The sequence below is a fragment of the Amycolatopsis sp. La24 genome, assembly GCF_029087445.1.
GTDB lineage: Bacteria > Actinomycetota > Actinomycetes > Mycobacteriales > Pseudonocardiaceae > Amycolatopsis > Amycolatopsis nivea.
Genome location: NZ_JARACH010000006.1, coordinates 115,344 through 215,773 on the forward strand (window position 1 = coordinate 115,344; position 100,430 = coordinate 215,773).

Consider the following 100,430-nt stretch of genomic DNA (forward strand, 5'->3'; position numbering starts at 1 on the left):
TCCGCCGCCGCGCCGCCGCCTTCTCCCGAACAGCCTGCGCGGACGCGGCCTGCTGCGCCGGAGTGGGCGTGTACCGGGCGGTCGGCTGCTGCATCGTCTGCTGCTGCATTGGCTGCGCCGGAGCGGGAGCCTGCGGCACCTGCTGGACCGGAAGCTGCATCAGCGGAGCCGGTTGCTGCGGCTGTTGTTGCGGCAGAATTTGCTGGGTCGGCTCCGGGACATTGGGCGGCTGCGCGGGCAGCGGCCGCGACGCCGGAAGGGTCGGCAACGCGGGCGCGGTCGGCGGGATGAACGCGGTCTGCTCGCGTCCGACGGTGATCGCCTTCAACGCGTGCACGGTGTCGTCCATGGTCGGCCGGGCAGCCGGGTCGGCGCGCAGCATCTTCTGCAACGCCCCGGCGAGCGGGCCGGCGTTCTCCGGCGGTCGTTCCGGGGACTGTCCGTCGTCACCGAACGGCGGCACGCCCTCGACCGCCGTGTACAGCGTCGCGCCCAGCGAGAACACGTCTGCAGCTGCAGACGGAGGTGCGCCGCGCGTGACCTCAGGCGCTCGGTAAGCGGCGTGCGGACCGCCGCCGGTGATGCCGATGTCGGTCAGCTTGACGCTGCCGTCGTCCGCGAGCAGCACCGTGTTCGGTTCGAGCGTGCGGTGGACGATGCCCGCCGAGTGAATCGACGCCATCGCGTCGCCGAGCTGGATGCCCAGGAACGCGGCTTGCTCCGGAGTGAGCCGGCCGTGCTCGGCGAGGAAAACCGACATCCCGCGCGACGGGATGTACTCCATCACCAGCCACACGTCCTGGCCGTCGGGCAGCACGTCGTACACCGTGATCGCGCACGGATGATCGATCCGCGCCGCGGCCTTGCCCTCTTCCATCGCCATCGCGCGCGCCTGTTCGGCACGGTCCGGCGGCAGGCCGACGGGCAGGTACATGCGTTTGACGGCGACGGTCCGGAACAGCCGCGTGTCGAACGCGAGCCACACGATGCCCGCGCGTCCGCGCCCGATCGGCTGGTCGAGCCGGTACCGCTCGCCGACGATGCTGCCTTCTGAACTCAATGCTGTCCCTGAATCATCCGCCGCTGGCCGAGCTTGCCGTCGTCGGTGCCGACGTTGCCGTTTCCTTCGAGCTTGTCGGCTTGTCCGGCGTGCTCTCCCGCGTCTTCGACTGTTCCTGCGTCGGAGTGTCCTCCGCAGAAGTGGTCCGCCGCGAGTGCCGCGTCGACTGGGTCTCGCGGGTCGCGCTTTCCCGGGAAGACGTAGGCGGGGACGTAGTGGTTGCTTCCGAAGGCGGCTGTGTGACGGACGTCGGCGCGACCGCGGACGACGAAACGGGCGGCGCGGGCTGCGAAGCGTCCGGCGGATTGCCCGGAGTCAGCAGCCACACGCCGAGCGCGACCAGGCCGACGACCACGACGCCGCCGATGATCGCGGGCTTCTTCCACGCGCCGGGCTTCTCGTCCTCGTCGTCCTCGGGCGCGGTCTGCACGCGGGTCCGCGGCGCGGGTTCCTCGTCGTAGGGGTCGTCCTCGTAGTGGTCCGGCACCGGCACCGCGCGGGTGGCGGCGAGGCCGTTGCGGCTCGGGTCGCCGTAGAGCGGCGGCTCCTGGTGGTAGCCGTCCTGCTGGTAGCCGCGGTCGTCGTAGTCGTCTTCCGGGTAGCCGGAGCCCGGCGGGTACGGGTCCTCGTCGTAGTACTGCTGCGCGCTCGGGTCGTACTGCTGGGTGACGCCCGGGTCGTCGAGCAGCGTGCCGGAGTGGCTGGCCTGCTCGTCGTCGGGATGCAGCAGACCAGCGGCCGCCGCTCCGCCCGCCGCACCGAGCGCGGCCGCGCCGAGGGTGCCCGAGGAGGAGGCCATCATCGTGTCGGCGTCCGGACCGCCGAGCGGGGTCTCGCCGCGCGCGACCGCGGCCAGCAGCTCCTCGCATTCGTCGGCGGTGGGCCGGTGCTGGGTCTCCGGGTGCAGCAGCACCGCGAGCACGCTCGCCAGCGGACCGGACTGCCGCGGCGGGTTGATCTGCCCCGCGGCGACCGCGTGCAGCAGGCTCAGCGTGTTCTCGGACAGACCGAACGGCGGCTGTCCCTCGCAGGCGGCGTACAGCGTCGAGCCGAGCGAGAAGACGTCCGACTCGGGGCCGGGGTCGCCGCCGATCGCGACCTCGGGGGCCAGGTAGGCGGGGGTGCCCGCGATCATCCCGGTCTTGGTGACCGTGACGTCGTCCTTGGCCCGCGAGATGCCGAAGTCGGTGATCTTCACCGTGCCGTTGCCCGCGAGCAGGATGTTGCCCGGCTTGATGTCGCGGTGCACGATGCCGACCGCGTGCGCCTCGCGCAGGGCGGCGGCGATCTGCGCGCCGATCCGGGCGACCTCCATCGGCGGCAGGGTGCCCTTTTCCTGCAGCACCTGCGCCAGGCTGGTGGACGCCAGGTATTCCATGATCAGGCAGGGCTGGCCGTTGTCGTCGGTGACGACGTCGAACACGGTGATCGCGTTCGGGTGGTGCAGCCGGGCGGCGATCCGGCCCTCGCGCATGGTGCGCTGCCGGGCGTCCTCCGCCTCGTGGTTCTCCAGCCCGGGCTGGAGAAGAAGTTGCTTGATGGCGACCGTACGGCCCAGCACCTCGTCGTGGGCGCGCCAGACGGCCCCCATCGCGCCGGAACCGATTTTCCCGACGATCCGGTACCGGTCGGCGACCAGACGACCCTCGTCGCTCACGCGACCTCCCTTTGGGGCTCCGACTTCCCGGGGCGGGACTGTTCTACCCCAAAGGGGTGAGTTCGAACCCGCCGCAGCACCGGAGCGTAGGCACCTGCTGTGGACCGTGTGCCGGTTTTGCCGAGACCGACCCGTGACAAGGCTAGGCGCTCACTCTGCGCACACGCACGCGGCACACTTCGGCCGACCCGGCACAACCACGTTCGCGCAGGTCAGGAGTAGACCGCGGACAGGACGCGGGCCTGCGAGATCACATCCTGCTCGACGACGTCGAACAATTGGGTCACGCGCAAGAGGGTTCCGTCGGCCTGGTGGACCAGCGCCACGGCGAAGACCGAACCGTCGTCCTGGACGTGCAGTTCCTGGACGTCGATCGAGTCGGCCCCGCTCCACGCGCGGACCAGATCGCCCGTTTCGCCGCGCGCGGCGCTCGGGCTGAGCAGCGAAAGCGCGTTCTCCGGCTGGTGGTCGACCGAGGCGTAGAACTTGCGCACCGCTTCGAGCTTCACCGGATCCGGCGCGGCCGCCGACGAGGTGGCGGACTTCTTGTGCGATTCCGCCGAGGGGGCGGTGCTCGAGGAGGCGGACGACGAAGTGCCGGAAGTGGTTTCCGGAGTCGTGGTGCCCGAGTTCGACGGCGTGGTGGCCGTGGAGCCGGTGTGCTGGGACTGCGTCGTGCTTTCGCTCTGCCCCGACGTCGTGCCGCCGGACGAGTGGACCTTGCGCTGCTGCGGCACGGCCTGTCCGCCGAGCGCTGCCGCGCCGCTGAACCCGGCGGGCATCGCGGCTCCTCCGGCGACCGGCACGGTGGGTCGCGGGCCGCCGCTGAGCAGCGAAGCGGTGACGACGGCGCCGGCGACGAGCGCGCCCGCTCCGACGAGCCCGGCCAGCTTCGCGCGGCGGGCGAGCTTGCTTTCGGGCTCTTCGACCGGTTCCGCGGCCTGGGCGACCGGGCGGCGGGTGCGCGGCGGCAGGTACTTCTGCGGTTCGCGGAACACCTGCTCGAGATATTCGCGGTCGGCCTCGGCCACGTCCTCGAGCAGTTCCGGCGGGATCACGTCCTCGACGCGCACGGCGTCGGGTTCTCGCCGGGTTCGCTGCCGTTCAAGCACGAAAGTCCTCGCTCTGGGGGTTCGGGGCGGGACACGACACGGTGGCGGTGTCCCCGGGGCGGTCCGAGGCGATTCGTGGTCGGCCCGGACCTCGTAGTCGCCAGGTAACCCTGTGCCGACCGGCTGCCGCCAGACTCCGTCGCCGGAATGCCGCCGTCGTACGACGAACGGCAGCTTATGTCACCCAACCGGACGAGGGAACAACCGCTCACCGCACCGCACGTGCATCGGCATTTGCAGACAGTGTGCTGGTCAGCGCCCGTCGTCGGTGATCTTGCCGTTGTCGTCGAAGGTGAGCGTCTGCTGCTCGGTGCTCTTGCTGCCGTCCTGGTGCGTGACCTCGACCGTGTTCACCGTGGTGCCGTGCTGCGGGTCGATGGTGACCTTCTTGACCTCGAAGTACGCGACGTCGGCGTAGCGCTTGCGCAGCCCCTGCGGGCCCTGCTGCTTGAGGTCGCCGGACGTGACCGACGAGGCCTCCGACGGGTCAGTTGTGACGTTGTTGAAGAACTTCTCCGAGTTGTTCCCCATCGTGTCCGCGTCGCCGGCGGTGAAGACCGGCGGTCCTTTCGTTTCCCGCTCAGCGGGAGTGACCGGCGGCTTCTGCGGCGGCTCGCTGGACGAGGGCGAGTCCGTGGTGGTCGGCGCGGACGTGCTGCTGCCGGTGCCGGTGCCGGGGCCCGCCGACGTGGTCACGCCTGCCGAACTGCTGCTCGCGGAACTGTTCGGCCCGGAGCCCTGCTGCGGATGCGTGCCGTTGTCCGAGGTGACGCCGTCCGGGCTGGTGCTGGAGTCGCTGCGCGGGACGCTGCCGCCGACCCCGCCGTGCTGCCCGTTCGGGATGAGCGCGCTGAGGTTCGGGTTGCCGCCGTTCTGCCTGCCGGGCCAGCCGCCGCCGCCGACCGCGTCGGTCGTCGTGGTGGTGGGCCCGCCGACCAGGAACGTCCCGGCGAACAGCAGTCCGACGACCACCGCGCCGGACGCGCCGGTGGCGAACCACGCGGCCTTGCGCCAGGTCTTCGGCGGGGTGACCGACGCGGGCACCGAGCCGAGATCGAACGTGCCGAGGCCGTCCAGCAGCGGCGCGGCGTACACGCGCACCTCGTCGTCCTGCTGCTCTTGGCTCTCCCGCGCCGATACGGCCGGTTCGCCGAGCGTGACGCGCTGGCGCCGGGGCGGTTCCTCCGCGACCGGGTTCAGCTCGACCCGCTCGCGGGGGCTTTCCGGCCGGTTGGCCAGCGCGGCGGAGGTGGTGGCGACGCGTTCCTGCCGGGTGCGCCGGGTCGGCTGGGGGAGTGCGCTTTCCGGCGGGGCGAAGGCGCGGTGCTCCTCGGGGATCCGGTCCTGCGGGGGAGCGAAGGCGGCGCGGGATTCGGGCTGACGGGCCAGCGGGGCCGCGACCTGCTGGTCTTGGGGAGCGGCTGGCTGGGCGGCGGTTTGGCGGCTGCGGGGTTCGGACGGCTGTCCGGGGAAAGCGGCAGTCTGGTGAGGCTCGGCCAGCCGGTCCGGGGCGGAGGCCTGGCGGCGCGGGGGTTCGACGGGGGCACGGCGATCGCTCGTCGCCCGGCGGCGCTGCGGCTGCGGCAACGGCGGTTCGCCGATCGGCAACGTGCCGCTCGCGGTGGGGAAAACCGGCTGGTTGGGGGCCGGGCGGTTCCCGTCGTCGGGCACGCGGTTCGCGCGCGGGGCCGGTGCGCCGCGCAGCCGCGGGTTCTCGCTGCCCCGCTGCACCGGAGCGCCGTCGACGGCAGACACGGCACCGGTGCGGTGCCGGTGATGTCCGGCGGTGCGGGGCGGCACCACCGGAGTCCAGGTGCCGTCGGCGCGGACGCGGTGCCGTCCGGGAACGGTGACCTCGGCGTCCGACACCGCGCCGGGACGGTCCGCGTGCCGCCGACCGTCCATCGTGTTTCCCGTCATGCCGGTCCGACCCCTCCGCGAGGGGGGCGTGACGGCACCGGGGCCGGCGTCAACCCGAACGGAGCAGGGATGAGGAGAACGACGCTTGCGTCCACACTTGCGAACTCCCGCGCAAATGCACGCGCACGCGGAGAACGGCGCGCGGAGCCGCAGCTCCCGCGCGTCCTCCGGGCATAGCCCGGCGCAGACGCCAGGGTCCTCACGGACTTCACAGTAGGAAACCGGCAGGCGAATGTCTTCACCCATCCTGCAACTTGCACCGGTTTCACTCGACCGGGCGCGCCCGAACGGGCGGCACGTCACGCAGCGCAGCGTCCCGCCCGGCGTTTGCCCAGTTCGGGGCCTCGTCAGCCGCCGCTGCGGTACTTCGCCTGCGTGGACTGGAGGGCCTTCATCGACGTCGCGCCGCTACCGACCGCGATGACGATGGCGAGAACGTCCAGCACGACGTTGCCGGAAGTGAGCAGCCACGCGAACAGCGAGGCCGCCGTGGCGCCGCCGGCCAGAGCCCAGCGGCTGCGCACGTACTGCGCCACCGGGGCCCCGCCCGCCCGCTTGCCCGCCGCGTTGTTCAGCAGCGCCAGGTAGCCGACGTGGCCGAGGGCCGCCAGCACGCTCGCGATCGCGATGATGACGGCGATGAGGTTAATCATGTGTCCAGTCTGCCCGGTTTCCCTGCCGCGCGAATCGGGGATGCCCCGGATACCGGGTCAGCGGCCCAGCCTGCCGCGCCCGAGGTTCAGCAGCAGCATCGCCAATTGACGGCCCTCCGGACCCAGTTCGCGGTAGCGCGCCAGCACGTCCATCTCGCGGTTGTAGACGATTTTCGTGCCGCCCGCGGCCATCCGGGCCGCGCCGATGGTCTTCGACACCTCGACCCGGCGCTTCACGAGCCGGAGGATTTCGGAGTCGAGCCAGTCGATCTCCTCGCGAAGCGACGAGATGTCCTCGCCCGCCGGGGTGTGCTCGGCGGGCTGTCCGTCGGCGTTCTGCGTCTGCGCGTTCATCGGGACCTCTCTGAAGTCCGGACTCCCTGTCCCAGGGACGGCGAAAGCCCCGGGTCCAGTGGACTCCGGGGCTGCGGGTGATGGCGGGTGGGGCACTACGCGATCACGGGAGCCGGAGTCCGGGTCCCGTAAAAAAATCGCTCGCTGCTGTGCCGCACGGATTCAGTATGGCACAGGCGCGCCCGGCCGCCCGCGGAACGCCCGCACCCGCGCGTGCAGCACCAGGCTGATGAACAGCCAGAACAACGGCATCGCCGGCCAGAAGAAGAACGCGCCGCCGATCGCCCAGCGAACGATCAGCAAGGTCGCGAGCACGGCGACGATGCCGAGGTGGACGCGCAGCGCCGGATGTTCGCGCAGCGCGGCCCGGGTCAGCGGCCAGCCGCCGCCGCGCGGCCGGGCAGGAGCAGGCCGGGGGAGATCGGCGGTGAGTTCGCCGAGTTCGTCGGTGTAGCGGGTGGCGTAGACCGTGCGCAGCCGCTCTTCCACCTCTTCGAGAGTGAGCCGTCCGTCGGAACCGGCGGCCTGGATGGTCTCGGCGACGCGCTCGCGATCGCCGTCGGAAGCCCTCAGCCGGGCGGGAATCTTGTCGTCCATGCCATTCGATGCTCCGCGCCGCGGCGGCGTCGCGCGTCGGACGCGAGGCGACACTGCGGCGTACGTCCGGAAGCGCAGGCCGACCCCGTGGCTGTTCCGGGACTGTCGTACCCCCGGGGTAGCGTTGACAGACGATGGACACCCTCTTCGATCTCCCCGCAGACCCGCCCGCCCGCGCTGCCCGGCCGGGAACCGCAGACCTGCTCGAGGACCTCAACCCCGCCCAGCGCGAGGCGGTGACGCACGCCGGAGGTCCGCTGCTGGTCGTCGCGGGAGCCGGATCGGGCAAGACACGCGTGCTCACGCGCCGGATCGCCTACCTGCTCGGCCAGCGCGGCGTGCATCCGGGCGAGATCATGGCGATCACGTTCACCAACAAGGCCGCCGCCGAGATGCGCGAACGCGTCGCGGCGCTCGTCGGCAAGCGCGCGAACGCGATGTGGGTGTCCACGTTCCACTCGATGTGCGTGCGGATCCTGCGCCGCGAGGCGAAAACGCTCGGCATGTCGTCGAGTTTCTCCATCTACGACTCGGACGACACGAAGCGGCTCATCACGCTCGTGGCGCGCGATCTCGACATCGACCCGAAGAAGTACGCCGCGCGCACGCTCGCGGTGCACATCTCGAACCTGAAGAACGAACTGGTCGATCCGGACGACGCGGCCTCGAAGGCGGCGAACGACCTGGAGCGGCGGGTCGCCGAGGTCTACACCGAGTACCAGCGCAGGCTGGCGAGCGCGAACGCGTTCGACTTCGACGACCTGATCATGCGGACAGTGTCGTTGCTGCAAGCGTTCCCGGACGTCGCGGAGTACTACCGGCGGCGCTTTCGGCACGTCCTGGTCGACGAGTACCAGGACACCAACCACGCGCAGTACACCTTGGTGCGCGCACTCGCCGGCACCGAAGCCACGGACACCGGGATCGAGCCCGCCGAACTGTGCGTGGTGGGTGACGCGGACCAGTCCATCTACGCCTTCCGCGGCGCGACCATCCGCAATATCGAGGAATTCGAACGCGACTTCCCGAACGCGCACACGATTCTGCTGGAGCAGAACTACCGTTCCACGCAAACGATCCTGTCCGCGGCCAACGCGGTGATCGCCCGCAACCCCAACCGGCGCGCCAAGCGGCTGTGGACCGATTCGGGCGACGGCGAGAAGATCGTCGGCTACGTGTCGGACAACGACCACGACGAGGCCGCGTTCGTCGCGGGGGAGATCGACTCGCTGGCGGAGAAGGGCGAGGCGGACTACTCGGACGTCGCGGTGTTCTACCGCACCAACAACCAGTCGCGAGTGTTCGAGGAAATCTTCATCCGGCTCGGCCTGCCGTACAAGGTCGTCGGCGGCGTGCGGTTCTACGAACGGCGCGAAGTGCGGGACATGATCGCGTACCTGCGCGTCCTCGCGAATCCCGATGACACGGTCAGCCTGCGTCGGATTCTCAACGTCCCGAAGCGTGGCATCGGCGACCGAGCCGAAGCAGTCGTGGCGACGCACGCGGAACGGGAGCGCATCTCGTTCTGGGCCGCACTGCGCGACGCGGTCGACGACAAGGTGGCGCTGCTGAACCCGCGCTCGGCCAAGGCGATCACCGGCTTCGTGACGCTGCTGGACGAACTGCAGGAGATGGCGTCGTCCGGCACCGAGGTCCACGACCTGCTCGAAGCGGTCCTTGAGCGCACCGGCTACCGCGCGGAGCTTGAGGAATCGGACGACCCGCAGGACGCGTCGCGCGTCGAAAACCTCACCGAACTGGTGACGGTGGCACGCGAATTCGCCGAGTTCACCGCCGAGGTCACCAACGACGAAAACGCGGAACTGGTCCTGGACGACGGCGTCCCCGCCCCAGGTTCTCTGCCTGCCTTCCTGGAACGAGTCTCGCTCGTCGCAGACGCCGACTCGATCCCGTCCCCAGACGGCGGCGAAGAAGGCGACGGCGGCGCGGGCGTGGTCACCCTGATGACCGTGCACACCGCCAAGGGCCTGGAATACCCAGTCGTCTTCTGCACCGGCTGGGAAGACGGAGTCTTCCCGCACATGCGCGCCCTTGGCGACCCGGCTGAACTGGCCGAGGAACGCCGCCTGGCCTACGTGGCGATCACCCGTGCGCGGCAACGACTTTACGTATCCCGCGCCCTCACCCGGTCGGCGTGGGGACAGCCGCAGATGAACCCCGCGTCCCGCTTCCTGGACGAGCTGCCGCCAGACCTGGTCGACTGGCGCCGCCTGGAACCGTCGTCCCCAGGCTTCGGCAACTTCGGCTCCTCGTCCGGTTCCTCGTCAGGCCCCCGAGCCGCGACGATGTGGGGCCGCCGGTCCTCCTCGTCGTCGACGTCCTCGAGCTCGCCGTTCGGCAAGGCGTGGAAGGACACGGTCGCGCTGAAGCTGGACGTCGGAGACCGCGTAAGCCACGACAAGTACGGCCTGGGCACGGTTATTTCTTGCGACGGCATCGGCCCCCGTGCGACGGCGACGATCGACTTCGGAGCTTCCGGGAAGGTCCGGCTGATGTTGATCGGCAGTGTGCCGATGGTCAAACTCTGAGGTCTGCTGAGCCTTCGGCTACGACACTTTCGGCTGCTGCAGTTTCGACTCGCCAGCGGCTGTGGCTACGGCTGCTGTGACTGTTACGGCTGACGCGGCTTCGGTGTTTTGATCCGCCGTGCCGTGCCATGCCGTGCCGTAGGCCCTGGGCCCGATTCTCCGCAGTCCGGCGCGCCAAAGCGGGACCGTCCAAGCTGACTCGCCACAGTGAGCACTGGCCGCCGCCAACACCGCAGCACTGCTCTGGACTCCACGCTGCCTTTCGCGCAACGTCGCCCCTCAGCTCCCATTGCCTCTCCAGGCGTCAGCCCCGCACGTCTGGCGCGTGATGCTTCCAGCCGTGGCAAGCCACCCCTGTCGGTACCGCGAGCCGTCCTCCCCGCGAAGCCTTCCTCGTCGTCCTCCGGTGCAGGTCCACTCGCCCTAGTTTCCCGCTGGCTGTGCCAAAACTCGGCGTTGCCCGGGGCCCTGCGCGGCCCTCGCCTGTCTCCGGGCTCCCAGCCTCCGGCCGCAGCCCACTCCTGCCCGGTGTCGGACGCCTGCCCGCCCCGTCCGGGACATCTTTCGCCGGACCGAGTGAACTCCCCAGCGAACCCGCCGATCTTGTCGGTCCCCTCCGGCATACTGAGTTCATCGAACACAAGTTCGATGAAATGCGGTAGGCTATGGAAGGGACGCAGGGGATGGACGCGGTGCTGTTTGGGGTATTTGCCGCTGGGGTACAGGAGTACTTGAGGAGAGTCGCGGGGACGGTTGCTGTGGGGACGGCAGCTTGGTCAGCTCGGGACGTGCCAGGGGATGTGGCACGGCTGGCCGCAGCATGGCGCGCGCTGCTGAGGCAGCACGCCTTAGGACCAGACGGCAGATGCGTCGTCTGCGGAGGAACATCGCGCGCTGACGAGGGACTCGCGCGATGGATGCCATGGCGAAGACGCGCCGACCTGTGCACAGTGTGGCAGGTAGCAGTCGCCTACTTCGTCCGTCGCCTACCGGGCAGCGATCCGTGACGCCATCGCCTGACAGCTGAAACCTCGCTCAGGCTGGGCAGAGATTGTTGGGCTCGTCGCCGATTGTTCGGACCGACGGCCATGCGGTGCGACTAACCGACGAAATCCCAGTTCACCGACGAGCCTGTCGATACCAGGCTTCGCGATGACACGCGCCGCCAGAGTTCCTCACGCACAAAGGCGTTTCCACTACGAGCAGCCAAGAAAGGATCCGGACGAACCAAACTCAGTCGATGGTGCCCACGCGGCGGCGGGAACCACTGCGCCGATCGCCCGGCGAGCAGGAAATGAGGTCCGGCTCAGACGTTCACGCCGCGGGCGGCAAGCCACGGGCGCGGGTCGATCTTCTTGGTGCCGTCCTGCCACACCTCGAAGTGCAGGTGCGGGCCGGTGCTCTCGCCGCGGTTGCCGATCTCCGCGATCTGCTGGCCGCACTTGACCTTCTGGCCCTCGCGGACGGAGAAGCTGTTCATGTGGCCGTAGACCTGGATGGTGCCGTCGTCGAGCTGGATGCGTACCCAGAGGCCGAAACCGCTGGCGGGACCGGCCTGGATGACGGTGCCGTCGGAGGCGGCGTAGATCGGGGTGCCGATCGAGTTGGCGATGTCGATGCCGAGGTGGCTCGTGCCCCAGCGGGCACCGAAGCCGGAGGTGAACGTGCCGTGAGCGGGCATGCAGGTCTTCGGGCGGGCGGCCTCTTCGGCGGCCTGACGCGCGGCTTCGGTTTCCGCCTGCACGCGGGCCTTGGTGACCTTGGCGCTGTCGGCCATCTTCGCGGCTTCGGCGGAGGCGTCGACGGCGTGCCCGGCCGGCAGCAGTTCGGGAGCTCCCCCGGAGCCCGCGCTGCCGAGGGTGAACGAGGCGCTCGCGTTCTGTGCGTTGGCGAGCGGGGTGACCGCGGCGTCGGAATCTCCGCCGCTGGTGGACTTGAGGGTCTGCCCGGCGGCGGCTGCGGCGAACGCGCCAGCCGCGACGGCGGCGACCACGACCCGTCCGCGAAGCGCGGAGGAGGGCGGGGCGATGCGGTGCTGCCCCCGGACGCGGATGACTGCACCGTCCAGTGCGTCTTTCAGCGCCGGGGAAGGGGCTTGGCCGCCGGGGGAGCGGTGTGAAGCCAAGACAGGGCCTTCCATCGTCGGGGAGCCGGGCGGAAACGGACTCGGGCGGGGGATCCCGTGAACGAACCTCGGGGGTGATTCGCTCAGCGTCCTGCTTCGTGACCTGACTGTAATGGGGACCGCAGGACAGTAACGAAGCGGCGCCTCAATGAGCAAGACGCGACCGGGCTTTCGGCCGAACGAGTGGCGCGCATCGCGCGTCTAGCTGTGGAAACTACCCAAAGTTAATCGGAAACTACTTCGCCGTTTGTGGCTTGAGTCACATACCTTCGGATGGCCCAACGCCCATGAAGGCCCTCCCGGCGGTCTTGCGGACGAAATAACCGGCCACCCCGGTGCGTTGAAGCAGTTTCACGGCGAATCTTGTGATGCCGGTCACTCACGGCAAGCCCAGTGGGTTCTTAGCGGTGCGGCCGGTTACCTGCCCTCCCCGGCAGGCCCCGGCCGTCCCTGTCCCCGATCTCGGCCGACCGTCCCCACGATCTGCCGAGCCTGTCGCCGTCCCCTCCGCGACCCGGCCTGATTGCCTGTCCCGGCAGGCACTGGCCGTCTCCGTTCCTGGCAGGTCCTCCCCGGCCTGCCAGGAACGGAGTTCGCGGCTCCCTCCGCGACGCGGCCGTTCACCTGCCCTCCCCGGCAGGTCTCGGCCCCTCCATCTCGGTCCCGGCAGGCCGTCCCCACGACCTTCCGGCACCCGCCGCGGCTCCCCTCCGCGACCGGGTCGGGCGCCTGCCACGAACAGGCATCCGACCTCGTCCATCGCCCCCGCGATGTGTCCTCGTGCTTCGCCCCGTGCCGGAGTGACGCCCCGAACGCCACTCCCTTACGCGACTTCCCCGAAGTTTTTTCCCGACGCTCCCTCCGGCACTCCAGTCCCTCTTGCCGTCGAGACCTCCGGCCCGCGCCCCTCTTACGCGGATCGGCGGAATTTTTTCTTCGCACCCGTCAGACGCGCGGGAACGGCCAAAGGTTCATCCCGCGGCGAATTCACCTGGAAGTGCGTTCCGGCCTGGTCGAGGCGGCCCTGCTGTCCCCGCGCCGGGGCCGGTCCTTGCTAGCGTCGCGAGCGATGACTCCGCCGACCCCAGAGCCTTCCGACGGCGATTCCGCCCCGGACACCCCGGGCCGTCCCGCCGGACCCCGGCGTCCCAGCCTCGCCGAGCGCAAGGCCGCCGCCCGAGCCCGTGCCCGCCGCGACGCCGACCGCGCGAAATCGGATCCCGCCGACAGCCCCGCCGACTCGTCCCGTCGCCGCAGGACGGACCCTGCCGGACATTCGGCGGACTCGCCCGGCGGCACCGAGCCGACGTCGGCAAGTCCCGCCGACTCGCCTAGCCGTGGCGAGGAGACTTCCGCTGAAAGCTCAGCCGACCGCGACCAGTCCGCTGCGGGAAGCCCGGCAAGCCGGGAACCTGCCGCCGGGCAACGGCGTGACGAGGCAGGTCTGGCCAGCCGGAAGCCCGCCGCCGTCCCTGACGAGCAGAGGTCTGCGCCTCGGGCCATCCCCAGCCGTCAGGACGCAAGCAGGGGCGACGCAAGCCGCGGAGACGCAAGCCGCAAAGGCGAGACCCTCCTAGACCTAACCGACCAACCCCCCTCCCCAAGGCTCCAAGCCGCCACCGCCCTCCTCGCCGTCGGCTCCCTGGCCCTAGCCGCAGGCGCCATCGCCCCGGTCTCGCCCGACGCCGGACCCGGCTACCTCTCCTGGCCGCTCCTCGTCATCCTCGCCGTCGTCCCAGCCGGAATCGCGGTCGCGGCGGCCCGAAGCGGCCGTTACGGACTGGCGGCAGGTCTCGTCACCGGCCTCGCCGCTCTCGCGCCGGGCAGGCTGATCCTCGATCTCCAATTCCTCGTCAACGGCTCCAAAACCATCCGCCCCGAGCTGTACCTCCCGGACCGCCTGCTTGACCGCAGTGGTGTCGGCATCGGGTTCTGGCTGCTGGTCGTCGGCCATCTGCTGACGCTCGCCGCCGGGATAGTGGCCGCGCGCGTCGTGCTGGAGCGCAACGAGATCGCTGGCGGCGACGACAAACGCCGGTGGCGGCTGATCATTCCGCTGCTCGCCGTCGTGGCAGCAGTCGGATTGCTGATGACCCCGGTCCTCTCGGACGACCCGTTTCTCCTTGCGCGGTCAGCATTCGAGGGCCCGGGACTGGCGCTCGCCGGGTACCTTCTCCTCGCTGGTGCGCTGCCGGTCGCCGCGGTGCTCGGGGTTTTCGCTGGATCCGACGGTGTCGCTCGCGGGACGCTCGGCGGGATTGTCGCGGCGGTGCTTGCCGTCGCGGTGCCGACGTTGGTCGCCGGGTTCGCCGTGTCCGGGCTGGAGGTCTCGACGGGCGCGTATCTCGCCGTCGTGCCGATGGTGCTGGTCCTCGTCCTCACTCCACTTGCGACACCGCAGCAGACGCAAACCGAGCGCACCGACCTGGCCGGCGAGGCGCGTGTCCCAGGGCTCACCATCTGGCGCGCGCTCACCGGGTTCCTCGCGTTGCTGACCGGGGTCGCAGCGGCGATCGGTGCGTACGCTCCGCAGCTCGGCAACAGCACGGACAGCCCGGCTCGGCTGCAGTTGCTGGTCGCGGCAATTCTTGTCGTGCTGCCAACACCTTTGCTCTTCTCCCGCCGCACCGCGCCGATCGCGCGCGGAATTCTCGCGGTGTTGTGGGCCGGCGTCGTTCTCGCGGGAACAGCGGTTCTCAGCACGGCCATCACCGCCTCCGAAGCGACTGGGCTCGGCGGGCTCGGCGGCGCGATCAGTTATCACCTCGGCGCGGGTGCCGTTTTCACCGCGATCGCGCTCGGACTCGCCGGGCTTACCGGATTGGCCGCGGTGATCACCGGCGTCGTGGAACGCGATGACACCGGTACCGAAGGGTCGCGATCCGTCGCGCTCATTCCGGCCGGAATCACCGCGGTGCTGGCGATCGCGGCGTTCGGAACGCCAGTGTTCACCGCGCAGGATTACGCGCCGCCCGGTCTCTGGTCCGATTTCGACACTCCGTCGTGGGGATTGCTCGCCGCGCTGCTCGTCGTTCTCGGGACGCTCGGGTTGAGCGTTCGTTCACGGCCTGGTGCCGCGGCGGCGGGACTGACGGGCGTGGCACTGCTCCTTGCCTTGCGCGTCGCCGAGATTCCGCTGGTCAGCATCCTGTTCTATGCCGCGAAGCCGGGTGCGGGTTTCTGGCTCGGGCTCGCCGCGACAGCGTCGGCAGTGATCACCGCTGTCATCGCGGCCGCCGGTGCGAAGAAGTGAGTCCGCGGCGCGTCGTCCTCGTCGAGCTGGCTGAAGAAACCGCGGCGATTCCGTTGGCACGATTGCTGCGCGACGCCGGTCTCGAAGTCGTCCACGTAGGACACCTCGACACGGCGGAAAAGATCGTGCGCACCACCGAACAGGAGGATCCAGACATTCTGGGCCTCCTCGGCGGTCCCGCGCCCGAAGGCCTCGCGGAGGCGCTCCCCGGGACCGCAGTGATCGAGTTGGGCTCCGAAAGCCCCGAAAAGGCCGCCGAAATGCTTGTCGGTGGGCGGTCTCACACCCTCGGCACACCCTCTGACCGCGCACGGTGACCGACTTCACCAGGTGCGGCGTCCCCTGCGTCTGCGCTGGTCGCTAACCTCGACTGGTCCGACAGCGCGGTCCGGAAAACGGACCACCACAGTGGCGTGTCGTCAGGAGACTGGAGTAGTGGACCTCTACGAGTACCAGGCGAGGGATCTCTTCGCCGCCCACGGAGTACCGGTTCTGCCGGGCGCCGTGGCAAGCACCCCGGAAGAAGCCAAGGCCGCCGCGGAGCAGATCGGCACCCAGGTCGTCGTCAAGGCGCAGGTGAAGGTCGGCGGCCGGGGCAAGGCGGGCGGCGTCAAGCTGGCCCAGACGCCCGACGAGGCGAAGGAGAAGGCGGAAGCCATCCTCGGCCTCGACATCAAGGGCCACATCACGCACCGCGTGCTGGTGGCGGAAGCCTCGGACATCGCGTCCGAGTACTACTTCTCCTTCCTGCTCGACCGCGCCAACCGCACCTTCCTCGCGATGGCGTCGTCCGAGGGCGGCATGGAGATCGAGCAGCTCGCGGTCGAGCGCCCGGACGCGCTCGCCAAGATCCCGGTCGACGCGATCAAGGGCGTCGACAAGGCCACCGCGCTCGAGATCCTCAAGGCGGGCAACTTCCCGGCCGAGATCATCGACGAGGCCGCCGACGTCGTGGTGAAGCTGTGGGAGACCTTCGTCTCCGAGGACGCCACCCTGGTCGAGGTCAACCCGCTGGTCCGCGACCCGCAGGACAAGATCATCGCCCTCGACGGCAAGGTCACCCTCGACGAGAACGCCTCCTTCCGCCACCCGGCGCACGAGGAGCTCGTCGACAAGCAGGCCGAGAACCCGCTCGAGGCGAAGGCCAAGGCCAAGAACCTCAACTACGTCAAGCTCGACGGCGAGGTCGGCATCATCGGCAACGGCGCGGGCCTCGTGATGTCCACTTTGGACGTCGTGGCGTACGCGGGCGAGAAGCACGGCGGCGTGAAGCCCGCCAACTTCCTCGACATCGGCGGCGGCGCGTCGGCCGAGGTCATGGCGGCCGGGCTGGACGTCATCCTCAACGACACCGACGTGAAGAGCGTGTTCGTGAACGTCTTCGGCGGCATCACCGCCTGCGACGCGGTCGCGAACGGCATCGTCGAGGCGCTGAAGATCCTGGGCGACGAGGCCACCAAGCCGCTGGTCGTCCGCCTGGACGGCAACAACGTCGTCGAGGGTCGCCAGATCCTGGCCGACGCGAACCACCCGCTGGTCACCGTGGTGGACACAATGGACAACGCGGCCGACAAGGCTGCCGAGCTCGCCGCGGCAGGTGCGTGAGATGTCGATCTTCCTCAACGAGAACAGCAAGGTCATCGTCCAGGGGCTCACCGGCTCCGAGGGCATGAAGCACGCGACCAAGATGCTGAAGTCCGGCACCAACATCGTGGGCGGCGTCAACGCCCGCAAGGCCGGCCAGACGGTCACCGTCGAGGGCAAGGACCTCACCGTGTTCGGCACGGTCGAGGAGGCCATCAAGGAGACCGGTGCCGACGTGTCGGTCATCTTCGTGCCGCCGAAGTTCGCCAAGGACGCGGTCATCGAGGCGATCGACGCCGAGATCCCGCTGGCCGTCGTCATCACCGAGGGCATCCCGGTGCACGACTCGGCCTACTTCTGGGCGCACGCGGTCGCGACCGGCAACAAGACCCGGATCATCGGGCCGAACTGCCCCGGCGTGATCAGCCCCGGCAAGTCGAACGCGGGCATCATCCCGGCCGACATCACCGGCCCGGGCTCGATCGGCCTCGTGTCGAAGTCGGGCACGCTGACCTACCAGATGATGTACGAGCTGCGCGACATCGGCTTCTCCACCGCTGTCGGCATCGGCGGCGACCCGGTCATCGGCACCACCCACATCGACGCCCTCGAGGCGTTCGAGAAGGACGCCGACACCAAGGTCATCGTGATGATCGGCGAGATCGGCGGCGACGCCGAGGAGCGGGCCGCGGCCTACATCAAGGAGAACGTGACCAAGCCGGTCGTCGGCTACGTCGCGGGCTTCACCGCCCCTGAGGGCAAGACGATGGGCCACGCGGGCGCGATCGTCTCCGGTTCGTCCGGCACCGCCGCGGCGAAGAAGGAGGCCCTCGAGGCCGCCGGCGTCAAGGTCGGCAAGACCCCGAGCGAGACCGCGGTTCTCGCCCGGGAGCTGTACAACAGCCTCGGCTGACCAGCAGCGACTCCACTGGCGGAGGCCGGGCACCGATACGGTGCCCGGCCTCCGTCGTTTCCGCCCGCAACCGATCCGGTGTCCGGTGCGTCCAACGACGCGGACGCCCAGCGCGGATGCGCTAGCGTGCAGTCACTCGTGAGCGGGGGACGCCGCCGGTGCACCCCGGGTGCCTCAAAATCCCGAACCGCCGGTCGATGAGACAGGAGAGCTTCCGATGACCTTCCCCAGTGGCGGGCCCGGCTACCCTCAGCAGGGCCAGCCGTCCCAGGGACCGCCCCCGTCGGGCGGGTTCCCGCAGCAGCCCCAGCCGCAGCAGGGTCCGCCTGCCGCGGGTGCCGGTGCGCCGCCGAACCTTCCGCTGCTGCTGTCCCTCGGCGTGGCCGGGCTCGGCCTGGTGCAGTACTTCCTCGGCTTCGCTTCCGAGGCGGGCACGGCCGGGCAGCCCATTCTGTTCCTGCTCGTCGGCGGTCTGCTGTCGGCGCTGAACCTGCTGCCCAAGGGGCCGAAGACGCTGCCGTTCGCCGCGCTGTTCAGCGTGGTCGGCGGGCTGGGCGCGCTCGACGCCGTCATCTCCGGGCGGTCGTCCGCCATCGTGATCGTGGTGCTGATCCTCGGTCTGCTGCAGGCGGCCGCGTCGGTCGCGGTGCTGCTGTTCGAGTACAACGTGCTCAAGCCGCCGACGCCGCAGCCGTCCGCTCCGGCGTACCAGCAGCCCTACGGCCAGCAGGGCCAGTACCAGCCGACGCAGTACCAGCCGGCTCCCGGACAGCAGGGTCAGCAGGGTCAGCAGCCGCCCGCTCCGGGGCAGCAGCCGCCCGCCACTCCGCCGCCGGGCGGACAGGCCACGACGTACGCGCCGCAGCAGGGCCAGTTCTTCCAGCCGCCCGCGGACCAGAACAAACCGGGCACGCCGCCCGGAGGTTTCGGACAGCAAGGCTGAAACCCCTTCGCATCACCCACCCGCTGTGACTCTCCGTGTCACAGCGGGTGTTTTTCTTGGCCCGGTGCCACGACCGGGTGGGCGTTGGATTCGCCACGTCCGCCGGGCGGCGTGCCTCACCCGGACGGCCGAGTGCGGATGTCATGGTCGAGGACATGCAGGTGCTCACCAGTCCCGGACGCCCCGCGGGCGACGAGCCGGTGGGCGACTCCCTTGACCAGGATGTTCCCCGGTTCCGGGTGTTGCTCGCCGCGGCGCTCGGCCCGCTCGTCACCGGCTACGCGGTGGTCGCCACGCTGCTCGCACTCGTCACCCTGACCGCCCAGCACGCGGTCTTCTCCGCGGGCGGCGTGCTGCTGTCGGCGGGACCTGGCTGGCTGGCCGCCTACCAGGTCGAACTCGGGATCGGCGGCCATCCGCTCGGGATGCTGCCGCTGCTGCCGACGATCGGGGTGGTACTGCTGGTCGCGCGCGCGGCGGCCAAGGCCGTGCGACGGCTTCGCTGCGCCAGACTGCGGCACGCGGTCCCGTTGATCGCCGCGATTTCCGGCGCGCATCTGCTGTTCGGAGTGCTGATTTCGCTGCTGTCGATCGGCGAACCGGTACGGGCGAACTTCTGGCTCGCCGCGGTGGTGCCTGCCGTGATCTCCGGACTCGCGGCCACCGGCGGGGTGCTTCGCCGGTTCGGGATGCCGCGGGTGCTCGCCGACCGGCTCGATCCGCTGGCTCTTCGCGGCCTGCGTGCGGGCCTGCTCGGACTGTTCGCGCTGCTGGCCGCTGGCGCGCTGACGCTGACCGCCGCCACGGCGCTGTCCGCGCGCACGGTGTCCAGCCTGTTCGAGCCGTCGTTCGGGAGCAGCTTCGGCCTGTTCCTGCTTTCCCTGCTGTACCTGCCGAACGCCGTGGTCGCCGCGATGTCGTTCGTGAGCGGACCCGGGTTCAGCATCGGCAGTCTCGACGTGCACCTCATCGGCTACCGCGGCGGTTCCGTCCCCGGGGTCCCGCTGCTCGGCGGCATTCCCGAGCACGCCGCGTCGTGGTGGCCGGTGCTGCTGGTGCTGCCGCTGGCGGTCGGCGTGCTGGTCGGCTGGTCGGTCCGCGCGGTGGACGAGGACCCGGCGGCGCGGCTGCGGGTCGTGGTCGTCGCGGGCGCGGTCGTCGGATTCGGCTGCGTGCTGCTGGGCACGCTCGCCGGCGGACGGCTCGGCGACGGTCCGTTCGACCCGGTCAGCGTGCCGGTCGGGGTGGCGTCGATCGTCGCGTTCTGCTGGATCGTCATTCCGGCCGGGTTCGTGGCCTTCTTCGCGGGGGCGCACGCTCCGATGCAGCCGGTGGGCTCGCTCGAGGTGGAGGACGAGGCTGAGCCTGAACCTGAAGCCGAGTCCGAGTCTGCTGAGTCCGAGGATGCTGAGGAGTCCGAGCCCGAGTCCGACGAGGACGTCGAGGATACGGACGAGGCCGAGGAATCCGAAGACGCTGAAGACTCCGAAGAGCCTGCCGAAGAATCCGACGAGGCCTCGGCTGAGGGCGACGAGGACTTCGACGCCGAGGCCGACGCGGAACTGGGCCTCGACCTGCCGGAGGACGAGCCCGAAACCCCCGCCGAAGAGCCGGACGCTGTGACCGAGTCCACCGAGGACTCCGGCGACGCGAAGCCCGCCGAGGACGACCGTTAGGGTTGGGGCGACCTGGTGAAGCGCCGTGCGCCCGAGGCGTACCGCCGTGCAAGGAGCCCGTTCTGGCCAGCCGCTTGGAACTGCCCACTCCGGTGAAGATCGTCGTGCTCGCGTCCGGTTCCGGCACGCTGCTGCAGGCTGTGCTCGACGCGGTCGGGCAGCCCGGGTTCCCGGCCTCCGTCGTCGCAGTCGGCGCGGATCGCACCGGCATCGAGGCGCTCGCGCGGGCGGAACGGGCGGACGTGCCGTCGTTCACCGTGCGCGTCGCCGACCATCCGGACCGGGCCGCCTGGGACCGTGCGCTCGCCGAGGCCGTCGCGGCTTATCAGCCCGACCTCGTGGTGTCCGCGGGTTTCATGAAGATCCTCGGGCCGGAATTCCTGTCGCGGTTCGCGGGCCGCGTGATCAACACCCACCCCGCGCTGCTGCCGTCGTTCCCCGGGATGCACGCGGTCGCCGACGCGCTGGCCGCGGGTGTGCGCGTCACCGGATCGACGGTGCATTTCGTCGACGCCGGGGTGGACACTGGCCCGGTCATCGCCCAGGAGGCGGTGCCGGTGGAGACCGACGACACCGAAGACGTCCTGCACGAGCGGATCAAAGCCGTGGAACGCAGGCTGCTGGTTGAAACGATCGAGCGACTCGGCCGTGGTGGGTGCACCGTGGACGGACGAAAGGTGAGGTTTTCGTGAGCACAGCACAGGGACGGCGCCCGGTCCGGCGCGCGCTGATCGGCGTCTCGGACAAGGCCGGCCTGCTCGAGCTCGCGACCGGCCTGCACGCGGCCGGCGTGGAGATCGTGTCGACCGGCGGCACGGCGAAGGTCATCGCGAACGCCGGGGTTCCGGTCACGCCGGTCGAGCAGGTCACCGGGTTCCCCGAGTCGTTCGACGGCCGGGTCAAGACGCTGCACCCGCGCGTGCACGCCGGTCTGCTCGCCGACCAGAGCAACGACGACCACGTCGCACAGCTGAAGCAGCTCGACATCGCGGCGTTCGACCTGCTCGTGGTGAACCTGTACCCGTTCCAGGCGACTGTCGCGTCCGGCGCGAGCTTCGAAGACTGCGTCGAGAACATCGACATCGGCGGTCCCGCGATGGTGCGCGCGGCCGCGAAGAACCACGGCAGTGTCGCTGTCGTCGTGGACCCGGCGCGGTACGCGTGGGTGCTTGAGCAGGTCTCCGCGGGCGGCTTCGAACTCTCGGACCGCAAGCGGCTCGCTGCGCAGGCGTACGCGCACACGGCTGCGTACGACACGGCTGTCGCTTCGTGGTTCGCCAACGCGTACGCGCCTTCGGACGACAGCGGCTTCCCGGATTTCCTCGGCGCGACGTGGGACCGTGCGGACGTACTGCGCTACGGCGAGAACCCGCACCAGAAGGCGGCGCTGTACCGCGGTGCGCAGCCGGGCCTCGCGCACGCGGAGCAGCTTCACGGCAAGGCGATGTCGTACAACAACTACGTCGACACTGACGCCGCGCGTCGGGCCGCTTTCGACTTCTCCGAGCCGGCTGTCGCGATCATCAAGCACGCCAACCCGTGCGGGATCGCTGTCGGCACGGACGTCGCCGAAGCGCACCGCAAGGCGCACGCCTGCGACCCCGTGTCCGCGTATGGCGGCGTGATCGCCACGAACCGGCCGGTGAGCGTCGCGGCGGCGGAGCAGATCGCCGAGGTGTTCACCGAGGTCGTGCTCGCCCCCGACTTCGAGCCGGAAGCGCTGGAGATCTTGCAGCGCAAGAAGAACGTGCGGCTGCTGAAGCTGCCCGCGATCGAGAACGCGTCCCCGGTGGAGTTCCGGCCGATCTCCGGCGGCGTCCTCGTGCAGACCGCCGACGCGATCGACGCCCCCGGCGACGACCCGGTGAACTGGACGCTGGCCACCGGCTCGCCCGCCGACGAGCAGACCCTGGCGGACCTGGAGTTCGCGTGGCGGGCGCTGCGTGCGGTGAAGTCCAACGCGATCCTGCTGGCGCACGAGCAGGCGACCGTCGGCGTCGGCATGGGCCAGGTCAACCGCGTCGACTCGTCGCGGCTGGCGGTCGCGCGGGCGGGTGACCGGGCGAAGGGCTCGGTCGGCGCGTCGGACGCGTTCTTCCCGTTCCCGGACGGGCTCGAGGTGCTGATCGAGGCGGGCGTGCGAGCCGTCGTGCAGCCCGGCGGGTCCATCCGCGACGCCGAGGTGATCGCCGCCGCCGAGGCCGCCGGGATCACGCTGTACCTCACCGGAACGCGCCACTTCGCGCACTGAGTTTTTCGCTGACCGGCCGGGACTTTCGGGTCCCGGCCGGTTTTTTCATCCCTCGCGCAAGATCGCGTAGACGACCTCGTCGCGGTAACCGCCGTCGCGCCAGGTGACCTGGCACAGCAGGCCTTCGCGATGGAAGCCGGTCTTTTCGAGCGTGTGCTGCCCGGCGACGTCCTCACTGTCGACGAAGGCTTCGAGCCGGTGCGCGCGGGTGTGCCGGAAGAGCTGGTCGACGAGCAGGTGGTACGCCTTCGCGGCGGTGCCGTGGCCGCGATAGTCAGGCAGCAACGCGACCCCGACCCGGAAGCACCCGCCGGCAGGCCCGCCCCGGTCGGCCGCTTCCCAGGTAGCCATCCCGGCGACGACCGAGTCGACAGTCACCGCGACCGCGCTCGACGCCGGGCTGAGGAACCCGTCCTCGGCGAACCGGCGCCGTGCCTGCGGTCCGGTGAACCTCGTCCACTGGAAGGTCCCGGCGCCGTCCGGGTCCGTGGAGAACCGGTCGAGCACCGGAAGGTCAGCTTCGGCGAAACCCCGAAGGGCGATGTGTCCTGTCTTCATCAGGGTTCCCAGTGTAAAGAGCGGTTTTCCTGGTGTCCGGTGATCTTCCGGGTTCTTTCTCCGTGCGCGCTTGACAGGCGGGGGAGGGCGGGTGAGACTAGGTGGTGTCGAACGGGTGTTCGATACTGTTCGGCGCAGTGGTGTGTTGTGGGTGCGATTTGTTGGGTGACCGTGCGGTTTCCGCACGGATGAGGATGCGGAACCGCCTTCCCCGCGGTGTGCCGGCGTCCGTCCCGGGCCAGGTGTGACGACCTGTCCCGGGACGGACCGTCGGCCAATCCCGGCGGAAGGAGAAACCGGTGACGACCGGAGCGGCTTCGGGGGCTGCTTCTTCGGGGTTTGCTTCGGAGATCGCGGAAGGTGCAGAGGTTTTCTCGGCCGCGGGGGCGGCTGGTGAGCCTGGGGGGACTTCCGCGGACGATGCCTCGGCTGGTTTTTGGGAAGCGGGCGAGGCTCCGACTCTGGCCGGGGTGGCTTCGGGGGCAGGCAGCGCTGTTGCCTTGGCTGCGGGAGCTTCGGGGGCAGGCAGCGCTGTTGCCTTGGCTGCGGGAGCTTCGGCGGCGGGTGGTTCTTCGGCCGTCGCCGAGATGGCTTGGGGAGCCTCGGCGGCGAACGGTTCTTCGTCCGCGGTCAGGGTGGCGTCGGGAGCTTCCGGGGCTAGGGGAGTTCCGGAAGCGGCCGGAGCGGCGTTGGGAGCGAGCAGTGCTTCGGCTTTGACTGGGGCGGTGTCGGGAGAGGGCGCCGCGGTGGCTCTGGCCGAGGCCGCTTCCGCGACGAGCGGCTCTTCGGCGGTGCCCGGAAACCTGCGCGCTCCAGTTCTTCCTGCTGACTCTGCCACGACCGATCTCCTTGTCACCGCAAGGAAATCACCTCTGCTGAAGCAGACATCTCGGGAGATCTTCTCCGCTGCGGAACCTTCCGCGCCCACGAGCGTGCCGGAGGCGCGGCCGGCACGCTCGTGGGAAGTACTGGTGCCGTGGTCGGCGCTCGAAGCCTTGGCGAAGGAACGGACGCCAGTCGCCGCGATGTCCGCGAGTTCCCCGAGCCTGAAGTTCTCCTTGGGGGAGAACGGATCCCGCACCCGGCTGGGCACAGCGTTCGAACCATGGACACCGGCCACCTCCGGCAAGGCAGCGGAAGCCAGGTCGCCCACCGAGCTTCGTTCGCAGGTCCGATCAGCCGAATCCGGCCGTGAGCCTCGCCCTGCCTCGCGCGCGTCCAGCGGACCTGATTCACTACGGCCTTCCGCTCGGGGTCACTCGTCTGCTGAACGCGATTCGCCGCCTCAACCTGAATCGGAGCCGCCAACTCGTCTTCGCTCGCTCACTCCGCCGTCTCAGCTGCGCCCGGAAACTCCTTCCACCCCGCTAACTGAGCCCAGCCAGGAAACTCCCCCCGAACCCCCGTCAACCCAACTGCGCCCAGCAACCCCCGAACCCTCGAAACTCCGTCCCCCAACCCGGCTCCGCCCAACAGACCCGCCCTCACCGGCAGACCCGGCACACCCGCTGGCCAAACTGACCGCCCTCCCCGGTGTCAGCACTGCCAGCACCGTCGCCGCCGAGCGGGCTTCCCGGGCCGACTGGGGGCAGGCTGCCGGGCGGATGCTTCCGGTGGCCCCAGCACTGGCCGATCTCCTCCCCGGAGCCGGGTTGCGCCGCGGGAGCGTCGTCGCGGTTCACCACTCCACCTCGCTGCTGTTCGCGTTGCTCGCGGAGGCGACCGCCGCCGGGGCGTGGGCGGCGGTGGTCGGGGCCCCGTCGCTGGGGATTGTCGCGGCGGCCGAGCACGGCGTCGTCGTCTCGCGGCTCGCGTTGGTTCCGCAGCCGGGGGCCGAATACCCGGCGGTGATGGCCGCTTTGCTCGATGGCGTGGACCTCGTCGTCACCGAACCCCGGTCGGTCCGGCCGGACGTCGCGCGGAGGCTTGCGGCTCGGGCTCGGCACCGCGGGGCCGTGCTGCTTTCGCTGGGGCCCTGGCCTTCCGCCGACGTCGAGCTGCACTGCACCCCAGGCACCTGGACCGGGGTGCTCGAGCACGGTGCCGGACACCTCCGTTCCCGCCCGGTCGAAGTACACGCCCGCGGACGCGGTGCAGCAGCTCGGCCTCGGTCGGCATCGGTGCTTCTTCCTGGCCAGGACGGTCGGGTTTCCCGGGGCGAGAAGCGCGTCGCGGCGCGGGAAGAGGCGGTCGGGTGAACCAAATTGTCCACAAAGGACAGAATGATCCGCGTCGCCATCCCGTGCGGATGCTGGTCTTGTGGTGCCCAGACTGGCCCGCGGTCGCTGCCGTCGCCGCGGCGGGGAGTGTGCTTACCCAGCCGGCGGCGGTGTTTCATGCCAACCGGGTCGTGGCGTGCACCGCGGTCGCGCGAACGCGGAACATCCGGCGCGGCATGCGTCGGCGAGAAGCGGAATCCCAGTGTCCTGACTTGGCGGTGTTCGGCGTAGACGAGGCGCGGGACGCACGGTTTTTCGAGAATGTCGCGTCGGCGGTGGAGGAACTGGTCGTCGGGCTGGAAGTGGTGCGGCCCGGGTTGCTCGCGGTTCCTGTCGCGGGGGCGGCCGGGTATTTCGGCGGCGAACCGCAGCTCGCGGAGAAACTGGTGGACCAGGTGGCCGCGGCGGCGGGAGTCGAATGCCAGGTCGGCGTGGCGGAAGGACTGTTCGCGGCGACGCTGGCCGCACGGCAGGGGGCGCTGGTCGAACCTGGGCGGAGCGCTCAATTTCTCGCTCCGTTGCCGGTGACTGAGCTGGACCAGCCGGATGCCGAGCGCGCGGATCTGGTCGGCCTGCTCGTCCGGCTCGGGTTGCGCACGCTCGGCGCCTTCGCCGAACTCGGCGAGCGGGACGTGGCCGCTCGGTTCGGGCGCACCGGCGTGCTCGCGCATCGACTGGCCCGGGGGCTGTCCGACCGGCCGCCGTTGCGCCGCAGTCCGCCGCCGGAACTGTCGCTTGCCGAATCGTTCGATCCGGTGCTTGCCCGGGTGGACGTCGCCGCGTTCATGGCCAAAAAACTCGGCGCGCGGTTCCACGCCGCGCTCGCCGATCGCGGGCTCGCATGCACTCGATTGGGTATATACGCGACAACTGAGAACGGTGAGCAGCTCGGTCGCGTCTGGCGTTGTGCGGAACCACTTACGCCGCAAGGGGTTGCGGACCGGGTCCGGTGGCAGTTCGAGGGCTGGCTCAAGGCCGCGCCCGGCGAACGGCCCACGGCCGGGGTCGCGCGGTTGCGGCTCGAACCGGAAGAGACCGTCGAAGGGAGGTCATTGCAGCTGGGGCTGTGGCGGGGGAGCGATCCCGGCGCCGGTCCAGGCGAGGACGAGGAATTGGCTGCCGAACGGGCCGGCCGCGCGTTCGTGCGGGTGCAAGGTCTGCTCGGTCCGGAGGGCGTGGTCACGCCGCTGCTCGACGGCGGACGCGATCCGGCGAGCCGGGTCCGGCTCATTCCGTGGGGTGATCCGCGGGAACCTGCCGGACCGCCGGACGCCACGTGGCCTGCCCGGTTGCCGTCCCCGTCCCCGGCGACGGTGCTGGAACAACCGTTGCCAGTCCAGGTCATCGACGCGCAAGGACGGCCAGTCGGTCTCACCTCGCGCAAACGGCTGACCGCGCCGCCGCACGGACTGTGCGTCGCGGGCGGGCCGCCCCGGCCGATCACCGGATGGGCCGGTCCGTGGCCTGCCACGTCGGGCCGTCGGTCGACCGGACCGCAGCAAGCCCGGCTGCAACTGCTGCTCGCGGCAGGGGAAAACGAGGCGCCGGAGGCGGTGCTCGTCCTCTGCTCCGGAACGGAGAATCCAGTGTGGACAGTGGAGGGAAGCTACGACTGAACCGAGCTGCCGCGAAACCCGAAAACCCGGTGGAGACAACGAAAGGAATTCGCCCGTGATGGACCACGACCTGCCGGTGCCCCGCGTCCCGGTCGAACCGCCGTGCCCGTTCGACCCGGTGCCGGTCGCGCTGCTGATCCCGGAACCCCGCCGATCACCCGAGAACCGGACGGACTGACGATGGGCTGGAACAACCCGCCGGTCCCGTGGAAGGACCTCGCGCGGGCGCTGTCGGGCGGGATGCCGCCCGGCGACCACGGCGACAGTCCCGCGTGGGGACGCAAACGCGAGGGGTACCGCCGCCCCGCCGACATCCCGCCGCCGCGCAGCGACCTGGAAGCCGGGCCGCGAGTGGCGTACGCCGAACTGCACTGCCACTCCAACTTCAGTTTCCTCGACGGCGCCAGCCACCCCGAGGAACTGGTGGAGGAAGCCGCGCGGCTGCGGCTCGACGCGATCGCGCTCACCGATCACGACGGCATGTACGGCGTGGTCCGGTTCGCCGAAGCGGCCAAAGAGCTAGGCGTCGCAACGGTATTCGGCACTGAGCTGAGCTTCGGGCTGTCCGCGCCGCAAAACGGTGTCGCCGACCCCGAGGGCGAGCACCTCCTGCTGCTGGCTCGCGGCAGCGACGGCTACCGCAGCCTGTGCCGCGCGATCACCGCCGGACAGTTGCGCGGCCACGAAGGCGAAAACGTGGAGCGGGCCGAAAAAGGCCGCCCGATCTACGACTTGGCCGCCGTGGCAGAGGAGGTCGCGGGAAAATGCGCGGTGCTGACCGGCTGCCGCAAGGGATCCGTGCGTTCGGCGTTGGTGCGCGAAGGCGCGGACGCCGCGTTCGCCGAGCTGCGCCGGCTGGTCGACCTCTTCGGCCAAACCCAGGTCTATGTCGAATTGATCGACCACGGCCAGCCGCTCGACAGCACGCACAACGACCTGCTGACCGAGATGGCCGGCGAACTTAAACTGCCCACTGTCGCGACCACCGCCGCGCATTACGCTCGCCCGGAACGAGGTCGGCTCGCGGACGCCGTCGCCGCCATCCGCGCCCGGCGCAGCATCGACGATCTCGAAGGCTGGCTGCCCGGCGACGCAGCCGCGTTCTTGCGCTCTGGCAACGAAATGGCGGAGGTTTTCCAGCGGTACCCGGGCGCGGTGCAACGGTCGGCCTTGCTGGGCATGGAATGCGCCTTCCCGTTGGAGCTGCTCGCGCCGGAGTTGCCGCCGTTCGACGTGCCGCCTGGCGAGACCGAGACCACGCACCTGCGAAACATCGTCAAGGAGGGCTTCGAGAAGCGCTACTCGGGCAAGGACCACGCGGACAAGGCCTGGCAGCAGATCGAGCACGAGATGGAGGTGATCGAGAAACTCGAGTTCCCCGGGTACTTCCTGATCGTCTGGGACATCGCGCGATTCTGCCGGGACCACGACATCCTGTGCCAGGGAAGAGGTTCCGCGGCCAACTCGGCGGTCTGCTACGCGCTTGAGATCACCAAGGTCGACCCCATCGAGTACCACCTGCTCTTCGAACGGTTCCTCGCACCCGACCGAGACGGCTATCCGGACATCGACATCGACATCGAGTCCGACCGGCGCGAGGAGGTGATCCAGTACGTCTACGGCAAACACGGCAGGCTCAACGCCGCACAGGTCGCGAACGTGATCACCTACCGAGCCCGCTCCGCGATCCGCGACGCCGCCAGGGCGCTCGGCTACTCGCCGGGCCAGCAGGACGCGTGGAGCAAGCAAATCGATCGCTGGGGAGCCTTGCGCAGCACGGAAAAAGACCACGACCACGACATCCCGAACGACGTCGTGCAGCTCGCCTTCGCCCTCGAAGACTTCCCGCGGCACCTCGGCATCCACTCCGGCGGCATGGTGATGTGCCGGGAACCGGTGAGCCAGGTGTGCCCGGTCGAATGGGCGCGGATGGAAAACCGCAGCGTTCTGCAGTGGGAGAAGGAGGATTGCGCCGCGGTCGGGCTGGTGAAGTTCGATTTGCTCGGGCTCGGCATGCTCTCCGCGTTGCACTACATGCTCGACCTGGTCAAGGAGTACAAGGGTGAGACGATCGATCTCGCCGAACTGGACCTCACCGACAAGAACATCTACGAAATGCTCTGCCGCGCCGACGCGATCGGCGTGTTCCAGGTGGAAAGCCGGGCTCAGCTGGCCACGTTGCCGCGGTTGCGGCCGGAGAAATTCTACGACCTGGCCGTGGAAGTCGCGCTGATCCGGCCGGGCCCGATCCAAGGCGGTTCGGTGCACCCGTACATCCGCCGCAAGCAGGGGCGCGAGGAGTGGGATTACGACCATCCGCTGCTGGAGAACGCTCTGGAGAAAACGCTGGGAGTGCCGCTGTTCCAGGAGCAGATGATGCAGATCGCCCTGGACGTCGCGAAATTCACCCCGGCCGAGGCCGACCAGCTTCGGCACGCGATGGGGTCGAAACGGTCGCAGCGGAAGATGGAACGGCTGCACAAGCGGTTCCTTGACGGGGCCATCGCCAACGAGGTGGACGCTGAGCTGGCGGAGAAAATCTTCCAGAAGCTCAAGGCGTTCGCCAACTTCGGCTTCCCGGAAAGCCATGCGCTGAGCTTCGCGCATCTGGTGTTCGCGAGCGCGTACTTCAAGCACTATCACCCGGACGCGTTCTGCGCGGGTCTGCTGCGGGCGCAGCCGATGGGGTTCTACTCGCCGCAGTCGCTGGTGGCGGACGCGCGTAGGCACGGCGTCACCACGCTCGGCCCGGACATCAACCTGAGCCTCCCGCACGCGACCCTGGAAGCGTTGCCGGACAAGGGGAAACTCCACGCGGTACGCGGCGGGCTCAGCACCGTCCGGATGATCGGCGAAACGCTGGCCAAGGAGATCGTGGCGGAACGGCAGGCGAACGGCCGGTACGAGAGCATGTCCGACCTCGGCAGGCGCGTCCGGCTCACCACGCCGCAGCTGGAAGCGCTGGCCACCGCGGGTGCGTTCAGCGCGTTCGGCCCGGACCGGCGGCAGGCGTTGTGGTCCGCGGGCGCGGTCGCACAGGACCGGCCGGAAAAACTGCCCGGCACCGGCGTCGGCGTGGACGCGCCGATGCTGCCCGGAATGGACGGGCTCGACGTCGCCGCCGCCGATGTCTGGGCCACCGGGATCTCGCCGGACAGCTATCCGACGGAGTTCATCCGAGACCGCCTCGACGCGCTCGGGGTCATCACCGCTGACAAGCTGCTGGACCGGTCCGACGGGGAACGAGTGCTCGTCGGGGGAGCGGTCACGCACCGCCAGCGGCCGGCGACCGCCGGTGGAGTCACGTTCCTGAACCTCGAGGACGAGACCGGCATGGTGAACGTGATCTGCACACTCGGGCTGTGGCAACGGTTCCACCGGATCGCGCGGGGCAGTTCGGCGCTGCTGGTGCACGGAGTGCTGGAAAAAGCGGACGGCGTCGCGAGCGTGCGCGCGCAGAAACTGGAGCAGCTGAGGCTGCGGATTCCCACGAGATCGCGGGACTTCCGGTGACCGGCGGACAGTTCGTGGACACACGCCTTCCGGCGGCTCGCAGCCACCCCGTCGCAAAGCCGGCACCGGGGCGGATGACATCCTGTCCGGGTGACGGAGACCGGCGAGGACTACACCGAAGCACGACTTTCCGGCCAGTGGTGGGAAAAACGCCAGTTCGTGGATTGCGATTTCACCGAAGCGGACCTGCGCGACCTGCGCACCCGCGGCTGCACCTTCGACAACTGCGACTTCACCAAGGTCGATCTCGCCGGTTCGCGGCACGACGCGTCGGCGTTCCGCTCCTGCACGTTCGACCGCTCGGTGCTCGCCGACAGCCGCTGGTCGTCGTGCTCGCTGCTTGGTTCGTCCTTTGTGGACTGTCGCTACACCGGGATCGCGCTGACCGAATGCGATCTGTCGCTCGCGTCGTTCGCGCGCGGCCGGTTGCGGAAACTGGACCTGTCCGGTCTGCGGATGCGGGAAGTGAACCTCAACGAGGCGGATCTGACGGATTCCGACCTGCGGGGCACGGATCTGTCCGGGTCCCGGATGATCGGCACGAAGTTTCCCGGAGCCGACCTGCGCGGTGCGGTGGTCGACGCGAACGGGCTGGTGCAGGCGGACTTGCGCGGCGCGTACGTGGACGTCGAACTGGCGGTGGCGTTCGCCGCGGCCCATGGCTTGGTCGTCAAGTAGCGCGGTTCCGGGCACGGAAAAGGGGCGAAGCCCGCTGGCCCCGCCCCTTTTCCGCAGCTTCGGTTTTCTCAGTCGATCGGCGGTTCGCCCGGGTCGAGTTCGATCAGGTCGCCCTCGGCGAGCAGCTCTTCGATGCTCGCCGGAAGCAGGTACGCCGACCCGCCGCCCGGCTGGTTGAACCACGGGATCGCGACCCCGGCCAGGGTTTCGAGCGGCCGCTGAACGCGGTACACGTGGTACGGCCGGTTCACCCACTCCGGCACCAGCGAACGCTCCTCGAACGGGGTGCCCGCCGCGTAGGTCAGGTTGCCGTTCGGGCCGCCGAAGCGGTCCAGTTCGCTGCCCGCGGGCAGTTCGCGCAGTTCCTTGCCGCGGAACAGGGTCAGCGGCGGTTCCCCGGACAGCGGCGCGATCGGCCACTGCCCGCTGCCGCCGGTTCCGTTGGCGCGCACCGGTTCCTCGCGCCGCACCGGCGGTTCCCGCCGCGGCGGCGGGCTGACCGGCGGAGCGACCTGGGTGGGCGGCGCGCTGACCGGCGAGGCGATCTGCGTCGGCGGGGCGCTGACCGGGGGAGCCACCTGGGTCGGTGGGCTCACCGGTGCCGCGACCTGCGTCGGCGGAGCGGGCGGCGGGGTCTGCCGGGCAGGCGGTTCGTCGTCGGCCAGCAGCTGATCGGCGGGCGTGAACGCGGTCTGCTCCTGCGGCGGCACGTTCTCGCGCGGCCGGACCGGGAACGAGCCCGTCGCGACCTCCGGCGACAACGTCGCCACCACGGGCGGCTTCGGCGCGTCCGCGACTGGCTGCTCAGCCGGTGCGGGGGCTTCCGCCGCGACATACCCGTCGGGGTACAGCAGCACCTTGCCGAGCATGAACGCCGCGGCGTCCTCCGCGTCGCCGAACACCGCCGGGTTGATCAGCTCGCCGTCGTACCAGCCGACGCGCCAGCCTTCGCCGACCTGCTCGACGCTCCACCCGCGTTCGGTGGGGCCGCCGAGCCGGTACGCGGCCTCGGGCACGTCCAGTTCGTCGAGCTTCGCCTGCAGTTCGGCCAGCTCCGGCTGGGCGGGCTGCTCCCGCCGCGCGACCGGGGCCGGTTCGGCCTGCTCCCGAGCCGCGCGCCGCCCGCCGGACGGCGGCGGAACCGGCATCTCCGGCACCGGAAGCCCGCCGGGGATCTCGGACCCCGGCATGATCATCGCGGTCGGCGGGCCCGCGTCGTACTCGGCCTCGCGACGGTTGTCGTCCTCGTAACCATTGGAGTGCGTGAACAGTTCGGCACGCTGCTCGTCGTCGTCGCGGGACGGCTCGTTGCCGTGAGTGAAGAGCACCGGCTCTTCACTCTCGACGTCGACCGGCCGGTGAACGTCGGTGTCGTCCTCGTCGTCCGGGTGACCCGGGCCGGTGCCGTTGCGGCTCGGGACCAGGTCGTGGTGGACCTCGGTGTGGTCTTCGTCGTCGTAGTGACCGTCGTCGTAGCGGCCGTACTGCCCGCCGTCGAAGTCCTGCTCGAAGGGCGGCTCCGCAGGACGCTCCGGCGCGGTGCCGTGGCGGCCCTCGGCCTCCTTCTCCCGGCTCCGACCGTGCGCGGCAGCGGCAAGCCCGGCCGCGGCCAGCCCACCTGCCGCGGCGACCCCGGCCGCAGCCGCGCCGACGTGACTGCCGTGCTCGTCCGCGGGTTCGGCCTGGCTGTCGGGTTCGGCGCTGCGCCGTCCGCCGTCCTCGGCGTTCAGCCGCACGTCTTCCCAGCGGCTGTCGTCCGCTTCGGCGTCCGGCTGGGCTCGCCGACGGCCACCTTCCTGGTCCCGGCTGTCGTCCGGTGCCGCGCCGCGCCGGCCTGCGTCCGGCTCAGCGTTGTGCCGGTTCGGGGCGGCGGGTTCGTCGGCGGAGTTGTCCGCTCCGATGAGGCCGTCGGCGCCGATGAGGCCATCCGCGCCGACCAGCCCGTCCTCCGTGTTCGGAGCAGCGGGCTGCTCGAACGCGCCGACGCCGGGAACCTTGCTCCCGTGCGCGTCGAGGTGGTCGTCGTACCCGTGGGCGTCGTCGTAGTCGGCCGCGTCGCGGTTGCGGTCATCGACGTGGTGCGCGGGTTCGTCGTAACCCGCTTCGTCGTGGCCGTGCTGACCGGCTTCGTCGTACCCCTGCTCGGCGTAGGCACCGGCCTCGTGGGATGCGGCGTCCTCGTACCCGTGCTGGTCGTACGGCTCGGCGTCGTACCCACCGTGCGGTGCGTGGTCGTAGTCGCCGTGGGCGGACTCGTCGTAACCCTCGTCGTGCTGGTCATAACCATCGGCGTGGGCGCGCTGGCCTTCGCCGCGGTCGTAGTCCTCCGGGTAACCGGCTGCCTGGTCGTAGCCAGCGTTGGCGTGCCCCTGCTGGTCATAGCCGTCGGCGTCGTGGGCTCGGTCGTCGTAGCCGGCCGAGTCGGGGTGCTCGTCGTAACCAGCTTCGTGCGGGTGCTCAGCACGAGTGCCGCTCGCGGCGGCTCCTGCCACGCCCGCTGCCCCTGCCGCCGCGGCGGCTACGCCCAGTCCGTGCGACCCGCCGGGACTGTCCTGCCCGGACCCTCGCGTGTCCGGTGCGCCGGGACCCTGCGGACCAGGCCTCTCACGCCTGTCCGAGGCACCGCGGTTGGGCTCGAAGTGCTCTTCCTGGCCGCCGCGGTCGTCGAAGCCGTGGCCGTCCGCTGCGTCGGGACCGGCGAATTCTTCGGCCGGGTGGAAGCTGTCCGCTCGGCCGGGATCGCGGCTGTCGAACTCGTCAGCCGGGCCGCGCCGATCGGGACCGGGGCCGCTTGGGCCGCCGGACGCGCCGGGCCTGCGGGAGCCGGGGCCGTCGAACTCGTCCGCCGAGTCGAAGCCGGGAGCGTCCGATCCCCCGGGCCTGCGGAATTCGTCGGCCGGGTGGAAAGCGCCCTCCGACTGGTCGGCTGCGCCGGGCCTGCCGAACTCGTCAGCGGGGTGGAAGGTGCCTTCTGGCTGGTCGGCTGCGCCAGGCTTGCTGAAGTCGTCGGCCGGGCGGAAGGCGCCCTCTGGCCGGTCGGCTGCGCCGGGCCTGTTGAAGTCGTCGGCGGAGCGGAAGGTGCCCTCTGGCCGGTCCGCTGGGCCGGGCCTGCTGAAGTTGTCGTCGGGGTGGAAGTTGTCCGGTCGGCCGGAGTCGCGGTTGTCGAACTCGTCGGCGGGGCCGCGTCGGTCGGGACCGGGAGCACTCGGTCCGGCGGGCCTGCCGGAACCGGGGTCGCTGAAGTCGTCGGCTGGGTGGAAGTTGTCGTGACTGCCTGGTCCAGACTCGCCTGCCGCACCGAGTGCGGCTGCTCCCAGACCGGCCGCGCCGAGCCCAGCGGCGGCTGCTCCGACTCCGGCTGCGCCATGGCCACCAGAGCCGGGGCCGTCAGCGCTGGGGCTGCCGGAACCAGGTCCGTTGGCGTCGAATCCGCCGGGGCCGCCCGAAGTCGGTCCGCCGACTCCGTTCGGACCGCCGGGTGCACCAGCACCGCCGGGGCCACCGGCGGTGCCTGCGCCACCAGTGCCGTTAGGTCCGCCGGGGCCGCCCGTTGCGCCAGCACCGACTGGCCCACCAGCCGCGCCAGGACCACCGGGACCAGTAGCGCCCGAGCCGGGGCCGCCAGGACCGCCGGAACCGGGACCACTCGCGCCAGGCCCGCCCGCGCCGGGAGCTCCGGCACCAGGGCCGCCCGCACCAGGACCACTAGCGCCGGGACCGCCCACACCAGGCCCGCCAGCCCCGGGACCACCGGCACCGGGGCCGCCAGCCCCGGGACCGCCAGCACCAGGTCCGCCAGGCGCGGGTCGTTGCTGCGGAGTCTGGCTCCCGCGAGTCAGGTACGCCGCCGCACCCTGCAGGGTCAGCTCGTCCACCTGCGGAAGCTGGAACGCGTTCGCCCGGATGTGTTCGATCAGGTCCGCTTCCGGCGAGACGCCGTACGTGCGGAGGTAGAAGTTGACCGCGGCCGGCCAGATCCAGTGACCGTCGCTGTGGAAGGCGACGGGGACCGTCGCTTCGGGGGTCTGGGCGAGACGGTCGATGTCGTAGCCGCGGTCCTGGACCACGACCGGGGCGTGGTCCAGGTAGTCCAGCAGCCGGTCTTGCTCGTCGACGTCCAGGTCAGGGCGGTTGATCACCGGGCGGCCTGCCGGGCCGATGGTGTCGAAGATCCGGGCAATGCGGAAGTGCGGTCCGGGCTGTTCCGGGCCGAGGCCGGACATCCGGCGGATCAGCCACTCGGGGACGTTCTCCTCGGTGCGCGGGAACATGCGCAGCTCGTCGGAGTACGCCTGCGGCGGCGGGGCGAGGTGCCAGCCGGGCTCGTCGCGGTTGTATTCGAGGTTGTAGCTGGAGGGGTGGTCCAGCTGGTAGCGCGCGTTGAACCAGGTGCCGCGGCCGTCGCGGTACATGCCCGCGCGGAGTCTGCCGAACAGGGTCGCGATGTCGTGCGTCGCGATCCATTCCTGTGCGGAGCCGTCCTCGAGCACGATCTCGCCGGTCAGCTCGTGGTACCTGCCGACGGCTCGGTACTCCGCGGAGACTTTGCGCCAGTCGCGCGGGGCGGCGCGCAGCAGGGCCAGTCCGATCTGCTTGACCAGAGTGTCCTGCTCCGTCGCGTTCAGCTGCGTCGTCGGTTGTGCCACAGAGAACATTTTGACTGTTCGCGCGCACGAACGCACCCCGCATAGGGCTTTTGCCACCCTCAGGCCGGTGGACGAGCCCGCTGACCTCGACGGACGCGATATGGCACGGGTCACACGCCTGGGTGGGTGATGCGGTGGAGCCCCTCCAGCTTAAGACCCGGGACGGCTGATTCGACGGAAGACGCGCGGGCCGATCGGGTGGTGTCGCGGACACACAGAGTGCAGAACCCACTCCTGACCGGCAGTCTCCGGCGGCTCTGCGACAATGGCCGCCGTGACGGCGAAGATTCTCGACGGCAAGGCCACGAAGAACGCCATTTTCGCAGAGCTGCGCCCGCGTGTGGCCGCGCTCGCGGAGAAGGGGATCACCCCTGGGCTGGGCACGGTGCTGGTCGGCGACGACCCCGGCTCCCACTCCTACGTGAAGATGAAGCACGCGGACAGCGCGAAGATCGGCGTCAACTCGATCCGCCGCGACCTGCCCGCGGACATCTCCCAGGAGAAGCTCGAGGCCGTCATCGACGAGCTGAACGCGGACCCGGCCTGTCACGGCTACCTCGTCCAGCTGCCGTTGCCGAAGCACCTCGACGCGAACCGCGTCCTGGAGCGCATCGACCCGGAGAAGGACGCCGACGGACTCGCGCCGATCAGCCTCGGCCGGCTCGTGCTCGGCGAAGCGGGCGCGCTGCCGTGCACCCCTTACGGGATCATCGAGCTGCTCAAGCGGCACGGCGTCGAGCTGAACGGCGCGCAGGTCACCGTGGTCGGCCGCGGGATCACCGTCGGCCGCACGCTCGGTCTGTTGCTCACCCGGCGCAGCGAAAACTCGACCGTCACGCTTTGCCACACCGGCACCCGCGACCTGGCCGCCGAGGTGCGCCGCGCGGACATCGTGATCGCCGCGGCGGGCGTGCCCGGGATCATCAAGCCGGACATGGTCAAGCCCGGCGCGGCGGTGCTGGACGTCGGCGTTTCGCACGTCGACGGCAAGCTCACCGGCGACGTCGACCCGGCGGTCGCCGAGGTGGCCGGCTGGCTGTCGCCGAACCCCGGCGGCGTGGGCCCGATGACGCGGGCGATGCTGGTCACGAACGTGGTCGAGGCTGCGGAACGCGCGGCCGCCCGCTGATGGCGATGACCGGGCAACGGCACCGCGGCGATCGTCCCTGGCTCGTCCACGTGCCGTTCGCGGTGATCATGCTGCTGCTGGCGGCGGCTGTGGTGCGCGCGCTGCAGTACCACTGGCGCGAGGGCGCGGCGCTGGTCGGCGTGGCTTTGTTCGTGGCCGGGGTGCTGCGGGCGGTGCTGCCGGAGGAGCGCGCCGGACTGCTCGCGATCCGCGGCAGGGCCGTCGACATCCTCACCTACGGCGCGTTGTGCGCCGCGGTGCTCTACATCTCGCTGTCGATCGTCGGCGGCCCGTTCGACGCCTCCTCCTGAGCAAGCGCGGTCAGGACGCGAGCGCGAGTTCTTTCTCGACTCGCGCTTCGCGTCGGTCCAGCAGCCCGGACACCGCGGCGATGGATACGCCGAGCACGGCGAGCAGTGAGCCGACCCAGTTCGGGGCCAGTAGGCCGAGTCCGCCTGCGATGACGAGGCCGCCGAGGTAGGCGCCGATCGAGTTGGCGATGTTGAACGCGGACTGCACCGCCGCCGAGACCAGCGACGGCGTGCCGCCCGCCTTCTCCATGATCCGGGCCTGCATCATCGGGCCGATCATGAAGCCCGCGACGCCCACGAAGAAGATCGTGACCGCCGCGCCGACCTTGCCCTGTGCGGTCACGGTGAAGATCGCGAGCACGGTCGCGAGCGCGAGCAGCGCGACGTACAGGCTCGGCATCAGCGCCTTGTCCGCGAGCCGTCCGCCGAGGTAGTTGCCGATCGTCATGCCGACACCGGCCAGCGAAAGCAGCACCGTGACGTTGGCGGGCGAGTAACCGGCGACGTCCGTCAGCATCGGCGCGATATAGGACATGCAGGCGAACACGCCGCCGAGTCCGAACATCACGATCGCCAGCGCCAGCCACACCTGCGGGCGCCGGAACGCGCCGAGTTCGCCGCGGATCGACGGGTCGGCCGGGCGGCCCTGGTGCGGTACCAGTTTCGCGATGGCGGCGATGGCGAGCAGGCCGATCACCGCGACGACGCCGAACGTCGCGCGCCAGCCGACCTGCTGGCCGAGCAGCGTGCCGAGCGGGACGCCGATGACGTTCGCCAGCGTCAGGCCCATGAACATCATCGACACGGCCTTCGCGCGCTGGCCCGGCTGCGCGAGGCTGGACGCGACGACCGCGCCCGCGCCGAAGAACGCGCCGTGCGGCAGGCCGGCGAGGAACCGGAACGCGATGCCGAAGTCCTGGTTCGGCGAGAGCGCGAACAGCGCGTTGCCGACCGTGAACAGGCCCATCATCGCCAGCAGCATGGTTTTGCGCGGCAACCGGACCGCCAGCGCGGTGAGCAGCGGCGCGCCGATCACCACGCCGAGCGCGTACGCGGAGATGAAGTAGCCCGCGGACGGGATGTCGATGTGGAAGTCCGCGGCGGTCAGAGGCAGCACACCCATCATCACGAACTCGGTGGTACCGATGCCGAAGGCACCGACGGCGAGCGCGAGCAACGCGACGGGCACGGCTCTCCCTTCTTGGAGAAAACGATTGCTCAGCGCCTGGGGACCAGGCTTCTGAAGCGCTTTAGAACGAGGGCAAAAAACTAGACAGCCCCGACGTCGTCGTGCTGTCTCGCTCTAGTTGAACCGATGGAGGGCGGCCTTGTCATCCCGGTATTCGGGTGAGGCCCGCCACGTAGCGCGACCGGTCAGCGGGGCGCGGCCAACACGCCGTCGAGCAGGCCGGGGAACAGTGCGTCGAGATCATTGCGGCGCAACGAGTTGTACCGGGTCGTGCCTTCCTGGCGGCCGACGATCACCCCGGCCTGGCGCAGGGTCGCGAGGTGATGGGTGAGTGTGGACTTGGTCACCGGCACCTCGAAACCGCTGCACGAGATCTCCGTTTCGGAGTTCGCCAGCTGCCGGACCATCGCCAGCCTGACCGGGTCGGCCAGCGCGCGCAGTACCGCTTCGACCGTGATCTCGTCGCGGTCGGGATAGGCGAGCGGAGGCAGGGGCACAGAGGCGGGCATGTGTCCATAGTACGACGACTGTCGAAATTGTCGGCGGGTCCGTGTACGGTCGTCATCGAACTACGACGTTCGTCGAACTATCCGTTCAGGTTTCCTTGGGGGAACATTCATGTCCAGCGTCTCGTCCTCGGCGGCGGCCCGGAACTCGGTGCTCGCGTTCGGGGCCTTCGGCGTCGGCACCAGCGGCTACATCGTGGCCGGGCTGTTGCCGGCGCTCACCTCCGAACTGCACATCTCCGCGACGGCCGCGGCGCAGCTCGTCACCTCGTTCGCCATCGCGTACGCGGTGGGCTCGCCGTTGTTCGCCGCCGCTACCGGCCGGTGGGAACGGCGCACGCTGCTGGTCGCCGCGCTCGCGGTGGCCGCGGTCGGGAACATCTTCGCGGCCGTCGCGCCGGGGTACACCACGCTGCTCATCGCGCGGGTCGTCACGGCGATCGGGGCCGCCGTCTACACCCCGGCCGCCACTGCCGTCGCGGCTGAACTGACCACGCCGGAACGTCGCGGACGAGCTGTGTCGCTGGTGTTCGGGGGACTCACCATCGCGTTGATCTTCGGCGTTCCGCTGGGCAGCGTGATCTCCCAGCAGTTCGGCTACGAGGGCGCGTTCCTGTTCGTCGGCATCCTTTCGCTGCTCGGTGCGATCGGCGTGCAGGTCGCGTTGCCGAAGGTCGCGCCGCCGCCGGTGGTCGGGCTCGCCGAGCGGTTCGCGGTCGCACGGGACAAGCGGGTGGTCGCGCTACTGGTCACCACCACGCTCGCCTGCCTCGCTGCGTTCATGGTCTACACGCTGGTGTCGCCGGTGCTGTCCGCGACCGCGGGCGTTTCCGGCGGGACGATCACGGTGCTGCTGTTCTGCTACGGCATCGGCGGCGCGATCGGCAACTTCGCCGGCGGCCGCGCGGCCGACCGGTGGGGTGCGCGCAAGCCGCTGCTGATCGTGCTCATCGGGTTCACCGCCGTGATGGTGCTGCTGCCGTTCACCGCGACGACCGTCGTCGGGGCCGGGATCACGTTGTTCGTGTGGGGCTTGGCGAACTGGTCGTTCAGTCCGCCGTTGCAGCACCGGCTCATCGAGTTGTCGCCGGGGCACGCCGGGCTTGCGCTGTCGCTCAACGCGTCGGCGATCTACCTGGGTGTCGGGCTGTCCGGCGTTGTCGGCGGCGCGGTGCTGACCTCGGCCGGGCCGACCGTCCTGCCGGAGATCGCCGCGATCCTCGCCGCCGCGGCGATGCTGGTGGTCGTGTTCTTCTGGGGCGCGCGGAAGCGGGCTGAGGTCCGCGAAGAGGTCGCGGTCTGAGAAGCTGCCGGGCGTGGCAGAGGTACTGGAAACCGTGCCCGGGCACGGCGGCGAACTGGTGCTGCGGCGCGACGGCGCCGAGTTCGAGGTGATCGAAAACGGGATGTTCCTGATGGACACCCGCAACGGCGAGTCGGAACGGCTGCTCGTGACCGGAGCGGCCGACCGGCTCGCACCCGGCGCCCGAGTGCTGATCGGCGGCCTCGGCGTCGGGTTCTCGCTGCGTGCCGCGCTGGACCACAGTGCGGTTTCCGAGGTCGTGGTCGTGGAACGCGAACCTGCCGTGATCGCCTGGAACCGCACCGGTCCGCTGCGCGAGGTGCACGGCGCGGCGCTGGCCGACCCGCGGGTGACGGTGGTCGAGGCGGACCTGCTGGAGTGGCTGCGGACGACGAGCGAGACGTTCGACGCGCTGTGCCTGGACATCGACAACGGTCCAGAGTGGACGGTCACCGAGGGGAATGCGTCGCTGTACGCGGCTTCCGGCCTGGAGCGGTTGTCTCAGCTGCTGCGCCCAGACGGGGTGCTGGCGGTGTGGAGCGCGGGCGCGGCACCGGGGTTCACGGCTCGCCTGCGGGAGCGGTTCGCCGAGGTGGACGTGGTGGAGATTCCGGTGCCGCGCGGGGAACCGGACGTGGTCTGGTTCGCGCGAGGCTGAGTCAGACGGCCTGACGAGTCATGGCCAGGTTGCACGCAGGCTGTGCGCACCGACTGCGTATGCGCGCGGGCCGCCACGTGCTACGGCCCGGTGGATCGCTTGCCGATGCTGCTCGAATCGAGCCACCATGTCGTCGACCCTGAGGCGTTGGTTGTCGAGATAGAAAAGAACCCCGCCGTACGTCTCCAGCGGTGCGCGTTCCGTGTCACGACCTTTGATCCGGCCGTCTTTGCACAATGGCGACCATCCCCGGGCCAGGCCGTAGTCCAGCCAGTCCTCGTCGGCGACGTGTTGGGCATCGTCCGGGAAGTGCGCGGCTGCTCGGTGCACGATCCAGCCGAGGTCGGTCAGCTCTTCGGCCAGCCTTCGTCCTAGCCCTCGATCGAGGAAAAACTCAGGCGGCACGGCCTACTCTGCAGATCGCTTCGACCTGTTCCGAAGTGAGACCGTATTCGTAAGCGACGTCGGTGAAGGATTCGCCGGCCAGCCAAAGATCGACGACGGCGTCGACCGGTACCTTCGTCGACTCGACAACGGGCGTGCCCCATCCGAACCGTGGGTCGATCACCACCGGTGCCACATCGGGGTACTGCCGGAGGCGCAGGCTTCCGGCGAAACCGTCCGCAGCGTCCCATTCAATGAAATGCAGGTAATCGTTGATGATCTCGCGGAACGGTCGCTGACCATCTCCGACGCGCGCGAGGTCCCCGTCCGCGTAGTGGAGGAAGATGTCCACTCCGTCGGTTGCGATCTGCTTCGTCGCCAGTGCATACGGCGTGTGAAACGACCGACGAACCTCAGCAGCGGCGTCACGGATCTTTCGTTTGGTCAGTCCGAGATCGCGCAGCGCTCGAAGCACGTAGGCCTCGATCACGGCGACAAACGGAACTGACGGCCTGCCATGTCGTTCCGGTTCGACTCGGTGCACCAGCGGCGTACCGTCTGCCTTCTCGCCGAGCCAGTAGTACATGGTGGACTGAGGAATCTGCAGGTGCCGAGCCACTTCTTTGGGAGTCAGCAGCGGATCGGCGAACTTGTCGACCACGGCCCCTCCTTCATGATGTGGATTCGTCCTCGACACAGCCCACTGTATCGGTTCGCCCAGTTGCCGGGCGGCTCAAGATCCGCGTGTTCGCGCGAGGCTGAGTCAGTTCGCCTTGGCGGCGGCCTTCGCGGCCTTCTTGAACGCGCGTACCTCGCCGAGCGTCTTGGCGTCCGTCACGTCCGCGATGGACCGGCGGGAGCCGCGGTCGCCGTATGCGCCTGCGGCTTCGCGCCAGCCCTTCGGGGCGACGCCGCGCTGTTTGCCCAGCAGTGCCAGGAATATCTTCGCCTTCTGCTCGCCGAAACCGGGCAGTGCCTTGAGTCGCTTCAGCACCTCTTCGCCGTCCGGCTTGGGGCGGCCGTCCAGCCAGATGCTTTCGGTGCGGCCGTCGTAGTTTTCGATGATGTGCAGCGCCAGCGCGTGCACCCGGCGCGCCATCGAGCCGCCGTAGCGGTGGATCGCGGGCGGGACGACGCACATCTCGACGAATGCCTCGACGTCGGTGGCGGCGATCTTCTGCAGCGAGAAGCCGTCCATGCGGTCGGCGATCTTCCGCGGGCCCGCGAAGGCGTGCTCCATCGGGTACTGCTGGTCCAGCAGCATCCCGGTGAGCAGGGCGAACGGGTCGTCGTTGAGCAGCTTGTCGGCCGCCGGGTCGCCGGTCAGGTGCAGTTCGCGCAGCATGGGGCCATCTTCGCACAAACCGCCCGGTCAGCCGCGTGCGAAGCGGGCCGGGGTGGTGCCGAGGTAGCGGCGGAAGTGCCGGGTCAGGTGGGCTTGGTCGGTGAACCCTGCGGTCGTGGCGACGGCGGCGGGCGGGGTGCCGTCGAGCAGGAGGCGGCGGGCGTGGTCGACGCGGCGGCCGGTGACGTACCGGTGCGGCGGCAGCCCGAAACGGCGGCCGAAGGCGCGGACCAGGTGGACGGGGTGCGCGCCCAATGCCTCGGAGGCGTCGGCCAGCGTCAGGGAATCGGGCAGGCGTTCGTCCAGGAGGTCGCGCAGGTCGTCGGCCAGGCTGCGGTCGGGCGGCGCCACCGTCAAGCGGCCGAGATGGGTGCGCAGCCGCTCGGCGACCAGGGCTAGGCGGCTTTCGGCTTCCAGCGGTTCGGCCAGCGACTGGTGCAGCTGGTGGATTCTGGTGCGCAGCAACGGATCCGGCAGGCTCGGCTGGTCGACGGCGGCCCCGATCAGGTCGTCGCCGAGGACGTCGGCGTCGAGGTAGAGCACGCGTTTGCGGAAGCCGTGGCTGGTCGCGGCGCGCCCGTCGTGCGCGACGTTCGGCGGCAGCAGGGTGACGGCCGTGCCGAGGGCACCGTGGTGGTGCCGGTCGAGGTCGTAGCTGATCGCGCCGTCGTCGACGATCAGCAGCGTCCAGGTGTCGTGCGTGTGCGCGGGGTAGGCGTGGTCGGTGAACCGGGCGTGGAACGCCTCGGCGATCCCGGGCACCGGAGGGCGCCAAGCCGACACCGTCATGTTCAAAACGTACAAGACCCGCACGCGGCGCCGGGCCGACGCTGTCCCGCATGAACCGATTCGACACGAAGATCGCCGTGCTGCTGCGGGACGACCTGGCCTCGTGGCAACGGCTGAACGTCACGGCGTTCCTGGTGAGCGGCGTGGCGCACACGACGCCCGAACTGATCGGCGAGCCCTACCTCGACGCCGACGACACCGAGTACCTGCCAATGTTCCGCCAGCCGGTACTCGTGTTCTCCGGCACCGCGGAGACGCTCGCGCTGGCGCACAGCCGCGCGCTCTCGCGGGGTCTGCGGTTCTCGATCTTCACCGACGAGCTGTTCCAGACCGGCAATGACGTCGACAATCGCGCCGCGGTGCGGGCGGTGCCGAGGGAGAAGCTGGCGTTGGCGGGGATGGCCGTGCATGGGCCGAAGAACGCGGTGGACAAGATCCTCAAGGGCGCTCAGCTGCACGGCTGAATGGGGGATTTTCCGCCGCGGCGCAGGGAATCCTGCCAAGATCGGCAGCGACCCAGGGGAGGGGAATCATGCGAAGAATCTTGGCGCTCGTCGCTGCGACGGGTATCGCGTTCGGGACGGCATCGGCCGCGCACGCGGATCCGGCGGCCGGGTTCGGCTACACCTCGGACGAAGGCGCTTACGCGTTTGAAGGCAGTGCTTCCTGGACCGTCGACGAGGTCACGGCCTGGGAGCACGACGGCGCGGTGAAAGTGGACGCCGAGACGCTCGACGGCTGGGATTGGGCCCGGCTGGAGCTCAGCGCGCCTGCCGGACAGCAGCTGCACGAGGGGACTTACTCGAACGCCGCTGTCCGGCCGCAGAATTCGCCGCAGCTCGCGACTCCTAGCTTCATCGCGTTCCGCGGGACCCAGGCGGGCGGCACGCGCGCTTGCGCACTTCCGGACGCGACCGCCGACTTCACCGTCTCCCGCCTAACCCGTGCGGCCGACGGTGCCGTCACGGACCTCGACGTCACCTTCGTCCTGCACTGCGCCCCCGCCGCGGCTACCCGCGGCGAGGTGCACTTCCACCGTTAAGCCTCCGCGAACACCGCGAAAACCTGCCGTACCCGGTCGCCCTGATCGAGCGTCACGTGCTGTGCCTTCGCCGAGCTGAACCCGGCGTCGGTGGCCAGCGCGGCGGCTTCCTCGAGGGTGCCCGGGACGCGCAGGTCTCGCGGGAACACGTCAGCGAACTTGCCGGTCGGCTTGAAGCGTTCCGCCGACACCACGCTGAACGCCAGCTTCCCGCCCGGACGCAGCACTCGCCGCCAGTCGGTCAAGGCGCGCGCGCCCAGGAAATGCAGCGCCGACGCGCAGACGACCGCGTCCGCCTCGCCGTCGCCGATCGGCAGCGGGACCGCGGAGCCGACCTGCCAGGTGATCCGGCCGTCCGGGTCGCGGTCGGCGGCCTTGGCGCGGGCGATCTCGATCATCGCGGGGGAGAGGTCGATCGCGAATACCGCGGCCGGTTCCAGGCGCAGTGCCGCGAAGGCTGCCGCGCCGGTGCCGGCGGCGACGTCGACCAGGAGAGTGGGCTTGGGGGCCAGGCCGCCGATCAGCTGCTCGGCCACATACGGGTGGAAGGTGTCCTCGTCGTATCCCGCCGCGTCGGCGTCGAAAAGTGTGCTCACCTAGCCACCGTAGTGCGGTTGACCAGTGATTATCCGGGCAATCGGCGACGGCCGGCGAAACCGAGGTCGGCCCGGTGGTACCAGGACAGTTCGCGGTCGCCCTCGAGCCAGCACAACAGGACGTCGTCGCCGTCGAGCGAAGCCGGGAAGTCCACCAGCAGCGGGGCGAACCCCTTCAGTTCCGCCCCGGTCGCCTGGATCGCGGTCATCAGGTCGTCCAGCCTCGCCTGCGCGGCCTTCCACTCCGGCAGGCCGCCGAGGCTGGTGTCCCGCCCGCCCGGGCGCAGCGACGCGGCGAGTTCGGCGGCGTCGGCGCGGACCCGGATCAGCTCGGCGAGCACGGGAAGCAACCGGGCGAGCTCGGTGCGGGCCTCGGCTACGGTGAACAATCCCATCTGCAAATAGTCTCACCGGGCCCGCGCCGGTCCGCCGCTACCTGCGCCGACGCGCCAGCCGGACCGCCAGACCCGTGCCGACCAGCAGGAACCCGGTGCCGAGCAGCGCGCCCGACGACATCCACCCGGCCACGCCCACGGTCATCTCGCCGCGCGGCAGCAGGTCGAGCAGATCGAACGCCGAGCGCGGCGCCACCAGCGTGATCACCCCCGGAACCAGGCACCACACCAGCCCGCCGGCGATCGGCCCGGTTCCCGACCACGCGCCGAGCACGGCGACCCCGAACAGGAGCACCGCGCCCGCCACCGCCAACGTGATGCCGAGGGCGTCCCCGTGTTCGGCGAACGAAGCCGCGATCTGCCGCTGGTGCAGGTAGCTGCCGTAGGCCAGCAGCCCGAGCGCGACCGGGGTGAGGGCGAGCCCGCACAGCCCGCTGAGCACGCGCGCCACCGCCCGGCTGCCCGCCGGTGCGGCGACCGGGCCGCCCGCGGGGGGATAAACGGAGTACGGCTCGGGGTATGACATGGCGGGACCTCCCAGTGCGGTGCTTGCCGCGATGGGACGGGCGGCCCGCTCGGCTGGTTCCGCAGTCGTGCCCGGTCGGCAGGCCGGGTCAAGGGTGGTAGAGACTTGATTCCGACCACTTCTGGAACCATCCAGCTCTGTTAAGCAGTACGCTTGTACCGCTATCGGAGAGCGAAGAAGCGAACGCGAAGATCCGCGGAAGGAGCACCGCTGCTCATGGCCAAGATCAAGGTCCAGGGCACCGTTGTCGAACTCGACGGCGACGAGATGACCCGCATCATTTGGCAGTTCATCAAGGACAAGCTGATCCACCCGTACCTGGACGTCAACCTGGACTACTACGACCTGGGCATCGAGGAGCGGGACCGCACCGACGACCAGATCACGGTCGACGCCGCCAACGCCATCAAGCAGCACGGCGTCGGCGTCAAGTGCGCCACGATCACGCCCGACGAGGCGCGCGTGGAGGAGTTCGGCCTCAAGAAGATGTGGGTGTCCCCGAACGGGACCATCCGCAACATCCTCGGCGGCGTGATCTTCCGCGAGCCGATCGTCATGCGCAACGTGCCCCGGCTGGTACCCGGCTGGACCAAGCCGATCATCATCGGCCGCCACGCGCACGGCGACCAGTACAAGGCCACCAACTTCAAGGTCCCCGGCCCGGGCACCCTGACGATGACCTACACCCCCGAAGACGGCTCCGAGCCGATGGAGTTCCAGGTCGCGAACTTCCCCGAGGGCGGCGGCGTCGCGATGGGGATGTACAACTACCGCAAGTCGATCGAGGACTTCGCGCGCGCGTCGCTGCAGTACGGCCTCGACCGCGAGTACCCGGTCTACCTCTCGACCAAGAACACCATCCTCAAGGCCTACGACGGCATGTTCAAGGACGTGTTCCAGGAGATCTTCGAGACCGAGTTCAAGTCGGACTTCGACGCCAAGGGCATCACCTACGAGCACCGGCTGATCGACGACATGGTCGCCGCGTCGCTCAAGTGGGAGGGCGGCTACGTCTGGGCGTGCAAGAACTACGACGGCGACGTCCAGTCCGACACCGTCGCGCAGGGCTTCGGTTCGCTCGGCCTGATGACCTCGGTGCTGCGCACGCCGGACGGCAAGACCGTCGAGGCCGAGGCCGCGCACGGCACGGTCACCCGGCACTACCGCCAGCACCAGCAGGGCAAGCCGACCTCCACGAACCCGATCGCCTCGATCTACGCGTGGACCCGCGGCCTCGAGCACCGCGGCAAGCTGGACGGCAACTCGGAGCTCATCGGCTTCGCGAACAAGCTGGAGCAGGTCGTCGTCGACACCGTCGAGGGCGGCAAGATGACCAAGGACCTCGCGCTGCTGGTCGGCAAGGACCAGGAATGGCAGACGACCGAGGACTTCCTCGCGACGCTGGACGAGAACCTGGCCAAGAAGATCGCGCAGGGCTGATCTTTCTTTAGCCGTTTTTGCGAGAAGGGCACCTCGGAGGAGTCTTCCGAGGTGCCCTTCTCTTTTTTGTCACTCTTCGTGATGTGTCGGTGACAGGATTGGCACCTCCGGGTGGAATGGGGTCGCGAACCTGTCCGGGCCGGGTCGGACTGCCTACTCTGGACGAGGGGTTTTTCGCGACTGAGGAGCGGCCGTGATTCTGGGTTTGCCCAAGAAGACACTGATTATTATCGGAGTCGTCGCCGCGGTCGTGGTCATCTACGCGTTCGGCCAGAAAGGCCAGGCCGACGCGCAGGGATCCCCGACCGGCTGCAAGGTCTCGGTGACCGCCGACGTGCTCAACGCGCGGGAAACCGCCGCGGGCAACGGGAAGGTCGTCGGGAAGTACTTGCGCGGCGCGGAATTCGACGCGCAACCCGTGGTGCAGAACGGGTTCCGGAAGGTCGCCGACGGCAAGTGGGTCGCGGACAGCTTCGTGACGCCGGTGTCCGGGGCCAAGTGCTGAGTCTGGTTCGTACTGGAGCCTGGCTGAGGTGCTGAGCCGGTGGTGCGCTGACACAGCAGCGCGCGGAGTCTGTTGCCGCGCTTAGGTTCGCGTGGTTGCTGGGTTTGCTGCGACGCGTGGTTCGGCCGGGGCCGAGCGGCTGCTGAGCTTGGTGCGGGTCCGGGCCGATAGTTGTCCGCTGATTCGTCCCATGTGGCGGGAAGGCTTCGGTTGTCCACGCGGGAATGCGCCGGTCGGTTGAACCGATGCGTCCGGACGGCTCTGGGCGTTCGCGATTGCCGATGCGGCTGCTCTTTTGCGCCGCGCGGCACCGGGGTGAAAGCGTTCAGGGTGAACGGTGATCGCGTTTGTTGTGCGGAACGCGCGATTATGCGTGATTCAGCATGAGTCCTTCTTCCGCGGCGAGTACTTCCCCGGCGAACTCGGCGCGGGCTTCGGCTACCGAAACCGCGCGGTCGGAACCGGGCCAAAAATGCGTGAGCAACAGCGTACGGACATTCGCCGCGGCGGCGAGTCGGCCTGCTTCCGCGGCGGTCATCAGGTACCGGGGACCGTCCGGCGGCGCGCCTTGCAGGGTTGCTTCGCAGATGAGGACGTCGGCGTCGCGGGCCAGGTCGGTCAGGTGCGGAGCGGGACCGGTGTCGCCCGTGTAGGCGAGGGTGTAGCCGCGTGTGGTGAGCCGGACGCCGTAGTTCGGCACGTGGTGCGGCAGGAGCGCGGTGGTGAGCCGGAACGGGCCGAGGTCGGTGTCGGGGCCGAGGTCGTGGAGGTCGAAGTTCTCGTCGGGGGCCGGGTTGGGCTCCATCGCGGCGAGCCGGCGCACGCTGCCGGGAGTGCAGTGCAGCGGGAGCTTGCGGTCGGTCGTGTAGTGGCGGGCCCGGCCGAGTGCGCTGACGTCCGCGAGGTGATCGGGGTGCTCGTGCGTGACGACGATCGCGTCGAGCCGGTCGGCGGCGACGCGCTGGAAGAGTCGCGGGGCGGCTCCGTAGCCGAGGTCGAGTGCGACGTGGAAGTCCTCGTGGGACAGCAGGAATCCGGCGCAGGCGCGGCCGGGTTCGGGCCAGGCGCCGCAGCTGCCGAGGACGGTCAAGCGAGGCATGGCGGTCATTCTGGACCTCGCCGGACCCGCCGCGCGCGGAAAATTGTCGGACCCGGCGGGTAGCGTGCGCGGGGTGCTGATCGTCTCCACTGTCAACGTCAATGGTCTCCGGGCTGCCGTCAAGAAGGGCTTCGTCGAGTGGCTGGCCGCCACCGAGGCGGATGTCGTCGCGTGTCAGGAAGTGCGGGCTGAGGCCGCGCAGCTGCCCGCGTCCGTCGTCGCGCCGGAGGGGTGGTTCGCCGCGCATGCGCCCTCGGTCGCGAAGGGACGCAACGGCGTCTCGCTGTACAGCCGCGTCGAGCCGGACGAGGTGCGGACCGGGTTCGGCGAGCCCGAGTTCGAGGACAGCGGGCGGTACCTGGAAATGCACCTGCCCGGCGTGATCGTCGCGAGCCTGTACCTGCCGAGCGGCGACGTCGGCACCGAGCGGCAGGACGAGAAGGAACGCTTCATGGCCGCGTTCCTGCCGTACCTGGTCGAGCTGCGCGCGAAGGCGGCCGCGGAGGGCCGGGAGGTCGTCGTGGTCGGCGACTGGAACATCGCCTACGACACCGTCGACCTCAAGAACTGGCGCGGCAACCAGAAGAACTCCGGGTTCCTGCCGGAGGAGCGCGAGTGGATGGGCCGCGTCTACGAAGCGGGCTATGCCGACGTGCAGCGTCGGCTCGACCCCGAGGGCCCCGGTCCCTACACGTGGTGGTCCTACCGGGGCAAGGCGTTCGACAACGACTCGGGCTGGCGCATCGACTGCCAGCTGGCGACGCCCGGCCTGGCAGAGAAGGTGACGTCCGTGGTGGTCGAACGGGCAGAGTCCTACGACCAGCGCTGGTCGGACCACGCGCCGGTCACCGCGACGTACGACGTGCCGTTCCCGGGCTGAGCCTGGTTGTCCTGCTGGTGACTAGTGGGTGAAGCCTGCTGAGGGTAGTTCGGGTTTGTTCTGCAGGGTGATTCTGTCCGGTTTGCCGGGGACCGAGGACACTGTGCGTGGTTCCGCGCACGGCGCACGGCGCTGACCACCGACGACACCGAGACCGCAGGGGCGGCCTCGGTTACTCCCCGAGTGGGCGCTAGCCTCGGCTCCCGAGTTGATCAGATCCGACAGGTCTTGACACGCTCGGTAGTTTTCTGACCAGTAGCACGTCGAGAACTCATCCTTACGGGTGAGGCGCTCGTTCAGAACAGTCACCTCGCGGGAGGCACTCCGGTGCGCAACCCAGGCCGGTTCGTGACACGGTCCACGCTGGCTCTTGGCCGTCCAGCGCTTCGCTCGTCCGTCACCCCATCGGGGGTGCTCGGGGCGGAGTCGGCCGAGCGGACTCCGGTTCGCCGGGCTGTCCGTGGCGGGCGTTCCCTGGTCGTCGCGGGCGGGCGAGTCCTGGCAGTGCTGGCGACGGTGCTGGTCGCGGCCGTCGGGACGGGTGCGACGGCGTTCGCGGACGACAGCGTCGTCCGGGCGGAGACGACGTCGGCCGGGTTCGGGATGCTCGGACCGGTCGGCCTGGTCGCGGTGGGTTTCGGCGTCATCGGGATGGCGCTGGGCGTCGTCCGGCAGCGCCGCAAGGCCCGCGCGAAGGCACTCGAGGCGGTCGCTGCCGCGGGGGCTCTTGACGAGGAGACCCGGCCGCTGGAACCGGCTCCCGCCGCGCTCAACCTGCGGCAGTCCTAGTCAGCTGGCCGGTTCTCCGGCAGCAAGATCTTTCCCGGCCGAGCGGCGAACTTCGCCATGCTTTCCACGCCGCCGGTTGAGTCACTTGCGGCCCCGGTCGTCTTCGCCGCTCTCCCCACACCGCGGTATCGGCGACCTGAGCTGCACATCCACCCCTCAATCTCTTCGGCGACGCTCTCTCCCGAGAGCAGATACCCGCGCGGAGGGCGGCGAAACGTCCCGTCTGCCCGTCCGTCCCGCGAACCGCCGGGCCCGCGGCAGGGGCTTCTTCGCAGCCTGAAAGAATCCCGGGCGTGTCCGACGAACAGAACGGGCGCCTGCGGGTGCTTTCCGGGATCCAGCCGACAGCCGACTCCTTCCACCTCGGCAACTACCTGGGCGCCCTGCGCCAGTGGGTGCGGCTGCAGGACACCCACGAGACCTTCTACTGCGTCGTCGACCTGCACGCGATCACCGTCGAGCAGGATCCCAAGGTGCTGCTCGAGCGGACGCGGCGTTCGGCCGCGCAGTTGCTCGCCATCGGGGTCGACCCGGAGCGCAGCGCGTTGTTCGTGCAGAGCCACGTGCCCGAGCACGCTCAGCTGAGCTGGGTGCTCGAATGCCAGACCGGCTTCGGCGAGGCCGGGCGGATGACCCAGTTCAAGGACAAGGCCGCCAAGCAGGGCAGCGACCACGCGAGCGTCGGCCTGTTCACCTACCCGGTGCTGATGGCCGCGGACATCCTGCTGTACCAGACGAACGCGGTGCCGGTCGGCGAGGACCAGCGGCAGCATCTCGAGCTGACCCGCAACCTCGCGCAGCGGTTTAACAGCCGGTTCGGCAAGACGTTCGTCATGCCGGAGCCGTTCATCGTCAAGGACACCGCGAAGATCTACGACCTGCAGGAACCGACCTCGAAGATGAGCAAGTCGGCGGCGACCGGAAACGGGCTGATCGAGCTGCTCGAGGACCCGAAGCGCTCGGCGAAGAAGATCCGTTCCGCGGTCACCGACACCGGCCGCGAGGTCCGCTTCGACCGCGAGGAGAAGGCGGGCGTCTCCAACCTGCTCACGATCTACTCCGCGCTGACCGACCGGACCGTCGCCGACCTCGAAACCGCCTACGAGGGCAAGGGTTACGGCGATCTCAAGAAGGACCTCGCCGAGGTGCTGGTCGACTGGGTCACGCCGCTGCAGGAGAGCGTCCAGTCCTATTTGGACGATGTCGCCGAGCTGGACCGGATCCTCGCCGCGGGCGCGCACCGGGCCCGTGAGGTCGCGTCGGCCACGCTGGCGTCGGTCTACGAGCGGATCGGGTTCCTGCCCGCGAGCTGAGCGGGGAGTACACAAAAAAATATCCTGTGGGGGGATAAATACAGTGAAGTGGAAAACCGGGCTGTGGCCGATCGGTGTCGCGACGCTGATGCTGGTCACGTCGTGCAGCGGATTCTCCGGATCGGACCGCGAGAACGCGAAGGACCCGAACGCCGACGGCCAGACCGTGCAACGGCCGGGTTATGCGAACTCGCAGTACCCGGACCCCGCTCCGATCAAGGAAAAGGCGAACCCGCAAGCGGTCCAGATCGGCGGCAAGCCGGTGATCCAGGCGTGCAACCTGCTGACGATTGCCGACCTCGTCGCGCTCGGGATCAAGGTCGAATCGCGGCCGGACCCGAACGGGGCCGTCTTCGAGCGCCGCTATCTGGTCGGCGACGGTTCGGGACCGCTGCGGTCGTCTGAAAACACCTACGCCAAGGCGCTGACCTCGGGCGTGAACCACTGTGTGTACAGCCTGCAGGACGACCAGGGCAATCAGACGTACGAGGAGCTGGCGGTCGCGGTATCCCAGCCGGCGTACGTGCCGACCGTGAATACCAAGCCCTACCTCGACGACGCGGACCCCAGCCTGACCGTCGGCCCGGTGAAGATCTTCTCGAAGCGCCGCACGACGGACAGCCCGTCGGACGCTGCCGGCGACGCCGTACTGGTCCTGGGGGACACCCTGGTCGACTTCGACTTCCAGCTGAAGGCGGACAAGAACGCGGGCAAGCTGCAGGACCTCGGCAAGAAGCTCGCCGAGAACTTCGCCAAGCAGGTGAGCGCGCCGGCCGGGGCGAACGTCATCGGTTACGACAGCGCGGCGTTCCCGAAATCGGTCGCGCAGCCCTGCCCGATGCTCACGCCCGACGCGGTGACCCCGGCGATCGGCGCCGAGGCTTCGCCGATGGTCGCCGAAACCCCCGCCACCGCGGTCGGCGACATGTTCATGACCAACAGCACCCAGCACAACTACGTGCAGATCGACTGCGAACGCGGCACCGGCCAGGACAACGGCATCGACCGGCGCGCGCTGCACCTGACCGCGATCAGTTTCCTCAGCGAAGACGCGGCGAAGAGCTACCTCGGGTCCGCGCCGAAGGACGGCCAGTCCACGCCCGCCCAGGTCGGGGACGAGGGGCAGGTGCGCAGCAAGGGCCAGACCAACGGCGAGGTGCTGTTCCGCAAGGGCCGCTTCGTGTTCAAGCTCTACCTCGCCGACCACAACGCCGCCCCGAACGGCATCAGCGGCGCGGACGCGACCCGGCTGCTGGTTCCCGCCGCCCAGAAGATGATCTCCGCCTTCCACGAGCAGTAACCGCGCGGGCACGCTCGCGTTGCGGGGCCCGGTTGCCGTGGTTAGCGTTTTCCGGTGGCGAAAGAGACCGGTGACAAGGAAAAGCTGCTGCCCCGGCTGCGGCGGAAGTACCCGTGGCTGGATCACCTGATCCGCGCCAACGATTCCTTCAACGAAAACTACGGCAACCATTACGCGGCGGCGATCACCTACTTCAGCGTGCTGTCGGTGTTCCCGATCTTCATGGTGGCGTTCGCGGTCGTCGGCATGGTGCTCGGGCACAACACCGCGGTGATCGACCAGATCACGCACGGGATCGACAGTTCGGTCCCCGAAGGCCTGCGCGGCCTGGTCAAACAGATCACCGACACCGCGCTGAGTTCCGGCAGCGGGATCGGGATCTTCGGGTTGCTGCTGGCGCTCTACTCCGGCGTCGGCTGGATGGCCAACCTCCGCGACGCCCTCACCGCGCAGTGGGGGCAGGATAAGAAGACGGAACCGTTCGTCAACAAGACGATCAAGGACCTGCTGTCGCTGATCGGGCTCGGGCTGGCGCTGGTCGTGTCGTTCGCGATCACCGCGGCGGGCAGTGGCTTCGGCGAACTGCTGCTGGAACTGGTCGGGCTGGAAGGCCAGGGGTGGGCGAAGTTCCTGCTCCAAGCCGCGACGATCTTGCTCAGCCTGATCGCCAACGCGCTGGTGTTCCTGTGGGTGATCGCCCGGCTGCCCCGGGAGCACGTCGCGCTGCGGAGCGCGGTCAAGGGCGCGATCTTCGCCTCTGTCGGGTTCGTGATTCTGCAGCAGGTCGCGACTGTGTACCTGGCTAGCGTCACGAAGTCGCCGTCGTTCGCGTTGTTCGGGCCGGTGATCGGCTTGCTGGTGTTCGCGAACCTGGTGTCGCGGTTCCTGCTGCTGGTGACGGCCTGGACGGCGACCGCGCGGGAGAATCAGCGGCGCGTGGTGCAGCCGCCCGCTCCGGTGCTGCTGGAGCCCCGGGTGACGGTGCAGCACGGGCTGGGGCTCGGTTCCGTGGCCGGTGCGTTCAGTGCCGGTGCGCTGCTGGCGTGGCTAGGCAGGCGGAAGGGCTGACACAAAAGGGCCTCCTTGAGCGAATCAAGGAGGCCCTTTTTTCCTCGGCTGGCTAGGCGCGGGCGTTGCGCTTCCGCTGGTAGCTGATGACGAACCCGGCGATGATGATCAGGAGCACCACCACCGTCAGCACCCAGCCGGTCGTTCCGAACGGGTCCGGTTTCTCCGCCGCCGCGGTCGTCGCGCCCGCGGGGGTGACTTCCTTGTCCGACATCGGGGCGGCCGAGTCGGTGCTCAGCGGCCGGTAGGCGATCTGCCCGACCGGCTGTGCGCCGTTCTTCTCCAGCGCGAAGCCGTAGTCGAGCAGTTTCGCCGCCTGGTCGACCACCTTCGTCGGACGCTGTTCGGCCCGCATCATCACGATCGCGAGGCGGTGGCCGTCGCGTTCCGCGCCGCCGACGTACGTGTGCCGCGCGTCGTCCGTGAAGCCCGTTTTCCCGCCCAGGAAACCGGGGTACACGCCGAGCAGCTTGTTGTCGTTGAACACCGGGATCGGCGGCTTCCCGTCGATCGCCGGGATCGTGTACGCCTTCGTCGCGACCGCCTTGGCGAACTCCGGCTGCTTCATCGCGTAGTGGAAGACGAGGCTCAGGTCGTACGCCGAGGTCGACATGCCCGGTCCGTCGAGACCGGACGGGGTCGCCGCGCGGGTGTCCGTCGCGCCGATGCGGGCGGCGAGCGCGTTCATCTTGGCGACCGCCGCGTCCACGCCGCCCAGCGCCGTCGCGAAGGCGTGCGCCACGTCGTTGCCCGAGTGCATCAGCAGGCCGTGCAGCAGCTGGTCGACCGTGTAGTGCCCGCCCGCGGTGATGCCGACGCAGGTGCACTCCTGCTCGGCGTCCTCCTTCGTCGGGACGATGACCTGGTCCGGCTTCAGCTCGGTGACCACCACCAGCGCCAGCAGCGTCTTGATCAGCGACGCCGGCCGCTCCCGCGCGTGCGGGTCCTTCGCCGCGACGACCGCGCCGGTGTCGAGGTCCTGGAGGACCCACGACGCCGAGGTGTCGCCAGGAGGCAGCGCGGGCGCGCCAGGCGGGAGGACCGGGCCGCAGCCGCCAAGGAGGTCGCCGCCGACCGGCTGGGCGGGCACCGGAAGCGGCGGCGGGACGGGCTGGCCCGGCTTCGGCTTCTCCGAGGTGTCCACCGGCGCCGGCGGCACGGCGTGCTCGGTGCATTGCTCCGCCAGCGCCGGTGCGGCGAGGGCGACGGGCGCGGCGACGGCTACGAGGGCTGCGGCGAGTGTCGCGGCGAATGCTCGCAGCGACCGGGCGAAAGCGGGGTGCACCCACGCAATCTAGCGCCGATGGTCCGGCGGCATACTCGAGACATGCGCATTTCACGAGGTACAGCGATGGCCTTGTTCGCTTTCGGCATCTGGTCCTGGATCATTTGGATCACGTTCGCCAAGAATCTGTGGGCCAGCAACCAGTCGTGGGCGCCGGACGGTTCGCCCACCGGGTACTTCATCGTGCACGCGGTGCTGACCGTGGTTTCGTTCGTGCTCGGCACCGCGATCGGGGTGCTCGGCTGGCGCGGCATCCGGGCGACGTCGCGGGATCGCGCCAACACCTGATCCGGCGAAGCGTCCTTTGGTCGGTGGCGGGGCGCGTCCGGGCTGGCTTAGTTTCGGGCGACCGACCATGGAGGCTAAATGTCCCGTTTACGTCGATTGCTCGTCCCGGTCGCGGTAGCCGGCGTCGCCGCCGGTGCGGTGGCTGTGCCAGCGTCCGCCGCGCCCGCGCCGTCGTGTGACACCACCAGCACCCAGTACAGCTACGTCGTGCTGTACCAACCGGGCGAGAAGCAGCGTTCGGTCGACGCGGAGCTGACCGCCAAATGCGGCAAGCGGATCGCGTACTACCCGGAGATCGGTGTCGCGGTCGCCAGCTCGCGCAACGCGGACTTCGCCGACCGGATCGGGGTGAAGCGGGCGTATTCGGGTGGCAAGGACGTCGCCGCGAAGGCCGCCGCCCGCGCCGGACTGCGTTCGGCGGTCGGGATGCTGGAGCAGACGGAGAGCGTCGCCGCCGGTAGCGATTTGTCGACTCAGCAGTGGGACATGCGGGCCATCCACGCTCCCGAAGCGAACAAGATCAACCCCGGTTCGCGGTCGGTCACCGTCGGCGTGCTGGATTCCGGCATCGACGCCAAACACCCGGCGCTCGCGAACGCGGTGGACGCGAAGTCGTCGACCGGCTGTGTCACCGGCGCGCCGGACGCTTCCGCGTGGACCCCGACGAACTCCGACCACGGCACGCACGTCGCAGGCACCATCGCGGGCAAGGACGCGTCGCGCGGCTTCACCGGCATCGCACCGGGCGTGCGGCTGGCGTCTGTGAAGGTCGTGAACGACGACGGCTACATCTTCCCGGAGGCAGCGGTCTGCGGCTTTGTCTGGGCCGCACAGCACGGTTTCCAGGTGACGAACAACAGCTACTACATCGACCCCGGGATGTTCTACTGCCGCAACGAGGCGGGCGACGCTGCCGCGTACGAGGCCGTACGGCGTGCCGTGACTTACTCGACGCAGCGCGGAACTCTCAATGTCGCTGCGGCGGGTAACTCGGGCTTCGATGTGCGTACGCAGACCGTCGATCCGAATCGTCCGCACAAGATCGATTCTTCGTGCGGCATCCTGCCCAAGGCGATCGACGGTGTGGTGACGGTGTCTGCGGTTGGTTACGCGGGGACGAAGGCTTACTACTCCAACTACGGCTCGGTCACTGTTACTGCACCGGGCGGCGATTCGGGCCAGGCTCCGCCTTCGGGGCAGGGCGCGGGGTGCCCGCTGTCGACGATTTTCAACGGCGCTTACGGGACTAAGTGCGGTACCTCGATGGCTTCGCCGCATGCGGCTGGGGTTGCGGCGTTGCTGGCTTCTACGCACCGGAACGCGCCGCCGCGGGCGTTGGCGGCTTTGCTTACGGCGGAGGCGGATCCGGTGGCTTGTGATGTGTCGGCGTGTGAGGGGCCGAAGCAGAACAACTCGTACTACGGACGCGGTTTGGTGAACGCGCTGGACGCGGTTCACTGACGCACGTGAGGGGAACCCTGAGGGAATCAGATTCCCTCAGGGTTCCCCTCACGTACTATCCCGCGGGGCGCAGGGAAACCGGTGGGCGAGGGCGGATCTCGGCGGCACGGTATGCGTCGCTGAGCTCGTTCAGAACTGCTTTTGGTTCGGTGCGCAGACGGGACGGCAGAGTCTGCACAACGGTGATGCCAAGCGCCGCGTAGCGAGTATTTCGATGCAACGTTCGTGCGTAATCAGCCGAACGAAAGTGAAATTCCACCGAGTCGATCTCCCATGCCAGCCCCACGTCGTCCCACCAGAAGTCAGGTCGCCCCGCGTAGTGGCCCTCTTGGTCGTAAAGCGCGGCATTCTGATGGGTCGGCGGGCGCGGAAGGTTCTTGGCCAGTTTCTGAGCCTCGGCTTCGGCGACGGACCGGATATCCGACCATTCGGCGAGCAGCCGACGGGGGATCGCGGTGCCCCGTTTGGTGCCGCGGTCCAGCTCTCCCGCCAGAGCTCGCGGCGCGCAACTGCCTCGCTGGACCGCTTCGATCAGGATGCGGCTGACGATCTCGGGGTCACGTACGCGCCGGACCAGATCCGTGGTGGCTCTGACCGGGGGCGCGAGCGGGATGCCATTGCGCAGCCACGGTGCCGGGAGGTGCCTCGTCCGTTCGATGATCACGAACTCAGCGCTGTTGAGCTTTTGTCGATGCGGAACCAGCAGGTGGATTTGCCGAGGGCTCTCCGGCTCCGGAAGACGCATGCCGTACCGGAGGCAGGCTTCTTCGCCGGTGACGATCGCTGATTCCCCCGCGTACAGCAAGGCTGCGTGCACCAGCTGGTCAGTCGTGGGGTCGTTGTTGTGCAGGAGGATGACTCCGGGCAACAGCCGTCGCCATGGTCCGCCGGGCAGGCATCTTCGATAGATGACCCTGCTGTTCATGCCCAGTGATTCCAGCGTCATCGCGCGGATCGCTTGGTGAGTGCTGTGCTGCGCGAGCATTTCGGGGTGGGCGGCCCACCGGCCTCGTTGTTTCACCCAGTTAATGCTGCCGCGCCCGGGGGACTTCGGGGCTGCCCAGGGCTGATCTGTGGACAGCCCGCCGACCTGTGGACAGCTCGGCTAAACAGCCGTGAGGGGAACCCTGAGGGAATCAGATTCCCTCAGGGTTCCCCTCACGTACTTGAGATCAGACGCGCTTGAAGAGGAGGGCGCGTTTTACTTCCTGGATGGCTTTGGTCACCTGGATGCCGCGCGGGCAGGCGTCGGTGCAGTTGAACGTCGTGCGGCAGCGCCACACGCCTTCACCGTCGTTCAGGATGTCCAGCCGCTCTTCGGCGCCCTCGTCGCGGGAGTCGAAGATGAAGCGGTGGGCGTTGACGATCGCCGCCGGGCCGAAGTACGAGCCGTCGTTCCAGTAGACCGGGCAGGACGACGTGCAGCAGGCGCACAGGATGCACTTGGTGGTGTCGTCGAACCGGTTGCGGTCGGCCTGGGACTGGATCCGCTCGCGGGTCGGCTCGTTGCCGTAGGTGATCAGGTACGGCTTGATCGCCCGGTACGCCTCGAAGAACGGGTCCATGTCGACGTAGAGGTCCTTCAACGTCGTCAGGCCCTTGATCGGGGCGATGGTGATCTCGGTCTTCTTGCCGTTCTTCTCGAGCAGGTCCTTCAGCAGCACCTTGCAGGCCAACCGGTTGATCCCGTTGATCTGCATCGCGTCCGAACCGCACACGCCGTGCGCGCACGAGCGGCGGAAGGAGAACGTGCCGTCGATGTAGTCCTTGACGTAGAACAGCAGGTTCAGCACGCGGTCGGTCGGCTGCGCAGGGACGTCGTAGGACTCCCAGTGCGGCTCCTGGTCGACCTCCGGGTTGAACCGCAGGATCTTCAGCGTGACCTGGATCGGCGTGTGCTCGTCGGACGCCTTGGAGGAAGGCGCTTCAGGGGTGGCCGTCGTCATCAGTACTTCCGCTCCATCGGTTCGTAGCGGGTGAAGGTGACCGGCTTGTAGTCGAGCCGGATGTCGGACGACAGCCCCTCGCCCTGCTTGTAGGCCATGGTGTGCCGCATGAAGTTCGTGTCGTCGCGGTTCGGGTAGTCCTCGCGGGCGTGCCCGCCGCGGGACTCCTTGCGCGCGATCGCGCCGACGACCAGCACCTCGGCCAGCTCCAGCAGGAAGCCCAGCTCGACGGCCTCGAGCAGGTCGGTGTTGTACCGCTTGCCCTTGTCCGCCACGGTGATCCGCTGGTAGCGCTCCTTGAGCGCCTGGATGTCGGTCAGCGCCTGCTTCAGCGTGTCCTCGGTGCGGTACACCGACGCGTGCGAGTCCATCGTCTGCTGCATTTCCTTGCGGATGTCGGCGACGCGCTCGTCGCCGTGCTCCGACAGCAGCAGCGCCAGCTGCTCCTCGACCAGGGTGGTCGGGTTCTCCGGCAGCTCGACGTGGTCGTGCGCCAGCGCGTACTCCGCGGCGGCGATGCCCGCGCGGCGGCCGAACACGTTGATGTCCAGCAGCGAGTTCGTGCCGAGGCGGTTCGAACCGTGCACCGACACGCAGGCGACCTCGCCCGCGGCGTACAGGCCCGGGATGACGTGCTCGTTGTCGCGCAGCGCCTCGCCGTGGATGTTCGTCGGGATGCCGCCCATGACGTAGTGGCACGTCGGGAACACCGGCACCGGCTCCTTGACCGGGTCGACGCCCAGGTAGGTGCGGGAGAACTCGGTGATGTCCGGCAGCTTGGTCTCGAGGACCTCGACCGGCAGGTGGGTCACGTCGAGGACGACGTAGTCCTTGTTCGGCCCGCAGCCGCGGCCCTGCAGCACCTCCTGGACCATCGACCGGGCGACGATGTCGCGCGGCGCGAGGTCCTTGATGGTGGGGGCGTAGCGCTCCATGAACCGCTCGCCGTCGGCGTTGCGGAGGATGCCGCCCTCGCCGCGCACCGCCTCGGAGATCAGGATGCCGAGGCCGGCGAGGCCGGTCGGGTGGAACTGGAAGAACTCCATGTCCTCCAGCGGAAGGCCCTTGCGGAAGATGATGCCGAGGCCGTCGCCGGTGAGGGTGTGCGCGTTCGAGGTGGTCTTGAAGATCTTGCCCGCGCCGCCGGTGGCGAACACGATCGACTTCGCCTGGAACACGTGCAGTTCGCCGGTGGCCAGCTCGTAGGCGACCACGCCGGTGGCGATCGGGTTGCCGTCCTCGCCCTCGGACAGGACCAGGTCGAGCACGTAGAACTCGTTGAAGAACTCGGTGCCGTGCTTGACGCAGTTTTGGTACAGCGTCTGGAGAATCATGTGCCCGGTGCGGTCCGCGGCGTAGCAGGCGCGGCGCACCGCGGCCTTGCCGTGGTCGCGGGTGTGCCCGCCGAACCGGCGCTGGTCGATCTTGCCCTCGGGCGTCCGGTTGAACGGAAGGCCCATCTTCTCCAGGTCGAGGACGGCGTCGATGGCCTCTTTCGCCATGATCTCCGCGGCGTCCTGGTCGACCAGGTAGTCACCGCCCTTGACGGTGTCGAAGGTGTGCCATTCCCAGTTGTCCTCTTCGACGTTCGCCAGCGCGGCGCACATGCCGCCCTGGGCCGCGCCGGTGTGGGACCGGGTCGGGTACAGCTTGGTGAGGACCGCGGTGCGGGCGCGCTGACCGGATTCGATGGCCGCGCGCATGCCGGCGCCGCCCGCGCCGACGATCACCACGTCGTACTTGTGGAACTGCATAGGGAAAGACTCCGCTAGCTAGTGGTGGGTGCGCCTCAGGAGGCAGGCATCTCGGGGTCGAACGTGAAGATCACCATCGTGCCGACGGCCAGGATGAGCACCATCGAGACGTAGAGCAGGATCTTCAGCCAGAACCGGGTGGAGTCCTTGCGCGCGTAGTCGTCGATGATCGTGCGCAGCCCGTTCCCGCCGTGGATCTCGGCGAGCCACAGCATCGCCAGGTCCCAGAACTGCCAGAACGGCGAGGCCCAGCGGCCGGCGACGAAGCCCCAGTTGATGCGGTGCACGCCGCCGTCGAGGATGTTCATGATGAACAGGTGGCCCAGCACCAGGATGATCAGCGCGAGCCCGGAGATGCGCATGAACAGCCAGCTGTAGAGCTCGAAGTTGCTGCGCCGGGCGGACGGCCGCCGCGGCGAGCGCGGCTTGTCGAGGATCAGAGCGTCGGCCATGGGATCAGGCACCCCCGAAAAGCGTCTCGACGGTGCGCTTCAGCATGAAGAACGCACCCGGAACCATCACGACCACCCACACGACGCCGATGACCCAGAGCATCGTCTTCTGGTACTTCGGGCCCTTGGCCCAGAAGTCGACCAGCAGGACGCGCAGCCCGTTGAGCGCGTGGAACAGCACCGCGCCGACAAGGCCGACCTCGAGCAGGTTCACGATCGGCGTCTTGTACGTCTCGATGACCTGGTCGTAGGTGTTCGGCGACACGCGCACGAGCGCGGTGTCGAGCACGTGCACGAACAGGAAGAAAAAGGTCAGCACGCCGGTGATGCGGTGAAGCACCCAGGACCACATGCCGGGGTCGCCCCGGTAGAAGGTTCCCTGCCGGCGTGAGGCACCCGCCCGATCGCTAGCTCCTGCCCCGCTTTCGGTGGCAGTGCTCGCCGTGGTGGACATCGGTGAACGGCCTCCAACGTCATGACTGTCGTGCCCGGGTGACCGGTGAGGTCCGCACCCGCGGCCGGGGTCGGTCCACTGGGGACAACTCCGGCGACGGTGCCGAGATCAGGGGCCATCGAGCGTGGATGCATGGATGCTAGACCCGACCCATACGCGCGGCTCACCTCCGGGTTCCTCTCTGTGACAGACCAGACACCGGTGACCACGGCAGACCACTCGGACGTGTGGTCTGGAGCACGTCTGAGCTGCCGTGAAGGACCCCTTCCGGGACCGGGATTCCCTCGCGGAGTCCTTCCCGGACGGTTCCCGGGCGAAAGCGGGGCCACGGTGCGTGATCGCAGCGGGCGGGGCGGGGCCTCTTGATCACGGTCGGCGCCGGATTGGTCGCGGATCGACCCTCCGAGTAAACGTTTGTGTTACGTAGCGTGCCGTTCCTATGGCGGTTACCCGGCGGTTGGGTACGGTCTGCCAGTTGAGCCCGGCGACCGTGACCGGGCCGTTCCTGGATCGTCCGCTGGATCAGCGGGGAGGGAGACACACGTTGCGTCGCATGCGTGGAACCGCGCTGGCCGCCGCGACCATGGCTGGGGTGCTTGCACTGGCCGGGTGCGCGAAGGACACCGGGGGAAGCAACAACAACGCGTCCGGTTCGGACGGCAACGCGGGCTCTAACTGCATCACTGCCCCGAAGCCGCCCGCCGCGCCTGCCGCCGCCACGAGCAGCAGCGCCGCCTCGGGCAAGGTCGACGGCAGCAAGCTCAAGGTCGGCCTGGCCTTCGACGTCGGCGGTCGCGGTGACGCTTCCTTCAACGACGCGGCCGCCGCGGGCACCGACCGGGCGAAGTCCGAGCTGGGCGTCCCGACCGTCAACGAGAGCACCGCCAGCGCGAGCGAGAGCGAAGCCGCCAAGCAGCAGCGCCTCGAGCAGATGGCGCAGCAGGGCCTGAACCCGATCGTCGCGGTCGGTTTCGCCTACGCGCAGTCGGTCAAGGCCGTCGCCACGAAGTACCCGAACACGAAGTTCGCGATCGTCGACGACGACTCGATCAACTTGCCGAACGTCACGCCGCTGGTCTTCGCCGAGGAGCAGGGCTCGTTCCTGGCCGGCGTCGCCGCCGCGTACAAGAGCAAGAAGTGTCACGTCGGCTTCGTCGGCGGCGTGAACACCCCGCTGATCCAGAAGTTCGAGGCGGGCTTCCTGCAGGGCGCGAAGGCCGTTTCGAGCAAGATCAAGATCGAGGACGAGTACCTGACGCCCGCCGGCGACTTCTCCGGTTTCCAGGACCCGCCGAAGGGCAACGCGAAGGCCGCCGCCGAGATCTCCCGCGGCGCGGACGTCGTTTACCACGCCGCCGGCGCCTCCGGTAAGGGCGTGTTCGACGCGGCAAAGCAGAACAACGCGCTGGCCATCGGCGTCGACTCCGACCAGTACAACCAGAAGACGGTCGCGGCCGACAAGGACATCATCATCACCTCGATGATCAAGCGCGTCGACGTCGCGGTCTTCGAGTACCTGCAGGCCGTCGCGAAGGGCGACCTGAGCACGGTGCCGAAGCGCTTCGACCTGAAGTCCGACGGGGTCGGCTACTCGACCTCCGGCGGCAAGGTCGACGACATCAAGGACGTGCTGGACGGGTACAAGGCCCAGATCGTCTCCGGCGCCATCAAGGTTTCGGACAAGCCGGCCAAGTAACGCTCACGACGCGGCAGGGCTCGGAAGGATCTTCCTTCCGGGCCCTCACGCGTTTCCGACAGAACGGGATGTCCCCTCCGATGACCGAGATCGAGGCCGAAGCCGTCCCCGACCGGGGCGTGCCGGCCGTCCAGCTGACCGGGATCACCAAGCGGTTCCCCGGCGTCGTCGCGAACTCCGACGTCAACCTCACCGTCGCGGCGGGCGAGGTGCACGCGCTGTGCGGCGAGAACGGCGCGGGCAAGTCGACCCTGATGAAGATCCTGTACGGGATGCAGCAGCCCGACGAGGGCAGCATCGCCATCAACGGTGCCGAGGTGAGACTGCGCAACCCGCAGGACGCCATCCGCGCCGGGATCGGCATGGTGCACCAGCACTTCATGCTCGCCGACAACCTGACCGTCGCGGAAAACGTGTTCCTGGGCGCGGAGGCGCTGCACGGCATCGGCCGCGCGGCGCGGACGCGCTTGGCGGAACTGTCGAAGCGGACCGGGCTGCACGCGAAGCCCGACGCGCTGCTGGAGGAACTCGGCGTCGCCGACCGCCAGCGCGTCGAGATCGTCAAAGTCCTTTACCGCGGCGCGAAAATCATCATCCTCGACGAGCCGACCGCCGTGCTCGTGCCGCAGGAAGTGGACGCGCTGTTCACGACTGTCCGCGAGATGCAGGCCGACGGCTACACGTTCCTCTTCATCTCGCACAAGCTCGACGAGGTGCGCGCGATCGCCGACACGGTCACCGTGATCCGGCGCGGCACCACGGTCGGCACCGCGGATCCGAAGAAGATCACCAGCCGCGAGCTGGCCGAGATGATGGTCGGTTCGGAGCTGCCGAGCCCGGAGACGCGCGAGTCGACGGTGACCGACCGCGAGGTGCTGCAGGTGCGCGAGCTGCGCCTGTCCGCCGAAGGCTCCGAGCGCAACGTGCTGGACCACATCTCCTTCACCGTGCACGCGGGCGAGGTGCTCGGCATCGCGGGCGTCGAGGGCAACGGCCAGACCGAACTGGTCGAGACGATCATGGGGATGCGCAAGGCGAGCGGCGGCCACATCGAGCTGACGCCGCCGGACGGCGAGACGCACGACCTGGTCAAGCTGGGCACGCTGGCGCGACGCGAGGCGGGCATCGGCTACATCGCCGAAGACCGCACGCGGCACAGCCTGCTGCTCACGCAACCGTTGTGGGTCAACCGGATTCTCGGGTACCAGACGCGGGAACCGGTGTCCGGCGGGCAACTGCTCAACATCGCGGGTGCGCGCGAGGACACCGAACGGATCGTGCGCGAGTACGACGTCCGCACGCCCGGCATCGACGTTCCGGCCGCCGCGCTGTCCGGCGGCAACCAGCAGAAGCTGATCGTCGGGCGCGAGCTGTCCGGCAACCCGGTGCTGCTGATCGCTTCGCACCCGACGCGCGGCGTCGACGTCGGTGCGCAGGCGCTGATCTGGGAGCAGATCCGCCAGGCGCGTGCCGACGGCCTCGCCGTGCTGCTGATTTCCGCGGACCTCGACGAGCTGATCGGGCTGTCCGACACCATTCGCGTGATGCTGCGCGGGCGGCTCGTGAGCGAGGCGAACCCCGCCACTGTCACTCCGCAGGAACTCGGTTCCGCCATGACCGGCGCCGAAGAAGGTGAAGACTCATGAGTTCGTGGCGCACGCGGCTTCTGCCGCCGCTGCTCGCGATCGCGTTCGCAGTGATCCTGTCCGCGATCGCGCTGGTCATCTCCGGCGCCGACCCGGTGCAGGCATACGGGACGATGATCGGCCAGCTGTTCAAGGGTTCCACCGCCGTCGACACGGTGAACCTCGCGACGGTGTACTACCTGTCCGGCCTCGCCGTGGCGATCGGGTTCCAGATGAACCTGTTCAACATCGGGGTCGAGGGCCAGTACCGGTTCGCCGCGGTGGTCGCCGCGATCATCGGCGGGGCGCTGCAGCTGCCGCCGGTCATCCACACCATCGTGATCCTGCTGGTGGCGATCGTTTCCGGCGCGCTGTACGCGACGATCCCGGCGGTGCTGAAGGTGACCCGCGGCGTCAGCGAGGTCATCTCGACGATCATGCTGAACTCGATCGTCGCCGGCATCATCGCGTTCCTGATCAACGCCAACCAGTTCGGCGTGCAGACCGGCAACAACATCGGGACCAGGGTGATCGCGCCGTCCGGCCGGATCCCGGGCATCCCGCTCGGGTCGGGCACGCTGTTCGGGTTCGTGTTCATCGCGATCGTGATCGGCGGCGCGTACTGGTTCATGCTGAACCGCACCAGGTTCGGCTTCGAGCTGAAGGCGAGCGGCGAGTCCGCGACGGCCGCCGCGGCCGGTGGCGTGAGCGCGAAGAAGATGACACTCATCGCGATGTTGCTCTCCGGCGCGGTGGCCGGTCTGGTCGCCATGCCGGAACTGCTCGGCCGCGACTACAGCTACGGCATCACCGCGACGCAGATGTACGGCTTCACCGGCATCGCGGTCGCGCTGCTCGGCCGCAACCACCCCGGCGGCATCGCGTTCGGCGCGCTGCTGTGGGCCTTCCTGGACACCTCGGCGGTGTCGCTGGAGCAGATCAACGTGTCCAAGGAAATCGCGACGATCATGCAGGGCATCATCGTGCTCTCGGTCGTCGTGGCGTACGAGATCGTGCGCCGGGCCGACCTCGCCGCGGAACAGCGCAGGGTGGGCAGGGCGCTCGCCGGCAACGGCCGCAAGGGCGCCTCGGTCGCGGAAGGCGGTGCGGTGTGACCACCACGACGGAGTTCTCCCGGCCGGGACCGGAGTCCGGGACGCCGATGCCGGTCAAGCGCAAGCGGCAGCGGATCCCCGGCTGGCTGCGCGGCGTGATCTGGGCCGTGGTCGCGATCGCGGTCATGTCGACCGCGTCGTACGCCACCGGCGTTTCGGCGCTGACGTCGAGCAACACCGCGTCGACCGCGTTGCGGCTGGCGCTGCCGATCCTGCTGTGTGCGCTGGGCGGGTTGTGGGCCGAGCGCGCGGGCGTGATCAACATCGGCCTCGAAGGCATGATGATCCTCGGCACCTGGGGCGCGGCCTGGGGTTCGTACTACGGCGGCGCGTGGGTCGGCCTGCTGGCCGCGATCGCGTTCGGCGCGCTGGGCGGATTGCTGCACGCGGTGGCGACGGTGACGTTCAACGTCAACCACATCGTCTCCGGGGTCGCGATCAACCTGCTCGGGCTCGGCGTCGCGAAGTATCTGGCGAACCTGATTTTCGAGCCGCTGTCGGGAAACCCGCGCCAGTCGCCGCCAGTGCCGAAGTTCGACACCTACTCGGCGGCCGGTCTGTCGGATTGGCTGGGCTCGCTGGAGAACCAGCAGCGCGTCGGGCTGTCTGACGTCGCGGGCATTCTGCGCGGACTGGTGACCGGGGTCGCGCCGCTGACCATGATCGCGATCCTGCTGATCCCGGTGAGCTACTGGGTTCTCTGGCGCACCCGGTTCGGCCTGCGGCTGCGTTCGTGCGGCGAGAACCCGGTCGCGGCGGAGTCGCTCGGCGTGAACGTGTACCGCTACAAGTACGTCGGCGTGCTGATCTCCGGCGGTTTCGCGGGCATGGGCGGTGCGTCGCTGGTGCTGCTCAAGGGCGGCGCGGACTACCTGGAGAACCAGACCAACGGCCGCGGGTACATCGGTCTGGCCGCGATGATTTTCGGCAACTGGCGACCGGGCGGGCTGCTCGGCGGGGCCGCGCTGTTCGGGTACTCCGACGGTCTGCAGCTCGCCGGCGGCGGCGACGCGGTGCTGGCGTTGCTGTACGGCGCGGTCATCCTGCTGGCGATCATCGTGATCGTGCAGCTGATCCGGAAGCGCTGGCTCGCGGCTGCGCTCGGCGTGGTCGGCGCTGGCATCTTGTACGCGATCTACTGGACCAACGACACGCTGCCGAGCGACTTGATCCCGTACACGGCGCACTTCGTGACGCTGATTGTGCTGGCCGTTGCGTCGCAACGACTTCGGCCGCCCAAGGCAGACGGTGCGCAGTATCGGCGAGGTGAGGGCGACTGATGTCCGAAGTGGACTGGGAAGCTTTGCGCGCGGCCGCGGTTTCGGCCGCTTCGCATGCTTACGCGCCTTATTCGGGACTGCACGTCGGCGTTGCGGCCATTGTGGACGATGGTCGGCAGGTGACCGGGTGCAACGTCGAAAACGCTTCGTACGGCTTGGGTTTGTGCGCTGAGTGCACAATGGCCGGACAATTGCGACTGTCCGGCGGCGGCCGGCTGATTGCGGTGGCTTGCCGTAGCGGTGAAGGCGAGCTGCTGATGCCGTGTGGCCGTTGTCGCCAGATTCTGTTCGAACTCGGCGGTTCTTCCTGCCTGGTCGACACTCCCCGCGGGGTGCTGCCGATGTCGGAGGTGCTGCCGGACGCGTTCGGGCCGGAGGACCTGCCGTGACCTTCACCGCGGTAGATGTCATTCGGACGAAGCGTGACGGCGGACGGCTGAGCGACGAGCAGATCGACTGGGTCGTCGACGCGTACACCCGCGGCGTTGTCGCGGAAGAGCAGATGGCCGCGCTGGCCATGGCGATTTTCTTGCGGGGCATGGACGACGGCGAGATCGCGCGCTGGACCGGCGCGATGATCGACTCGGGCTCGCGGCTGTCGCTGGACGTCGCGCGCCCGACCGTGGACAAGCACTCGACCGGCGGGGTCGGCGACAAGATCACCTTGCCGCTGGCTCCGCTGGTCGCCGCGTGCGGTGCCGCGGTGCCGCAGCTGTCCGGTCGCGGGCTCGGCCACACCGGCGGGACGCTGGACAAACTGGAGTCGATCCCGGGTTGGCGCGCGGCTTTGTCTCTGGACGAGATCGCGGCGCAGCTGAACTCGGTCGGCGCGGTGGTCTGCGCGGCGACCGAGGGGCTGGCTCCGGCGGACAAGAAGCTGTACGCGCTGCGGGATGTCACCTCGACCGTCGAGTCGGTGCCGTTGATCGCCAGCTCGATCATGAGCAAGAAGATCGCCGAGGGTGCTTCCGGACTGGTGCTGGATGTGAAGGCTGGCTCCGGGGCGTTCATGAAGACGGTGCCGGAAGCGCAGCTGCTGGCGCGGACGCTCGTGGACATCGGCACGGCGCACGGCGTCGCTTGCACGGCGTTGATCACCGACATGAGCACGCCGCTCGGGCGGGCGGTCGGGAACGCGGTGGAGGTCGCGGAGGCAGTTGAGGTCCTCCGCGGTGGCGGACCGGCTGATGTGGTTGCGTTGACGGTGGCGTTGGCTCGGGAAATGCTTGCTTTGGCGGGTATTTCCGTGGATCCGGCTGAGGTGCTGGCGTCCGGCGAGGCTTACGAGGTGTGGGCTCGGATGATCACCGCGCAGGGCGGGGACCCTTCGGCTCCCTTGCCGCGTCCTTCGACGGTGCATGTCGTCCCGGCTCCTGCTTCGGGGGTGCTGACTTCGCTGGACGCCTACGCGGTGGGGGTCGCGGCTTGGCGACTCGGTGCTGGCCGGGCGCGGAAGGAAGACCCGGTGCAGGCCGCGGCGGGGATCTTGTGCCACGCGAAGCCGGGCGATGCGGTGGTGGCGGGGGAGCCGTTGCTGGAACTGCACACGGACACCCCGGAGGCGGTGCCCGCTGCTCTCGCCGCGTTGGAGGGCGGGTTCACGGTGGGTGCGGAGGCGCCTGCTTCGCGAGAGATCGTGCTGGAGACTGTGCGGCCCTGACTGATCCTCTGTGGTGAGCCTGGCTGCTCGCCTGCGGCGAGCCTGGTTGCTTGTTTGCGGTGGTCCTGGTTGCTTGTCTGCGGTGAGCCCCGCTGCTTGTCTGCGGTGGTCCTGGCTGCTTGTGTGCGGCGAGCCTTGCTGCTCGCCTACGACGAAGCCCCCTGTCCGGAGGTCTGGTCGGGGGGCTTTGTTCTTGCTGCCCAGACCGGTTGTCCACACCCGTCCCGGGTTGTGGAGCAGTCGGCCTCTGCTCGCTCCAAACGCCGGTTTCGTCGGGTAGCGCCGGTAGACTGGGCATGGGCAGCCCCCCAGAGGAGGGCGGGGGTGGGCGTCGACTCGGAGGCGGAGTCGCGCCGCGCTGGGGAGGCCGTGTGGTTGGGGGATTGGGCACCGCCCGCGACTGTGAATCGACGAAGCTCCGCCCGGGCTGTGGGTGGGGGTTTCGGTTTATCCAGCACTTTCCAGTCCAAGCGATGTGCTGAGCTGTCAGTCCTGACGGCACTGCGCTCGAAGGTCAGGCCGCGGTGCGAGTGGCAGGCTTCGTCGCGAACGATCGTGCGGCACCGTCTGGCCGTGAGGTCACCGGCGACGTCCCGTCTGGAGCTCGAAACGACGAAGCCCCCGTCCGGATTCCGGACGGGGGCTTCGTTCAGAAGCGGTCAGTCAGTCGACTCGTCGGCGTCGCCGCCAGTCTTCGCCTTCGCGTCGGCGGCCTTGGGCGACCGGCCGTTGCGGGAGCTTCGGCGCGGCTGGCGCGGGGCGGGCGGCGGCGGGGCGATCTGCTGCACGGCAGGTCCGCCGCCCAGCATCAGTTCCGCGAACGTGGCCATCGCTTCGTCCAGCTGGCCGCCGATGCGGCGCACCGATTCGTCGTTGCTGCGGCGCACCAGCGAGTCGACCGCGTCGGTGTCGGGCTGCTTCGACAGCGTGCCTTCGACCTTCGACAGGCCGCTGCGGACCGAGCCGTCCAGGTCGCCGATGCGGCCGGTGACGTCGTCTTCGACCTTGTCGATGCGGCTGGACAGGTCGTCGAGACGCTGGGTGATCGTCTCGAGCTTCGTGCCCACCGCGTCGAGCCGGGCGGCCGGGTCGATCATCTCGCCGGTGTCGGAGACCGCGCTCTTCACCGCGTCGGTCGCGGTGGCGATGCGTTCCTTCGTCGCGCGGTCCAGTTCGTCGACGCGCGAGCGCAGTTCCTGGTCCGTGGTCTCGATCCGCTCGCGCAGCGACGCCTCGGCCATCTCGATCCGGTCGCGGATCGGGCCCTGCGTCGCCTGCGGCAGCGACTCCAGCTTCGCGTCCTGCTTGTCCAGGTGCCCGCCGAGTTCGTCCAGCCGGCGGTGGATGTTCTGCAGCTTGTCCTCGAGCCCGTCCATCCGGCCCGCGACACCCTCGAACCGCGCCGCCACGCCGTCGAGGCGTCCGTCGAGCTGGGCGAAGGGCTTCGCCAGCTTGTCGACGATGCTCTCCACCGCGTGCGTGAGCGCGGCGATCGCGTTGTCCTGCGACTCCAGCCGGGTCATCGCCTCGTCGAGGCGTTCCGCCAGCACCCCGACCTCGGTCCGGTCCGGCAGTTCCGACAGCCGCTTGCGCACCGCGCCCAGGGAGTCCACCGGCGCGAGCCGGGCGTAGATGTCGTCGAGCGCGTCGAAGATCTGCTGCTGCTCGCTCTCACGAACCTCGGCCGCGCGCACCAGCATGTTGCGCATCCGGTCGAACGACGGAGCGGCAATGTGGTTGTCAGTGGTCACTGCGGTGTCCTTCGTCGGCGGGGAAAATGGAAGGGACTGACCGGAGCTTATCGATGAAGAAAATTGCTGTGCGTATGGCCCCCGGGGAACGCGGATAACGGCCGTGCCACCCGGATGGCCGATTCCTTGCGCACGGTGCTGAGCAGAGGGTTGCTCCGGTGCTCTCGGTTACGGCCAGGTAGGGGAATGACAGCGAGGCTACCGTTGGAGCATGTCGGACGTAACCCCGCTGAGCGCGGAGATCCTGCGCCGTGCCCCCAAGGTCCTGCTCCACGACCACCTCGACGGCGGCCTGCGCCCCGGCACGGTCGCCGAACTCGCCGAGGATCTCGGCTACCGGGACCTTCCCACGACCGATCCGGACGAGCTGGGCCGCTGGTTCCGGGCCGCGGCCGACTCCGGTTCGCTCGTTTCGTATCTCGAAACATTCGCCCATACGTGTGGCGTCATGCAAACGGAGGAAGCGCTGGTCAGGGTTGCCGCCGAAGCGGTGGAGGACCTGGCCGCGGACGGAGTGGTCTACGCCGAGCTGCGGTACGCGCCGGAGCTGTTCGTGGACCGCGGGCTGTCACTCGATGCAGTGGTTGAGGCTGTCCAGGAAGGCTTCGCCGAGGGGACGCGGAGGGTAGCCGCGGGTGGCGGGCGGATCCGGGTGCGGACGCTGTTGTGCGGGATGCGCCAGCACGCCCGTGCGCTCGAGATCGCCGAACTCGCGGTGCGCTACCGCGACGCCGGGGTCGCCGGATTCGACATCGCCGGTCCGGAGGAAGGATTTCCGCCCACCCGCAATCTGGACGCATTCGACTATTTGCGCCGGAACAATGCGCACTTCACTATTCATGCCGGCGAAGCGTTCGGGCTTCCGTCGATCGGCGAGGCAATCCAGTACTGCGGTGCGGAACGGCTCGGGCACGGCGTGCGGATCGCCGAGGACATCACCACCGACGCCGACGGAAATGTCCACCTTGGACGGTTGGCGAGCTACGTGCGGGACCGGCGGATCCCGCTGGAAATCTGCCCCTCGTCGAATGTCCAGACCGGAACCGTGCCGTCGCTGGCGGAACATCCCATCGGACTGCTCGCCCGGCTGCGCTTCCGCGTCACCGTCAACACCGACAACCGGTTGATGAGCGGATGCACGATGACCAGTGAATTCGCCGCGCTGGCCGAGACGTTCGGCTTCGGCCTCGACGACTTCCGCTGGTTCACCATCAACGCGATGAAATCCGCGTTCCTCGATTTCGACGAGCGGCTCGAGCTGATCGAGAAGGTCGTCAAACCCGGGTACGCGGCACTCGGCTGAATCACCGCTTCCTGGACGCGGCCGCCGCCGAAAGGCGGTTGCGTTCGTTAGCCACGCCAACTATCGTTCACCATGTAGGATCTATATCTCACATAATGAGACGGTGGCGGAATGACGCAGGTCGAGGCTGGGGAGCGGGTGCGGCAAAAAGGCAGTTCGCGACGGTGGTTGATCCTCGCGCTCGGCCTCGCCGCGCAGACCGCCAGCTGCTCGTTCCTTTACGGGCTGCCATTTCTCGTGCCCGCCATGCGCGAGGCCGACCATCTGACTCTGGCGCAGGCGGGCACGGTCGTCGCGGCGCCCAGCATCGGCCTGCTGCTGACGCTCATCGCCTGGGGCGCGGCTGCGGACCGTTACGGCGAGCGGCTCATCATGGCGCTGGGCCTGGGCGTATCGGGGTTACTCCTCGTGTACGCCGCCCTGTGGCACCACCCGGTCGGCCTTCTCTTTGGAGTGTTTCTCGTAGCCGGTGCGTGCACGGCTTCGGTGAACGCGGCGAGCGGCCGGGTCGTGATGGGCTGGTTCTCGAAATCCGAGCGCGGCGTCGCGATGGGGATCCGGCAGACGGCGCAGCCGCTGGGCGTCGGCGTGGCCGCGCTCGGGCTGCCGCCGCTGGCCGCGAAGTGGGGGTTCCAGGCGGCGATGCTGCTGCCGGCGGCGTTGGCGGCCGGCGTGGCGCTGTTGGTGGCGGCGTTCGTCATCGACCCGCCGCGGCCGCCGCGCGCGGCGAAGGGGGAGCGGCCGCCGTCGCCGTACCGCAAGCCGTGGCTGTGGCGAGTGCACGGCGCGAGCGCGCTGTTGGTGGTGCCGCAGTTCGCGGTGTCCGCGTTCGCGCCGGTGTACCTGGTGTCTCAGCATCAGTGGACCGCCGCGCAGGCCGGGGTGTTCGTCGCGGTGGCTCAGGTGCTCGGTGCGCTCGGTCGGCTGGCGTCGGGGTATTGGTCGGACCGGGTCGGCAGCCGGTTGCGGCCGATGCGGCAGCTCGCCATCGCGAGTGCGGTCGTGATGCTGCTGGTCGCCGTCGGGGACGCGACGTGGCTGTGGCTGGTGCTGGCCGCGCTGGTGCTGGCGGCGGTGATCACGGTGGCGGACAACGGTCTTGGCTTCACCGCGTCGGCCGAGCTGGCTGGGGTCGCGTGGTCCGGCCGCGCGATGGGGACGCAGAACACGGCGCAGAACATCGCCGCGTCGCTCACGCCGCCGTTGCTGGGCTTGGTGATCGGGGACGGCCGGTACGCGCTGGCCTATTGCGTCGCGGCCATTTTCCCGTTGCTGGCAATAGCTTTGGTTCCGGTGCGGGCGGAGTCCGAAAAGGACTAAGCGCGCAGGCCGTCGAGAAAGAACGCCAGATGCCGTCGCCAGGTTTCGGGTGGTTCACGGATCAGCTGTGACATCGCGGAGACCAGCGGGGCGAGGTCCGAAGGTTCGAAATCGGCGCGCAGCTGACCGGATTCCTTGGCCCGGTCGATAATCCGCGCGGCGTGCTGGAAACCGGTGCGGCAGGCCTCCACCGCGGCCGGGCTCAGCGGCAGCCGCCGGGCGAGGGCGTCGTTGAGTCCTTGGTCCTTGGCCTGCAACACGAACAGTCCGTCGAGGAATCCGGTGAAGCCCTGCCAGGGGTCCGGCTCCGCTAACGCCTTCGTCGCCAGGTCGTCCACCGCGGCGATTCGCGCGGGCAGGATCGCGTCGACAAAGGCGTCCCGGGTCGGGAAGTGCGCGTACAGCGTGCCGATGCTGACCCCGGCACTGCGGGCGATCTGCTCCAACGGCGCGTCGAGGCCGTGCTCGCCAAACGCGCGCGTCGCGGCGGCCAGCAGCTTGTCGCGGTTGCGGGCGGCGTCCGCGCGCAACGGCTTCGATCCGGTGGCCATGGGTCCCATCGTACAAAGTCGAGGCCACCCTCGGGTTTTGTGGTAGCTTCGATGGAAGTCGAGGGTGCCCTCGACTTGCCTCTGGGGAAGGAAGCCAAGCCATGACCATTCGCCCGACCGCTGTCGTTCTCGGAGCCGGACCCGGCCTCGGGATGTCGATGGCACGCCGGTTCTCCGCCGAGGGATATCAGGTCGCCCTCGTTTCGCGCACCGCTGAGCGGCACCCGGCCTACCTGGCCGAACTCGGCGACGCGGAGGCGTTCGTCGGCGACGTCCGGAACGGCATCGGGACGACGCTCGACGAAATCGCCGAACGATTCGGGGCCATCGACGTCGCCTACTACGGCCCGGCCGCGATCGAGCCGGACCGCATGCCCACGGACATCACCGAAGTGACCGTCGACGCTGTCGAGAAGGCGATGAGCTGGGTGTATCCGGCCGTCGAGGTGGTCGGCAAGCTGCTGCCGGGCATGCTGGAACGCGGCCGCGGCGGGTTCCTGTTCGCGGGCGGGCTGAGCGCGGTGCGGCCGATGCCCGCTCTCGGCGCGCTCGCGATGTCGTCAGCGGCCCTGCGGAACTACGCGCGGACGCTGCACGAACGGCTGGCCGGGACCGGCGTGTACGCGGGCAGCCTCACCATCGGCGGTCTGATCGAACGCGGCGACATCTACCGGATGGTCGTCGCGCAGCGGGAAAAATACGGCGACGCCGGCGGTCGCACCTTGGATCCGGATGCGATCGCCGGCGTCGCCTGGAAGATGTTCTCCGCCGGGGACTCGGCCGAGAGCGTGTTCGACGCCCTCTAGAGGTTCAGACCACCGTGAGGCGGTTCTCGAAGTCCTCCACCAGCTTGCGCCAGGCGCTCTGCTCGGCGTCGAACGGAGCGCTCGGCTCGAGCCGGCTCGGGTCCGGCCGCAGCACGAACGACACCAGCCAGCCGAGGCTTTCGTTGGCCGCCAGCGCGGTTTCGACGGTGTCGTCGCCCGCCCATTCGGCGGCGTCGGTGATCAGCTCGACGGCCAGCTCCAGCTGGGTCGGGTCGATCGACTCGGGGCCCTCGGCGATGTCCTCGTCGAGGCCGGGGAACACGTAGGTGTTGTCGGTGTCGACCTCGATCTCGAGCTCGTCGGCCGCCGCCTTCTCGCGCACCTCGTCCCAAGTGGACACCTCGGCGAGGTCGGTGTCGGCGAGCTCGTCCCCGGCCTTGATCGCCTTGAGCAGCGCCTTCGGCGAGCTGAACACGTCGATCTCGCCGTCGTTGCCGAGGAACACCGGCTTGTCGTCGAGGTAGCAGCGCAGCGTGTAGTACTCCGCACCGGAGGTGACGATCTTGATCGGGTCGATGCCGACCTCGCCCCAGAAGCCGACCGGCTCGTCCTCGGCGTCCTCGTCCTCGGTGTCGACCGCTTCGAGGTCTTCCGGCCCGCCGTCTTCTTCACCGGCCTCCGCCTCGGCGGATTCCTCGTGGAAGGCGGCCAGCTCTTCGGCGGTCTGCTCCAGCACCGCGGCGTCGACGTCCGGCACGGTCACCAGGTTGTCGATCGCGTCGAGCACGGTGTCCCACTTCTCGGAGACGGCCTTCGACAGGTCGTTCCACAGCGCTTCGCCCTCGCGCCCGGTGAACGGCAGCCGGCCCTGCTCCAGCAGCGAGAAGCCCTCGTAGGCGTCGAGCACCTCGTGCACCTCGTCCAGCTCGCACACGTCGGCGAGCGAACGCACGATGCCGACGATCTCGGCGAGTTCGCCGATCGTCCACGAGTCCGGCTCCTCGGCGACCAGCTCGGGCACGCCGACGAGGTCGTAGGAGTGGTCGTCGTCCGGGATCAGCTCGGGCACGTTCAGCGCGGGCACCGCGTCCCACGCCGGGTGGTCGAGCAGGTCGTGCTGCTCGGACGTGCGCACGAAGGCGGCGAGGTGCGCGGCGTCCGGGAAGGCGTACAGGTCGTCCTCGTCGCCGAGGAACGCTTCCCACTCCTCGCCGTCCTCCCGCCACCGCGGGGCCCAGAGGGTGACCACGTCGCCCTGCGGCAGCCCGAGCTCGATCGGGATGATGTCCTGTGCCATTGCCGAATCCTCCGCGAGTACCGCCCGTGTGCGCGCCCGCCTGCCTGTGGCCCCTCCGGCGACGCGCGGTACCGGAAGCCTACGGGTTAGGGCAAGGGCCCGCGATCTCCCCTGCACCTGCGGCCGGGCCCGGGATGGCACGATAGGTGCCGCGATGACTCTCACCGACCTCCTGCCAGCGGATCCCGACGCAGATGCCCTGTTCGAAGCCTTCACGACGTGGACGGCGGAGCGGGGCATCGAGTTGTACCCGGCGCAGGAGGAGGCGGTGATCGAGGTCGTCTCCGGGGCCAACGTCATCCTGTCGACGCCGACCGGCTCCGGCAAAAGCCTCGTGGCGGTCGGCGCGCACTTCACCGCGCTCGCGCACGGCAAACGCAGTTTTTACACCGCGCCGATCAAGGCGCTCGTCTCGGAGAAGTTCTTCCAGCTCATCGAGATCTTCGGGGCCGACCAGGTCGGCATGATGACCGGCGATTCGAGCGTCAACGCCGACGCGCCGATCATCTGCTGCACCGCGGAAATCTTGGCGAACATCGCGTTGCGCGACGGCGCCGGCGCCCCGGTCGGCCAGGTCGTCGCGGACGAGTTCCACTTCTATTCGGAACCGGACCGCGGCTGGGCGTGGCAGGTCCCGCTGATCGAGCTGCCGAACGCGCAGTTCGTGCTCATGTCGGCCACGCTCGGCGACGTTTCGTTCTTCGAAAAGGACCTGACCCGGCGGACCGGACGGCCTACCGCGGTGGTCACTTCGGCGCAGCGGCCGGTGCCGCTCACCTTCCGGTACGCGCTCACGCCGCTGCACGAGACGATGTCCGAGCTGCTGGGCGGCGGCCAGGCGCCGGTGTATGTCGTGCATTTCTCGCAGGCCGCGGCCATCGAGCGGGCGCAGACGCTGATGAGCATCAACGTCACCACCAAGGCGGAGAAGGAGGCGATCGCCGACCTGCTCGGCGACTTCCGGTTCTCCGCCGGGTTCGGCAAGACGCTCTCCCGGCTCGTGCGGCACGGCATCGGCGTGCACCACGCGGGCATGCTGCCGAAGTACCGGCGGCTGGTCGAAACGCTCGCGCAGTCCGGGCTGCTGAAGGTGATCTGCGGGACGGACACCCTCGGCGTCGGCATCAACGTGCCGATCCGCACGGTGGTGTTCTCGGCGCTGACGAAGTACGACGGCGTGCGGCAGCGGCATTTGAAGGCGCGCGAGTTCCACCAGATCGCCGGACGCGCGGGCCGGGCCGGCTACGACACCGACGGTTACGTGGTCGTGCAGGCGCCGGATCACGTGGTGGAGAACGCGAAGGCACTGGAGAAGGCGGGCGACGACCCGAAGAAGAAAAAGAAGATCGTCCGGAAGAAAGCGCCGGAGGGTTTCGTCAACTGGACCGAGAGCACGTTCGACCGGCTGATCGCGGCCGATCCGGAACCGCTCACGTCCAGTTTTCAGGTCAGCCACTCGATGCTGCTGAACGTGATTTCCCGGCCGGGCAACGCGTTCGACGCGATGCGGCATCTGCTGGAGGACAACCACTCGGACCGTCCGACGCAGCGGAAGCTGATCCTGCGGGCGATCGAGATCTACCGTTCGCTGCTCGCCGCCGGGGTCGTGGAAAAGCTGCCCGAACCGGACGCCGAGGGGCGCGTCGTCCGCCTGACGGTGGACCTGCAGTTCGATTTCGCGTTGAACCAGCCGCTTTCGCCGTTCGCGTTGGCTGCCATCGAATTGCTGGACATCGAGTCGCCGTCGTACGCGCTGGACGTGGTGTCCATTGTGGAATCCACAGTGGACAACCCGCGTCCGGTGCTGTCGCAGCAGCAGTTCAAGGCGCGCGGGGAAGCCGTGCAGGCGATGAAGGCCGACGGGATCGAGTACGACGAGCGGATGGAGCTGCTCGAGTCCGTCACGTATCCGAAACCGCTGGAGGAACTGCTCAACGCGGCTTACCAGTCGTATCGCGCCGGGCATCCGTGGGTGGCGGATTACGAGCTGTCGCCGAAGTCGGTGGTGCGCGATATGTACGAGCGCGCGATGAACTTCGTGGAATACGTGGGCTTTTATCAGCTCGCGCGGTCTGAGGGCCTCGTGCTGCGCTACCTCGCCGACACCTACGACGCGTTGCGGCACACTGTGCCGGACGAGGCGAAGACCGAATCGCTGCAGGATCTCATCGAATGGCTCGGCGAACTGGTGCGCCAGGTCGACTCGAGCCTGCTGGACGAATGGGAAGCGCTGCGGCATCCGGACGAGGAAGGCCCGGTGTCGCACCGGCCGCCGCCCGAGCCGCCCGCGGTCACGCGCAACGAGCGGGCGTTCCGCGTGCTGGTGCGCAACGAGTTGTTCCGCCGGGTGGAGCTGGCTTCGCGCCGGGCGTACGACGAACTGGGCTCGCTGGACGCGGCTTCCGGCTGGGACGCGGACGCGTGGGAAGACGCGATCGAGGACTACTTCGACGAGCACGATTCACTCGGAATCGGCCCGGACGCGCGTGGTCCGGCGTTGCTGCTGATCGAGCAGGAGCCGGACGTGTGGCGGGTTCGGCAGATCTTCGACGATCCGGCCGGCGACCATGACTGGGGGATCAGCGCGGAGGTCGATCTGCGCGCCTCGGACGAGGTGGGCAGCGCGGTGGTCCGGATCGTGGACGTCAATCAGCTCTGAGGGTTTGCGCCCGGGGTGGCCAGAATCGGCGGCTGCCAACGGGTGTAGCGCAGCATCGACCGCGCCAGCACCGTTGTCGGCATGGCTCGGAACGCCAGATTCCGCACCGCGATCGCGGCCGGGTTCGTCAGCTGCTGGCCCATCCGGCCGGTTTGCCGGGCGGCTCGGGCGATGGCCTGGCTGCGCGGGCGGCGTTCGGCGTCGTACCGAGTGAGCGCGGCGTCGGGATCGGCCGACGACAGCGCATGAGCCAGCGTCACCGCGTCTTCCAGCGCCTGGCACGCACCCTGGCCGAGGTTCGGCTGCATCGCGTGCGCGGCATCGCCGAGCAGGGCGACTCGACCGGACACATAGGACGGTAGCGGCGTCACCAGTTCGTAAACGTCGTGATGCAGCACGGCTTCCGGGTCGGTCGCGTCGAGCAGCTCGGTGATTGGTTCGTGCCAGGAACCGAAGCGGCGGCGCATTTCGGCGATCGGGTCGGGATAGCGGGTGCCTGCCGGGATGCTCAGCACGGCGTGCCATTCGGCTCGGCCGTCCGCCAAACCGATGTATCCGAACTCGACTCCACGGCCCCAGGTGAGGTTGAAGTCCGAAGAGGACAGTGGGAACGGCTCGGTCGTGATGGCGCGGATGACGGCCGATCCACTGTAGACGGGGCCAGGATGAGCGGGAAAGAAACGCTTGCGCAGTCGGCTGTTTACGCCGTCGGCGGCGACAATCACGTCGGCCTTATGGCGGCCGGACGACGTGACCACGGCGTTGCCCTCGACGGCGGTGACCTCGTCTCGCACCACCGGCGAGGGCAGCAGAGACCGCAGCAGCCGATGCAATTCGTACCGTGCGATGCCGACGATCGGCGTCCCGGCGACGCGTTCGAGTTCGGCTCCGTCCATGCGCGCCAGCCAAGTCCCGCGCGGGCTGCGGGTGCTGACGGTGCGCTGGAAGCAGCCGGCGGCGCGGAGTGCGTCGCCGGCTCCCAATGCGTCCAGGGCTCGAACGCCGTTGGCGGCAAGGGAAATTCCGGAACCGGCGTCGTCCAGTTCGCCGGGCAGCCGTTCGAAGACCGTGACCTGCCAGCCGACGCGCGACAATCCGATCGCCGCGGCCAGTCCGCCGATTCCCCCGCCGACGACTGCCGCTGATCCACCTGTGGGCACCCCGCCAGGATAGGCCGATCAGCTGGCCATGAGCATGGAACGCGCGTCCAGGCCGTCGAACCACAGGCCGATCGCCAGTCCGGCGGCGGCTTCCAGCAGGGCGGCTCGGTCGAGGCCGCCCGCGGGCAGGGGAGTGCAGCCCAGGTCCTGGACCAGCTCCGTCGCGACGGCGACGGCCTCCGGGGCACCGCACAGCGGGACGCCGAGCGGGCGGCCTTCGAACAGCGGCGGAGTCATTCGCCAGACGTCCACGTGGGCGAGGTTGAACGCCTTCACCACCGAAGCGCCGGGGGCATATTCGGCGATCCGCGCGGCTACGGGTTCACCGGTCGCGCCAGGGGTGTTGGTGCAGTCGATGAGGACCTTGCCGGTGAGGTCGAGCGGGGTGAGCAGGGCTTCGAGGGCGGTGGTGGGGACGGCCAGCAGGATGGCGTCCGCCCGGGCGGCGGCCTCGGCCCAGTCCAAAGCCTCGGCGCCGAGTTCAGCGGCCAAGGCGGCGGCGTGCGCGGGGGAGCGGCCGGAGACGGTCAGGTCGTGCCGGGTCCACTGGCCGCCGAGGGCGGACGCCATTCCGCCGGTGCCGAAGAGGGCGATGCGCATGGGAAGGTCTCCTGTCGTCGCGTGGTTGTACGCAAGCGACGTTAGGAACCCCGGCAGGAACCGAAAGGTAACCATGGACTTCATCGCCGACTGCCGCACCCGGCTCGCGTTCGACCTGGTGGCGAACACCTGGCATCCGGTCGTGCTGTGGGCGTTGAAAAACGGTCCGCTGCGGCACGGCGAACTGCGCACGCGCATCGGCGGGATCAGCGCGAAGGTGCTGACCGAGGCGGTGCGCAAGCTGGAACGCGACGGGCTCGTCGAGCGCGCGGACGGGGCGTATCGGCTGACGGAGCTGGGAGTGAGCTTTCTGGGGCCGATCGAGGGGTTCGGGCGCTGGGCGGCCGAGTACGGGGACCGGGTGGTGGAGGCACAGGGGCTCGTGAGTGGCGGCGCCGGTTAGAACCGGCGCCAGCACTCACGAGGGCTCAGGCAGCGGCCTGGCCCGCGCCAGCTCCAGCAACGGGACGGCCGCCGCGGCGTCGGTGACCAGCGTCGACACCAGTCCGGAGCGCAGTACCGCGTCCACCGCTTCGGCTTTCGGGCGGCTGTAACCGATCGCGATCACCTCGGGGACCGCCATCAGCTCCTCGTGGCTGATCGCCAGCACGTGGTGCGCCAGCCCGGTGCCGAGCGAGTTGCCGTCCGCGTCGAACAGCCGCGCGGCGACCTCGGCGGTCGCGCCCCGAGCAGCAATAGCGGCGCGTTCGGCCTCGTCCAGCGCGTCGTACACGGTGGACTCCCCGGCCTCCCAGGAACCGATGCTCACGACCGCCTTGGTGAGTTTCCCGAACTGGGCGAACGTTTCCGCGATGCCCGGCTGGTGCCGCAGGATCTCGGTGGTCCGCCGGTCGGGCAGGACGAGCGGGCCGAAGATCGGGTACGAATCGCCGCCGGACACCGACGTCACGCGGCTGACCGTCTCCACCGAACGGCCGCGCATGTCCATCCCGGCCTGCACCCCGCACAACTGCACGATCGGACAGCGCGGCAGGGTCCGGATCGCCTCGGTCATCGCGTTGACCGACCGCGCCCAGGACAGCCCGATGACGTCGTCCGGGGTCGCGATCTCCTCAAGCAGCCGGGCGGCCAGCGCGCCGACCTGCTTGCGGACGACCTCCCTCGGCTCCTTTTCGGATGCTCGTTCGAGCACGAGCACGCGGTTCAGCCGGTACGCCCGGCGGATGTCGTCGGACAGTTCGACGTCGACCGGCGCGGGCAGGTCGAACTCGATCCGCACCAGTCCGGACTCGAGTGCCGTGTCCAGCATCCGCGCGACCTTGAACCGGCTCATGCCGAACTCGTCGGCGATCTCCAGTTTCGAGGCGCCCTGCACGTAGAACCGCCTGGCCATGGTCGCCAGCAGCAGCGTCTCGGTTAGCGGTAGTGGCCCCTTTTTCCTGCTCACATGAGCAGGATAGCGCAAAAATGAGCTTTGCTGGTTGACGGATCCGCAGGCAGGGGCCTGTAATGCCTACGCATGTTACCTACGGCATAAGTCAAAATCGCTCAAATGAGCATCTTGGAAGGTGATGACGCATGCGCGCCGCGATCGTGGACCGGCCCGGGGAGATCCGGGTCGGCGAGGTTCCCGATCCGAAGCCCGGGGAGCGCCAGGTCGTCGTGAAGGTGGGTGCCTGCGGGATCTGCGGCACGGACCTGCACATCGCCGACGGGCATTTCCCGCCGACCCCGTATCCCATCGTCCCCGGGCACGAGTTCTCCGGGGAGATCGTCGAACTCGGCGCGGACGTGCCCGCCGAGTGGAAGGTCGGCGACCGCGTCGCGGTCGACCCGTCGATCTACTGCGGATACTGCACCCCGTGCCGGTCCGGGCACGGCAACCTCTGCGCGAACTGGAACGCGACCGGCGACACCGTCAACGGCGCGTTCGCCGAGTACGTCGCGGTGCCTGCCGACACCTGCTACCGGATGCCCGACTCGATGACCTGGGAACAGGGCGCGCTGGTCGAACCCGTTTCCTGCGCGGTGCACGGCGTGCGCCGGATCGGCGTGGAGGCGGGCGAACGCTTCCTCGTGGTCGGCGCGGGCACGATGGGGCTGATCATGCAGCAGCTCCTGATCCGCGCGGGTGCGCACGTGACGATGGTCGACCGCAACGCCGCCCGGTTGCCTCGCGCGACCGACCTCGGCGCGACCGCGGTGGCCGCCGATGTGTCCGAATTGGACGATGAGCGCTTCGACGCCGCAGTGGACTGCACGGGCGCGGCACCCGCCATCGAGGCAGCGTTCAACGCGCTGCACCGCGGTGGCCGGTTGCTCGTGTTCGGGGTTGCCCCGGCCGAAGCACGCGTCGCGCTTTCGCCGTTCCGCATCTACAACGACGAAATCACCATCGTCGGTTCGATGGCGGTGCTGAACAGCTACGGCAACGCGCTCGACCTCGTCGCGAACGGTTACATCGACACCGAAGCGCTGATCACCGACACCCTTCCGCTCGAGCAGTACCCCGAGGCGCTGGCGAAGATGCGCAGCGGGTCCGGCCTCAAGATCCAGGTGCTGCCCGGAGGTGGTGGCGGTGCGTAAACTCCTGTGCCTCCTTGCCGCGACAGCGTTGTTAGTGACGGGATGCGCCGGAGCCGGGGCGCTCGGCACCGGCGGGCGGACACTGGTCGTCGCGATCGTGTCCAATCCGCAGATGAAGGACGCCATCTCGCTCAAGGGCGAGTTCGAGCAGGCCAACCCCGGGATCAAGCTCAAGTTCGTTTCCCTTCCGGAAAACGAGGCCAGGGCGAAGATCACCGCGTCCACCGCCACCCAGGGCGGCGAGTTCGACGTGGTGATGATCAGCAATTACGAGGCTCCGCAGTGGGCGGCCAACGGCTGGCTGGAGAACCTCGAACCGCACATGAAGGCGACGCCGGGATACGACGAGGCCGACTTCATCCCGAGCATCCGGCAGTCGCTGTCGTACCAGAACCAGATGTACGCGGTCCCGTTCTACGGCGAATCGTCCTTTGTGGTCTATCGCAAGGACCTGTTCCAGAAGGCCGGGCTGAACATGCCCGCGCATCCGACGTGGCAGCAGATCGCCGATTTCGCCGCGAAACTCGATGACAAGCAGGCCGGCGTCGCCGGGATCTGCCTGCGCGGCAAGCCGGGCTGGGGCGAAAGCCTCGCGCCGTTCACCACGGTCGCGAACACCTTCGGCGCGCAATGGTTCGACAAGAACTGGAACGCGAAGCTGACCAGCCCGGAGTTCACCAAGGCAGCGAACTTCTACGTGAACCTGCTGCGCGACCACGGAGAGGTCGGCGCCTCCAGCGCCGGGTTCACCGAATGCGGCACCAAGTACGCCCAGGGCAACGCCGCGATGTGGTACGACGCCACCTCGATGACCGGCACCACGGAAGACCCGAAGACCAGCCACGTCGGCGGCAAGAACGGCTACGTCGCCGCGCCGGTGGACAAGACGCAGGCGAGCGGCTGGCTCTACACCTGGGCGCTGGGCATTCCGAAGGTCGGCAAGAACAAGGACGACGCCTGGAAGTTCATGGCGTGGATGACGAACAAGGAGTACGCGAAGAAGGTCGGCGAGACCTACGGCTGGAACCGGGTTCCGCCGGGCACGCGCAAGTCGACCTATGAGATCCCGCAGTACAAGGAAGCCGCGAAGGCCTACGCCCAGCCGACGCTGGACGGCATCGCGGCGGCCAACCAGCAGCAGACGATGGTGAACCCGGTGCCGTACCCGGGCATCCAGTTCGTCGGGATCCCGGAGTTCCAGGACCTCGGCACCCGGGTGAGCCAGCAGCTGTCCGCCGCGATCGCCGGTCAGACCTCCGTCGCCGACGCGCTCGCGCAATCGCAGAAATACGCGGAAACCGTCGGAAAGTCGTATCAGGAGGTGCAGAAATGAGCACCCTCTCCGTCCCCGCCGGAACCGCGCCGGCGACCGCGAAGCCCGCTGCCAAGAAGGTGACCGGTTCGGCAGGGAAACGGCGGCTGCCGCTGCTGCCCGCGCTGATCTTCGTGATCGCGGTGACGCAGATCCCGTTCCTGCTCACCCTGTTCTACTCGTTCCAGTCGTGGAACCTGGTGCGTCCGGGCTCTCGGCATTTCGTCGGTTTCCGCAACTACATCGACGTCTTCACCGACACGACGTTCCTCGGCGCGCTGCTGAACACCGTGGTGCTCACCGTGGTCTGCGTGTTCCTGTCGCTGCTGCTCGGACTCGGGCTCGCGGTGCTGCTCGACCGGAAGTTCGCCGGCCGCGGCTTCGTCCGCACGCTGCTGATCACGCCGTTCCTGATCCTCCCGGCGGCAGGCGCGCTGCTGTGGAAGACGACGGTGTTCGACCCGACGTACGGGCTGCTGCACTTCGTGTTCGGCACGGACACCGACTGGCTTTCGCAGTTCCCGCTGGCCGCGGTGATGGCACAGATCATCTGGCAGTGGACGCCGTTCATGACGCTGCTGATCCTCGCCGGGCTGCAGAGCCAGTCTAAGGAGGTGCTGGAGGCGGCGTCGGTGGACGGCGCGAGCCGCTGGCGCACCTTCGTGTCGATCACGCTGCCGCACCTTTCGCGGTTCCTGCAGCTGGCCACGCTGCTCGGCGCGATCTACATCGTGAACAGCTTCGACGCGATTTTCCTGATGACGCAAGGCGGTCCGGGCACGGCCAGCACGAACCTGCCGTTCTACATCTACCAGCGCGCGTTCGAGGGCTTCGACATCGGACAGTCGTCCGCGATGGGCGTGGTGGTGGTCATCCTGACGATGATCGTCGCGACGTTCGCGCTGCGGCTGATGTTCCGCGCGTTCTCCGTGGACGGAGGAGTCAAGTGAGCACCGCAACCGCCACCGCCTCGCCCGCCGCCACCGACACCGCGCCGCCGCCGCGCCGCCGGACCAAACGCCGCTACGGCCCCGGCACGCTGACCGTCGCGACCTGGATCATCGCGATCCTGTTCGTTTTCCCGCTGCTGTGGATGATCCTCACCGCGTTCAAGCAGGAGAACGACGCCTACACCGATCCGCCGAAGCTGTTCTTCACCCCGACGTTCGACCAGATCTCGAACGTCCTCAACAGCGGTTTCCTGCCGTACCTGGGAAATTCGGCGTTCGTCACGGTGATTTCGACGCTGCTCGTGCTGCTGCTGGGTATCCCGGCGGCGTACGCGCTGTCGCTGGCCCCGGTCAAGGGAACGAAGAACGCGCTGGGCTTCTTCCTGTCGACCAAGATGCTGCCGATCGTGGCCGCGATCATCCCGCTGTACGTGATCTCGCAGAACACCAACCTGCTGGACACGGTGTGGGCGCTGATCATCCTGTACACCGCGATGAACCTGCCGCTCGCGATCTGGATGATGCGGTCGTTCTTCCTGGAAGTGCCCGGCGAAATGATCGAGGCGGCGCGGATCGACGGCGCGAATCTGCCGACGCTGCTCCGCAAGATCATCATGCCGGTGGTCGCGCCGGGAATCGCCGCGACCGCGCTGATCTGCGTGATCTTCTCCTGGACGGAGTTCTTCTACGCGGTCAACCTCACCGCCGCCCGCGCCGGCACCGTGCCGGTGTTCCTGGTCGGCTTCATCACGAGCGAGGGCCTGTACTGGGCCCAGCTGTCCGCCGCCGCGCTGCTGGCCTCGCTGCCGGTGATGATCGTGGGCTGGATCGCGCAGAACCACCTGGTGCGCGGGCTGTCCATGGGCGCTGTGAAGTAAGGGAGAACGCAGATGTCCGCTGAAGTGATCTACGACCAGGCGTCGCGTATCTACCCCGGGAACCCGGGCGTCCGCGCGGTCGACCAGCTGAGCCTCGAGGTCCCGGACGGCGAATTTCTCGTGCTCGTCGGCCCGTCCGGTTCGGGCAAGTCCACCGCGCTGCGGATGCTCGCCGGGCTGGAGGACGTCAACGAGGGTGCGATCCGGATCGGCGACCGTGACGTCACCGACCTGCCGCCGAAGGACCGGGACATCGCGATGGTGTTTCAGTCCTACGCGCTCTATCCGCACATGACGGTCGCCGACAACATGGGTTTCGCGTTGAAATTGCGCGGTTTCTCGGCGGCTGACATCAAGAAGCGGGTCGACGAGGCCGCCAAGATGCTGGACCTGTCGCGGTTCCTCGACCGCAAGCCGAAGGCGTTGTCCGGCGGGCAGCGGCAGCGGGTCGCGATGGGCCGGGCGATCGTGCGCGAGCCGAGCGTGTTCCTGATGGACGAGCCACTGTCCAATCTGGACGCGAAATTGCGCGTGGAAACCCGCGCCAACATCGCGAAACTCCAGCAACGGCTCGGCACGACCACCATCTACGTGACCCACGACCAGGTCGAGGCCATGACGATGGGCGACCGGGTGGCCGTGCTGAAGGACGGCGTGCTGCAGCAATGCGCGTCGCCGCGGTCGCTGTACGAGAAGCCGGAGAACTCGTTCGTGGCCGGGTTCATCGGGTCGCCGGCGATGAACCTGGCGACGCTGCCGTTGACCGACGGCGGCGTGCAGCTGGGCGACCTCGTGGTGCCGCTGCCCACCGAGGTGCGGACCGCCGCGGCCGGGCTGTCGGAGATCGTCTTCGGCATCCGGCCGGAGTCGCTGCGCCTGGTCGGCGAGGCTGACGACGGTTTCGAGCTGGTGGTTGAGCTCGTCGAGGAACTGGGCGCGGACGCGTACCTGCACGGCAAGGTCGGCGACGACCGGTTCGTGGTCCGGGTCGACGGCCGGACGCCGCCGCGGATCGGCGACAACGTCCGGGTAGCGCTGCGCGGCGAGGGCGAGACGCACGCGTTCGATCCGAAGACGACGCTGCGGCTGGGCTGAACGGCTCGTGAGTGTTCATGTCGGTTAGCACCGGCATGAACACTCACGACCGTCTACCTCTCACGGGGGAGGAGCTTCCCCCTCGCGCCGGATCCCCTCCGCCGTGCCCCGGGCGACGCTTGACGCATGACGCTGAAGCAAGCCGAGTTGCGCAAATGGCCGGGTTACGCCGCCGCGGTGTGGGGCCTCTTGTTCGCGATCCCCAGCTTCGTCTGGGCGACCGGCAGTACGTTCGGCGCGCAGTCGACGGTGTCGCCGTCGCTGGTGAAGCTCGCGCAGGATCGGGTGCCGTGGTTTGTGGCCGTCCTGGTGATCACCGGGCTGCTGAAGGTTTTCGGCGCGATGGTCGGCGTCAGTCTGACGCGGCCGCGCGGCCGGTGGCTCAGCCGGACGATGGTGTTCTGCGGCGGTGGTGCCTCGATCCTGCTGACTTGGCACGGCGGGCTGTTCGTCGTGCAGGGCGTGCTGGTGAAGACCGGAGCCGTGGCGGTCGATCCAGAGCTTTCCAACTTGGTCGGTTGGTATCTCTATCTCTGGGGACCGTGGTTCATCGTGGGCGGTATCGCGTTCGCGGTGGCGGCCGCGCGGTATGTCTTGGACCGCGATGACCGGCGCACGCTGACGCGGTACGGAGTGGTCGGGGCGCTCGGTGCGTTGGCGCTGTCGGTGGCCGCGGTCGCGACGGGCATCGGGTGAGTCAGCGGAGGGCGCCGGCGAGGACCGTGCTCGCCATCTGGCGAACGGCTTCCTCGCTGGGCGGTTCTCCGGTGCGATCCGCGAAGAGCAGGTGACCGGCTCCGATGAGCGTCGGGGCCAGTGTCTTCACATCGGCATCTGGGGAGATCCGGCCGAGTTCTTGTTCCGCGGCAAGGTAATTCGCCAGGACGTGCGCCGCGTCCGTCGCCAGCGGAATCCCCGGACCTGGCCGCGCTGCCCGGAGTCGGTGCCGCAGTTCGTCGCGGAAGGTGATCAGCGCGACGATCGACACCGCGACCGACGAGAAGACCTCGGTGAGCACCTCGGCCACCGTTTCGACCACGTCGCCGGTCCCGGCGTGCAGGTCCTCCGCGCGGGCTTCGAGGCGATGGATCCGGTCGAGCACCAGTGCGGCGAGGAACGCGTCGAAATCCTCGAAATGCCGGTGCAGCACGCCCTTCGCGCAATCCGCCTCGGTGGTGACGGCGCGACTGGTGAGTCCGCTCGGTCCTTCGCGCAGCAAAACCCGTTCCGCGGCGTCGAAAAGCTGAGCGCGAACGTCGCGGAGATGGATCCCGGTGGGCACCTTGGCGGTCCTTCCTAGCCATAGTGGGCGCTTGCCCACTATGGTGGGCACATGCCCACTTTACCGCGTCCCGAACCGCACCAGCACCGGACCATGGCGGAGTCGTTCGGCGTCGATCCCGAGCGCTACGACCGGGCCCGCCCGCGTTACCCGGACGAACTGGTGACCGCCGTCCTCGCGGCCAGCCCGGGGAAGGACCTGCTCAACGTCGGGTGCGGCACCGGCATCGAGGGGCGGCAATTCCACGCCCGCGGCGCCGTCGTGCTCGGTGTCGAGCCGGACGCGCGGATGGCGGAGTTCGCCCGGCGCGCTTTCCCGGTCGAGGTCGCGAAATTCGAGGATTGGGACCCGGCGGGGCGGACGTTCGACGCCCTCGTGTCCGGGCAGGCGTGGCACTGGGTCGACCCGGCCGCGGGAGCCGCGAAGGCCGCGCAAGTGCTCCGCCCTGGCGGCCGGTTCGTCGCGTTCTGGCACGTGTTCATGCCGCCGGAAGAAATTTCCCTGGCACTGGCGGACGCGTTGCGCCGGGCGATGCCGGATTCGCCGTTCAGCGGCAACTACCTGAAAAAGCCCAGCGCCGACGCCTACCAGCCGATGCTCGACAAAGCCGCGGACGGACTGGCCGCGACCGGTGCGTTCGGCGAGGCGGAGAACTGGCATTACGCCTGGACGCAGGACTACCGCCGCGACGAATGGCTGGACCTGCTCGCCACGCAGGGCGGCGTCACCGTGGCGACGCCGGAGCAGCGCGACCGGATCCTGGCTGAGGTCGGCGCGGCGATCGACGCGCGCGGCGGCCACCTGACGACGAATTACTCGACCGCCGCGGTGACCGCCGTCCGTCTTGCCGCGTGAAAGGCCGGTCCCCGGCGCGAAACCGGGGACCGGTCAGGTCACTCCTCCAGCGAAAGCGCTTGGCTCGGGCAGATGTTCACGGCCTCGCGCGCCTTCTCGACCAGTTCGCCGTCCGGGGTGTCGTTGAGGACGATGACCGTGCCGTCGTCCTCGCTCTGGTCGAACAGCGCGGGCTCGGTGAGCACGCACTGGCCGGCGCCGACGCACTTGCCGGTGTCCGCGATGATCTTCATGATGGCCTCTTCCTGGCTTGTGGTGGGAGCACTCTGATCTCTACCAGGTCACCGGCAACTGGTACAGGCCGAAGATCGTGGCGTCCTTCTTCACCGGCAACTCGTCGGCCGGGACCGTGCACGTGAGCGTCGGAACGCGGCGGAACAGCGTGTCGAACACGATCTGCAGTTCCATCCGCGCCAGGTTCTGGCCGAGGCACTGGTGCGGTCCGAACCCGAACGCGACGTGGTGGCGCGCGCCGCGTTCGAGGTCGAGCTTTTCCGGGCTCTCGAACACGTCCGGGTCCCAGTTCGCGGCGTAGCCCAGCACGAGCACGCCCTCGCCCGCCTTGATCGTGACGCCGCCGATCTCCACGTCCTCGGTCGCGACCCGCGCGGTCGCGCCTTCGACGATCGTGAAGTAGCGCAACAGTTCCTCGACCGCGAGCAGCGTCTTGCCCGGATCGGCCTCGATCGTCGCGCGCTGCCCGGGGTTCTCCAGCAGCCCGATGGTGCCGAGCGAGATCATGTTCGCGGTGGTCTCGTGCCCGGCGACCAGCAACAGGAACGCCAGCCCGATCATCGCGTCGTGGTCGTAATTGCCTTCCTCGCGGCGTTTGACGATCTGCCTGCCGAGCAGGTCGTCGGTCGGGTCCTTCTCCTTCGCCGCGACCAGGCCGCTGAGGTACGCGCGCAGTTCCTCGGACGCCTTCTTGCGGTCCTCGACGCTGGTGCTGCGCCGGATGAGCGCCATGGTGCGCTCTTGGAAGTAGTCGTGATCGGCGTACGGGACGCCGAGCAGCTCGCAGATCACCAGCGACGGCACCGGCAGCGACAGCTTTTCCACCAGGTCCGCCGGTTTCGGCCCGGCGAGCAGTTCGTCGATCAGGCCGTCGACGATCTCCTGGATCCGCGGCCGCATCGCCTCGACCCGCTTCACGGTGAACTCGCCGAGCACCTCCCGGCGGGCCTCGCCGTGCTCGGGCGCGTCCATCCCGATCATGGCTTTCTGCTTGGCGTTGGTGAGGATCGCGGCCCCGCCCTCGGCCAGGAACGGGAAATTGGGCAGGAACCGGTCGGAGGAGAACCGGCGGTCGCCGAGGATCTGCCGTGCTTCCTCGTGCCGCGAGGCGACCCAAGCCTCCTTGCCGCCGGGGATCTGCACGCGGGTGAGCGCACTCTGCTCGCGCATCCGGACGTACTGCTCCGGCTGGGTGAACGGGCAGGTCCGGGCGACCGGCATGCGGAGTTCTTCAGTGGCAGTCATCGTTTCCCCCTCACCAGGTCACCGGGAGGCAGTAGAGCCCGAAGACGCCGGAGTCGTGTTTGAACGGCAACTGGTCGACCGGCGCGGCGAGCCGCAGCGTCGGAATACGGCGGAACAACGTGTCGAAGACGATCTGCAGTTCCATCCGCGCGAGGTTCTGGCCGAGGCACTGGTGCGCGCCGAAGCCGAACGCGACGTGGTGCCTGCCGCCGCGGGTGATGTCGAGCCGCTCGGGCTCGGGGAACACTTCGGGGTCGAAGTTGGCCGCGTAGCTGAGGCCGAGGACGCCTTCTCCGGCCTTGATGGTGACGCCCGCGATGTCCACGTCTTCGAGGGCGACGCGGGTGGTGGCGAACTCCGCGATGGTGAAGTAGCGCAGCAACTCCTCGACGGCGTCGAGAGTTTTGCCCGGATCCTCCTTGATCGCGGCGAGCGCGTCCGGGTTCTCCAGCAACGCGACGGTGCCGAGCGAAATCATGTTCGCGGTGGTCTCGTGCCCGGCGATGAGCAGCAGGAAGGCGAGCGACACGAGGTCGTCGTGGTCGTAGTTGCCTTCCTCGCGCTTCTTCGCGATCTGACGGCTGAGCAGATCGTCCGCCGGTGCGGTTTCCTTCTTGGAAACCAGCTCGGACAGGTAATTCTGCATCGCTTCGACGGACTTGCTGCGTTCCTCGAAGCCTGTTTCGCGGTTGAGGAGCCGTGAACTGTGCGTCTGGAAGAAGTCGTGGTCGGCGTACGGAACGCCGAGCTGCTCGCAGATCACCAGCGACGGCACCGGAAGCGACAGCGCGGACACCAGGTCGGCGGGCTTGTCGCCGGCCAGCATCGCGTCGATGTGCTGGTCGACGATCTCCTGGATGCGCGGCTGCAGCGCCTTCATCCTCTTGACGGTGAACTCGCCGACGACGCTGCGCCGGGCCGGGCCGTGTTCCGGGGCGTCCATCGCGATCAGCGACGGGCGCAGCCTCGGACGGCGCTGCTGGCCGTCCTTGAACAGGACCGGGAAGCCCGGGTTGAAGCGGTCCGAGCTGAACCGCGGGTCGTTCAGCATCGCCCGCAGGTCCTCGTGCCGGTTGAGCACCCAGGCTCGCTGGCCGGTGTGCTCGAGCTCGACGTAGTGCGCGCGAGCGTCGCGGAACCGGTCGTACTCCGGCGGCGGCGCGAACGGGCAGGTGCGCTTCATCGGGAACGCGGCCTGCTCCGGCTGGGTGCGGCTGGGCTGGGCGACTTCGGTCATCTGAACCCCCTGTGGTGGGTTTGCCCCGTTACGGAATGAATGTGGAGGATTACATTCCGGTTCACTGCCCAAGGTACCGAAGTGGAGGATCGCCGTCCACTAGCAACGGGGTGACAATTGCTGTCCGCCCCCGGGTTGCCGGCACGTTTGCGCAGCTGGTCCGGCGTGCGAGAATGCGCGCCAACCGGGAAAAGGGAAGGCCGGGTATGAGTGCAGACCCCGAGACGCCGCTGCGGGCGGATGCGCAACGCAACCGCGACCAGATCATCGCCGCGGCTCGCGTCATCTTCGCCAGCCACGGTCCCGAGGTCCCGATGGAGGAGATCGCGCGCGCGGCCGGCGTCGGCGTCGGCACCCTCTACCGGCGCTTCCCGGATCGCGACGCGCTCATCCGCGCGGTGGCGGTGGACAATTTCGCGGGCGTGCTGGACAGCGCCAGGCGGCTGTCGGTGGAAGCGCCGACGGCGTGGGAAGCGTTGGTGCAGTTGCTGTATCACGGCGCGGAACTGCAGTTGTCGATGCAATTGGCCATGTTGTCGCAGCGGGCGCACGAAATTCTCAAGGACGACCCCGAGGTCGCGCACCTGCGCGAAGCGGTGCTGCTCGAGGTCGAAGGGCTGGTCGACCGGGCGCAGGCCGAGGGGACGCTGCGCAAGGACGTGGGTGCGGGAGACGTCGCGGTGCTGTTCGCCCGGCTGATCCGGCAGCTGCCCGCGCACCGGTTGAAATCGCCGGAGATGGCGACGGCCCGCAACATCGCGATCATGATCGACGGCCTGCGCGCCGGTCCGGCCACCACGCTGCCGGGGCGGCCGATCGACAAGGAAGACTTGCTCTGACCGCTTCTTCAGACGCGACGGGACGATCGGGGTTGCTCCGGCGGGGGTGATCTCACAACGGGCCATCGAGTCGCGGGCGGGGACGTCTTATCTCGTGAAAGCCGGTGCGGAGCCGCCGGAAAACGCGAGAGGGGACGAACAATGAAGAACATCCGCCGAATTGCCGTCGCAGTCGCCGTCGCCGGAGGCGCGGCCGCGGTCTTCGCCGGTACGGCCAGTGCCACGACCACGGAGTCGTCGGCGCTTCCGTGCACCGCGAACCAGTTCAGCACCAAGCTCGTCTACGGCGGGGCCGGCGCGGGCCAGCGCAACGCCGCGATGCAGTTCACCGCGAACCAGGGCGAGCGGTGCGTCCTTTCCGGCCGGGCTGACGTCGACCTGGTCGGCGCGCACAACGTCCTGGTCAACAACGAGGCGCCGGCCGATGCGCCGCCGGTGCTGATCGCGAACGGTTCGTCGGCGTACGTGCCGCTGCACTGGACCGCGATCGGCTCCGACGACGAGCAGCAGACGCCGAACGCGCTGACCATGACCGCCCCGGCCGCCTCCAACCCGCACGGCGACCCGATCGACCCGAACGTGACGGTGGACTGGACCTTCGGCGCGGTCGACGCCGGCGCCGACAGCCACACCATCGACGTCGGCGCGGTCACGGCCGGCGAAGCGCCTGCGGTGTAAGGATTCCTGGTCAGTCGGGCGGGGCTGCACGGGTGAGCGAATCGAGCACCCGCAGCAGCACCGCCCTGGCGGCGTCGCCCTCGGCCGCGACTGTCCACAGTAGATCCGCGACCTCGTGGTACGGGTCGACGTCGCTCGCGATGTGCTCGCCCTCGGGGGTTTCGACCATCGCGACGTCGTCGACGACCCAGAAGTCCGAGGTGACCGGGTAGGGCACGACGACGTCCGCGGGGATGATGCCGAAGCGGATGTTGGGGGTGCCGAGCAGCGCGAGCAGCTTGTGCACCTGCCCGATCATCACCTCGCGCGGCGCGTTCGGATAGCGCAGCGCCGCCTCGGAGGTGAGCAGTTCGATGGTCCGGCCAGGTTCGTAGAGGATCTGCTGGCGCTGCATCCGCGCCCGGACGGCTTCGGTGATGTCCTGTCCGCCGCCGTGGATCCGGGAGTGGGCGAGCAGCGTATGCCGCGCGTACTCCGGGGTTTGCAGTAATCCGGAGACAATTCGGAGATCTACCGCCCGAATTCGTAGCGCTCTGGCCTCTCTGGCAATGGATTCCTCTTGCCGGGCGCGGTGTCCGTCGCGGACTTTGTCTTTCCAGCTGGCGTGCGCGTCGCGGACCTCGACCAATTGCTCGCGCAGTTCCGCGGCCAGCTCCGGCGGTCCGCCGACGGCGGCGATCCAGGCGTCGAGGTCGTCGTCGCCGACGGTCTGCCTGCCGTTTTCGATCTTGCTGACCTTGGGCGCGTTCCAGCCGATGGCCCTGGCGAAGTCCTTTCCGGTCTCGTAGCCCGCGTCGACCCGGAGCCGGCGCAGGCGATCGCCAAGCTCTGCCCGGCGTTTCTCGAAACTGGTAGGCACTCGCCCTCGCTATCGCATGCGGAATTCCTCGAACCCGATGGCATCTTCCCACACCTGGGGTCGAGTTTCGAGAAATCTTGGGCGACTAGTGCGTCTGAATCGCCGGGCTGCCCTTGCCTCGTCTGCGCCGGTCGTCGTGCTCAGGCTTCCTGCGGGAAGAACTTGAGCAGGCCGGCGGGGATTTCGACGGCCGTCTCGGTGTCGGGCATGCCGCGTTCGTGCAGTTGCCGCAACGCCTGCTCGTCGGTGACCCGGTATCCCTGGACGACGTACGTGCCGCGGTTGGTGCGATAAGCGTTGGGGCAGTTGCCGCCCGCGCTGGTGGTGCCGAGGAACTCGAGGGCAAGTGCTTCTTCGGACTGGGCGGGATGCGGGGTCATGCGGAGTCCTCCTGACGTGCTGGCGGCGCCTGTACCGGACACGGGGTTGTCGAAATTTCCCCAATGGCACATGTTGGCAGAGAATTTCGCGAAAGGATAGGGTTGTGGCGCGAAATGTTGGGGTCCGGTGATGCTCGTTCAGGCAAGTTGGGCGAGCGTGTCGACGAGGTGGGAGCGGGTGCCGGAGTAGACGTTGATCTGCGGCCCGCCGACCTCGTCCGGGCTGACGGGCACGCGTCCACGCCCGGTGCGGTCGATCGCGGACAAGCGCTGGCCGACGTTCGGCGAGTTCGAGAGCTACGCGCAGCCGCGGGCTGGGCGCGCCCAACCCCAGTGCAAGCCTGCCCGCTGCGCAGTTTTTCGAATAGCCGCAAACAAAACCGCCGTTCCGGGGTAACCGGAACGGCGGTCTCGGTGAGCTCGAACGTCAGACGCCCATGGGGTGCCAGACGGTTTTCGCTTCCAGGTACCGACGCAGGCGGGACAGGTCGGGTTCGGCTGTCCAGTCTGGTTCGGCGTCGGGGACGGACAGGACGCGTTTCACCGTTCCGGCGGCTTCCTGGGCCAGGGTGACGCGGTCTTCGGGGGTCGCGCCGGTCGGGTCGAGGGCGTTGACGTCTCCGTGCGAGGCCAGCCAGGGGCCCAGTTCCGCGGCGTGGCCGGTGAGGATGTTCGCGACGCCGCCGGGGACGTCGGAGGTGGCCAGGACCTCGGACAAGGTGATGGCGGGCAGGGGGCGGTCCGCGCTGGAGACCAGGACTGCTGTCGAGCCGGTGGCCAGGACAGGCGCCAGGACGGTCACCAGGCCCAGCAAGCTCGACTCTTGCGGCGCGAGGACGCCCACGACCCCGGTGGGTTCGGGCGTGGTGAAGGAGAAGTACGGCCCGGCGACCGGGTTGGCGGCGCCCAGGACCGAGGCGATCTTGTCGGTCCAGCCCGCGTACCAGACCCAGCGATCGATGGCGGCGTCCACAAGGGACTCGGCCTTTTTCGCGGCGACGCCCTCACAAGCGGCTACCTCGGCGGCGAACTGGGCGCGGCGGCCCTCCATCACCTCGGCGACGCGGTAGAGCACCTGGCCGCGGTTGTATGCAGTTGCCGACGACCAACCGGGGAACGCCTTGCGGGCGGCGGACACCGCGTCGCGCAGGTCCTTGCGGGACGCGTGGGCCGCGTTGGCCAGGAAGGCGCCCTTGGCGTCAGTGACGGGGTAGACCCGGCCCGATTCCGAGCGCGGGAATTTGCCGCCGAGGTAAAGCTTGTAGGTTTTGGCGACGGAAATCCGGTCAGACATTGAGGTAGGCCTCCAAACCGGTGCGTCCGCCCTCGCGGCCGAAACCGGACTCCTGGTAGCCGCCGAACGGGGCGGCGGGGTCGAAGCGGTTGAACGTGTTGGCCCAGACAACGCCTGCCCGGAGCTGGTTCGCCATCCACAGAATGCGCGAACCCTTCTCGGTCCAGATGCCCGCGGACAAGCCGTACGGCGTGTTGTTCGCCTTCGCCACGGCCTCTTCCGGGGTGCGGAAGGTGAGAACCGACAGCACCGGGCCGAAGATCTCCTCGCGGGCGATCCGCATCGACTGGTGGACTTCGGAGAACACCGTCGGCGCGAAGAAGAATCCGCGGTCCGGCACCGGGCACGGGCTGGTCCAGCGCTGCGCGCCTTCCGCGTCGCCGGATTCGACGAGGCCGCGGATCTTCGCCAGCTGCTCGGCCGAGTTGATCGCGCCGAGGTCGGTGTTCTTGTCCAGCGGGTCGCCCAGCCGCAGCGTCGAGACGCGGTACCGGAGCTTCTCCAGCACCTCTTCGGCGACCGATTCCTGCACCAGCAGCCGCGAACCCGCGCAGCAGACGTGGCCCTGGTTGAAGAAGATCCCGTTGACGATCCCCTCCACTGCCTGGTCCAGCGGGGCGTCGTCGAACACGACGTTCGCCGCCTTGCCGCCGAGTTCCAGGGTCAGCTTCTTGCGGGTGCCCGCGACGGTGCGCTGGATCAGCTTGCCGACCTCGGTGGAGCCGGTGAACGCGATCTTGTCGACGTCCGGATGCTCCACAATGGACGCTCCGATGTCACCGGCTCCCGGCAGGATGTTCACCACGCCCGGCGGCAGTTCGGCCTGCTGGCAGATCTCGGCGAACACCAGCGCGGTCAGCGGCGTGGTCTCGGCCGGCTTCAGCACGACGGTGTTGCCGGTAGCCAGCGCGGGCGCGATCTTCCACGCCAGCATCAGCAGCGGGAAGTTCCACGGGATCACCTGGCCCGCGACGCCGAGCGGCTTCGGGTCCGGGCCGTAGCCCGCGTAGCCGAGCTTGTCCGCCCAGCCCGCGTGGTAGAAGAAATGCGCGGCCGCGGTGGGCACGTCGGAATCGCGCGACTCCTTGATCGGCTTCCCGTTGTCCAGCGTCTCCAGCACCGCCAGCTCGCGCGAGCGTTCCTGGATCAGCCGCGCGATGCGGAACAGGTACTTCGCCCGCTCGGCGCCCGGCATTTTCGACCAGACCGACGTGTACGCCTTGCGCGCGGCCTTCACCGCGGTGTCCACATCGGACTCCGACGCGGTGCCGACCTCGGCGAGGATCTCCTCGGTGGCCGGGTTGACCGTCTTGAGCGGCTCGCCGGAACCGTCGACGAATTCGCCGTTGATGAACGGCTTGTACTGCTCTTTCAGATTGGCCAGAGCGCGAGATTCCGGCGCGGGCGCGTATTCGAAGATGCCCATGTCAGTCCACCGTCACGTAGTCAGGGCCGCTGTAGTGGCCGTCCACCTGGGTGCGCCGCTGCAGCAGCAGGTCGTTGAGCAGGCTCGACGCGCCGAACCGGAACAGTTCCGGCGTGAGCCACTGCTCGCCCGCGACCTCGTGCACGGCGACGAGGTACTTGATCGCGTCCTTCGTCGTCCGGATCCCGCCCGCGGGCTTGACGCCGCGCAGTTCGCCGGTGCGCTCGTGCCAGTCGTGCACCGCCTGCAGCATCACGTGCGTGACCGGCAGCGTCGCGGCGGGCGACACCTTGCCGGTGGACGTCTTGATGAAGTCCCCGCCCGCCAGCAGCGCGAGCCAGGACGCGCGGCGGACGTTGTCGTACGTCGCCAGCTCGCCCGTTTCGAGGATCACCTTGAGGTGCGCCGAGCCGCAGGCCGCTTTCACGGCGCGGATCTCGTCGAACACCTCCAGATAGCGGCCCTCGAGGAACGCGCCGCGGTCGATCACCATGTCGACCTCGTCCGCGCCCGCCTCGACCGCGAGCCGGGTGTCGGCCAGCTTCACCTCGCGGCTCGTGCGGCCCGCCGGGAAACCGGTGGCGACACTCGCCACCCGCACGCCGCTGCCCGCGAGCGCTTCGACGGCCGTCTCCACCAGATCCGGGTACACGCACACGGCCGCGACGCGCGGGCAGTCCTGCCGCTCGGGGTCCGGCCGCATCGCCTTGGCGGCGAGGCCGCGGACCTTGCCGCGCGTGTCCGCTCCTTCGAGCGTGGTCAGGTCGACCATCGACACCGCGGTGTCGATCGCCCATCGCTTGGCTTCCTTCTTGATGCTCCGGGTCGCGAGCCCTGCCGCGCGCTGCTCGACGCCGACCTGGTCGACACCGGGCAGCCCGTGCAGGAACCGCCGCAGGCTCGCTTCGTCGCGAGTGACGTCCGTCAGCGGCGACGGGGTTTCCGGCGCCGCTGCCGGGCTGGTGGTAGCTGTCATACCGCTGAGTGTAGGTGCGCGACAGCAGGCGCCGGAGCGCTCACCGGAATCTGTGGACAGCTGGTCACAGCCTCGCGGTTGTCCACAGCCGCGCGGCGCGGGCGACGGTTTTTGTCGGTGCTGTGTGCAGTCGGGTTCAGGATTCGATCTGCGGTGCGTTCAAGTCCTTGGCTGGCTTGCGGTACACGACGACGCCGCCCCAGAAGCCGAGGCCGTTGATCGTCACGGTCGGGGCGGTCGGCGGGGCAGGCGGCGCGCCGGACTTGTCCTCCAGCATGAACGCGCCCATGAAACCGATGCCGGTGACGTTCACGTTGATGTCGTCCGGGACGGTGATCTCGATCCCGCCCATGATCGCGACCGCGGTGATCGTGCACGATTTCTCGGCGAACCGGGCGCTGCGCAGGTCGATTTCGGCACCGCCCCAGAACGCGAAGGTCGTGTGCTGCTGCGGCAGGACCCAGCTGCCCTTGCGCACGGCCCCGGACATCACGCCGATCGACACGACGGAACCGGGATGCCCGCCGACGCGGTTGTCCGGCAGCCCGAGCGCGCGCGAAGGGGCGGGCTGCAGCGAAGCCGACGCGGCGGGCGCGATCGCGGCGCTGCCCGGCAGATCGGCGGTCACCGGTTTCAGGTCGGCGAACGTTTTCGCGGAGTAGACGCTGGAGAGCCGCTCTTCCAGCTCGTCGATCGTGATCCGGCCTTCGGACAGGGCCTGGTGCAGCACCTGCGCGACCTGCTCCCGATCAGCGTCCGACACGCGCATCTGGTCCGGGCCAGGCATGGCTGGATCTTCACTCACCTGGGAAAGCCTAGTCCTGTCGGGTCTGCGCCGGGTCCATCGAACGGTGGATAAGGGCATCATGGCGTGATGGATGCTGGGTTGACGGGGACTCTCGTGCTTCCGGACGGGGTTCGGTTGCGGGCACGTGGGCTGGGGAAGCCGAAGCCGGAGGGGACGGATCCGGAGTTCGGGTTGTATTTGGGGTCTCGGCGGATGCGGGCCAAGTACGACGCTTCGCTGAACTGGGAGCGGCGGTGGGTGTTGTGGCCGGACTTTTTGCTGCCGCGGGATCGGGAGGGGGCTCGGCGGGAGATCCTGGGGTTGCATGCCCGGGCGGTTGCCGGGGAGGCGGTCGAGGTGGCTTGTCTTGGCGGGGTTGGGCGGACCGGGACTGTGCTGGCTTGTTTGGTGACGTTGGGCGGGGTGGGGGCTGAGGAGGCGGTGGAGTGGGTTCGGCGGGAGCACCATCCGCGGGCGGTGGAGACGCCTTGGCAGCGGCGGTGGGTTGGGTGGTTTGCTGAGTCGCGGTAGGGGCGGTCGGCTCGTCGCCTGGCGGCGACATTGCCGTGGGGGTTGCGTGGGGCACCCCGAAGCTTGATTGTGCTGACGGTTCGGGGGTGCTTGTCAAGGCGGGAAAGATGCCTTGACAAGCACCCCCGAACCGCAGGGGAGCTTCGTATCGGGGTGC

Annotated in this window: 92 protein-coding genes (1 of these 92 only partly in view); 50 read left to right on the forward strand and 42 right to left on the reverse strand. The window is 69.0% G+C overall.

The window, feature by feature from the left end:
* From PUT80_RS09880 to PUT80_RS09910, 7 genes are all read right to left on the reverse strand, one after another.
* Positions 1 to 1,060 carry the 5' portion of a serine/threonine-protein kinase gene (locus PUT80_RS09880; RefSeq protein WP_134667623.1) on the reverse strand. The gene continues 74 nt to the left of window position 1, outside the view, so 1,060 of the gene's 1,134 nt are visible here — the first part of the coding sequence; its start codon is at positions 1,058 to 1,060; the stop codon falls past the left edge of the window.
* A gap of 13 nt (positions 1,061 to 1,073) precedes the next feature.
* The gene (locus PUT80_RS09885; RefSeq protein ID WP_275291700.1) at positions 1,074 to 2,717 is read right to left on the reverse strand and encodes a serine/threonine-protein kinase; all 1,644 of its coding nucleotides are present in this window, start codon (positions 2,715 to 2,717) and stop codon (positions 1,074 to 1,076) included.
* A 212-nt stretch (positions 2,718 to 2,929) separates the two neighbouring features.
* Positions 2,930 to 3,829 carry a hypothetical protein gene (locus PUT80_RS09890; RefSeq protein ID WP_275291701.1) on the reverse strand — a complete coding sequence of 300 codons (900 nt, stop codon included), beginning with the start codon at positions 3,827 to 3,829 and terminating at the stop codon, positions 2,930 to 2,932.
* Between the two features lie 252 nt (positions 3,830 to 4,081).
* Positions 4,082 to 5,749, reverse strand: a complete 1,668-nt coding sequence (locus PUT80_RS09895) for a hypothetical protein (RefSeq protein ID WP_275291702.1) — start codon at positions 5,747 to 5,749, stop codon at positions 4,082 to 4,084.
* A gap of 347 nt (positions 5,750 to 6,096) precedes the next feature.
* Positions 6,097 to 6,402: a hypothetical protein gene (locus tag PUT80_RS09900; RefSeq protein ID WP_037816187.1), complete on the reverse strand. Its 306-nt coding sequence runs from the start codon at positions 6,400 to 6,402 to the stop codon at positions 6,097 to 6,099.
* Between the two features lie 57 nt (positions 6,403 to 6,459).
* Positions 6,460 to 6,756 (reverse strand): chorismate mutase, encoded by a 297-nt coding sequence (locus tag PUT80_RS09905; protein ID WP_009072470.1) that lies wholly within the window; start codon positions 6,754 to 6,756, stop codon positions 6,460 to 6,462.
* Positions 6,757 to 6,918: 162 nt separating this feature from the next.
* Positions 6,919 to 7,353: a DUF1707 domain-containing protein gene (locus PUT80_RS09910; protein WP_037816186.1), complete on the reverse strand. Its 435-nt coding sequence runs from the start codon at positions 7,351 to 7,353 to the stop codon at positions 6,919 to 6,921.
* Between the two features lie 134 nt (positions 7,354 to 7,487).
* On the opposite strand from PUT80_RS09910, the gene pcrA reads away from it, so the two are divergent.
* Positions 7,488 to 9,902 (forward strand): DNA helicase PcrA, encoded by a 2,415-nt coding sequence (gene pcrA, locus PUT80_RS09915; RefSeq protein WP_275291703.1) that lies wholly within the window; start codon positions 7,488 to 7,490, stop codon positions 9,900 to 9,902.
* Between the two features lie 1,306 nt (positions 9,903 to 11,208).
* Here the strand turns inward: pcrA and PUT80_RS09920 are convergent.
* Positions 11,209 to 11,895, reverse strand: coding sequence for a M23 family metallopeptidase (locus tag PUT80_RS09920; protein ID WP_037816184.1), 687 nt, complete (start codon positions 11,893 to 11,895; stop codon positions 11,209 to 11,211).
* Positions 11,896 to 13,096: 1,201 nt separating this feature from the next.
* Between PUT80_RS09920 and PUT80_RS09925 the strand changes: the two genes are divergently transcribed.
* From PUT80_RS09925 to purH, 8 genes are all read left to right on the forward strand, one after another.
* Positions 13,097 to 15,280 (forward strand): hypothetical protein, encoded by a 2,184-nt coding sequence (locus PUT80_RS09925; protein ID WP_275291704.1) that lies wholly within the window; start codon positions 13,097 to 13,099, stop codon positions 15,278 to 15,280.
* Entirely contained in the window at positions 15,277 to 15,597 is a 321-nt protein-coding gene (locus PUT80_RS09930) for a hypothetical protein (protein ID WP_037816183.1), read from the forward strand. Before PUT80_RS09925 ends, PUT80_RS09930 begins: the two co-directional genes overlap by 4 nt.
* 118 nt (positions 15,598 to 15,715) lie before the next feature.
* Positions 15,716 to 16,885, forward strand: a complete 1,170-nt coding sequence (gene sucC, locus PUT80_RS09935; protein WP_134667608.1) for an ADP-forming succinate--CoA ligase subunit beta — start codon at positions 15,716 to 15,718, stop codon at positions 16,883 to 16,885.
* A gap of 1 nt (position 16,886) precedes the next feature.
* On the forward strand, positions 16,887 to 17,777 hold the full coding sequence (gene sucD, locus PUT80_RS09940) for a succinate--CoA ligase subunit alpha (protein WP_037816181.1): 891 nt from the start codon (positions 16,887 to 16,889) through the stop codon (positions 17,775 to 17,777).
* A 217-nt stretch (positions 17,778 to 17,994) separates the two neighbouring features.
* Positions 17,995 to 18,720: a DUF5336 domain-containing protein gene (locus tag PUT80_RS09945; RefSeq protein ID WP_275291705.1), complete on the forward strand. Its 726-nt coding sequence runs from the start codon at positions 17,995 to 17,997 to the stop codon at positions 18,718 to 18,720.
* Positions 18,721 to 18,863: 143 nt separating this feature from the next.
* Complete coding sequence (locus tag PUT80_RS09950) at positions 18,864 to 20,396, forward strand: DUF6350 family protein (RefSeq protein WP_275291706.1); 1,533 nt, start codon at positions 18,864 to 18,866, stop codon at positions 20,394 to 20,396.
* 74 nt (positions 20,397 to 20,470) lie between these two features.
* Positions 20,471 to 21,088: a phosphoribosylglycinamide formyltransferase gene (purN, locus tag PUT80_RS09955; protein WP_275291707.1), complete on the forward strand. Its 618-nt coding sequence runs from the start codon at positions 20,471 to 20,473 to the stop codon at positions 21,086 to 21,088.
* Positions 21,085 to 22,647 carry a bifunctional phosphoribosylaminoimidazolecarboxamide formyltransferase/IMP cyclohydrolase gene (purH, locus tag PUT80_RS09960; protein ID WP_275291708.1) on the forward strand — a complete coding sequence of 521 codons (1,563 nt, stop codon included), beginning with the start codon at positions 21,085 to 21,087 and terminating at the stop codon, positions 22,645 to 22,647. The genes purN and purH overlap by 4 nt, the downstream gene beginning before the upstream one ends.
* Before the next feature lie 45 nt (positions 22,648 to 22,692).
* Here purH and PUT80_RS09965 read toward each other — a convergent pair whose 3' ends face one another.
* On the reverse strand, positions 22,693 to 23,205 hold the full coding sequence (locus PUT80_RS09965) for a GNAT family protein (RefSeq protein ID WP_134667600.1): 513 nt from the start codon (positions 23,203 to 23,205) through the stop codon (positions 22,693 to 22,695).
* Between the two features lie 1,604 nt (positions 23,206 to 24,809).
* Here PUT80_RS09965 and PUT80_RS09970 point away from each other — a divergent pair.
* The 5 genes from PUT80_RS09970 (at position 24,810) to PUT80_RS09990 (ending at position 31,231) form a co-directional block, all read left to right on the forward strand.
* On the forward strand, positions 24,810 to 25,403 hold the full coding sequence (locus PUT80_RS09970; protein WP_037816176.1) for a hypothetical protein: 594 nt from the start codon (positions 24,810 to 24,812) through the stop codon (positions 25,401 to 25,403).
* A 50-nt stretch (positions 25,404 to 25,453) separates the two neighbouring features.
* Positions 25,454 to 27,040, forward strand: a complete 1,587-nt coding sequence (locus PUT80_RS09975) for a DNA polymerase Y family protein (RefSeq protein ID WP_275291709.1) — start codon at positions 25,454 to 25,456, stop codon at positions 27,038 to 27,040.
* A gap of 55 nt (positions 27,041 to 27,095) precedes the next feature.
* The gene (locus PUT80_RS09980; protein WP_275291710.1) at positions 27,096 to 27,218 is read left to right on the forward strand and encodes a hypothetical protein; all 123 of its coding nucleotides are present in this window, start codon (positions 27,096 to 27,098) and stop codon (positions 27,216 to 27,218) included.
* Between the two features lie 2 nt (positions 27,219 to 27,220).
* Positions 27,221 to 30,553 (forward strand): error-prone DNA polymerase, encoded by a 3,333-nt coding sequence (locus tag PUT80_RS09985; protein ID WP_275291711.1) that lies wholly within the window; start codon positions 27,221 to 27,223, stop codon positions 30,551 to 30,553.
* Between the two features lie 90 nt (positions 30,554 to 30,643).
* Positions 30,644 to 31,231, forward strand: a complete 588-nt coding sequence (locus PUT80_RS09990; RefSeq protein WP_275291712.1) for a pentapeptide repeat-containing protein — start codon at positions 30,644 to 30,646, stop codon at positions 31,229 to 31,231.
* A gap of 68 nt (positions 31,232 to 31,299) precedes the next feature.
* On the opposite strand, the gene PUT80_RS46275 is transcribed toward PUT80_RS09990, so the two are convergent.
* Positions 31,300 to 35,877, reverse strand: coding sequence for a glycohydrolase toxin TNT-related protein (locus PUT80_RS46275; protein WP_343076875.1), 4,578 nt, complete (start codon positions 35,875 to 35,877; stop codon positions 31,300 to 31,302).
* A gap of 274 nt (positions 35,878 to 36,151) precedes the next feature.
* Between PUT80_RS46275 and PUT80_RS10005 the strand changes: the two genes are divergently transcribed.
* Entirely contained in the window at positions 36,152 to 37,006 is an 855-nt protein-coding gene (locus PUT80_RS10005; RefSeq protein ID WP_275291713.1) for a bifunctional methylenetetrahydrofolate dehydrogenase/methenyltetrahydrofolate cyclohydrolase, read from the forward strand.
* On the forward strand, positions 37,006 to 37,317 hold the full coding sequence (locus tag PUT80_RS10010; protein ID WP_037816172.1) for a DUF3017 domain-containing protein: 312 nt from the start codon (positions 37,006 to 37,008) through the stop codon (positions 37,315 to 37,317). Before PUT80_RS10005 ends, PUT80_RS10010 begins: the two co-directional genes overlap by 1 nt.
* A 10-nt stretch (positions 37,318 to 37,327) precedes the next feature.
* On the opposite strand, the gene PUT80_RS10015 is transcribed toward PUT80_RS10010, so the two are convergent.
* Together PUT80_RS10015 and PUT80_RS10020 are read right to left on the reverse strand one after the other, a co-directional pair.
* Positions 37,328 to 38,506, reverse strand: coding sequence for an MFS transporter (locus tag PUT80_RS10015; RefSeq protein WP_037816171.1), 1,179 nt, complete (start codon positions 38,504 to 38,506; stop codon positions 37,328 to 37,330).
* A gap of 185 nt (positions 38,507 to 38,691) precedes the next feature.
* Complete coding sequence (locus tag PUT80_RS10020) at positions 38,692 to 39,015, reverse strand: metalloregulator ArsR/SmtB family transcription factor (protein WP_134731434.1); 324 nt, start codon at positions 39,013 to 39,015, stop codon at positions 38,692 to 38,694.
* 109 nt (positions 39,016 to 39,124) lie between these two features.
* Between PUT80_RS10020 and PUT80_RS10025 the strand changes: the two genes are divergently transcribed.
* Positions 39,125 to 40,315 (forward strand): MFS transporter, encoded by a 1,191-nt coding sequence (locus PUT80_RS10025; RefSeq protein ID WP_037816169.1) that lies wholly within the window; start codon positions 39,125 to 39,127, stop codon positions 40,313 to 40,315.
* Positions 40,316 to 40,328: 13 nt separating this feature from the next.
* A complete protein-coding gene (locus PUT80_RS10030; RefSeq protein WP_275291714.1) occupies positions 40,329 to 40,973 on the forward strand; it encodes a spermidine synthase in 645 nt (214 codons plus the stop codon).
* Between the two features lie 18 nt (positions 40,974 to 40,991).
* Here PUT80_RS10030 and PUT80_RS10035 read toward each other — a convergent pair whose 3' ends face one another.
* The 4 genes from PUT80_RS10035 to PUT80_RS10050 form a co-directional block, all read right to left on the reverse strand.
* Positions 40,992 to 41,378 carry a toxin-antitoxin system, toxin component, PIN family protein gene (locus PUT80_RS10035; protein ID WP_078870583.1) on the reverse strand — a complete coding sequence of 129 codons (387 nt, stop codon included), beginning with the start codon at positions 41,376 to 41,378 and terminating at the stop codon, positions 40,992 to 40,994.
* On the reverse strand, positions 41,368 to 42,018 hold the full coding sequence (locus tag PUT80_RS10040) for a DUF433 domain-containing protein (protein WP_037816166.1): 651 nt from the start codon (positions 42,016 to 42,018) through the stop codon (positions 41,368 to 41,370). Before PUT80_RS10040 ends, PUT80_RS10035 begins: the two co-directional genes overlap by 11 nt.
* A gap of 102 nt (positions 42,019 to 42,120) precedes the next feature.
* Complete coding sequence (locus PUT80_RS10045) at positions 42,121 to 42,702, reverse strand: HhH-GPD-type base excision DNA repair protein (RefSeq protein ID WP_275291715.1); 582 nt, start codon at positions 42,700 to 42,702, stop codon at positions 42,121 to 42,123.
* 27 nt (positions 42,703 to 42,729) lie between these two features.
* The gene (locus PUT80_RS10050; protein ID WP_275291716.1) at positions 42,730 to 43,491 is read right to left on the reverse strand and encodes an AraC family transcriptional regulator; all 762 of its coding nucleotides are present in this window, start codon (positions 43,489 to 43,491) and stop codon (positions 42,730 to 42,732) included.
* Between the two features lie 50 nt (positions 43,492 to 43,541).
* Between PUT80_RS10050 and PUT80_RS10055 the strand changes: the two genes are divergently transcribed.
* Entirely contained in the window at positions 43,542 to 43,955 is a 414-nt protein-coding gene (locus PUT80_RS10055) for a DUF2000 domain-containing protein (RefSeq protein WP_275291717.1), read from the forward strand.
* Positions 43,956 to 44,023: 68 nt separating this feature from the next.
* On the forward strand, positions 44,024 to 44,533 hold the full coding sequence (locus PUT80_RS10060; protein ID WP_275291718.1) for a hypothetical protein: 510 nt from the start codon (positions 44,024 to 44,026) through the stop codon (positions 44,531 to 44,533).
* Here PUT80_RS10060 and PUT80_RS10065 read toward each other — a convergent pair.
* The 3 genes from PUT80_RS10065 to PUT80_RS10075 are packed head-to-tail and all read right to left on the reverse strand — an operon-like array spanning position 44,530 to position 46,050.
* Entirely contained in the window at positions 44,530 to 45,129 is a 600-nt protein-coding gene (locus tag PUT80_RS10065; RefSeq protein ID WP_134667584.1) for a class I SAM-dependent methyltransferase, read from the reverse strand. The two genes, PUT80_RS10060 and PUT80_RS10065, sit on opposite strands and share 4 nt — an antisense overlap.
* A gap of 29 nt (positions 45,130 to 45,158) precedes the next feature.
* Entirely contained in the window at positions 45,159 to 45,524 is a 366-nt protein-coding gene (locus tag PUT80_RS10070) for a DUF2203 domain-containing protein (protein WP_037816161.1), read from the reverse strand.
* A 37-nt stretch (positions 45,525 to 45,561) separates the two neighbouring features.
* Entirely contained in the window at positions 45,562 to 46,050 is a 489-nt protein-coding gene (locus tag PUT80_RS10075; protein ID WP_275291719.1) for a hypothetical protein, read from the reverse strand.
* A 216-nt stretch (positions 46,051 to 46,266) separates the two neighbouring features.
* On the opposite strand from PUT80_RS10075, the gene PUT80_RS10080 reads away from it, so the two are divergent.
* Both PUT80_RS10080 and PUT80_RS10085 read left to right on the forward strand, forming a co-directional pair.
* On the forward strand, positions 46,267 to 47,490 hold the full coding sequence (locus tag PUT80_RS10080) for an NADP-dependent isocitrate dehydrogenase (protein WP_037816160.1): 1,224 nt from the start codon (positions 46,267 to 46,269) through the stop codon (positions 47,488 to 47,490).
* A 193-nt stretch (positions 47,491 to 47,683) separates the two neighbouring features.
* The gene (locus PUT80_RS10085; RefSeq protein WP_106961406.1) at positions 47,684 to 47,995 is read left to right on the forward strand and encodes a hypothetical protein; all 312 of its coding nucleotides are present in this window, start codon (positions 47,684 to 47,686) and stop codon (positions 47,993 to 47,995) included.
* 367 nt (positions 47,996 to 48,362) lie between these two features.
* Here PUT80_RS10085 and PUT80_RS10090 read toward each other — a convergent pair whose 3' ends face one another.
* Positions 48,363 to 49,094 carry an MBL fold metallo-hydrolase gene (locus tag PUT80_RS10090; RefSeq protein WP_275291720.1) on the reverse strand — a complete coding sequence of 244 codons (732 nt, stop codon included), beginning with the start codon at positions 49,092 to 49,094 and terminating at the stop codon, positions 48,363 to 48,365.
* Positions 49,095 to 49,158: 64 nt separating this feature from the next.
* On the opposite strand from PUT80_RS10090, the gene PUT80_RS10095 reads away from it, so the two are divergent.
* The 5 genes from PUT80_RS10095 to yhjD all read left to right on the forward strand — a co-directional run bounded on the left by PUT80_RS10095 (position 49,159) and on the right by yhjD (position 54,444).
* On the forward strand, positions 49,159 to 49,974 hold the full coding sequence (locus PUT80_RS10095; protein ID WP_037816421.1) for an exodeoxyribonuclease III: 816 nt from the start codon (positions 49,159 to 49,161) through the stop codon (positions 49,972 to 49,974).
* 411 nt (positions 49,975 to 50,385) lie between these two features.
* On the forward strand, positions 50,386 to 50,763 hold the full coding sequence (locus PUT80_RS10100; protein ID WP_275291721.1) for a hypothetical protein: 378 nt from the start codon (positions 50,386 to 50,388) through the stop codon (positions 50,761 to 50,763).
* A gap of 293 nt (positions 50,764 to 51,056) precedes the next feature.
* Positions 51,057 to 52,076, forward strand: a complete 1,020-nt coding sequence (trpS, locus tag PUT80_RS10105; RefSeq protein ID WP_037816158.1) for a tryptophan--tRNA ligase — start codon at positions 51,057 to 51,059, stop codon at positions 52,074 to 52,076.
* A 43-nt stretch (positions 52,077 to 52,119) separates the two neighbouring features.
* The gene (locus PUT80_RS10110) at positions 52,120 to 53,376 is read left to right on the forward strand and encodes a hypothetical protein (protein ID WP_275291722.1); all 1,257 of its coding nucleotides are present in this window, start codon (positions 52,120 to 52,122) and stop codon (positions 53,374 to 53,376) included.
* Positions 53,377 to 53,430: 54 nt separating this feature from the next.
* Positions 53,431 to 54,444 (forward strand): inner membrane protein YhjD, encoded by a 1,014-nt coding sequence (gene yhjD / locus PUT80_RS10115; protein WP_275291723.1) that lies wholly within the window; start codon positions 53,431 to 53,433, stop codon positions 54,442 to 54,444.
* Positions 54,445 to 54,496: 52 nt separating this feature from the next.
* Here the strand turns inward: yhjD and PUT80_RS10120 are convergent, their stop codons facing one another.
* On the reverse strand, positions 54,497 to 55,729 hold the full coding sequence (locus PUT80_RS10120; protein WP_037816155.1) for a D-alanyl-D-alanine carboxypeptidase family protein: 1,233 nt from the start codon (positions 55,727 to 55,729) through the stop codon (positions 54,497 to 54,499).
* A 42-nt stretch (positions 55,730 to 55,771) separates the two neighbouring features.
* Here PUT80_RS10120 and PUT80_RS10125 point away from each other — a divergent pair, with 42 nt between their 5' ends.
* Positions 55,772 to 56,017, forward strand: a complete 246-nt coding sequence (locus PUT80_RS10125) for a hypothetical protein (RefSeq protein WP_037816154.1) — start codon at positions 55,772 to 55,774, stop codon at positions 56,015 to 56,017.
* A gap of 78 nt (positions 56,018 to 56,095) precedes the next feature.
* Positions 56,096 to 57,478 carry a S8 family serine peptidase gene (locus tag PUT80_RS10130; RefSeq protein ID WP_275291724.1) on the forward strand — a complete coding sequence of 461 codons (1,383 nt, stop codon included), beginning with the start codon at positions 56,096 to 56,098 and terminating at the stop codon, positions 57,476 to 57,478.
* A gap of 55 nt (positions 57,479 to 57,533) precedes the next feature.
* Here PUT80_RS10130 and PUT80_RS10135 read toward each other — a convergent pair whose 3' ends face one another.
* The 5 genes from PUT80_RS10135 to sdhC all read right to left on the reverse strand — a co-directional run bounded on the left by PUT80_RS10135 (position 57,534) and on the right by sdhC (position 62,084).
* A complete protein-coding gene (locus PUT80_RS10135) occupies positions 57,534 to 58,499 on the reverse strand; it encodes a hypothetical protein (protein ID WP_275291725.1) in 966 nt (321 codons plus the stop codon).
* Positions 58,500 to 58,650: 151 nt separating this feature from the next.
* Entirely contained in the window at positions 58,651 to 59,424 is a 774-nt protein-coding gene (locus PUT80_RS10140; RefSeq protein ID WP_037816151.1) for a succinate dehydrogenase iron-sulfur subunit, read from the reverse strand.
* Positions 59,424 to 61,178 carry a succinate dehydrogenase flavoprotein subunit gene (gene sdhA, locus PUT80_RS10145; protein WP_275291726.1) on the reverse strand — a complete coding sequence of 585 codons (1,755 nt, stop codon included), beginning with the start codon at positions 61,176 to 61,178 and terminating at the stop codon, positions 59,424 to 59,426. The genes PUT80_RS10140 and sdhA overlap by 1 nt, the downstream gene beginning before the upstream one ends.
* Before the next feature lie 35 nt (positions 61,179 to 61,213).
* The gene (locus PUT80_RS10150) at positions 61,214 to 61,630 is read right to left on the reverse strand and encodes a succinate dehydrogenase hydrophobic membrane anchor subunit (RefSeq protein ID WP_037816149.1); all 417 of its coding nucleotides are present in this window, start codon (positions 61,628 to 61,630) and stop codon (positions 61,214 to 61,216) included.
* Between the two features lie 4 nt (positions 61,631 to 61,634).
* Complete coding sequence (sdhC, locus tag PUT80_RS10155; RefSeq protein WP_078870582.1) at positions 61,635 to 62,084, reverse strand: succinate dehydrogenase, cytochrome b556 subunit; 450 nt, start codon at positions 62,082 to 62,084, stop codon at positions 61,635 to 61,637.
* A gap of 553 nt (positions 62,085 to 62,637) precedes the next feature.
* On the opposite strand from sdhC, the gene PUT80_RS10160 reads away from it, so the two are divergent.
* The 6 genes from PUT80_RS10160 to PUT80_RS10185 all read left to right on the forward strand — a co-directional run bounded on the left by PUT80_RS10160 (position 62,638) and on the right by PUT80_RS10185 (position 69,460).
* Positions 62,638 to 63,780 (forward strand): BMP family ABC transporter substrate-binding protein, encoded by a 1,143-nt coding sequence (locus PUT80_RS10160; protein ID WP_037816147.1) that lies wholly within the window; start codon positions 62,638 to 62,640, stop codon positions 63,778 to 63,780.
* Positions 63,781 to 63,860: 80 nt separating this feature from the next.
* Positions 63,861 to 65,426, forward strand: coding sequence for an ABC transporter ATP-binding protein (locus PUT80_RS10165; RefSeq protein WP_037816145.1), 1,566 nt, complete (start codon positions 63,861 to 63,863; stop codon positions 65,424 to 65,426).
* Positions 65,423 to 66,520 carry an ABC transporter permease gene (locus PUT80_RS10170; protein WP_101435899.1) on the forward strand — a complete coding sequence of 366 codons (1,098 nt, stop codon included), beginning with the start codon at positions 65,423 to 65,425 and terminating at the stop codon, positions 66,518 to 66,520. Before PUT80_RS10165 ends, PUT80_RS10170 begins: the two co-directional genes overlap by 4 nt.
* 47 nt (positions 66,521 to 66,567) lie before the next feature.
* Positions 66,568 to 67,800 carry an ABC transporter permease gene (locus PUT80_RS10175; protein WP_101440807.1) on the forward strand — a complete coding sequence of 411 codons (1,233 nt, stop codon included), beginning with the start codon at positions 66,568 to 66,570 and terminating at the stop codon, positions 67,798 to 67,800.
* Entirely contained in the window at positions 67,800 to 68,189 is a 390-nt protein-coding gene (locus tag PUT80_RS10180; RefSeq protein WP_101435898.1) for a cytidine deaminase, read from the forward strand. The genes PUT80_RS10175 and PUT80_RS10180 overlap by 1 nt, the downstream gene beginning before the upstream one ends.
* Complete coding sequence (locus tag PUT80_RS10185) at positions 68,186 to 69,460, forward strand: thymidine phosphorylase (RefSeq protein WP_101435897.1); 1,275 nt, start codon at positions 68,186 to 68,188, stop codon at positions 69,458 to 69,460. The genes PUT80_RS10180 and PUT80_RS10185 overlap by 4 nt, the downstream gene beginning before the upstream one ends.
* 659 nt (positions 69,461 to 70,119) lie before the next feature.
* Here PUT80_RS10185 and PUT80_RS10190 read toward each other — a convergent pair.
* A complete protein-coding gene (locus PUT80_RS10190; RefSeq protein ID WP_101435896.1) occupies positions 70,120 to 71,211 on the reverse strand; it encodes a PA containing protein in 1,092 nt (363 codons plus the stop codon).
* Positions 71,212 to 71,422: 211 nt separating this feature from the next.
* Between PUT80_RS10190 and PUT80_RS10195 the strand changes: the two genes are divergently transcribed.
* Positions 71,423 to 72,514 (forward strand): adenosine deaminase, encoded by a 1,092-nt coding sequence (locus PUT80_RS10195; protein ID WP_183124574.1) that lies wholly within the window; start codon positions 71,423 to 71,425, stop codon positions 72,512 to 72,514.
* A 111-nt stretch (positions 72,515 to 72,625) separates the two neighbouring features.
* A complete protein-coding gene (locus tag PUT80_RS10200) occupies positions 72,626 to 73,834 on the forward strand; it encodes an MFS transporter (RefSeq protein ID WP_183124573.1) in 1,209 nt (402 codons plus the stop codon).
* On the opposite strand, the gene PUT80_RS10205 is transcribed toward PUT80_RS10200, so the two are convergent.
* Positions 73,831 to 74,385, reverse strand: a complete 555-nt coding sequence (locus tag PUT80_RS10205; protein WP_220817146.1) for a TetR/AcrR family transcriptional regulator — start codon at positions 74,383 to 74,385, stop codon at positions 73,831 to 73,833. The genes PUT80_RS10200 and PUT80_RS10205 overlap by 4 nt on opposite strands.
* A gap of 101 nt (positions 74,386 to 74,486) precedes the next feature.
* Between PUT80_RS10205 and PUT80_RS10210 the strand changes: the two genes are divergently transcribed.
* Entirely contained in the window at positions 74,487 to 75,191 is a 705-nt protein-coding gene (locus PUT80_RS10210) for an SDR family NAD(P)-dependent oxidoreductase (RefSeq protein ID WP_183124571.1), read from the forward strand.
* A gap of 4 nt (positions 75,192 to 75,195) precedes the next feature.
* Here PUT80_RS10210 and PUT80_RS10215 read toward each other — a convergent pair whose 3' ends face one another.
* Entirely contained in the window at positions 75,196 to 76,449 is a 1,254-nt protein-coding gene (locus PUT80_RS10215) for a primosomal protein (RefSeq protein ID WP_101435891.1), read from the reverse strand.
* Positions 76,450 to 76,603: 154 nt separating this feature from the next.
* Between PUT80_RS10215 and PUT80_RS10220 the strand changes: the two genes are divergently transcribed.
* Positions 76,604 to 79,108: a DEAD/DEAH box helicase gene (locus PUT80_RS10220; protein ID WP_275291727.1), complete on the forward strand. Its 2,505-nt coding sequence runs from the start codon at positions 76,604 to 76,606 to the stop codon at positions 79,106 to 79,108.
* On the opposite strand, the gene PUT80_RS10225 is transcribed toward PUT80_RS10220, so the two are convergent.
* Together PUT80_RS10225 and PUT80_RS10230 are read right to left on the reverse strand one after the other, a co-directional pair.
* Positions 79,099 to 80,268: an FAD-dependent monooxygenase gene (locus PUT80_RS10225; RefSeq protein ID WP_275291728.1), complete on the reverse strand. Its 1,170-nt coding sequence runs from the start codon at positions 80,266 to 80,268 to the stop codon at positions 79,099 to 79,101. The two genes, PUT80_RS10220 and PUT80_RS10225, sit on opposite strands and share 10 nt — an antisense overlap.
* An 18-nt stretch (positions 80,269 to 80,286) precedes the next feature.
* Positions 80,287 to 80,868: an NAD(P)-binding domain-containing protein gene (locus PUT80_RS10230; RefSeq protein WP_275291729.1), complete on the reverse strand. Its 582-nt coding sequence runs from the start codon at positions 80,866 to 80,868 to the stop codon at positions 80,287 to 80,289.
* Between the two features lie 73 nt (positions 80,869 to 80,941).
* Between PUT80_RS10230 and PUT80_RS10235 the strand changes: the two genes are divergently transcribed.
* Positions 80,942 to 81,271, forward strand: a complete 330-nt coding sequence (locus PUT80_RS10235) for a helix-turn-helix domain-containing protein (protein WP_275291730.1) — start codon at positions 80,942 to 80,944, stop codon at positions 81,269 to 81,271.
* Between the two features lie 15 nt (positions 81,272 to 81,286).
* Here the strand turns inward: PUT80_RS10235 and PUT80_RS10240 are convergent, their stop codons facing one another.
* The gene (locus PUT80_RS10240) at positions 81,287 to 82,222 is read right to left on the reverse strand and encodes a sugar-binding domain-containing protein (RefSeq protein ID WP_275291740.1); all 936 of its coding nucleotides are present in this window, start codon (positions 82,220 to 82,222) and stop codon (positions 81,287 to 81,289) included.
* A 185-nt stretch (positions 82,223 to 82,407) separates the two neighbouring features.
* Here PUT80_RS10240 and PUT80_RS10245 point away from each other — a divergent pair, with 185 nt between their 5' ends.
* The 6 genes from PUT80_RS10245 (at position 82,408) to PUT80_RS10270 (ending at position 88,346) form a co-directional block, all read left to right on the forward strand.
* Positions 82,408 to 83,415 (forward strand): zinc-dependent alcohol dehydrogenase family protein, encoded by a 1,008-nt coding sequence (locus PUT80_RS10245; protein ID WP_043835118.1) that lies wholly within the window; start codon positions 82,408 to 82,410, stop codon positions 83,413 to 83,415.
* Entirely contained in the window at positions 83,402 to 84,748 is a 1,347-nt protein-coding gene (locus tag PUT80_RS10250; protein ID WP_037816125.1) for a sugar ABC transporter substrate-binding protein, read from the forward strand. Before PUT80_RS10245 ends, PUT80_RS10250 begins: the two co-directional genes overlap by 14 nt.
* Positions 84,745 to 85,677, forward strand: a complete 933-nt coding sequence (locus PUT80_RS10255; protein WP_037816123.1) for a sugar ABC transporter permease — start codon at positions 84,745 to 84,747, stop codon at positions 85,675 to 85,677. The genes PUT80_RS10250 and PUT80_RS10255 overlap by 4 nt, the downstream gene beginning before the upstream one ends.
* An 89-nt stretch (positions 85,678 to 85,766) precedes the next feature.
* A complete protein-coding gene (locus PUT80_RS10260; protein WP_037716491.1) occupies positions 85,767 to 86,555 on the forward strand; it encodes a carbohydrate ABC transporter permease in 789 nt (262 codons plus the stop codon).
* 12 nt (positions 86,556 to 86,567) lie between these two features.
* Positions 86,568 to 87,650, forward strand: a complete 1,083-nt coding sequence (ugpC, locus tag PUT80_RS10265; protein WP_275291731.1) for a sn-glycerol-3-phosphate ABC transporter ATP-binding protein UgpC — start codon at positions 86,568 to 86,570, stop codon at positions 87,648 to 87,650.
* 126 nt (positions 87,651 to 87,776) lie between these two features.
* A complete protein-coding gene (locus tag PUT80_RS10270; protein ID WP_275291732.1) occupies positions 87,777 to 88,346 on the forward strand; it encodes a DUF3995 domain-containing protein in 570 nt (189 codons plus the stop codon).
* Between the two features lies 1 nt (position 88,347).
* Here the strand turns inward: PUT80_RS10270 and PUT80_RS10275 are convergent, their stop codons facing one another.
* Positions 88,348 to 88,932 (reverse strand): TetR/AcrR family transcriptional regulator, encoded by a 585-nt coding sequence (locus PUT80_RS10275; RefSeq protein ID WP_275291733.1) that lies wholly within the window; start codon positions 88,930 to 88,932, stop codon positions 88,348 to 88,350.
* A 51-nt stretch (positions 88,933 to 88,983) separates the two neighbouring features.
* On the opposite strand from PUT80_RS10275, the gene PUT80_RS10280 reads away from it, so the two are divergent.
* On the forward strand, positions 88,984 to 89,787 hold the full coding sequence (locus PUT80_RS10280) for a class I SAM-dependent methyltransferase (protein WP_078870581.1): 804 nt from the start codon (positions 88,984 to 88,986) through the stop codon (positions 89,785 to 89,787).
* Positions 89,788 to 89,825: 38 nt separating this feature from the next.
* On the opposite strand, the gene PUT80_RS10285 is transcribed toward PUT80_RS10280, so the two are convergent.
* The 3 genes from PUT80_RS10285 to PUT80_RS10295 are packed head-to-tail and all read right to left on the reverse strand — an operon-like array spanning position 89,826 to position 92,503.
* Positions 89,826 to 90,020 carry a ferredoxin gene (locus PUT80_RS10285; protein WP_037356317.1) on the reverse strand — a complete coding sequence of 65 codons (195 nt, stop codon included), beginning with the start codon at positions 90,018 to 90,020 and terminating at the stop codon, positions 89,826 to 89,828.
* 40 nt (positions 90,021 to 90,060) lie between these two features.
* Entirely contained in the window at positions 90,061 to 91,266 is a 1,206-nt protein-coding gene (locus tag PUT80_RS10290; protein ID WP_037816114.1) for a cytochrome P450, read from the reverse strand.
* A 10-nt stretch (positions 91,267 to 91,276) separates the two neighbouring features.
* On the reverse strand, positions 91,277 to 92,503 hold the full coding sequence (locus tag PUT80_RS10295; RefSeq protein WP_134732522.1) for a cytochrome P450: 1,227 nt from the start codon (positions 92,501 to 92,503) through the stop codon (positions 91,277 to 91,279).
* Positions 92,504 to 92,709: 206 nt separating this feature from the next.
* Here PUT80_RS10295 and PUT80_RS10300 point away from each other — a divergent pair, with 206 nt between their 5' ends.
* On the forward strand, positions 92,710 to 93,342 hold the full coding sequence (locus tag PUT80_RS10300) for a TetR/AcrR family transcriptional regulator (RefSeq protein WP_037816112.1): 633 nt from the start codon (positions 92,710 to 92,712) through the stop codon (positions 93,340 to 93,342).
* Between the two features lie 141 nt (positions 93,343 to 93,483).
* Entirely contained in the window at positions 93,484 to 94,020 is a 537-nt protein-coding gene (locus tag PUT80_RS10305) for a DUF4232 domain-containing protein (RefSeq protein ID WP_275291734.1), read from the forward strand.
* Between the two features lie 10 nt (positions 94,021 to 94,030).
* Here PUT80_RS10305 and PUT80_RS10310 read toward each other — a convergent pair whose 3' ends face one another.
* From PUT80_RS10310 to PUT80_RS10335, 6 genes are all read right to left on the reverse strand, one after another.
* On the reverse strand, positions 94,031 to 94,879 hold the full coding sequence (locus PUT80_RS10310) for a helix-turn-helix transcriptional regulator (RefSeq protein ID WP_275291735.1): 849 nt from the start codon (positions 94,877 to 94,879) through the stop codon (positions 94,031 to 94,033).
* A 140-nt stretch (positions 94,880 to 95,019) separates the two neighbouring features.
* Positions 95,020 to 95,259, reverse strand: a complete 240-nt coding sequence (locus PUT80_RS10315) for a hypothetical protein (RefSeq protein ID WP_037816108.1) — start codon at positions 95,257 to 95,259, stop codon at positions 95,020 to 95,022.
* A gap of 427 nt (positions 95,260 to 95,686) precedes the next feature.
* A complete protein-coding gene (locus PUT80_RS10320) occupies positions 95,687 to 96,553 on the reverse strand; it encodes an aldehyde dehydrogenase family protein (RefSeq protein WP_275291736.1) in 867 nt (288 codons plus the stop codon).
* Positions 96,546 to 97,979, reverse strand: a complete 1,434-nt coding sequence (locus PUT80_RS10325; protein WP_037816105.1) for an aldehyde dehydrogenase family protein — start codon at positions 97,977 to 97,979, stop codon at positions 96,546 to 96,548. Before PUT80_RS10325 ends, PUT80_RS10320 begins: the two co-directional genes overlap by 8 nt.
* 1 nt (position 97,980) lies before the next feature.
* Positions 97,981 to 98,955 carry a deoxyribose-phosphate aldolase gene (gene deoC / locus PUT80_RS10330; RefSeq protein ID WP_037816104.1) on the reverse strand — a complete coding sequence of 325 codons (975 nt, stop codon included), beginning with the start codon at positions 98,953 to 98,955 and terminating at the stop codon, positions 97,981 to 97,983.
* A 136-nt stretch (positions 98,956 to 99,091) separates the two neighbouring features.
* Entirely contained in the window at positions 99,092 to 99,724 is a 633-nt protein-coding gene (locus PUT80_RS10335; RefSeq protein WP_275291741.1) for a DUF1707 domain-containing protein, read from the reverse strand.
* Between the two features lie 105 nt (positions 99,725 to 99,829).
* On the opposite strand from PUT80_RS10335, the gene PUT80_RS10340 reads away from it, so the two are divergent.
* Complete coding sequence (locus PUT80_RS10340) at positions 99,830 to 100,273, forward strand: protein tyrosine phosphatase (RefSeq protein WP_275291737.1); 444 nt, start codon at positions 99,830 to 99,832, stop codon at positions 100,271 to 100,273.
* The last annotated feature ends 157 nt before the right edge of the window (positions 100,274 to 100,430 follow it).

Coding starts and splice junctions, on each gene's coding strand:
- PUT80_RS10050 (WP_275291716.1), bottom strand. CDS start 43,491: ATGACGGTGTCGGCTTGGCGCCCTCCGGTGCCCGGGATCGCCGAGGCG.
- PUT80_RS10180 (WP_101435898.1), top strand. CDS start 67,800: ATGTCCGAAGTGGACTGGGAAGCTTTGCGCGCGGCCGCGGTTTCGGCC.
- PUT80_RS10305 (WP_275291734.1), top strand. CDS start 93,484: ATGAAGAACATCCGCCGAATTGCCGTCGCAGTCGCCGTCGCCGGAGGC.
- PUT80_RS10285 (WP_037356317.1), bottom strand. CDS start 90,020: ATGAAGATCATCGCGGACACCGGCAAGTGCGTCGGCGCCGGCCAGTGC.
- PUT80_RS09925 (WP_275291704.1), top strand. CDS start 13,097: ATGACTCCGCCGACCCCAGAGCCTTCCGACGGCGATTCCGCCCCGGAC.
- PUT80_RS10045 (WP_275291715.1), bottom strand. CDS start 42,702: ATGCTGCGCGAACTGCACCTGACCGGCGACCCGGCGGCCGACAAGCTG.
- PUT80_RS10315 (WP_037816108.1), bottom strand. CDS start 95,259: ATGACCCCGCATCCCGCCCAGTCCGAAGAAGCACTTGCCCTCGAGTTC.
- PUT80_RS10300 (WP_037816112.1), top strand. CDS start 92,710: ATGAGTGCAGACCCCGAGACGCCGCTGCGGGCGGATGCGCAACGCAAC.
- PUT80_RS09965 (WP_134667600.1), bottom strand. CDS start 23,205: ATGAAGACAGGACACATCGCCCTTCGGGGTTTCGCCGAAGCTGACCTT.
- PUT80_RS10320 (WP_275291736.1), bottom strand. CDS start 96,553: ATGTCTGACCGGATTTCCGTCGCCAAAACCTACAAGCTTTACCTCGGC.
- PUT80_RS10130 (WP_275291724.1), top strand. CDS start 56,096: ATGTCCCGTTTACGTCGATTGCTCGTCCCGGTCGCGGTAGCCGGCGTC.
- deoC (WP_037816104.1), bottom strand. CDS start 98,955: ATGACAGCTACCACCAGCCCGGCAGCGGCGCCGGAAACCCCGTCGCCG.
- PUT80_RS10175 (WP_101440807.1), top strand. CDS start 66,568: ATGCCGGTCAAGCGCAAGCGGCAGCGGATCCCCGGCTGGCTGCGCGGC.
- PUT80_RS10235 (WP_275291730.1), top strand. CDS start 80,942: ATGGACTTCATCGCCGACTGCCGCACCCGGCTCGCGTTCGACCTGGTG.
- PUT80_RS10080 (WP_037816160.1), top strand. CDS start 46,267: ATGGCCAAGATCAAGGTCCAGGGCACCGTTGTCGAACTCGACGGCGAC.
- PUT80_RS10280 (WP_078870581.1), top strand. CDS start 88,984: ATGCCCACTTTACCGCGTCCCGAACCGCACCAGCACCGGACCATGGCG.
- PUT80_RS10215 (WP_101435891.1), bottom strand. CDS start 76,449: ATGGCACAGGACATCATCCCGATCGAGCTCGGGCTGCCGCAGGGCGAC.
- PUT80_RS10075 (WP_275291719.1), bottom strand. CDS start 46,050: ATGTCATACCCCGAGCCGTACTCCGTTTATCCCCCCGCGGGCGGCCCG.
- PUT80_RS10230 (WP_275291729.1), bottom strand. CDS start 80,868: ATGCGCATCGCCCTCTTCGGCACCGGCGGAATGGCGTCCGCCCTCGGC.
- PUT80_RS10140 (WP_037816151.1), bottom strand. CDS start 59,424: ATGACGACGGCCACCCCTGAAGCGCCTTCCTCCAAGGCGTCCGACGAG.
- PUT80_RS10060 (WP_275291718.1), top strand. CDS start 44,024: ATGCGAAGAATCTTGGCGCTCGTCGCTGCGACGGGTATCGCGTTCGGG.
- PUT80_RS10245 (WP_043835118.1), top strand. CDS start 82,408: ATGCGCGCCGCGATCGTGGACCGGCCCGGGGAGATCCGGGTCGGCGAG.
- PUT80_RS10090 (WP_275291720.1), bottom strand. CDS start 49,094: ATGCCTCGCTTGACCGTCCTCGGCAGCTGCGGCGCCTGGCCCGAACCC.
- sdhC (WP_078870582.1), bottom strand. CDS start 62,084: ATGTCCACCACGGCGAGCACTGCCACCGAAAGCGGGGCAGGAGCTAGC.
- pcrA (WP_275291703.1), top strand. CDS start 7,488: ATGGACACCCTCTTCGATCTCCCCGCAGACCCGCCCGCCCGCGCTGCC.
- PUT80_RS10270 (WP_275291732.1), top strand. CDS start 87,777: ATGACGCTGAAGCAAGCCGAGTTGCGCAAATGGCCGGGTTACGCCGCC.
- PUT80_RS10220 (WP_275291727.1), top strand. CDS start 76,604: ATGACTCTCACCGACCTCCTGCCAGCGGATCCCGACGCAGATGCCCTG.
- PUT80_RS09970 (WP_037816176.1), top strand. CDS start 24,810: ATGCTTCCGGTGGCCCCAGCACTGGCCGATCTCCTCCCCGGAGCCGGG.
- PUT80_RS10160 (WP_037816147.1), top strand. CDS start 62,638: ATGCGTGGAACCGCGCTGGCCGCCGCGACCATGGCTGGGGTGCTTGCA.
- sdhA (WP_275291726.1), bottom strand. CDS start 61,178: ATGCAGTTCCACAAGTACGACGTGGTGATCGTCGGCGCGGGCGGCGCC.
- PUT80_RS10055 (WP_275291717.1), top strand. CDS start 43,542: ATGAACCGATTCGACACGAAGATCGCCGTGCTGCTGCGGGACGACCTG.
- PUT80_RS10340 (WP_275291737.1), top strand. CDS start 99,830: ATGGATGCTGGGTTGACGGGGACTCTCGTGCTTCCGGACGGGGTTCGG.
- PUT80_RS10255 (WP_037816123.1), top strand. CDS start 84,745: ATGAGCACCCTCTCCGTCCCCGCCGGAACCGCGCCGGCGACCGCGAAG.
- PUT80_RS09895 (WP_275291702.1), bottom strand. CDS start 5,749: ATGACGGGAAACACGATGGACGGTCGGCGGCACGCGGACCGTCCCGGC.
- PUT80_RS10070 (WP_037816161.1), bottom strand. CDS start 45,524: ATGGGATTGTTCACCGTAGCCGAGGCCCGCACCGAGCTCGCCCGGTTG.
- PUT80_RS10125 (WP_037816154.1), top strand. CDS start 55,772: ATGCGCATTTCACGAGGTACAGCGATGGCCTTGTTCGCTTTCGGCATC.
- PUT80_RS09900 (WP_037816187.1), bottom strand. CDS start 6,402: ATGATTAACCTCATCGCCGTCATCATCGCGATCGCGAGCGTGCTGGCG.
- ugpC (WP_275291731.1), top strand. CDS start 86,568: ATGTCCGCTGAAGTGATCTACGACCAGGCGTCGCGTATCTACCCCGGG.
- PUT80_RS10170 (WP_101435899.1), top strand. CDS start 65,423: ATGAGTTCGTGGCGCACGCGGCTTCTGCCGCCGCTGCTCGCGATCGCG.
- PUT80_RS09905 (WP_009072470.1), bottom strand. CDS start 6,756: ATGAACGCGCAGACGCAGAACGCCGACGGACAGCCCGCCGAGCACACC.
- PUT80_RS10025 (WP_037816169.1), top strand. CDS start 39,125: ATGTCCAGCGTCTCGTCCTCGGCGGCGGCCCGGAACTCGGTGCTCGCG.
- PUT80_RS10290 (WP_037816114.1), bottom strand. CDS start 91,266: ATGACTGCCACTGAAGAACTCCGCATGCCGGTCGCCCGGACCTGCCCG.
- PUT80_RS10020 (WP_134731434.1), bottom strand. CDS start 39,015: ATGCCCGCCTCTGTGCCCCTGCCTCCGCTCGCCTATCCCGACCGCGAC.
- PUT80_RS10240 (WP_275291740.1), bottom strand. CDS start 82,222: ATGGCCAGGCGGTTCTACGTGCAGGGCGCCTCGAAACTGGAGATCGCC.
- PUT80_RS09975 (WP_275291709.1), top strand. CDS start 25,454: ATGCTGGTCTTGTGGTGCCCAGACTGGCCCGCGGTCGCTGCCGTCGCC.
- PUT80_RS10295 (WP_134732522.1), bottom strand. CDS start 92,503: ATGACCGAAGTCGCCCAGCCCAGCCGCACCCAGCCGGAGCAGGCCGCG.
- PUT80_RS10200 (WP_183124573.1), top strand. CDS start 72,626: ATGACGCAGGTCGAGGCTGGGGAGCGGGTGCGGCAAAAAGGCAGTTCG.
- PUT80_RS09950 (WP_275291706.1), top strand. CDS start 18,864: ATGGTCGAGGACATGCAGGTGCTCACCAGTCCCGGACGCCCCGCGGGC.
- PUT80_RS10150 (WP_037816149.1), bottom strand. CDS start 61,630: ATGGCCGACGCTCTGATCCTCGACAAGCCGCGCTCGCCGCGGCGGCCG.
- PUT80_RS10210 (WP_183124571.1), top strand. CDS start 74,487: ATGACCATTCGCCCGACCGCTGTCGTTCTCGGAGCCGGACCCGGCCTC.
- PUT80_RS10325 (WP_037816105.1), bottom strand. CDS start 97,979: ATGGGCATCTTCGAATACGCGCCCGCGCCGGAATCTCGCGCTCTGGCC.
- PUT80_RS10195 (WP_183124574.1), top strand. CDS start 71,423: ATGTCGGACGTAACCCCGCTGAGCGCGGAGATCCTGCGCCGTGCCCCC.
- PUT80_RS10010 (WP_037816172.1), top strand. CDS start 37,006: ATGGCGATGACCGGGCAACGGCACCGCGGCGATCGTCCCTGGCTCGTC.
- PUT80_RS09985 (WP_275291711.1), top strand. CDS start 27,221: ATGGGCTGGAACAACCCGCCGGTCCCGTGGAAGGACCTCGCGCGGGCG.
- PUT80_RS10205 (WP_220817146.1), bottom strand. CDS start 74,385: ATGGCCACCGGATCGAAGCCGTTGCGCGCGGACGCCGCCCGCAACCGC.
- PUT80_RS10165 (WP_037816145.1), top strand. CDS start 63,861: ATGACCGAGATCGAGGCCGAAGCCGTCCCCGACCGGGGCGTGCCGGCC.
- PUT80_RS09910 (WP_037816186.1), bottom strand. CDS start 7,353: ATGGACGACAAGATTCCCGCCCGGCTGAGGGCTTCCGACGGCGATCGC.
- sucD (WP_037816181.1), top strand. CDS start 16,887: ATGTCGATCTTCCTCAACGAGAACAGCAAGGTCATCGTCCAGGGGCTC.
- PUT80_RS10335 (WP_275291741.1), bottom strand. CDS start 99,724: ATGCGCGTGTCGGACGCTGATCGGGAGCAGGTCGCGCAGGTGCTGCAC.
- PUT80_RS09945 (WP_275291705.1), top strand. CDS start 17,995: ATGACCTTCCCCAGTGGCGGGCCCGGCTACCCTCAGCAGGGCCAGCCG.